Source organism: Aliigemmobacter aestuarii, assembly GCF_004799285.1.
In the GTDB taxonomy this organism is placed as follows: domain Bacteria; phylum Pseudomonadota; class Alphaproteobacteria; order Rhodobacterales; family Rhodobacteraceae; genus Aliigemmobacter; species Aliigemmobacter aestuarii.
On the sequence record NZ_SSND01000004.1, the window covers coordinates 225939 to 338960 of the forward strand.

A 113022-nucleotide genomic window follows, 5' to 3' on the forward strand; every position below is an offset into this window, starting at 1 on the left:
CAAATGTCCCAGCGTCGCGATGGCCAGAGGCCAGCCCAGAGGGGCCGCCAAAGCCAGAATGAGGGTCACGGGAAGGGTCAGCGGCAGGTAATGGCGCAGTCCATGGGCCGCCATTCCCAGTACGAAGGCCACGAACATCGGCGCGAAGACTTCCAGTCGTTCCGGCAGCCCCTGCACGGCCCACAGCGCCAGCGCCGCCGCCAGTACTGCCGCAATCCCCGCCTCGTGCCGCATCAGCCCCAACCGCACCGCACCCCAGCACAGCGCATAGGCCATTACCTCGTGCGACAGGCTCCAGAGCGGACCGTTCACGATGCCGGGCATCGCCACATGGCCGAATGCGCCGGGGATGCGATGCTCCAGCGAGACCAGCGTGATGCCGCGAGCGAGGTAGGTCAGCGCCTCACTCCCTGTGGGACGGCCCCCCGTGGCTACGGCCAAGGCCAGCGTGACCACCAGCGCCACGGCGAGGCCCGGCAGCAGCCGCCGCGCGCGGGCGGCCCAGAAGCCCGCCGTCGTCTGGCGTTCCGCCGACCCGGCGATCAGCAGGCCCGAAAGGAAGAAGAACAGCCCCACCGCCACGCCACCCAGCGAACGGCCGGTCAGCCGCTCCAGCGGCTCAAGCGTTCCTGCGCCGAGGGCCAGTGGCCAAGCGTGGCTGACGACCACTGCCACAGCCAGCACCAGCCGCAGAGCGTGCAGGTTGTTGGCCCGCCCGCGGGTCATGGCATCGGCCAGCTTCATTCCTGCACCAGTACCGCCCGCCACAGCCGCCCCCGCCAGATGCGCCGCAGCGTGCCGCCTACGGATGACAGCTTTGCCCGCAACGGCAGCGCCATCCAGGCCGCGAACAGCGGCAGGCCCCGGTCGGCAGGCACGGCCATTCCGGCGATCCGCATCGCCAGACGCCGCCCCCATACGGCCCCTTGCGCGGCCACAAGGTTTGGCTGCGCCATGGCAATTGCATCGCGGCCTTCGGGGCTTGCCTCCAAGACCCCCGCCGCAACGGCGTCGCGGATCAGCCGCAGGCCGCGAGGGGTGCGGGCGACGATCAGCGACCGGCCCGCCTGCGCTTCGCCCTTGGGTGCCTCATGCCAGGGGTCGCCGACCGAGATGTCGGCGAATGCGCCGGTGTGGTCGGTGCAGATGCGGCAGCGCCAGCGGCGGTTGGCCTGCAGGATCTCGCCCCAGCCTTTCGCATAGGTGATACCAGGACTTGTGATTTCGGTGCCCGAGGCATCGCGCCAGCGCGCCTGCATCAGGCCCGGCCAGCCCTCGCCGCGATAACGCAGTGCCGTGGGCATGGCACCCTCGGGCATCCCCAGCGTCGCCAACAGGCGGTCAGTGGCGCGCAGGTTGGGCGCTCCAGCGCAGAAGATGGCAATGGTCAGGGGAATTTTCGCGGCCAGCGCTGCGTCGGCGGCGGTAGCACGGTTGACGGTCGCCACGTCGCAGGGCTTGCCAATGAAGGCCACGGGCTCGGCGCCCGCCGCGATCTCGCCCAGCGCTTCGGCCGGGCTCGCCTGCGCGTAACGCGAGCCTGCGCCGCGCAAGAGACCCTCGCGGGACCGGCTAATGACCGCCGCGTTCCGTCGCGGGTCGTCCTTTTGCGCCGCGATATGCGCCACACCCTTCGCCAGCCCCGACTGCAGCGCAAACAGTGCCAGCGCCGTGACCGCACCGCCCGAACTGCCGCGATGGCGGATTTCAGGGTCCATCGCATGGCCCTGCCATACGGCCAGGACAGGACCCCACGCCCGATCGATGGCGTCGCGGCGTGGCAAGGCACCGAAGTCGGCTCCGGTTCCGGCACAAAGACGCGCGGCCGACTGCGCGGCGCGGTGCCCCTCGGGCGTCGCCTTTACCATGGGTCTGCGACCGTGGACCGGGTCCTCGATCATGTGTATGGACTGCGGGAACAGGCCTGCACAGGCGCCGCATCCGGTGCAGAGGTTGCGCTGGACGGCGAAGGTGATGGGGTCGGTCATGGCAGGGTCCTAAGGCGGGGGAACAGGATGTCGCGCGCCAACCACAGCGCGGCGGCGGTGGCCGCGGCTTCGCCCAGCACGGCGGTGGTGGCGATGGCGTGCAGCGGCAGGCCCAATGCGGCGGAGACGCAGGCGGGGACCAGCGCCGCCGCGCGCCACAGGTTGGCGCGGGCGGGGTCCCCGGTGCGGCCATGCGCGACGGCCAGTTGCGACAGCGGCGTGCGCAGGATGCGCCCGGCCGCGGCAAGGCCAAGCAGCAGGGCAAGCGCCGCGTCGGGCCGGAACGCCTGACCCCAGGCGAGGCCGATCACGACCGGCGCAAGGGCGGAAAAGGCCAGCGCAAAAGCCAGCGCCCCGGCCAAGTGGGCCGCCAGAGCGGCCCGCGCCGCCGCGCCCAGCGCCGTACCTGCCAGCCCCCGCAGCCGGGGCGCCAGCAGGGAGCCCGCCGCGCGCCCGGTGATCTGGGCGGGCAACATGGCCAGTTGAAAGGTCACGCCATAGAGCGCCACCTCGGCCCAGCCGTACCAGCCCGCCACCACCAGCCGGTCGGCCTGAAAGGTCAGGAACATCAGCGCGGCGTTCAGGATCAGCGGACCGCCGAAACCTAGAACCTCCGCCAGCACGGCGCGGTCGAAAACCGCGCGCCAGGCCGTCCGGGCCAGGACATGCGAGAGTCCTACTTGCGCCAACGCCTGTGCCAGAAGGATCGCCACAATGGCACGATGGTCGCCCGCCATCGCCAGCGCCAGCGGCACGGCGGCCAGCATCGCCAACACCGCGCCACCCTCGACTACGACCAGTGGCCCCAGACGGCGCTCACGTTCTTCCAGGCGGTAGCCCAGATGCACAAACCCGCGCACCAGCGGCACCAGCGCCAGTGTGGCATGCGTCGCGCCCCCCGCCGCGCCGGGTAACAGAGCCGCCGCTGGCAGCGCCAGCGTCAGCAGCATCGCTGCCGTAACGACACCGCGCAAAAGCGCCGCTCCGTGCAGCGCGGCCAGTAACGCTGCGCCGATTTCGCCCGATCGCGCCATCAGGAACCGCTCGACCCCGGCATCGGCCAGCATCTCGGCCAAACGCAGCACCAGCGCCAGCACCATTGTACGGCCCAACTCCTCGGCCCCGAGCGCCCGCGCGATCAGCACCGACCGCGCCAATGCCGCGCCTTCGGCAGCGAGCGGCACGGTCCAGCCGGCCAGCGCGGTGGCAAGACCCCGGCGCATCCCTCAGCATCCGATTTGCGCGGCGATGGCATCCATCTGCGCCTCGGCCTCGGCCCTTAGCGCGGGCAGGCGGCGGGCAAGGTCGGCGCGTATGGCATCACGTGCGGAAAGCGACACTGCCACGGCCTGCGCCAGGGCCTGAGCATCCAGCCGCCGCAGGTCGGCCACATGGTCGCCCAAGCCACAGCGGTGGAATACGCCCGCCGCCTTGTTGGAGTATCCAAAGGCCAGCGTCGGCGTACCCGAGGAGAAGGCGCCGATCGTGGCATGCATCCGCGCGCCTGCGAACCAAGTCAGCCGCGACAGCACCCATTTCAGCTCCATCGCGCCAAGATTGCCGGTCAGCACCTCCACCCGGTCGGGAAAGGCAGCATCAAGCCTCGTCTTCAGCGTCAGCGAGGCGCCAAGGTCGCTTTCGCGGTCGGCCGGGTCGCGGTGGACATGCGGCACCAATAGAAGCCGCATCCGCGGATGCGAGTTTAAGATAGCTTCTGCCGCAGCGTAGACCTGCGCGTCATGCCGGTCGGCGAGGCCGAAGTCGGCGCGCGCCTGGTCGGCCTCCTGCGCCAGAAGACCTGAGACGTTCATCCCCGCCACCGGAAAGCCGCGCGCCTGCGACAGCCAGACCGCCATCTTCGGCGACAGGGATTCAGGTTTGCGCCAAGGCAGCGCCACCGCCATGTCGAGGCCAAGAACATGTCGCGCCGGGTCGAAGGCCGTACCGAGGACTTCGCGTAGGAAGTCGAAGCTTGCGGCATCGCGCACCCAGACAGTCTGGGCGGCGCGCAGGATCTTTGTGGCCTCTGCCAGGTTGGCAGGGTCGCGGAACGGACCCAGCGTTTGCGGCAGAAGGATCAGCGGCAGGCCGTTGTCCAGCGCCAGGCGCTTGGTCTCGACCATCGCGCGGAACCGGCGGGGGCCGTAAAGGTCGGTAAAGCTGTCGCCGCCCGACACGTCCAGCACCGCGCGCGACGCTAGGATAGTCCGCGCCGAGGCGCTGGGCCAGCCGCCGACCATCGCCAGCCTGCGCACCGTCCGAAGGTTGTCGCCGCGCCAGTAGCGGCGATGGTTCGTCAGGCCGAACCGCCGTACTTGTGCAAAACCGAAGTCGGAAGTCCGCACCCCCTGACCGTGATCGGCCACGGCCAGCGGCCCCATCGCCCGCGCGGCAAGACCCGACAGGGCGGAAAGGCAAAGGGCGGATACCCCTTGGTTGCCCGTGTCGGGGGCGGCGTTGAGAAGCGTGATCATGGAAGGGCCTTCCGGTTACGTGTACCCGACGCTGATTAGCGGATGCCCGCGGCCCTGTCCGTCAGGCGCCGGCATAGGTGGGCGCCCCTTCCGAGCATGTACGTTCGCAACCGCATTGGCCGGCTGCGCGGAAGGGTGAGGCGCCTATCCGGTCGGATAGTCTGCCCCGCCTTGCAGCTCTGGAGGAACCATCCCTTGGCGGCTGACGCAAAGCTGCGGCTTGCCCGTGCCTTCAAATGGCGGCACTACAAAACAGTACTCGGCTTGCCGTTCTTGTGCCAAGAAGGGGAAGCATCGTTACTTATCGAAACAGGGTTCACCATGCGCATCCTCATTGCCGATGACCACCAGCTAGTGCGCGACGCCATCGCTGGCTTCCTGCGTCAGGAGCCGGACTTCATGGTTGATCTCGCCGCCGATTTCGCCGAGGCGCTGGCACTTGCCCGGCAGGCGGACGATCTGGATGTCATCCTGCTTGACTGGACGATGCCGGGCATGAACGGTTTGGAGGGGCTGGCAGCGATGCGGGCGGCGCGGCCCGGCACGCCTGTGGCCATCCTGTCGGGCACCGCGCCGCGTTCGGTGGCCGATGCGGTCCTGGCGGCGGGGGCAGCGGGCTTTCTGCCCAAGACGATGTCAACCCGCACCCTGATCGCCGCCGTGCGTTTCATGGTGGCTGGCGAGGTCTATGCCCCGATGGAGATGCTAACCGAGCGCGAGGCGCCAACGGCAACGCTGGCGGGCGCACAACTTACCGAACGCGAGACCGAGGTCCTGCGCTATCTGTGCGAAGGTCTGGCGAACAAGGAAATCGCGCGGCGTATCGACCTTCAGGAAGTGACGGTGAAGCTTCATGTCAAGACGCTCTACCGCAAGATCGGTGCCCGCAACCGCACCCATGCCGCCATGCTTGCCAAGCAGGCAGGGCTGTTCTGACTGATGGCTATCCGAAAGGGTAGACGTCCTGTCCCGATGGAAACCGGACATGTCGTACGATTTGAGCTACAGATGCGCGAGCCTGCAAGAAAGGACGCCCCATGAATCTCGTTGCCCGCCCGGCTTCTGTGAGGCGCATCTGTCTTTGGTCGCTTCGCTACGTTGTCGTCGCGGCGATAACCGCCGCAGCCCTGTCAGGTACACCCGTCCGCGCGGACGGATTCGATGCGCCTACTGGCCGGGTGATCCTGACCGTGAGCGGCAACATCGAGAAGACCAATGAAAACGGCGTGCTGGCCTTGGATCAGACGTTGCTCGAAACCTTGCCGCAACATGAATTCTCAACCTCGACGATCTGGACCGAAGGCGTTATCACTTTCCGCGGGGTTCTTCTGCGCGACCTGTTACAGGCGGTCGGTTCCAACGGCGGAACGGTGGTGTTGACCGCGCTGAATGACTACCGCATCAGCGTGCCTGTTGCAGATGCAACCGGCGCAGGGCCGATGGTCGCCTATCTCATGAACGGTGCGCCCATGCCGGTGCGTGACAAAGGCCCGATCTGGCTGGTCTATCCCTACGACGCCGACCCGGCTTTCCGCACGGAACAGACCTACGCAAGATCTATATGGCAACTTGACCGCATCGAGGTTCTCGACTGACCAAGTCCCCGTCCTCCGACCCCAACCCGGTCTCTGCTAAGGGGCTTCGACGGTTCCTTGCGTTCGCGGTGATCTGCGCCACGGCGACAATCCTCTTGCTTTCATTGGAGCTTTCTCGGCGGCTTCATGCCATTCAGGAAGCCCCGACCGACAACCTGCAATGGAACGTCACCCAAATCGAGCTTGATGCGGCGCTTCTGGAGAACGCGATCCTTGTCGCTTCTGCTACGCCATCCGGATCACTCGACGACCTGCGCCGCCGGTTCGACATGCTTTACAGCCGCGCAGCGACGGTGGAACGCGGAGCGATGCTGCAACGCCTTGGGCTGGTGGATGAGGCGCAGCCCCTTATCGAACGCTTGCGCGAATACCTGTCGGGCACCGTGGTCCTGATTGATGGAAATGACGAAGGCCTTCGCGCCAGTCTGGCGCTGGTCAGGGATGAAACGCAGGCCCTGCGTCGGGACCTGCGGTTCATGGCAATTCGGGTGATCGACGCAAATGCGGCGCGTCAGGACGCGCGCCGCGCCGAGCTTTTTACAGCGGTACGCAACACGGCCTTAGCGGGCACCGTGCTGTTGCTGCTGCTCGCTTCGCTTTTGCTCATCGTCCATCGCCTCAATCGCCAGGCTGCCGACCGGGCACGGGAAATCCTGCGGATCACGAACGTGCAGAAGGCGACCGTAGGGACCTCGCTCGATGCTATCGTTGTCGTCGATCTGGATGGCCTGGTCCTCGAGTTCAATCCCGCCGCGGAGCGGATGTTCGGCTACCCGCGCAGCGAGGCACTGGGCCGGCCGCTCGCTGCGCTCATCATCCCCGAACGCCATGTCGCGGCACACGATGCGGGCATGCAGCGGATGCGGAACGGTGGCGCGCCGCACGTCGTGGATCAGGGGCGCGTCGAGATGACCGCCCGCGCGCGGTCGGGTGGCGAGTTCCCCGTGGAGTTGTCCATCGCCAGCGCACAGGGGCCATCGGGCAAGATTTTCATCGGTGTTCTCCGCGACATCTCCGAGGCGCGGGCTGCGCAATCCGCGCTGATCGACGCGCGCGACAAGGCAACCGCGGCTGAACGCACCAAGACCGATTTCATCGCGGTGATGAGCCACGAGATGCGCACTCCGCTGAACGGTATGATGGCCGCGCTCGACATCATCGGCCGCGACGGGCTGAACCCTCGGCAGGACCGGTTCCTGACTATCGCGAAGGACGCCTCGCGCCAGCTTCTGCGGCATGTGAACGACGTGCTCGACATCTCGCGCATCGAGGCGGGCGGCGCACCGATCCTGCAGGAAGCCATCGACATCGAGGCGCTTCTGGCCTCGCTGACCGAACCCCTTCGGCAGCAGGCGGCCCAGCAAGGCACCACCATCACCCTCGACCTGCCCGCCCCGCTGCCGCCCGTGCTCGGCGATCCGTTCCGGCTGGGCCAGATCGTGCAGAACCTGATCTCGAACGCCATCAAGTTCACCGAAGACGGCACGATAACGGTCACCGCCACGGCGCAGGCCCGCGAGGGCGGGACACTGATGGTGGAGCTTGCCGTGCGCGACACCGGCATCGGCATTCACGCCTGCGACCATAAGCGCATCTTTGAGGATTTCGTGATGGTCGATCCGTCCTTCGGCCGCAAGGTCGGTGGCACCGGGCTGGGACTGGCGATCTCACGCCGTCTGGCGCGGGCGATGGGCGGCGATGTGACGGTGACCAGCGCCCCTGGCCAAGGTAGCACCTTTACGCTGCGCCTGCCGCTGTCACGGGCCGAGTCGTCCCGACCTCAATACACGCCCCCGCCCATGCCCGTTACGCAACTCGACCGCCCCCTGTCGGTGCTGGTGGTCGAGGACAATCCGACCAACCGCATGGTGCTGGAAGAGATGCTGACGGCACTGGGCCACAGCGTCGACCTCGCAGTCGACGGCGCCGAAGGCGTGGCCAAGGCGCGGGCACGGGCCTACGATCTCGTGCTGATGGACCTGTCGATGCCGCGCATCGACGGTTGGACAGCCACCGCGCTGATCCGCGAGGACGGTGCCTCGCGCACCAGCCGCATTCTTGCGGTCACGGCCCACGCGCTGACACGCGACGACCCGCGCTTTCCGACGTCGGGTTTCGATGGGCTGCTGACCAAGCCCCTGACCATGGAGGATCTCACCGCCGCAGCCATCGCCCCCGATGCGGACCCGGTCCCGGACCCGATCAGGGACGCAGACCCGGTTCTGCTGGACGACGCCCGGATGCGCGACCTTGCGCGGCTTGGCGAGGGTTCGATGCACCGAATGCTGGACCAGGCGCGCCACGACCTCTCGCGCTGCATCGCTGCCGCGGTGGCCGCGACGGCCGACCCCGAGACCTGCGCTAGCCATCTGCACGAAGCCGCCGGCGTCGCCGCCCTGATTGGTGCAAGGCGGCTGCATGCGCTTCTCCAACAAGGAGAGCAGGACTGTAAGTCTGCCGACCGCACGGAGCTGGAGGCCACTTGCACCGCGATCGCCAGTGCCTGGTCAGAAACCGAGCGGTCCCTTTCATGACGGCCTGATTGCGTTTGCGCCAGAACCCCGATTGCAATTCGTTTGACACGCAAGGTCAAGGTTGACGGCCCTGAGTCAGTCGGGAATGGCCACAATTCCGCCCTTGGTGCAAAGGCAGCGGTGAAGCTGCGCTGACCCAACTTGATCCTGGCGAAAGTGATCGAAGAGCGAAGCAGCGCCAAGAAGCCGCGGATGTGACTGCGCGACTTTTCATGGAACTTGATCTCGGTTTGCCCCGCACGCTGCGGGTCTGCCGAGACCAGGGCAACCCCAGATGTGGTCGCCTCCGCCAGCTGCTTGATCCGAGCGCTCACCCACTGCTGCTCGTCCGTCAGCTGGGTATCGCGCCGTTCGCTCCTGATCGTCGGATAGATGAAGAGGCCGTCGCTTCGTTCTCGGCTTTCCCCGATGCAGGCCCGCTGCCGCCGGACGACATAGGGCGCCCAAGCGTCGGTCAGCTCGCCTTTGCCGCGATGGTGTCCGAGATGTGCCTGCGGCGTGTGGCCATCGGACGCGATCTTGCACAGCGGTCGCCCATCTCGGCAGTGGCCCAGACCCGCAATCCGGGGCTGGCTGCCATCGTCGAACTGATGAAACGCCATCGCGAGGATCCGCTTCCGCTTGAGGACCTCGCGGCCCGTGTCGGCTATTCGCGGCGTCAGGTGGAACGGCTGTTCAACCTGACGCTGGGGATTTCGCCGGGCAGTTTCTATCAGAACCTGCGGCTGGACTATGCGAGAAACCTTCTGGCAAGCACCGATCTCAGCCTTGGTGAAGTGGCGGTGGCCTGCGGGTTCGAGACGAAGTCCTATTTCTCGAAGTGCTTTTCCAGACGCTACGGCGTGCCGCCAAGCCGGATCCATGCCAGGGCGTAAAGTGGAACTGCGCCTGCGTTTCCAGTCATCTGCCTGGGGTGCGAGACGTCACCCGCAAAAAAACGGACGGGTTGCAACCCTCGTCCTTTTTCGCCCATCTCGGGCCTGTCCTGGTATGAGGTGAACCGGCTGCATGCGTCGGTCCGTGGGCGGCGGCGGTCGCCTATGACTGTTCCAGGATGAAGATGGAAACGGTCGCTGGATCACACGCGGCAAGTGCAACGATCCGGGCCCCTTTCCCGATGCCGGCAGGCGCCCCGGCCCATCCATCACCCGTCGAGGTCACGCCCGGTCGATCCACTCCGGCTTTGCCACCATGATGTGACCGAACTTGGTGGCCAGCTCGCGCAGGATGTCATCCGAGATCGCCCGCCTTGGCCCGCCTGCCGACAGCACGCGACGATGGATCGCAGCGGCTTTCTCGATCGTCTCCGCGAGGCCGAACAGCTTGTCCGGGTTTTCCTCGGACACGAAGATACCGTGATGGCTCCATGAAATGATGCGCGATTTCTCAAGCTCGACTGCCGAGGCTTCGGCGATTTCGACCGTGCCGGGAAGCAAGAGCGGCACCACACGCACGCCGTCGGGGAAGATCACGATGCACTCGGGCATCTTCTCCCACAACGCGCGGGTCAGCTGCCGGCTGTCGAGGTCTTCAAGGAACGAAAGCGCGATGAACTCCGGCAGGTGTGCATGCAGGATCATCCGCTCGCGCCCGTTCGAGATCCGCTTGCGTATGGCGTGGGCGACCAGGTGGGTCGCGAATTCCGAGGTCGGCTTGGCCCCGGAGCTGAAACCCCAGACCTGCCGCCAGGCCTTTCCGCCCTCCACGATCTGGACGATGCCAAAGACCTGGTTCGGGCGTTCGAGTGCGTGGCGAAAGAACTGGCCCGATCCGGTGACGAGGAAATACTCACCATCGAGGTTGGGCTCGTCGATGGGCATTGGCACGGGGGGGCCGGGCTGAAGCTCCGGGTAGTGCCGCGCAAGGAGGCCGGCGATTTCCTCGGTGGGCAGGCGCCACGAGAAATTGCCACCATTGGCCTCGTTCCAGCCCATTTCCCAGCACAGATGAATGAAAGGCGCCGCTTCCTTGACGAAACTGATCGGGTGGGTGAAGGCGGCCAAGTCAGATCCTCCCCGCGACCGATGCCTGGTAGGTGTCGAGGTCAGCGATCAGGCCAAGGCCCGTGGGCACGCCGTTGCGGGCGCAAAACTCCTCCCAGACCGCTGCGAAAGGCAGATCGCGTGCCTCTTCGGTCAGGAGCAGGCGGCTGGTCCAGTCGAGGTTTTCCTCGACCCGTTTCAACTTTTCCTGAGGCAGCAAGAGCGCGCGCAAGAGCGCCTTTTGCATGTTGCGGGTGCCGATCACCCAAGCCGCGGTGCGGCTGATGGTAGCGTCGAAGAAATCGAGCCCGATATGGGTCCGGGCGAGCAGCCCTCCGAACACCAGTTCCTGCGCCATTTGCAAAATCGAGTCGTCCTGCAGGATCACATGGTCGCTGTCCCAGCGCATCGGGCGAGAGACGTGCAGCAGAAGTTCGTCCACCGAGAGGGCCACCGAGCTCAGCTTGTCGGCGATGTTCTCGGTGGGGTGGAAGTGGCCCATGTCGAGGCAGAGGAGCGTTTTGCGTTTGATCGCATAGCCCATGTAGAATTCATGGCTGCCGACGGTGCAGGCCTCAACGCCGATGCCGAAAAGCTTGGACTCCACCGCGTCGAGCATGTGCGCCTTGTCGTGCTTTTCCGCCAGCATCGTGTCGAGCGATGCCTCAAGCCTGCGGCGCGCAGCCATCCGGTCCACGGGGTTATCCTTGTAGCCGTCGGGCACCCAGATGTTGTTGACTGCAGGCGAGCCCAGTGCCTCGCCGATGCGCGCCGCGATCTCGCGGGTGCGCTGCCCGTGCTCGATCCAGAAGGCGCGGATGCCCGCATCGGGGTGCGAGAGCGTCAGGTTATCGTCAGCCTTGGCATGGGCAAAGAAGGTCGGATTGAAGTCGAGACCGAGGCCTTGCTCCTTTGCCCAGTCGACCCACGGGGCGTAATGGCGATACTCGATCGCGTCGCGGTCCGGGCGTTCGTCGGTGTCAAGGTAGAACGCGTGCAGGTTCAGCCGGTGCTTGCCGGGGATCTTCGAATACGCGAATTCCAGGTCCGCGCGCAGTTCGTCCGGGTTGCGGGCGCGGCCCGGATGGTTGCCGGTGGCCTGGATGCCGCCGCCGGATGTGCCGGACTTCTTCTCGAAGCCCACCACATCGTCGCCCTGCCAGCAATGCATCGAGATCGGGATCGTCGCGAGCGCCGAAATGGCCGCCTCGGTGTCCACCCCCCAGCCGGCGAAGACCTCGCGCGCGGCATTGTAGGAATTCTTCATCTCGTTTCTCCTTGCAGGCGGTTAGGGAAACCGCAGGTTGTCGGGGCCCGGGCCTGCCATCAAGGCCGCGCCCATCGGCCGGATGCCGCGAGTGACTTCGCCCTTGAGAAGGCCCGGCATCGTTTCGACTGCGGCCTTGCCGGCGGCCGCCAGCGGGAACAGACAGGACCCCCGCCCTATTCCTGTCGCCTTCGTGCCCATTGCGACGGCCTTGACGATGCGGGCACTGCGCCGGATGCCTGACGGCATGATCACCTCGCTCTGGCCCGCTGTGGTGTCGAGCACCCCGGCGAGCCCGTCGAAGGGCGGACAGAAGCCGTCGATCTGGCATCCGCCGCGGTTCGACAGGATTGCGGCAGGCGGTGCGGCGCCAGTTCACGGACATCCCGGACGTTGTGGCACTGGCCAAGCCGCATCTTGCCCTCCCGGCGGCGGATTGCAGGGGCGGCGCAGAGCCGCCCCGAAATGTCAGCGGGTGAACGCTTCCTTGTTGCCGGCGTCGACGTTGATGATGTTGCCGGTGGACTTGGCCGACAGATCGGATGCAAAGAAATACGCGGCTTCAGCAATGTCTTCAGGGAAGACCGAGCGTTTCAGCATCGAACGCTGGCGGTACATCTCCTCAAGGCCGCCCTTGTCGGTGCCGTAGGTCGAGGCGCGCTGTTCCAGCCATTCGCCTTCCCAGATCTTGGACCCGCGTAGCACCGCATCGGGGTTGACGACATTAACCCGGATGCCGGCTTCCGCCCCTTCGAGCGCCAGACAGCGGGCGAGGTGGATTTCTGAGGCCTTCGCGGTGCAATAGGCCGAGGCGTTGGGCGAGGCGGCGAGGCCATTCTTCGACGCGATGAAGACGATGGAACCGCCGATGCCTTGCGCGCGCAGCAGCTTGAACGCTTCGCGCGATACAAGGAAGTAGCCGGTGGACAGGATGTCCATGTTCCTGCTCCAAAGTGCCAGCGTGGTCTCTTCGACCGGGGCGGATGACGCGATCCCGGCGTTCGAAACGAGGATGTCGACGCCGCCGAACTCTACCGCGATCTCTGCATAGGCCCGCGCCACAGCGGCTTCGTCGGTGACGTTCATGTTCACCATGCGCACCACATCCCGGCCATAGCGCTGCGAGAGGGTGTCGTACGTCGATTTCAGGCTCTCGTCGTTGATGTCGGCGAGCATCACGCAGGCCCCCTCGGAGAGATATTTCTCGGCCGTGGCCGAGCCGATGCCTCCGGCGCCACCCGTGACCAGCGCGATGCGACCGGCAAGCGATTTCGGCTTTGGCATGCGCTGCAGCTTGGCCTCTTCGAGCAGCCAATACTCGATGTCGAAGGCTTCCTGCTCTGGCAGCCCGACATATTCGCTGACCGTCGAGGCCCCGCGCATCACGTTGATCGCGTTGACGTAGAACTCTCCGGAAATCCGCGCCGTCGCCTTGTCCTTGGCGAAGGTGATCATGCCGACGCCGGGAACGAGGTAGACCACCGCGTTGGGGTCGCGCAGCGCCGGGCTGTTGTCATGTTTGCAGCGTTCGAAATAGGCCTTGTAGTCCTCGCGGTAGGCCGCGACCTGCGCCGGAAGGCCGTCGAGCACGGCGTCGATATTGCCTTGCGCGGGGTCGAAGGCCACGACCAGCGGGCGGATCTTGGTGCGCAGGAAGTGATCGGGGCAGGAGGTGCCAAGGGCCGCAAGCGCGTCAAGGCGGTTCGAATTGACGAATTCCAGAACCGCGTCCTGATCGTCGAAATGGCCGACCATGTGCTGGAGTCCAGACACCATTCCGCGGATCGCCGGCATCAGCCGGGCGGCAACGGCGCGCCGGCCTGCGGGATCGAGGCTTTCGTGCCTGGCGCCGCCAAAGGCAGGTTTGCCCTCGGTCTGCGCTGCAAACCAGTCCTGCGCCTTCTGGATCACCGCGAGGGTCAGTTCGTAGCAGTCCTTCGCATCATCGGCCCAGGTGAACAACCCATGGCTTTCCAGCACCACACCTTTGGCCTCGGGGTTCTCGAGGCAGAATTTCTCGAGCCAGAGCCCCAGTTCGTAGCCTGGGCGCTTCCACGGCAGCCACCCGATCTCCTGGCCGTAGATTTCGGCCGTCAACTCGCGCGAGTTCTTTGCCGCCGCAATGGCGATCACGGCATCGGGATGCATGTGATCGACGTGTTTCTTGGGGACGTAAGCGTGCAATGGCGTGTCGATCGAGGCGGCGCGCGGGTTGAGGTTGAACGTGCAATGGGGCAGGTAATCCACCATCTCGTCCTCGAACTCGACGCCGCGATAGACGCCTTTCAGGGCGTTCAGTTTGCTGATGTAGAGCGTCGCGAAGCCGTCCATCTTGATCGAGCCGACATCGCCGCCCGACCCCTTGACCCAGAGCACCTCGACCATCTCGCCGGTGAGGGGGTCCTTCTCCATCACCTTGGCCGAAGTGTTGCCGCCGCCATAGTTGGTGATCCGCTTGTCGGAGCCGAGCAGGTTCGAGCGGTAAAGCAGCTTTTCCGCCTCGCTCATCTTGACCGCGCGCGCGTCGTCCCAGCCGTTCACCAGCGGTTGGTTCTTGACGGTTTTCAGCATGCGATCCTCCCAGTAGGCGCCTCGCGCCGCGTTTCAAGATTGACGGCAAACTGCTTCCACTTCGCGCAAATGTCAATCTCGAACGATCACAAACAATCATGCTGCACTGCAGAATGATTGATAATGATGATTCGTGATTGACACAAAGGGGTGGATCCTACAGTTTGTGTCGCCAAGGGAGGATAAAATGCACGAATCTGAGCGCCACAGGCTTATTCTATCGGCAGTGCAGGACCGACCGGTCGTCACCGTGCCTGATCTGGTGAACCTGACTGGTGTTTCTGCGGCGACGATCCGGCGCGACATCGCGGCATTGCACATGCAGAAAAAGCTGCGTCGGGTGCATGGTGGCGCAGAGGCGATCAGCCCGCCGCAGTTCGTCGGGCTTGCGGGCCGGACCTTCGTCGTGAACGAAACGCTCAGGATCAAGCAAAAGCAAGCAATCGCGCGCGCCGCGGCCGATCTTTGCAGCGACGGTGAGCCGATCATCATCAACGGCGGCACCACGACCTTCCAGATGGTGCACCCGCTGGCCGGCCGCCGGATGCAGATCTTCACCAATTCGGTTCCGATCGCCGACCACCTTCTCAAGCATTCGAAGAACACGATCATGGTGCCGGGCGGGGTGATCTACCGCGAACAGAACATCATCCTGAGCCCGTTCGAAAACGACGTGACGCGCAATTTCTATGCCCGCCGCATGTTCATGGGCGCGCAGGGGCTGGGGCCGCTGGGCCTGATGGAGGCCGACCCGCTGCTGATCCAGGCCGAACAGAAACTGATCGGCCAGGCCGACGAGCTGGTGGTTCTCGTCGACAGCACGAAATTCGAAAACCGTTCTAGCCTGGTCCTTTGTCCGCTCAGCAGGATCGATACGGTTATCACGGATGAAGGAATATCGGATCGCGCAGCCAAAATGCTCGAGGCGGTCGATGTGAAACTGATCATCGCCCAGTCCGGTGCCGGTCAGAAGGAGGAGGAGGCGGCCTCTTGACCGCCTTGTTTTTCACTCAGGGAGAAAGCGAATGAGTGTCAAAAAAAAGATCATGTCCACCGTGGCTGTCATGGCCGCCATGACCGCCACCGCCGCGCATGCCGATGAGATGCGCGTCGCGCTGGTGGTAAAGGCGCTTGGGATCGGCTTCTTCGAAGCCGCGGCCAAGGGCGCCGAAGAAGCTGCCGCCGAACTCGGCAACACCGAGATCATCTATACCGGCCCGACCGACACCACCGCCGAAGGGCAGATCGAGGTGATCAACGCATTGATCGCGCAGGGCGTGAATGCGATTGCGGTTTCGGCCAACGACGCCGACGCGCTGGTGCCGGCGCTGAAAAAGGCGATGGACCGTGGCATCACCGTGATCTCGTGGGACTCGGGCGTGGCGCCGGACGGCCGCATGATGCACCTCAACCCGTCGTCGACCGAACTCATCGGCAACACGATCATCAAGCTGGCTGCCGACCACATGCCGGATGGCGGCGACGTCGCAATCCTTTCGGCCACCGCCACCGCGACCAACCAGAACGCCTGGATCGAAGCCGCCAAGGCCGTTTTGCCGAACTACCCGGGCATCAACCTTGTCGCCACCGTCTACGGCGATGACCTGTCCGACAAGTCCTACCGCGAAGCGGAAGGCCTGATGGCGACCTACCCCGACCTCAAGGCGATCATCGCGCCGACCACCGTGGGCATCCTCGCCGCCTGCCAGGCCGTGACCGACGCCGGCAAGATCGGCCAAGTCAACGTCACCGGCCTTGGCCTGCCGTCGGAAATGGCCGGCTGTGTCGAGTCGGGTGCAACCGAGAGTTTCGCGATCTGGAACCCGATCGACCTCGGCTACGCGGCGACCTACATCGCCCATGAACTGGCCTCCGGGAACGCGAAGGCAGAGCCCGGCGCCTCGATCTCGATGGGCCGGATCGGCAGCGTGACGCTGGACGACACGAACACCGGTGCGATGTCGGATCCGTTCACCTACGACGCGTCGAACATCGAACAGTTCAAGTCGATCTTCTGATCGGCTCCTCCCGACCCTGGCGCGGACGACATCCGCGCCAGGGTTTGCCACGTCAGCCGCGTGGTATGGCCAAGCCACGTTGGCGAAATCCCAGCTCCAGAGCGAGACCCGAGCCGTGACTGAACCCGCGCCCATCCTCGCCCTCGATGGCATCACCAAGACGTTCCCCGGCGTCAAAGCGTTATCAGACGTCTCGCTCAGCCTCTTTCCCGGGCAGGTCACCGCGTTGGTCGGCGAGAACGGTGCCGGCAAGTCCACGGTCGTGAAGATCCTCACCGGCATCTACCAGCCCACCGAGGGCCGTATTCTGGTGGACGGCGCCGAGACCCGGTTTCCCACCGCGCAGGCTGCCGCCGACGCGGGGATCACTGCGATCCATCAGGAGACGGTCCTCTTCGACGAATTGTCGGTGGCCGAGAACATCTTTCTCGGCCATGCCCCGCGCGGGCGTTTCGGCCTGATCGACTGGCCCGAACTCATGCGCAAGGCCCGTGCGCTTCTTGACGAGATCGGCGCCGAAATCGACCCGTCCCACAAGCTCAAGGATCTGGGCATCGCCAACAAGCACCTTGTGGCCATCGCCCGTGCGCTTTCGATCGATGCGCGCGTGGTGATCATGGACGAGCCGACAGCCGCCCTATCGCACAAGGAAATCCAGGAACTCTACGCACTTGTCGAACAGTTGAAGGCGCAGGGCAAGGCGATCCTGTTCATCAGCCACAAGTTCGACGAAATCTTCCGGATCGCCGACAACTTCACGGTATTCCGCGACGGCCAGTTCGTTGGCGAAGGCAAGATCGCCGACGTGACCAACGACACTCTGGTCAAGATGATGGTCGGTCGCGATGTCTCGCATGTTTTCCCCGACCGCACTCCCGTATTCGGGGACACGGTTCTTGAGGTTTCCGGCTACGATCACCCGACCGAGTTCGCAGACATCGCCTTTTCCCTGAAGAAAGGCGAAATCCTCGGTTTCTACGGCCTCGTGGGCGCGGGGCGGTCAGAGTTGATGCAGGCGCTTTTCGGTATTACGCGCCCCACGAGGGGCGAAATCCGGATCGACGGCCAGACTACTTTGATCCATTCGCCGGCGGATGCGGTCGCGGCCGGGATCGTCTATGTGCCGGAAGATCGTGGCAAGCAGGGGGCGATCACCGCGCTGCCGATCTTTCAGAACGTCACGCTTCCCTCGATCTCGCGCACATCCAGGCGCGGCTTCCTGCGCCTCGCAGAAGAATTCAAACTCGCCCGTGAGTACACCGAGCGCCTCGATCTGCGTGCCGCCTCTCTCGATACGAACGTCGAGAACTTGTCGGGCGGAAACCAGCAAAAGGTCGTGATCGCGAAATGGCTCGCGACGCGGCCGAAAGTGATCATCCTCGACGAGCCGACCAAGGGCATCGATATCGGCTCCAAGGCCGCAGTGCATGAGTTCATGGCCGAACTCGCCGCCGAGGGCCTCGCGGTCATCATGGTTTCGTCCGAGATCCCCGAAGTGCTCGGCATGTCGGACCGGATCCTCGTGATGCGCGAGGGGCGGATCGTCGCCGAGGTCAGCGGCGACGACAGAACCCCCGAAACACTCGTCCGCCACGCCGCGGGCATCAGCGAGGGCTAAGACATGATGAAACGCCTTGCCACTTCCCGCGAAGCGATCCTTTTCGGCGCGATCCTGGTGTTGCTCGCATTGATCGCCACCCGTTTCCCGGCATTCGTCGCGCCGTCGAACCTTGCGGGCGTGTTCAACGATACCTCGCCGCTCATCCTGCTCGCACTCGGGCAGATGGTGGTGATTCTGACCAAGTGCATCGACCTTTCGGTGGCTGCCAATCTGGCGCTCACCGGCATGGTCGTGGCAATGATCAACGTCGCGGCACCGGGTGTGCCGGTGCCGGTTATCGTGACCGTCGCCGTTCTGCTTGGCACGCTGATGGGTGCGTTCAACGGACTGCTCGTGTGGTTGCTGAGCATCCCGCCGATCGTCGTGACGCTTGGCACGATGACGATCTACCGCGGCATCATTTTCCTTCTTTCCGAAGGCAAGTGGGTGAACGCCCACGAAATGTCGCCTGCATTCAAGGCCTTCCCCAGGACCCAGTTTCTTGGCCTGCCGGTGCTGAGTTGGGTCGCCATCGTCGCCGTGATCGCGTTCTACGTGCTGATGACCCGCACCACGCTGGGCCGGGCCATCTACGCGGTCGGAGGAAACCCGCATGCAGCGGTCTACACCGGAATCAATGTCGGCCGCACCCAGTTCTGGGCTTACACGATTTCGGGCGCGCTGGCGGGCCTCACCGGATATCTCTGGGTATCGCGCTACGCCGTCGCCTACGTCGACATCGCCGGTGGCTTCGAGCTTACTGTTGTCGCGGCCTGCGTGATTGGCGGCATCTCGATTGTCGGCGGGGTTGGCACGGTCATCGGTGCCCTGCTCGGCGCGCTGTTCCTTGGCGTCATCAACAACGCCCTCCCCGTTATCGACATTTCGCCCTTCTGGCAGATGGCCATCTCCGGCGCCGCAATCATCGTCGCCATCGCCTTCAACGCGCAGGCAAGCAAGACCAAGGGCCGGGTCATCCTCAAGAGCGCGGAGCACGCCGCATGAACAGCACCTCGCATTTCGTTCCCGATCGCCTGCAATCGCCGCTTGCCCGCAGGCTGAAGAGCTGGGAGACCCTGTTGCTCGGCGTGGCGGTTGCGATCTTCATCGCCAACTCTTTCGCTTCGCCCTATTTCCTCAACGCCTGGAACCTCAGCGACGCGACGTTCAACTTCACCGAGAAGGCGATGATCGCCTTTGCCATGGCGCTCCTCATCATCTCAGGCGAGATCGACCTCTCGGTCGCTTCCATCATCGCTCTTGCTTCAACGGCCATGGGTGCGGCGGTGCAACTCGGTGTCGGCACCCCGGGGCTGGTGGCGATCGGGCTGGGCGTCGGCCTTGCCGCGGGCGCATTCAACGGGTTTCTCGTCACGCGCCTGGGTCTGCCGTCGATCGTGGTGACCATCGGGACAATGAGCCTGTTCCGTGGCATCGCCTTCATCGTGCTCGGCGATCAGGCGTATCGCGGCTATCCCGAAAGCTTCGCCTATTTCGGTCAGGGCTATGTCTGGTGGGTTTTGTCGTTTGAACTCGTCCTTTTCGCAGTGCTCGCGGTGATCTATGGCATCGTCCTGCACAAGACCAACTTTGGCCGAGCGATTTACGCCATCGGCAACAACCCGACGGGCGCCGTGTTCTCTGGCATCAGGGTTCAAAGGGTCAAGTTCACGCTGTTCCTGCTCACCGGGCTGATGTCGGGCATCGCCGCGATCTGCCTCACCTCCCGTCTCGGTTCTACCCGTCCGTCCATCGCCGTCGGCTGGGAGCTTGAGGTGGTGACGATGGTTGTGCTGGGCGGGGTCAGCATTCTCGGCGGCTCCGGCTCGATCCCCGGTGTGGTGATCGCGGCTTTCGTGATGGGACTTGTCACCTTCGGTCTGGGTCTTCTCAACGTTCCCGGCATCGTCATGTCGATCTTCATCGGCGCGATGCTGATCGCGGTGATCGCCCTGCCGCGGCTGTGGACCATGTGGCGGAGGCACTGATGCAGAAACATGCCTTCAAGATGCGGCTGAACCCCGGCATGAAAGCCGAGTACATCAAGCGCCACGACGAGATCTGGCCGGAACTGGTAGCGCTTCTCCACGCGGCCGGGGTATCCGACTACTCGATCCACCTCGACGAGGAGACGAACACCCTTTTCGGCGTGCTTTGGCGGATCGACGATCACACGATGGACGAACTTCCGGCGCATCCGATCATGCAGCGCTGGTGGGCGCATATGGCCGACATCATGGAAACGAAGCCGGACAACGAGCCCGTTTCGGTGCCGCTCGAAACCGTCTTCCACATGCCATGATCGCAAGTCGGAAACACGTTGCGGTCATCGACATCGGCAAGACCAACGCCAAGCTTGCGCTGGTCGACCTCGATACGCTGTCCGAGATCGCCGTGGTCACCCGACCCAACAGGGTTCTGCCCGGGCCGCCCTGGCCGCATTTCGATCTGGAGGGACACTGGAACTTCCTCCTCGAGGCGCTCGCGAACTTTCACCGCGACCATGGTGTCGATGTGATCTCGGTGACGACGCACGGGGCCTCGGCCGTTCTGCTCGACCCTGCCGGAAACCTCGCCGCGCCCATGCTGGACTATGAACATACAGGGCCTGACGAAACTGCCGCTGCCTATGACCGGATCCGCCCGCCGTTCCGGGAAACCGGTTCGCCCCGTCTCGGCATGGGTCTGAACCTCGGCGCACAGCTTCACTGGATGTTCGCAACCGATCGGGATCTCAAGGCGCACACCGCGACCATTGTCACCTATCCGCAATACTGGGGGTTCCGGCTGACCGGTGTCGCCGCCACGGACGTGACCTCGCTTGGATGTCACACGGATCTGTGGAACCCGACAAAGGGCTGTTTCTCTTCACTGGTCAAGACGCTGGGGATCGATGGCAAGCTGGCCCCTGCGCGGCCCTCGGCTGATGTTCTTGGGCCGATCTTGCCCGAAATCGCAAGGCGCACGGGGCTTGCGCCGGACACGCCGGTGCATGTCGGCATCCACGATTCCAATGCGTCCCTGCTGCCGTATCTGCTGGGCCGCAGTGCACCATTCTCGGTGGTTTCGACCGGAACCTGGGTGATTGCCATGTCGGTGGGCGGCGCGGCGGTGACGTTCGACCCCGATCGCGATACGCTGGTCAATGTGAACGCATTGGGCCAGCCCGTGCCCTCTGCCCGTTTCATGGGCGGGCGGGAATACGACCTCGCCTTGGCAGGAGCGCCCGTCGAACCGATCGAGGCGGACATGGCCGAGGTCCTGTCCGGCAGGATCATGCTGATGCCTGCCATTGTGAATGACTGTGGCCCATATCGGGGGCGCACCTCGCGTTGGACGGTCGAAGAGCCACCCATCGGGTCGGGCAAACGCGCCGCCGCCGTCGCGTTCTATCTCGCGCTTACCACAGCGACCTGCCTTGACCTCATTGGTCACGATGGTCCGGTCATCGTCGAAGGGCCATTCGCTCGCAATCGCGCTTATCTGGCAATGCTCGGCGCGGCCAGCAACTGCCCGGTCGTGGCGGCAAGGTCGGCGACCGGGACGAGCCAAGGGGCCGCGCTGCTTGTCACCCGAACGACGCCATCGCGCATCACTGATGATGCGGCGATCCACCTGGAGGCCGACGCCGATCTGGCGCGTTACGCGATGGAATGGCGCAGTGCGCTGGTCTGAGGTGAAGGCGCTGCCAGAAGCATCTGTCCGTGAGCCGAGTGAGGCGCCCGTCGACCTCCATGGCAAGTTGAAGCGGCCACAGCGTACGGCCAAGGTTCTGCAGCGGGAGCGCGATACCCAAAAAAAGCCTCTGCCTTCTCCGTAAGGGAGGGCTGCGGCGGCTGAAGGTCTTCTTCATCGACGCAGAGAAAGCCATTCGCAGTCCCGCTTGGCCCTATGGCGCGGAACCGGTCAACCCGATCAGCCGTACCGTCGGTCTCCGTGCCTGTATTATTTACTGTTGGGAATTGCCCCCTGTAGGGCGACTTGCCTGATCCCCCCGGGGGGGATAGATTGGGGACATGCCGGATGATCACACCCACGCAAGCCACCCTGCCATTGCGTCACGCCTGAAGCGCGCCGAGGGGCATCTGCGCCGCGTCATCGGCATGATCGAGGAGGGCCGACCTTGCGTCGATCTCGCCACGCAACTCCATGCCGTCGAACGGGCGGTGGCCGAGGCGAAACGGGCGCTGATCCATGACCATATCGACCATTGCCTGACCGGCGAAGGCACGCATGACCTGGCCGAGATCAAGGCCCTGACAAAGCTGCTGTGATGCTCGGGACCCTGCGCAACCCCACGTTCCGCCATCTCTTCGCCGCGCAGGTCGTGGCGCTGGTCGGCACGGGGCTGGCCACTGTCGCGCTTGGCCTTCTGGCCTGGCAGCTTGCAGGGGAAAATGCGGGTCTGGTCCTGGGCACCGCTCTGGCGATCAAGATGGTGGCCTATGTGACGCTCGCGCCTGTGGCAGCGGCCATCGCCGAACGCCTGCCGCGGCGGGCGTTTCTAGTCGCTCTGGACCTGATCCGGGGGGGTGTCATCGCCTTCCTGCCCTTCGTGACCGAGGTCTGGCAGGTCTATCTGTTGATATTCTTCCTTCAGGCCGCCTCGGCCGGGTTCACCCCGGCTTTTCAGGCAGTCATCCCCGACGTGCTGAAGGACGAGGATGACTACACAAACGCCCTGTCGCTGTTGCGGCTGGCAGAAGACCTGGAACAACTTGCCTCGCCGATGCTGGCGGCGGCCCTGCTGACAGTGGTCAGCTTCCCTGTGCTGTTCGCGGGCACGGTCGCGGGCTTCGTCACCTCGGCCCTTCTGGTGGTCACCGCCCGCCTGCCTGCGCGGGTGGCGGCAGAGCCCGGTCGTTTCTGGGCCGACGTGACCAAGGGGATCCGCATCTATGCCCGCACCCCGCGCCTGCGCGGGTTGATGGTGATGGAGGCCGCCGTCGCCGCCGCGGGGGCAATGGTCTATGTGAACACTGTCGTGCTGGTGCAGGCCCGGCTGGGGCTCGGCGAGGAATCCGTGGCGTTGGCCTTCGCGGGCTTTGGGGCGGGGTCGATGCTGGCGGCCTTCCTTCTGCCCCGCATCCTTGATCGTTTCTCCGACCGTCCGGTGATGATCGGCGGCGCTGTCCTGATGGTTGCAGGCGTGGCGCTGGTGCCGCCAGTGCGCAGCCTGGCGGGGCTTGTCGTGCTTTGGGCCATGATTGGCTTCGGCTTCTCGCTGACACAGACACCCATAGGGCGGATCATCAGCCGTTCCGCACGCGAGGCCGACCGGGGTGTCGTCTTCGCCGCGCAATTCGCCCTGAGCCATGCCTGCTGGCTGGTGACCTATCCGCTTGCGGGCTGGATTGGGGCGGGTGCTGGGCTTTCGGCCGCGGCGCTGGTCCTTGCCGCCATCGGCGCTGCGGGCCTCGCCGCCGTGCTGCGACTCTGGCCGGCCGATGACCGGGCCGTGATTGCCCACGCCCATCCGGACCTTCCGCCTGACCACCCGCATCTGGCCGAACATGGCCCCCATCATGCCCATGTCGTGGTCATCGACGACCTTCACCCCCGCGGGCCGACCGTGGCGTGATCCGCAGCCGCATCTGACGCGGGCAGGCCCGAAGCAGGGCAGGGGCAACCGAACCCTGGCGGAACCTGCGGCGCGGCTTGACGCAGATCAGGGCGGACGCCTTCCGCCCATGCGCTGATGCGCATGAGTTGGAGCACACCGGATGATCGTAACCGCGCTTTCCGCCCTTGCCGAGCCAACCCGCCTTGAGGCAATGCGCCTTTTGGCCGACGGGTCGGAACATTGCGTCTGCGAGCTTGTGCGGAGGCTGGGCGCAACCCAAAGCCGGATGTCGCGGCACATGCAGGTGCTGAGGCAGGCGGGGCTGGTCGTGGACCGGCGCGATGCGCAATGGGTGCGCTACCGGATCAACCCGGACCTGTCGCCGCCCCTGATCCGTCTCGTCGAAGCCGCGCTGGAGCGGCGGATCATGGTGACGGAGCAGGCGGCATGAGCGTGTTCGGCTGGCTGAACGACCAACTGCTGCGGATGACCTGGCTCAACGATCTGGTGGGCGCGGGCGTGGCGGCCATCGGGCTGGACCCGGCCTCGCGGCTTGGCGGGTCCGTCCAGTTCTTCGTCTATGACGTGATCAAGATCTTCATCCTGCTGTCGGTGCTGATCTTTGCCATCTCTTATGTCCAAAGCCATTTCCCGCCGGAACGGACGCGCGCCATGCTGGGCGGGCGGTCAGGTCTGGGCGCCAACACGCTGGCGGCGCTTCTGGGGACGCTGACGCCGTTCTGTTCCTGTTCGTCGATCCCCTTGTTCATCGGGTTCACCGCCGCGGGCCTGCCGCTGGCGGTGACGTTTTCGTTCCTGATCTCTTCGCCTCTGGTCGATCTGGCCTCGGTGATCCTGCTGGCGTCGATCTTCAGCTGGCCGATTGCCCTTGCCTATGTGGGGGTCGGGCTGGTGGTGGCGATCCTTGGCGGGACGATCATCGGCCGCCTGGGGTTGGAGGATCAGGTGGCGGCGTTCGTCCGCACCGTCCCCGTTTGCGGCGAGGTCGCGGCCATGACGCGGGGTGAACGCGTGACCTATGCGCGCGACCAGGTGGTGGAAATCGTCCACCGCGTCTGGCCCTTTGTTCTGGTCGGTGTCGGCATCGGGGCGGCGATCCACAACTGGGTGCCTGCCGATGTTCTTTCGGCCCTTCTGGGACAGGACAAGTGGTGGTCGGTCCCGGTGGCGGTGCTGGCGGGGATCCCCATGTATGCCGACATCTTCGGCACCCTGCCGATTGCCGAGGCGCTGGTGGGCAAGGGCGTTGGCCTGGGCACGGTGCTGGCCTTCATGATGGCGGTGACCGCCCTGTCGCTGCCCTCGCTCATCATGCTGAAGCGCGTGGTGAAGATGCCGCTTTTGGTCACCTTTACCGGCGTCGTGACGCTTGGCATCCTGTCCATCGGGCTGATCTTCAACGCGATTTCCAACTGGTTCATCTGAGAGAGGACCGCATCATGATCATCAAGATCCTTGGATCCGGCTGCAAGAAATGCGTGGCCCTGGGCGAAAACGCCAAGGCCGCCGTGGCCGCGGCTGGCAAGGATGCCGAGATCGTCAAGGTCACCGACTTTGCCGATATTGCTGCCTATGGCGTGATGTCGACGCCGGGACTGGTGGTGGACGAAAAGGTCGTCTCGACCGGCAAGGTGCTGACGGCCGAAGAGATTGGAAAACTGATCTGATGGACCATCGCGTCCACGCCCGCCGCATCGATGCGCAGCACCTTTTCCGGGGCCGAGACCGCGGCCAGCAGTGACGCGAACGATCCGATCTTCGGCGACGCCCGGACAAGCGCCATTTGACGGGCGCCATTTGACGGGCGCTATTTGACGGGCGCGACAGGCGGAACGGGTTTCAGGGCGCAGGCGGGGTGCCGGGCTGCAGGGCAGGGCTGCGGGCATCGGGCGGGGACACCACCACCGTGGTGCCCCATTCCGCGCATTTCTGCGCAAGCCCCGGCGGCAGGGGGCGATCGGTGAACAGCGTCGTGATCTCGGCCAGCGAGGCCAGGCGGGCCGGGGCCGAGCGGTCCAGCTTGGAATGGTCGCAGACCAGAAACACCTTGCGCGCCTGACGGATGATCGCCTTCGACACCCGGACCTCGGCCAGGTCGAAATCGAGGATGTCGCCGTCGTGGTCCAGCGCCGAGGCGCCGATCACCGCGATGTCGACCTTGAACTGCCCGAAGAACTGCGTCGTCAGGTCGCCGACCAGCCCGCCATCGGACCGGCGCAGCGCACCGCCCGCCACCATGATCTCGCATCCGGGATTGGCGGCCAGCGTGTTGGCCACGTTCATGTTGTTCGTCACCACCGTGATGTTGCGGTGGCCCAGAAGTTCACGCGCGACGGCCTCGGTCGTGGTGCCGAGGTTGAGGATGAGCGACGAATTTTCCGGGATCGCCGCCGCGCAGGCCCGCGCGATGGCGGCCTTCGCGGCCTCGTTCATCTGGCGGCGGTGGTCATAGCCGAGGTTCGTCACCCCGGTCCGTGGCACGGCGCCGCCATGCACGCGGTCCAGATGCCCCATGTCCGACAGTTCCGACAGGTCGCGGCGGATCGTCTGAAGCGTCACGTCGAACCGCTGTGCCAGATCCTCGACCACCACGCGACCGTCCGCGCGGGCGATTTCAAGAATCTCGCTCTGCCGAAAACTCAGCGCCATCGTTGGCCCCTTCCGCCGCCGTCGATCCCTCATCCATTTCGCAATCCGCCCAGCCGATCAAGGCAAAATCGCCGCTGCAACCGCACGGGAATCCGCGCCGCTACCCAGAAGCGCGACACGCGAAAATCCGCACTATTTCTATATTTCAAAGCGTTGCTGGGTTTCTGCATGTGCGAAGATGTTCGTTTTAATGATAAGCGCGCAAAAACGAAAAAATACGGATTGACCCCGGCCGACGATTCGTTTCAACCTTGCCGCAACCAGGGAGGAAGCTGGCGTGACAGCGAAGACCAGGCCCGACGTGGCCGACCTCTTCATCATCGGTGGCGGGATCAACGGCTGCGGAATCGCCCGCGACGCCGCAGGCCGGGGCCTGTCGGTCGTTCTTGCCGAACAGGGCGATCTTGCGCAGGCGACCTCGTCGGCCTCGACCAAGCTGTTTCACGGCGGTCTGCGGTATCTGGAGTATTTCGAGTTCCGCCTGGTGCGCGAGGCGCTGGAGGAACGCGAAACCCTGCTGGTCGCCATGCCGCACATCTCGTGGCCGATGCGCTTCGTGCTGCCCTATCACCCCGACATGCGGTTCGAGGGCGACACGCCCACCGGGCGGCTCTTGTCGCGGCTGATGCCTTGGATGAAGGGCCGCCGCCCTGCCTGGCTGATCCGGCTGGGGCTGTTTCTTTACGACACGCTTGGCGGGCGCAAGATCCTGCCCGCAACACGCACACTGGACCTGAGCCGCGATCCGGCGGGGCAGCCCCTGCAGCCGCGCTTTCGGCGGGCCTATGAATACTCCGACTGCTGGGTCGAGGACTCAAGGCTCGTCTCGCTCAACGCCCGCGACGCGGCGGAACGGGGCGCGCGGGTGATGACGCGCACGCGGGTCGTCTCGGCCACGCGGGCGGGCGATCTGTGGCAGGTCGTCACCGAAGGCCCCGACGGCCGGCGCACCCACAGCGCCCGCGCGCTGGTCAATGCCGGCGGTCCCTGGGTCGAGGACGTGATCCGCAACGTGGCCCGCATCAATTCTTCCGAAGGGGTGCGGCTGGTGCGCGGGTCGCACGTCGTCACGCGGAAGCTATACGACCACGACCGCTGCTATTTCTTCCAGGGAACGGATGGCCGGATCATCTTTGCCATTCCCTACGAACAGGATTTCACCCTGATCGGCACCACCGACAAGGATCACCAGGGCGCGCCCGGCGCTGCTGCCTGTTCGGACGAGGAACGCGACTATCTTCTGGCCTTCGCCAGCCAGTATTTCGCCCGGCCCGTCACCGTCGCCGATGTGGTCTGGACCTATTCGGGCGTGCGCCCGCTTTATAACGACGGGGCGAAATCTGCCACGGCGGCGACGCGCGATTATGTGCTGTCGCTGGACGGAAACGGGGCACCGCTGCTGAATGTCTTCGGCGGCAAGATCACCACCTACCGCCGCCTGGCCGAAAGCGCGCTGGAACGGCTGGCACCCTTCTTTCCGCAGGCCACGGGGCCCTGGACGGCGCGGGTCGCGCTTCCGGGCGGGGATTTCCCGCATGACGGGGTCGCCACGCTGACCGAACGGCTGAAGGGCCGCTTTCCGTTTCTGGGCGATTACTGGGCGGCCCGCATGATCCGCGCCTACGGAACCGAGGCCGAGACCATACTGGGGTCGGCGCGGACGGCGGCGGACCTTGGCCGCGACTTCGGCGCGACCCTGACCGAGGCCGAGGTGCGCTGGCTGATGGTGCATGAATTCGCCTCGGCCGCCGCCGATGTGGTCTGGCGACGCACCAAGCTTGGCCTGCGCATGACCGGGGAACAGATCGCCGCGCTGGATGCGTTCATGTCGGGTGCGGCTGTCGGCGGGGCGTCCAGCCCTGCCGCGGAATGAGGGGGAAGGATGGCACTGGAACTGCAAGCCGTAAGCCGGGTCGTGAAGGGGCAGGTGCATATCCAGCCCACCACGCTGACGCTTGAGAAGGGCACGATGAATGTCCTTCTTGGCCCCACGCTGTCGGGCAAGACATCGCTGATGCGCCTGATGGCGGGGCTGGATGCCCCCAGCACGGGGCGTCTTGTCTGGGATGGCAGCGACGTGACCGGCGTGCGCGTGCAGGACCGCAAGGTGGCGATGGTCTATCAGCAGTTCATCAACTATCCGGGCCTGACCGTCTATGAGAACATCGCCTCGCCCCTGCGCCTGATGGGCAAGGGCCGGGACGAGATCGACCGGGCGGTGCGCCAGACGGCCGAGATGCTGAAGCTGACCCCGATGCTGCAGCGCAAGCCGCTGGAGCTTTCGGGCGGCCAGCAGCAGCGTTGCGCGCTGGCGCGGGCGCTGGTGAAGGGTGCGGGGCTTGTCCTTCTGGATGAGCCGCTGGCCAACCTCGACTACAAGCTGCGCGAGGAACTGCGCGCCGAGATCCCCCGGATCTTCGAGGAGTCGGGGGCGATCTTCGTCTATGCCACGACCGAACCCGAAGAGGCGCTGCTTCTGGGCGGCAATACCGCGACCATGTGGGAGGGCCGCGTCACCCAGTTCGGCCCGACACCGACGGTCTATCGCCAGCCCGCCGACGCGGTCACGGCGCGGGTGTTCAGCGATCCGCCGATGAATTTCGTGCCCTGCGCGAAGGACGGGCAGCGCATGACCTTCGGCATCGATGCCGCAGCCCCGGCCAGCGGCGCCTTCGCCGCGCTGCCCGATGGCCGCTACATGGCGGGCTTCCGCGCCAATCACCTGCATCTGGAAACCCATTCGGGGCAGGCGGTGAAATTCCGCTGCACGCTTGGCGTAAGCGAGATCACCGGATCGGAAACCTTCCTTCACCTCGATCACGGCGCCGATCGCTGGGTCGGGCTGGTCCACGGGGTGCACGACCTGCCGCCGGGCGGCGAGGTCAGCGTCTGGCTTGATCCGGCGCATGTCTACATCTTCGATGCCGAGGGGCGGCTTGCCGCGCCCGCGGCCTATGCGGCGGCGGCCTGACCATGGCACAGATCACCCTGAAAAACCTTGCCCACAGCTACCACGCCAATCCGCGCGGCGAACAGGATTTCGCGCTGAAGGAAATGGACCACGTCTGGCAGGACGGCGGGGCCTATGCGCTTCTGGGCTCGTCCGGCTGCGGCAAGACCACGCTTCTGAACATCATCTCGGGCCTTCTGAAACCCAGCCAGGGCCGCGTGCTGTTCGGCGACCGCGACGTGACCGAGGCCGAAACCGCCGAACGCAACATCGCGCAGGTGTTCCAGTTCCCGGTCGTCTACGACACGATGACGGTGCGCGACAACCTCGCTTTTCCGCTGCGCAACCGCGGCAAGGACGCGGCCTACATCAAGGCCCGCGTGTCCCAGATCGCGGCGATGATCGGGATGGAGGCGATGCTGGACCGCAAGGCGCGCGGGCTGACCGCCGATGCCAAGCAGAAGATCAGCCTTGGCCGCGGCATGGTCCGCGAGGACGTGAACGCGATCCTCTTCGACGAACCGCTGACCGTGATCGACCCGCACATGAAGTGGGAATTGCGCACGCAGCTGAAACAGCTTCACCGCGAATTCGGCCACACGATGATCTATGTCACCCATGACCAGACCGAGGCGCTGACCTTCGCCGACAAGGTGGTGGTCATGTATGACGGGCGCGTGGTGCAGATGGGCACCCCGGAAGAGCTGTTCGAGACCCCGGCGCATACCTTCGTGGGCTATTTCATCGGCTCGCCGGGGATGAACCTGCTGGATGCCGAAATCAGCGGCGGCGCGGCGCGGGTCAACGGGGCGGTCGTCCCGCTGGCCGGGTCCTACGGGCCGGTTGCGGGCCGCACGCAGATCGGCATACGCCCGGAATACTGCCTGCTGACCGAGGGCGGCGGCCTGCCGATCGCCATCCGCCGGGTCGAGGACGTCGGCCGCCACCGCATCATCCGCGGCGAGGTCGCGGGAACCCCGGTCAACGTGATCGCGCCCGAGGGGATGCCGGTGGGTGCGACCATGACCCATGTCCGCTTCGCGCCCGAACGCATCAATGTCTATGCCGATGACTGGCGCATCGCCCCGACCGGCACGAGGGGGGCCGCCTGATGGAAAAGACACAGAACAACAAGGCCTGGTTCCTGGTCCTGCCGGTGCTGGTGATCGTGGCCTTCTCGGCGGTCATCCCGCTGATGACGGTGGTCAACTATTCGGTCAACGATACCTTCGGCAACAACCAGTTCTTCTGGGCCGGGCTGGAATGGTTCGAGGAAATGGTCACATCGAACCGCCTGCACGAGGCGCTTGGCCGGCAGATCCTGTTTTCGGCCATCATCCTGGCCATCGAGGTGCCGCTGGGGATCTATATCGCGCTCAACATGCCCAAGAGCGGCTTCTGGGCCTCTGTCTGCCTTGTCCTGATGGCCCTGCCGCTGCTCATTCCGTTCAACGTCGTCGGCACCATCTGGCAGATCTTCGGGCGGGTCGATATCGGGCTTCTGGGGCATTACCTGGCGGAACTCGGGATCGACTACAACTACACGAACGACCCGCTTGACGCCTGGATCACGGTGATCGTGATGGATGTCTGGCACTGGACCTCGCTGGTGGCGCTGTTGTGCTATGCGGGCCTGCAATCCATCCCGAACGCATATTATCAGGCGGCGCGCGTCGATCAGGCCAGCCGTTGGGCGGTGTTCCGCTACATCGAGCTGCCGAAGATGGCGGGTGTCCTGCTGATCGCGGTTCTTCTGCGGTTCATGGACAGCTTCATGATCTACACCGAACCTTTCGTCGTTACCGGCGGCGGACCGGGCAATTCCACCACGTTCCTGTCGATCGACCTGGTGAAGATGGCGGTCGGCCAGTTCGATCTCGGGCCCGCGGCCGCCTTCTCGATCATGTACTTCCTCGTGATCCTGCTGGTCAGCTGGGTCTTCTACACGGTGATGACCAATCTCGACAAAGAGGAGGGCAAGTAACATGCGCCTGCGCGGCTCCGCCCTGGTAATGACGCTTTACCTGCTGTTCCTGCTGATCCCGATCTATTGGCTCGTGAACATGAGCTTCAAGACCAATACCGAGATCACCTCGACCTTCACCCTGTTTCCCGCCGATTTCACGATCCGCAACTATGTCACGATCCTCACCGATCCCAGCTGGTACATGGGGTATGTGAATTCCATCATCTATGTGGTGATGAACACGGTGATCTCGATCACCGTGGCCTTGCCGGCGGCCTATGCCTTTTCGCGCTACAGCTTCATGGGGGACAAGCACCTGTTCTTCTGGTTGTTGACGAACCGGATGGCCCCGCCCGCCGTCTTCGCGCTGCCCTTCTTCCAGCTTTATTCGTCGGTCGGCCTGTTTGACACGCATATCGCCGTGGCGCTGGCGCACTGCCTGTTCAACGTGCCGCTGGCGGTCTGGATCCTTGAGGGCTTCATGCGCGGCGTGCCGAAGGAAATCGACGAAACCGCCTATATCGACGGCTACAGCTTCGGCCGGTTCTTCGTGAAGATCTTCATGCCCCTGATCGCCAGCGGCATCGGCGTGGCGGCCTTTTTCTGCTTCATGTTCTCGTGGGTCGAACTGCTGCTGTCGCGCACGCTGACCTCGGTCAACGCGAAACCGATCGCCGCCACCATGACGCGCACGGTTTCCGCCTCGGGGATGGACTGGGGCGTGCTGGCCGCCGCGGGGGTGCTGACCATCATCCCCGGCGCGCTGGTGATCTACTTTGTCCGCAACTACATCGCCAAGGGCTTTGCCCTGGGGAGGGTGTGATGACCTCGACCCGCTGGACCACGGTCTATCTTGTCACCGCAGGGCTTCTTGCCGCCGTCCTTGCCGGCCTGATTGCGGCCGTTCCGCGCAAGGAAGACAGCTTCGACTGGTTCGCGCCGATGATCCCGGGCGGATGGATGGCATGGACCTTTCCGGTCGCGCTGTTCTTCTACTGCATCGCCTGCCTGCTGATCCTCTTCACGTTGCTGGCGATCCGCTACCCCGAAACCCCGCGCCGCGGCGTGCTTCGCATCGAGACGACGCGCGGCGACCGGCTGTTCATTTCCCTTCTCGGGTCGGCCTTCCTTTGCGTCGGCTGGCTCTTTGCCTTCGGCCCGCCTCTCTGGGGCGCGCTGATCTGTTGCCTGATCTATGCCGCAGCGGTGTTCCGCTGGGTGTGACCCAAGGCAAGAAAGCGCCGGGGGAGGCGGAGGCGACCCGTCCCCCCCGGCAGGACAACGACAGGAAAACTTCACTCTGGGAGGAACACGATGAGACTGAGAAAGACAACAACCGCGATGGCGCTTGCGCTGATCGCCTTCGGCTCGGCCCCGGCCTGGGCCGACATGGAGGCGGCGAAAGCCTTCCTCGACGCCGAGATCGGCGATCTGTCCACGCTCAGCCGTGCGGATCAGGAAGCCGAGATGCAGTGGTTCATCGACGCGGCCAAGCCCTACGCGGGGATGGAGATCAAGGTCGTTTCGGAAACCATCACCACGCATGAATACGAGGCCAAGGTTCTGGCCCCGGCCTTCACCGCCATCACCGGCATCAAGGTCACCCATGACCTGATCGGCGAAGGCGACGTGGTGGAAAAGCTGCAGACGCAGATGCAGTCGGGCGAGAACATCTATGACGCCTACATCAACGACAGCGACCTGATCGGCACCCACTGGCGCTATCAGCAGGCCCGCAACCTGACCGACTGGATGGCGGGTGAGGGCGCGGCGGTCACCAACCCGAACCTCGACATGGCCGACTTCATCGGCCTGAAGTTCACCACCGGCCCGGATGGCAAGGTCTATCAGCTGCCTGACCAGCAGTTCGCGAACCTCTACTGGTTCCGCTATGACTGGTTCAACGACGAAAAGACCAAGGCCGACTTCAAGGAGAAATACGGCTATGATCTGGGCGTGCCGCTGAACTGGTCCGCCTACGAGGACATCGCCGAATTCTTCACCGGTCGCGACATGTCCTATGCCGGCGGGCCTGCCTCGGGCGTGTTTGGCAACATGGACTATGGCAAGAAGGACCCCTCTCTGGGCTGGCGCTATACCGATGCCTGGATGTCGATGGCCGGCATGGGGGATGTGGGCGAACCCAACGGCCTGCCGGTCGACGAATGGGGCATCCGCGTGAACGAGAACTCGCAGCCCGTCGGCTCTTGCGTGGCGCGGGGCGGTGCGACGAACGACGCGGCGGCGGTCTATGCCGTGACCAAGGCGATCGAGTGGCTGCAGAAGTTCACGCCCCCGGAAGCCCAGGGCATGACCTTCGGCGAGGCCGGTCCGGTTCCGGCGCAGGGAAACATCGCCCAGCAGATGTTCTGGTACACCGCCTTCACCGCCGACATGGTCAAGGAAGGCCTGCCCGTGATGAACGACGACGGCACGCCGAAGTGGCGCATGGCCCCGTCGCCGCACGGCGCCTACTGGCAGGACGGCATGAAGGTGGGCTATCAGGACGCCGGTTCCTGGACGCTGATGCAGTCCACCCCGGTGGACCGGGCACAGGCCGCATGGCTTTACGCCCAGTTCGTCACTTCGAAGACCGTCGACGTGAAGAAGTCGCATGTCGGCCTGACCTTCATCCGTGAGTCGACCATCCAGCATGACAGCTTCACCGAACGTGCGCCGAAGCTGGGCGGCCTGGTGGAATTCTACCGCAGCCCGGCCCGCGTGCAGTGGTCGCCCACCGGCACCAACGTTCCGGACTATCCGAAGCTGGCACAGCTGTGGTGGCAGAACATCGGCGACGCCATGTCGGGGGCCAAGACCCCGCAGGAGGCGCTGGATGCGCTGTGCGAAGAGCAGGAGAAGGTGCTGGAGCGTCTGGAACGCGCCGGTGTCCAGGGCGACATCGGGCCGAAGCTGAACGAACCCCAGGACCCGCAGTACTGGATCGACCAGCCCGGCGCGCCCGTCGGCAAGCTCGACAACGAAAAGCCCGCCGGCGAGACCATCTCGTATGACGAGCTGATCAAGTCCTGGCAGCAGGGCTGATCCGGTGACATTGGGGCGGGCGCGGATCGGCGCCCGCCCCATTCCTTCTTTCCCGTGAAGATGCCCGCGCGGCCGACCCGATCGCCGCTTGCGTCCCGGCCCCTGTCCGGGTGACTGTCTGCACCGGCAAGAAGAAACGACCACGGACGGAAAGACCGGTGACAGCATGACCCACATCCTCGCCATCGATCAGGGCACCACCTCGTCGCGCGCCATCCTGTTCGACGCCTCGCTGAAGGTGCGCGCCATCGCGCAAGAGGAATTCCCGCAGCATTACCCCGCCTCCGGCTGGGTGGAACACGACCCCGCCGACCTGTGGTCCACCGTGGCGGGCACCGCCCGCGCCGCGATCGAGAAGGCGGGCATCCGCGCCACCGACATCGCCGCGATCGGCATCACCAACCAGCGCGAGACCACCCTGATCTGGGACCGCACCACGGGCGAGCCGATCCACCGCGCCATCGTCTGGCAGGATCGCCGCACCGCCGACACCTGCGCCGCGCTGAAGGCCGCGGGGCACGAGCCGATGATCACAGCGCGCACCGGCCTTCTGCTGGATCCCTATTTCTCGGGCACCAAGATCAAGTGGCTGCTGGACAACGTGCCGGGCGCGCGCGACCGGGCGCGGAAGGGGGAACTGGCCTTCGGGACGGTCGATACCTTCCTGATCTGGAAGCTGACCGGCGGGCGGGTCCATGCCACCGATGCGACCAACGCCGCGCGGACACTGATCTACAACATCGCGACCGGCGACTGGGATGCCGAGATCTGCGCGCTTCTGGACATCCCGATGTCGCTCCTGCCCGAGGTGAAGGATTGCGCGGCCGATTTCGGCGCGACGCGGCCCGATCTTTTCGGCCGCGAGATCCCCATCCTCGGCGTCGCGGGCGACCAGCAGGCGGCGACCGTGGGCCAGGCCTGCTTTGCGCCGGGGATGATGAAATCGACCTACGGCACGGGCTGTTTCGCGCTTCTGAACACCGGGGCCGACATGGTGCCCTCGCAAAACCGGCTTCTGACGACCATCGCCTACCGGCTGGACGGAAAGACGACCTATGCGCTTGAGGGGTCTATATTCATCGCGGGGGCGGTCGTGCAGTGGCTGCGCGACGGGCTGAAGATCATCCGCGAGGCGCGCGAAACCCATCCGCTTGCCGATGCGGCCGACCCCGCGCAGGATGTGGTTCTGGTTCCGGCCTTCACCGGCCTTGGCGCGCCCTACTGGCGGCCCGATTGCCGGGGCGCGGTCTTTGGCCTGACCCGCAATTCCGGCCCTGCCGAACTGGCCCGCGCGGCGCTGGAAAGCGTGGGCTACCAGACCCGCGACCTGCTGGAGGCGATGCGGTCGGACTGGGGGGCGGCGGCCGAAGGCATCCTGCGTGTCGATGGCGGGATGACGGCCAGCGACTGGGCGATGCAGTTCCTGTCGGACATCCTCGGCGCGCCGGTCGATCGTCCCGTCGTGACCGAGACAACCGCCCTTGGCGCGGCCTATCTGGCGGGCCTGAAGGCCGGGATCTGCCCCGCGCCGGACGAATTCCAGAAGACCTGGGCGCTGGAACGGCGATTCACCCCGACGATGGACGCGACGACGCGCGACGCGAAATACGCCCGCTGGGGTCGCGCCGTTGCCGCGACGATGACGGTATGACCCCCTTTGCCGTCGCCATGCCCGCCCGCATCCTGTTCGGGCGGGGCGAGGCCGCCCGCGCCCCCGGCCTGATCCGCGGCTTCGGGACGCGCGGGATCATCGTCCACGGGGCGACGCCCGCGCGCGCGGCCTGGCTGGTCGCGGCGCTGCGGGCGGAAGGGGCCGAAACGCTTGCGCTGTCCTGTCCGGGTGAACCGGACCTGCCCATGCTGGAGGCCGCCCTGGCCACCGCGCGGCCTTTCGGGGTGGAATGGGTGGTGGCCCTGGGGGGCGGCGCGGCGCTTGACCTTGGCAAGGCGCTGGCGGGCCTTCTGCCGGCCAGGGGCGGCCCGATGGACCATCTTGAAGTCGTCGGCCGTGCCTTGCCGCTGACCGACCCGCCGCTGCCCTTCATCGCGTTGCCCACGACCTCCGGAACCGGGGCCGAAGCCACGAAGAACGCCGTGATCGGCCTGCCGGAACATGGCCGCAAGGTTTCCCTGCGCGATGACCGGATGGTGGCGCGGCTTGCCATCGTGGACCCGGCGCTGACCGACGGCACCCCGCGCGCCGTCACGCTGGCCTCGGGGCTGGATGCCGTCACGCAGGTGATCGAACCCTTCGTTTCGGCGAAGGCCACGCCCTTCACCGACGCGATCACCGCCCCCGCCATCCCGCGCGGGCTGCAGGCCCTGCACCGGCTGATGGCGGGCGAAGACCCGGCCGCGCGCGACGATCTCGCCTGGGTCAGCCTGTCGGGCGGGATTGCCCTTGCCAACGCGGGCCTTGGCGCGGTGCACGGCCTTGCGGGCGTGATCGGCGGGCTTTGTCCGGCGCCCCACGGGGCGATCTGCGGCGCGCTTCTGGGGCCGATCCTGCGCTGCAACCGGACGCGGGCCGGGGGCGAGACCGCCGACCGGCTCGATGCGGTGTTCGGCCATATCGCGACGATCCTCGGAGGCGCGGCCGCCGATGCGCCCGAAACGCTGGCGGCATGGGCCCGCGCTGCCGGTCTGCCCGGCCTGCGCGACCTTGGCCTATCGCCCGGCCTGCATGACCGGGTGGCGCGCGATGCGCTGTCATCGTCGTCGATGAAGGGCAACCCCGTCGCGCTGCCGGTCGCAGACCTGATGGGCGCCCTTGATGCCGCCGCATGACAACCGCGCATGGCTGCTGTTGCTGCCTGCGGTCATCCTGCTTCTGGTGGTCGGCGTCCTGCCGCTTCTGGCGGTGGTCAACTATGGCTTCCACGACATCTTCACGCTGAGCGACGTGCATTGGGTCGGGCTTGAATGGTTCGCCGACATCCTCGGTTCGGACCGCTTCCTTGCCTCGCTTGGCCGCAGCATGCTGTTTTCCGCGCTGGTGCTGTCAATCCAGGTTCCGCTGGGGATCGGGGTGGCGCTGCTGTTGCTGCACTACCGGCGGCGGGCGGTCTGGGGGCTGATGCTTTGCGCCCTGCCGCTGGTGGTGCCGTGGAACATGATCCCGATGCTCTGGCTTGGCCTGATCGACAGCCGCGCCGGACTTCTGGGGCCGTGGCTTGCCGGCGTCGGGTTCGACCACAAGTTCACCGCGCTGCACACATGGGTATTGATCCTCGTGATGGATACCTGGCACTGGCTGGGCCTTGTCGTCGTGCTGTCCTATGCCGCGTTGTCCTCGATCCCGCCCGCGTTCCGGCAGGCCGCGGCGATCGACGGCGCCTCCCGTTGGGCGCTGTTCCGCTTCATCGAACTGCCCCGCCTTGCGGGCGCGCTGTCGATCGTCTTCCTCTTGCGCTTTGTCGACAGCTTCATGATCTATACCGAGGCCTTCGCCATCAACGCGGGCGGGCCGCAGGATGCCACGCGCTTCCTGTCGATCGAACTGGGCGAAGAGATCAAGGGCTTTTCCTATGGCCAGGCCGCCGCGCGCGCCACGCTTTACCTGCTGATCGTGCTGGCGGTCGTCTGGGCCTTCGTCGTCGCCACGCGCCGGCAGGACGCGCGCCCATGATCCGCGCCGCCGCCCTTGTCCTTCTCGCCGTCTTCATCCTGCTGCCGCTTGCGCAGGCCTTCATGCTGAGCCTGACGGCGACCCTGCCGAAGGAGGGCGTCGCCGAAGGCAGCATGGGCCTGATGAACTATGCCGCCGTCCTTGCCTCGGCCGACCTGCGGGCGGCGATGGCGAACTCGGCGGTCTATGTCATCCTGAACGTGATCCTCAGCATCGGCCTCGGCCTGCCCGCGGCCTATGCGCTGGCGCGCTGCAGCTTTGTCGGCGACCGGCATTTCATGCTGTTGATGCTGGTCTTCCGCCTGACGCCGCCGGTCGTGCTGTCCCTGCCGATCTTCATCCTGTTCTCGAAGCTCGGCCTGGTGAACTCGCCCGTGGGGATCGCGCTGGTCCATTGCCTGTTCAACCTGCCGGTGGCGATCTGGATCATGGAAAGCTTCATCCGGGCGGTGCCGCGCGAACTGGATGAAACCGCCTTTCTGGACGGACATTCGGGCCTGTCGTTCTTTTTCCGCCACCTGATCCCGGAAATTGCGCCGGGGATCGGGGTCGCGGCCTTCTTCTGTTTCATTTTCAGTTGGGTCGAGGTCGTCTTTGCCCGTATCCTGACGGTGACGGCGGGCAAGCCGATCACCATGGCGATCAACGCGATGTTCAGCTTCCAGACCGACATCGGCATGGTCATGGCCATGACGTGCCTGTCGCTGATGCCGGGGCTGGCGATGATCTGGCTGGTCCGAAACCATCTGGCGCGGGGGTTCACCCTGCGTGCCTGAGCCTTTTGCGGGCCCGAGCCGTTTGGGGGCCGCATCGGTGCCGATTGCCGCCATGCCGGGCGGTCCTTTGCCCCGGCTTGCGGTTATGCTAGATTCGCGCGTCGGGCGGCATCCCGCGACCCTGTCGCGGCAACCGACCCTAAGGGAGTCGGACACCGGAAAGATGCAGGTCGAAAAACAGCCCCTGATCCCGCATGGCGCGGCCTTCTTCCAGACCTCGAACCGCGAGGCCCGGACGCGGCACTTTGCCTTTCTGCTGTGCCCCTCGTTCACGCTTCTGGCCTTCGCCTCGGCGCTGGAGCCGCTCCGGATCGCCAACCAGCTGTCGCAGCGGCCGCTTTACGACTGGACGACGCGTTCGGCGGATGGCGCGCCCGTGATCAGTTCCTGCGGCGTCAGCGTGGGCGTGGACGGGCCGCAGGCGGACCTTGACCGCGACGTGATCCTGATGGTCTGCGCGGGCAACCGGCCCGAGGCGGCGGGCGCGCGCGCCGTGGTGTCGGCCGTCACGCGGCATTTCCGCCACGGCGGGCGCATCGGCGGGCTTTGCACCGGGCCGATCGCGCTGGCGCGGGCGGGGCTGCTGAAGGGTCGGCGCTTTACCCTGCACTGGGAAAACCAGCCCGCCTTCCGCGAGAATTTCCCCGACCTGGACCCCAGCGAGAACAAGTTCGAGATCGACGACCGCGTGCTGACCTGCGGCGGCGGGGCGGCGGCGACCGACATGATGCTTGAGGTGATCGCGCAGGAACATGGCGAGGCCTTCGCGGCGATGGTGTCTGACATGTGCCTGCGCCGCGTGTCGGTCGGGCGCGACCTGCCGCAGCGCTCGCCGATTTCGGCCGTGGCGCAGACGCGCAATCCGGGCCTTGCGGCGATCGTGGAGCTGATGAAGCGGCACCGCGAGGACCCGCTGTCGATGGACGAACTGGCCGAACGGGTGGGATATTCCCGGCGGCATGTGGAACGGCTGTTCCTGTCGACCCTCGGCCAGCCGCCGGCGCGGTTTTATCTGAACCTGCGGCTGGATCATGCCCGCAACCTTCTGGCCAGCACCGACCTGAGCCTTGCCGAGGTCGCGGCGGCCTGCGGGTTTTCCTCGACCTCGCATTTCTCGAAATCCTTCGTGCGCCGCTTCGGCACGCCGCCAAGCCGGGTGCATTGCCGACTTTAGGCCACGGCGGGGCCGATTTCGCGGCCCGGCATTGACGCAAGTCAAGTCGCCCCGCCCCGAGCCTCGCAAGATGGGCGAAGGTAGGAACGGGAGCGCCGGATGGCGGGGATCGGGCCGGGGCAGGACAGCACCCCTGACATCGCGGGCAAGGGCGCCGGACGGGCGCGCAGCCTTGCCCGGCATCCCGCCGGGCCGTTCTTCGCGATTTCGGCGGGGCTGGCCATGGCGCTTCCGTGGCTGTGGCTTCTGCCCTTCGACGACCCCCGGCTGGTGCATCTGCGGCTCGGGCTGTTCGGCTTCGGTGGCGCAGCGATCCTGGGCTATGTGCTGACGGCCATGCCCGCCTGGACCCGGCGCGGGCCGGTCCTGCCGCTGGCCGCGCTCTGGATGCTGTTCCTGGCCGGACGGGTGGCGGCGCTGATCTGGCCCTGGGAAGCCTTGCCGGCGCTTCTGGCGCAGGTGGCCCTGGGGGGCGCGGTGCTGGCGCCGGTCGCGGCGGCGCGCCTTTGGGCGCGGCTGCCGCTGGCCGCGCTGCCGCTTCTGGCCGGGCTGGCCGAGGCGGGCGTGATCGCCGGTGCCGTTTCGCCAAGGAGCATCGTGCTGGCGATGGCCGTGCTTGTCCTGACCGTAGGAGGGCGGATTCTGCCCGCCTTTCTGGCCGCCGAGGCCGCGCGTCAGGGACGCGAACCAACTGCGCCGCGCCTGCCGCTCTGGCCCGCGCCGGTCGCCGCCGTCCTGGCAATGGCGTGGCCGCCCCTGGGCTGGCCCGCCCTCATGCTGGTCGCGGCGGTCATGGCGGACCGGCTGCGCCCTGTGCTGAGGCCGGGGGTAGGGGGCGCAAACCGGATGCTGGCGATTGGCTGGGCCTGGGTTCTGCCGGGGCTTGCCCTGTCGCTTCTCGCGGCCGAGGGGCCTGCGATGACGGCGGCTGAACACCTGATCACGACCGGTGCGATGGGGGGCACGATCATGGCCGTCGCGTCCCGCGCGGCGATGCGGCGGGCGGGCGGCGGCCTGCGGCCCGGCACCGGGCAGATGGCAGCCTTTGCCCTGATTGCCCTGGCCGCGGTCTTGCGCCCGATCGCAAGCCTGCCCGGGGCAGCGGCGGGATGGCTTGCCGCCTCGGGCCTTTTCTGGAGCCTTGGCTGGGCGCTGTTCCTGGTCGTCCACCTGTGCGCGATGGCGCGACCCGCGCCCTTTCCCGTTCTCAGCGCAAGGCGCGGCGCTCAGGCCGCTTCGTAGCGGGGAAACAGCACGTCGTTTTCAAGCCGCATGTGTTCCATCAGGTCGTCGCGGAACTTGGCCAGACCCGTGTAAAGCGCCGTCCAGCTGCGGCAGGCGCCTTCCGGCAGCGCCAGGTCGCGGGTGACCTTCAGCACGGCACGCAGCAGTCGGTCGGCTTCGTCATGTTCGTGGCGCATGCCGTTGATCGGGTGACGGATCATCGGGTTGCCGCCCGTCCTCATCATCGGGAACAGGATCTCTTCCTCTTTCATCATGTGGCTGTCCAGATCGTCGGCCAGCGCGATCAGCGCCTCGGTCAGGCCAAGCGGGGCCTCTTCGTGGTCGCCGTGCACGGTTTCCACCTTCTGCGCCAGCGGGATGAGCCATTCCAGCTCTTCGCGGTGCACGTCATGGAAGCGGGCAAGGATATGGTCGATCAGCGCCATCGTCTCGTCAGGCGCGGTGTTCGCCTGCCGGGCCAGAAGCGTTTCCAGCTCGGTCATCAGCGCGGCGAGGTCGGCGCCGTTATGGGCTGCGGCATCGGCGATCGTCTCGCCCCCGCCGCAGCAGAACCCGATGCCCGCGCGGCGAAAGACCTCGGTCGCGCCGGGCAGGCTGTCGGTGATGTCGCCGACACGGGAAGCGGGGGTGATCGCGGGGTGCAGGGTTTCGGTGGTCATGGCGTGTTTCCTTTGGGTTCTGGGGTCCAGGCCTGCGCCTGCGGCAAGCCGAGGCGCAGCAGATCCACCGCGCGAGCGGCGATCTGGGCGGTGATCTGCGCCGTCGTCTCGGGACGCAGGTAGAAGGCGGGAACCGGCGGCATCACCACCGCCCCCATTTCGGTGACGGCAGTCATGTTGCGCAGATGGGCCAGCGTCAGCGGCGCCTCGCGCGCCAGCAGGACCAGCGGGCGGCGTTCCTTCAGCTGCACGCTGGCGGTGCGCGTCAGCAGGTTGTCGTCCAGCCCATGGGCAATGGCGGCGAGGCTGCGCATCGAACAGGGCGCGACGATCATCCCCGCCACCGGGCACGAGCCCGAGGCGATGTCGGCCCCCAGGTCGATCACCGGATGCAGCCGGTGGGCAAGGCCTACCAGGGTCGATCGCGCCTCGGGGCCGATTTCCAGCGCCAGCGTACGTTCGGCCATCGGCGACAGCACCAGATCGACCTTCGCCCCCAGCCGTGACAGCACCCGCGCGCAATCCAGCGCCAGTGCCGCGCCCGAAGCGCCCGAGACCCCAAGGATGACCCGCCCCGTCATCGGCCGATTCCCCGCAGGATATCGGCCGCGCGCGCCTCATGCGCCGGATCAAGCGCCATGACCTGCCCCCATTCGCGGCTGGTCTCGGCCCCGATCTTGGTCGTCGCGTCGATTCCCAGCTTTCCCGCCAGCCCTTCGCGCGGCGAGGCGAAATCGAGATAATCCATCGGCGTGCCGTCAAGGATCATCACGTCGCGCGCCGGGTCCATCCGCGTGGCCATCGCCCAGGCGATGTCGTCCCAGTCGCGCGGGTTGATGTCGCGATCGACCACGACGATCGTCTTTGTATAGGAAAACTGCGCCAGCATCCCCCAGAGCGCCAGCATCACCCGCCGCGCCTGGCCGGGATAGCGCTTGTCGATCTGCACCACGGCCATGCGGTAGGAACAGGCAGCGGGCGGCAGCCAGAGGTCCGTCACCTCGGGGATCTGCGCGCGGATCACCGGCAGGGCGAGCGTGTTGAACACTTCGCCGATCACCGAGGGTTCATCGGGCGGCCTGCCGGTCACGGTGGTCAGGTACAGCGGATCGCGTCGGTGGGTGATCGCGCTGATCCGCATCACGGGGAAGGGCTCTACCGCGTTGTAGTATCCGGTGTGGTCGCCGAAGGGGCCTTCGGGCGCGGTTTCAGCCGGATCGACCCAGCCTTCCAGCACGATCTCGGCCTGGGCGGGCACCATCAGGGGGACGGTGCGGGCGGGCGCGACCTCGGTCCGGGCGCCGCGCAGCACACCCGAGAAGGTCAGTTCCGACACGGTTTCCGGCAGCGGCAGGGCGGCGGCCAGCAGCGTCGCGGGATCGGCGCCAAGGGCGATGGCCACGGGCATCGGCTGGCCCGAGCGCATCCAGCTTCGGTGATGGGCGGCCCCCCCGCGATGCGCCAGCCAGCGCAGGATCAGCCGGTCCGCGTCCAGGACCTGCGCGCGGTAGACGCCCAGGTTGTAGCGCGCAAGCTGCGCCGGATCGCTGCCTTCGGGGCGGGTGATGACCACGGGCCAGGTGATCAGCGGCCCGGCATCGCCCGGCCAGGGCGTCTGCACCGGCAGAAGTGTCAGGTCGGGGGGCGCGTCGACCTCTTGCACCGGGGCGCGGCGCAGGACGCGGGCACGGGTGGCCAGCGCGGCCTTCAGCATCGGCCAGCGCGACAGCGCGTCGCGCATCCCCTCGACCGGGGCGGGGCTGCGCAGGGCGGCCAGGAACTCGCCGAAGGCTGGCACCTCGCCGGGTTCAAGCCCAAGGCCCGCCGCGACCCGCGCAGGGGTTCCGAACAGGTTGGCGATCACCGGCATCCGGGCCGCCTTGCCCTGCCGGTGTGCCGCGTCGAACCGCAGGATCGGACCCTTCCGGCGCAGTGCGGCCAGCTGCACCGCCGTCATCTCGTGCCGCAGGTCCACGGGGGATTCCAGCCGCGCCAGATCGCCTTGCGCCTCGGCCCAGACAAGAAAGGCGCGCAGATCGGGAAAGACGGGAAGGGTTCGCATCATGGCCTCTTGATCGTCCCCAACCGGGTAACAGGCCGATCCGCGATGTGACTTGACAATTATCAATCCATGCCGGGGCCGCAGTTGCTAGACCATTCCCGACAAGCCAGAACGGAGCGCCGATGCCCGCCGATCTTCCCGTGCTGCCGGGCCTTTTAGGCCTCGCGCTGCGGCCCCTGCCGCTGTTCCCGCTGAACCGTGTCCTTGCCGCGCTGACCCGCCGGATGGTGGCCGAACACCCCGTGATCCTGCGCAGGCTTGGCGACCATGCCGACCGGCGTTTCCTGATCGACGTGACCGACCTGCCGCATGTCTTCCTGCTGCATCCGGCCTCGGCCGGGCTGACGGCACGCCGCCGGCATGACCTGCCGCCGCATGACGTGCGCCTGACCGGAACGCTGGCCGCGTTCCTTGCGATGATGCACGGCGCCGAAGATGGTGATGCGCTGTTTTTCTCGCGCGATCTGGCGGTCGAGGGCGACACATCGGCGGTGCTGGCGCTGCGCAATGCGATGGATGACGCGGAACTGGACCTGAGCGAGGAACTGGCCGCCCTGGCCGGGCCTTTCGGTGCCCCGGTGCGCCGGGTCGTGGCGCGGGCGGAACGGATCAGCGGTCTGGCGCTGCACCGCATGGACGGGACGGAGGACTTGGCATGATGGAACTGGTCTGCCCGGCAGGGACACCCGCGGCCTTGCGCGCGGCGGTCGAGGCGGGAGCGCATGCCGTCTATTGCGGCTTTGCCGACGAAACCAACGCGCGGAACTTTCCGGGGCTCAACTTCACGCGCGAGGACATGGCCGAGGCGGTCGCCTTCGCCCATCGGCGCGGCGCGAAGGTGCTGGTGGCCATCAACACCTTTCCGCGTGCCGGGGCCGAACCGCTGTGGCACCGCGCGCTGGCCGATGCCGAACAGGCGGGGGCCGATGCGGTGATCCTCGCCGATATCGGGCTTCTGGCCCATGCGGCCGAACATCACCCCGGCCTGCGCCGACACCTTTCGGTGCAGGCCGCTGCCGCCAACCCGGACGCGATCAACCTTTATGCCGAAGCCTTCGGTGTCAGGCGGGTCGTGTTGCCGCGCGTCCTGACCGTGGCCGAGATTGCCGCGATCAACCGCGAGATCGACGTCGAGACCGAGGTTTTCGTCTTTGGCGGGCTTTGCGTGATGGCCGAGGGGCGCTGTTCGCTGTCGTCCTACGCCACGGGGCAGTCGCCCAACATGAACGGGGTCTGTTCGCCCGCAAGCCATGTCGCCTATTCCGACGATGGCCGCGACCTGACGGCACGTCTGGGCGGGTTCACCATCCACCGCACGCCGAAGGGCGCGCCCGCACCCTATCCGACGCTGTGCAAGGGTTGCTTCACCTCGGCCGACGGGAAGGGGGCCGCGCAGACCGGCCACATCTTTGAAGACCCAGTCAGCCTCGATGCCACCGACCTGATCCCGCAGCTTGCCCGTGCGGGTGTCCGGGCGCTGAAGATCGAGGGGCGGCAGCGGTCGCGGGCCTATGTGGCGCAGGTGGTGCGCGCCTTCCGCGCCGCCGTCGAGGCGCAGGCCGCAGGCCAGCCCCTGCCGCGATCCGCCCTGGCCCGTCTGACCGAAGGCCAGGCCGCGACCACCGGCGCCTATGCCAAGACCTGGAGATAAGTCATGGACCTGACCGTTGGACCGAACCAGTTCTTCTGGACCGCCGAGGCTGTGTCGTCCTTCCATGCCGGATTGTGCGACAGTCCCGCCGCGCGCGTCGTTCTGGGCGAGCTTGTCTGTTCCAAGCGGCTGCCCTTCTGGCAGGACGCCATCCCCCCGGCGGTCGAGGCGCTTCTGGCCGCTGGCAAGGATGTCGCGCTGACCACGCTGGCGCTGATCACGCTGAAACGCGAACGCAAGCTGACGTCGGACCTGTTCGACATGGGGTTGCCGGTCGAGATCAACGACCTTTCCGCGCTGAACCATCTGCCGGCGGGGCGGGAATTCTGGGTGGGGCCCCTGGTCAATGTCTACAACGAAGGCACCCTGCGCTGGCTGGCGCGGCGTGGCGCGCGCCGGGTCTGTCTGCCCCCGGAACTGCCGCTGGCGTCGATCGCCGTCCTTGCCGCCGCCGCGCGCGACGAGGGCGTCGCGGTCGAGGTCTGGGGCCACGGGCGCGTTCCGCTGGCGATTTCGGGGCGGTGCTATCACGCGCGCCTGCACGACCGGGCGAAGGACAGTTGCCAGTTCGTCTGCGGCGATGACCCGGACGGGCGCGACGTCGATACGGTCGACGGCCAGAAATTCCTGACCGTCAACGGCGTGCAGACCCTGAGCCAAAGCATCGCCAGCATGGCCCGGCAGGTCGAGGCGCTACGCGAGGCGGGCGTGTCATCGCTGCGCATCTCGCCCCAGACAGGGGATTTCGCGGCGATCCTCGCAGGTTACGCCGACTGCATCGCGAACCGGCTTTCGGGGGCGGATCTGGCGCGGGCGCTGGTTCCTCTGGTGCCGGGCGGCCGCCTCTCTGACGGCGCCGGGGCCACGGGGGCGGCCTGGTCGGGTGGCTAGGTCAGCGGGCCAGGCAGGCCCACGCCGGAACTGCCACCGGGGGCGTCCGGGCCGTCGATCAGGATGTCGGGCTGGACAAAGGCCAGAAGCCGCGCGCGGTCGGTGATCGTCACCGATTGCCCCGTCACGCTGACGCCTTCCTCCACCAGCGACCGCAGTCCGCGCGACAGGTTCTCGGGCGTCATGCCCAGGAACGAGGCGACGTGGCGTTTTTCGACCTGCAACTGGTACTGGTCGGCGTTGTCGACAAGGCGCGACTGGTCCAGCAGATAGGCCGCGATCCGTTCGCGGGTGTTGCGCAGCTTCAACCCCTTGGCATGGCGCACCATGCGCCTGAAATCCCCGGCCAGTTCGTCGATGATGGTGACCGCGAAATCCGGGTCCCGGCGGAAGATCGCGCGCAGGTCGGGGGCGGGCAGCAGCACGACTCGCGCGGGTTGAAGCGCGCGCGCCGACATCAGAAAGGGCGCGTTCTTGATGCAGGCGGCCAGGATGAAGGTCTCGACCGGGCGGATCACGCCCATCGTGCATTCACGCCCCTTCCACTTGGCATACATCTCGATCGCGCCCTCGATCACCACGAACAGGTGATCGGCTGGCGCGCCCTGTTCGATCAGCACATCGCCCGCAGAAAACTGCGCGATCGTGGCGCCCTGCATCAGCTCTTCGAAATGACCCGAGGTCATGTTCCGGAAAAGCGGCAGGCGGCGGATGTAGATCAGTTGTTGCTGAAGCATTTGAGACGGGAACTCGACGGAAGAAGCCGCTGAATGACATGACAGAAACGGGGACCGTAATCCAGCGTGTCGCGGCGGATGCCCAGGTTTCGGAATGGCGGCCGCAAGGCCCGGCCGCGCCGGAGTGAATGAATGTTGCGAATGAATTGATAAAAATCAATTCACTGCGGCGGTGGCCTGCTAAGGTCGACAGGTGCCGGGGGCACTGTCCTGCCGTCCACACAAGGGCCGCGTCCTGCATGGGGCGGCGGTGGCCGGGGTCCCGGGGGGAGGCGTCCCTGACCCGCCCGGCGCTTGTGGCGGATGGCAGGGCAGGCCGGCATCGGCGGGGAAGCGGCAAACTTCCCGCCAGCACTCACGGAAGCAGCCGCAGGTCATGCGGACAATCTCGGCCCTCTCTGGCGGAAGCTCAGGCACAGGGGGCGAATTACAGGGGTCGGATGCGATCGGGTCGATGGCATTTGACCCTTTCTTTTTTCCTGTGCCCCGGATGCATGCCCAAGACGGCCCGTCGGCAGGCTTCGCGGAGCCGCAGGCGGCCCGGCGGACCTGCGCGGATTGATGATTGTCAACCGAATGTTCTGGCGATCCTGCCGGGCGGGCCGTGGCCGATGCGCCACGCAGGGACAGGGGCCAGGAAGAAAAAAGGACCGCGCCGCCCTTCGGGCGCGCGGTGATCCAAAGACGGCCCGGCGGTGGTGAGGCCGCAGGGGGATGTGGCGGGCGCCCGTTTCCAGGCGCCCGCCGGTCGATCAGTAGATGTCCTTCTGGGTGTTCAGGACGTTGAACTTGCCGGTCGGCGTGATCAGGCGCGGGTCCTTGATCACGTGCTTCAGTTCCAGCGTCTTGTCGTCAACCACGACGATGGCGCTTTCCTTGTCCTTCGCGTTCCAGACCGAGAACCACACTTCGGTGCCCTGCTTGTTGAACTCGGGCTGCACCACGCGCGGCTGGCCATCGGCAATGCCGGCCCATTCGCCGATCGGAAGCGTGGTGTATTCCGGATCCACGTTCGGGTCGCCGCCCATCTCGTCGATCTTGAACACCGCCACGCTGGACGAGGTTTCGGCATCGGGGTTCAGCGTCGCGTCGACGTAGAGGTGCTTCGATTCCGGGTGGGTCTTGATGAACAGCGAACCACCGCCCAGGGCATAGAAGCTGTCGACGATCTTCCAGGCCTGATCCGGATGACCTTCCGGGTCGGTCCCGATCAGCGCCACCGATTCATCGCCGAGGTGCGAGGTCGCCCAGACCGGACCATAGGCCGGGTGGGTGAAGTTCGCACCGCGACCCGGGTGGGGCGTGGCCCCGCCGGTATCGACCAGCGCCGTCAGCTTGGAGTCCTTGGTGTCCACGACCGCGATCTTGTTGCGGGCGTTGGCGGCCACCATGAAGTAGCGGTGGGTGCTGTCCAGACCACCGTCATGCAGGAAGCGTTCGGCTTCGATTTCGGTCGTCTTCAGGTTCTTCAGGTCGGAATAGTCGACCATCAGGATCTTGCCGGTTTCCTTCACGTTGACGATGAATTCCGGCTTGTAGTGCGACGACAGGATCGAGGCCACGCGGGGCTCCGGGTGGTAGGTCTGTTCGTCATAGATGTTGCCGCGGGTCGATACGATCTTGAGCGGTTCCAGCGTGGCGCCGTCCATGATCACGTATTGCGGCGGCCAGTAGGACCCGGCGATCGCATACTTGTCTTCCCAGCCCTCGAATTTCGAGGTTTCCACCGACCGCGCTTCAGAGCCGACCTTGATCTCGGCCACGGGGGCGGGTTTTTCCATCCAGAGGTCGATCATCGTGACCTTGGCATCGCGGCCGATCACGAACAGGTAACGGCCCGAAGCCGAGATGCGGCTGATGTGGACGGCGTAGCCGGTCTTGATGACTTCCTTGATCTCATAGCTGTTGCCATCAATCAGGGCGATCTCGCCCGCGTCACGCAGCGTGACCGACATCAGGTTCTCGATGTCGATGTCGTTCATCTTCTCTTTCGGCCGATCTTCCGGCGCGACCAGAACCTTCCAGCTGTCCTTCATTTCCGGCATGCCGAATTCCGGCGGCGCGGGCGGTTCGATCAGCAGGTAGCGGGCCATCAGGTCCACGTCGGCTTCGGACAGTTCGCCCGAGGTGCCCCAGTTCGGCATCCCGGCCGGCGAGCCGTAGGTGATGAAGCTTTGCAGGTATTCATAGCCCGCCTCACGGGTGATATCCGTGGTCAGCGGCTTGCCCGTGGCACCCTTGCGCAGCACGCCGTGGCAGCCAGCGCAGCGTTCGAAATAGATCTGGGTGGCGCGCTGGAATTCCTCGCCGGTGATGACCGGATCATCCGGCTTGCGGCCGGGGATCTCAACCTGCAGCTGGCCAAGCGTGGTCATCGACGGTTCGTAGGCGGCTGCGGGACCATCGCCGTGATCGGCGGGTTTTTCCTGCGCCAATACCGGCGCGGCCAGCCCCCCCAGAAGCAGCGCGACGCTACTCCACAGCAGGGTCCTGGATGTGGTCTGGCGGGTGGGCATCTGATTCTCCTTTGATCCGAGTTGCCATTGCCCTTTTGCCCGCGCCTCGAGATGGAGGCCTTGATTTTTGTTAATTCGCATCATCAATCGTTCAATTCGCCTGTTCCGGACGTTTCCGAGGCGGGGTTGTGGCCTCGCATTGTCCGGCAATCCGGTTCTTTCGCAACGGGCTGCGGAAATCTTCTGATCTTGATAAATGTTAAGGAAACGCCGGGGTGGGCGGCTATGACTGGTCCGATCTGGGGACCGATGCACATGATCACAGCCGGACTGCGCCTTATCTTTATCCTTCTGCTGGGCCTGATGTCCTTGCAGCCCTTCGGGACCGCCTCGGCCGAGGGGGTCGCGGCCGAGGCTCCGGATCGCGAAACCGTCGCGGCGCTGGTCGGCCTTTCCGGTCCGCTCACGCTTCAGCGGATCGACGAGGGCATTCCGGGCTGGACGGTCCTGAAGGATGGACGGATTGTCGCGCATCTGGGTTCGACCTGGGAAATCGCCGGATCGGTCGGCTATTCCGGGCGGCCGATCGACGTGCTTCTGGCGATCTCGCCGGATGCGCGCGTGATCGGCGCGCGGCTCCTGCGGCACAATGAACCCGTGCTGACGCTTGGCATATCGGACGCGGATATCACCGCTTATGTCGAAGGGTTCGTCGGTCTTGACCTTGCCAACGAGACGACGGGCGCGATCGATGCGGCCCTGCCCGACATCATCAGCCGCGCGACGGTGTCCACCGGGGTGTTGCGCGACAGCATCCTGCGCACCGCGCGGATCCTTGCGGTGGGGCGGGGGGTGATTTCGGGCGGCGCGGTGGATCGCACAACCTTTGAGGTGACCGACTGGGCCGGGCTTCTGGCAATGGGCGCGCTGGCCGAAACCCGTGTGACGATGACCGAGGCGGCCGAGGCGCTGGCAGGCGCGAAAGTGGCGGTGACGCCGTCCGATCAGCCCTTCCTGCACCTCTGGACCGGGGTGATCGACACGCCGACGGTCGGGGCCAACCTGCTTGGCAACCTCGAATTCGGGCGCGCGATGGGTGGGATCGGCCCGAGAGATTCAGCACTGCTGATCGCCTCCAGCGGACTCTTTTCGCCACGCGGCACCGACTGGAAAAAGACCGGCGTCTTCGAACGGATCACGGTTGTGCAGGGGGATCGGCGCTGGCAACCCGATGCCGATGCCTTCCGGTCGATCAAGAAGCTTGTGCTGGCCGACGCGCCCGAGATGAAAGAGATCAGCGTCTTTGCCCTTCCCCCCGCGATCGACCCCGCGCGCCCCGTCACGATCGAGGTGCAGGTGACCCGGCCCAAGGACGGCGGCGGAGAGGTGGGGTTCACCGTGGCCTTGCCCTATGCGCTGCCCGATGCCTTCCGGGCGGCGACCGCCGAACCCGAGGCGCTGTGGCGGCAGATCTGGGAAGACAAGCGGCCGCAGACGGTTCTTGTCGGACTGATGCTGGTCGTGCTGGCCGTCATCCTGTTCGCGCAAGAGGCGATCACTCGCCGGCCGCGCCTGTGGCGGGGGCTGAGGCTGGGTTTCCTGGGCGTCAGTTTCTTTGTCCTGGGGCTGGGGCTGAACGGGCAGCTTTCGGTCGTGCAGGTGATTGCGTTCCTGCACTCGCTGCTTGGCGGTTTCCGCTGGGAGACCTTCCTGATCGAACCGGTGATCTTCCTTTTGTGGTCGTTCACCGCGCTTGGCCTGCTGTTCTGGGGGCGCGGGGTCTATTGCGGGTGGCTTTGCCCCTTCGGCGCCTTGCAGGAACTGATGAACGCCGCCGCCCGCCGGTTCGGCATCCGCCAGATCGCCGTGCCCCAGTCGCTGCACGAAAGGCTGTGGGCGATCAAGTACACGCTGTTCGTGGCCATCGTGGCGCTGTCCTTCTATTCAATGCATGACGCGCTGGTGATGGCCGAGGTTGAACCGTTCAAGACCGCGATTTCCATGCGTTTCATGCGGGCCTGGCCGTTCCTTTTGTTCGTGGCGGCCATCCTGTTCATGGGGCTTTTCATCGAACGGTTCTACTGCCGCTATCTCTGCCCGCTTGGTGCGGGGCTGGCCATTCCGGCCAAGCTCAAGATCTTCGACTGGCTGCATCGCAGGCCGCAATGCGGACGCGAATGCCGGTTGTGCGAAACGCAATGCACCGTGGGTGCGATCGACGCGATCGGCCGGATCAACCCCAACGAGTGTGTCCTGTGCCTGCGCTGTCAGGTGACGATGAACGACGCCACGCAATGCCCTGTCCTGAAACGCCGCGCCCGCACCCAGACGGAGTCCGCCACGCCATGACCGACCGAACCCTTTCCACCCGCCGCCGCTTTCTTGCGATTTCCGCCGCCGCCGCGATGGCCCCGTCAGCGGCCCTTCCGGGCGATGCGTCGCGGGTCTGGACGGGCAGGGGGCTTGGCGGGGCGCTGTCCGTCCGGCTCGACGGGGTGACGCCGGGCCGGATGCAGCGCCTGGCCGCGCGGATCGAGGCGACGGTCGACCGCGTGGAACGCCAGTTTTCGCTGTATCGCGATTCGGACCTGACGCGATTGAACCGGGACGGCCGTCTGTCGCACCCGTCGGATGACGTGCTGTCCCTGTTCGATCTGGCCGACCGCGTGCATCGGGCGACCGGGGGCGCTTTCGATCCCACGGTGCAACCGGTCTGGGCCGCGCTGGCCCGGTCGGGCGATGTGGCGGGTGCGCGCCGTCTGGTGGGCTGGGACCGGGTCCGGTTCGACCCTGACGAGATCCGCCTTGAACCGGGGATGGCGCTGACATTCAACGGCATCGCGCAAGGCTGGGCGGCGGACCGCGTGGCCGATGCGCTGCGGGCCGAGGGGTTGGAAAACATCCTGATCGACATGGGCGAGATCCTTGGGCTGGGCACCGCTTCGACCGGTGCGCCCTGGCGTGCGTCGATCCTGTCGCCGCATGGGGCAAGTGTCGGACAGGCCCGGTTGCATGACCTTGCGCTTGCCACATCCTCGCCCCTTGGCACGACGATCGCCGGCGGTGCGGGCCACATCCTGCATCCGCTGGGCCTTGCAGCGGTCTGGTCGACGGTGTCCGTCTCGGCCCCGCAAGCGGCTGTTGCCGATGCCCTGTCGACGGCCTGCTGCCTGCTGCCCGAAGACGGGATCGACCGGGCGATGCAGGCCTTTCCCGGTGCGCGCTGCGAGGTCGCGGTGGCCTGAGACATCGGGCGGCCTGTTCCCGTTTCCCCGGAAACGGGCGGCCGCAGTCGCCGGACGGGCATGATTCGCCCGATCCGGCATGACCTGTATCAAAGTCAGGGCGGCGCGAGTGGTCGAAACTGGAACATGTTTCCGGTGAGGCCCCGCCGCGCCGTGCCCTTGGCACCCGCGCAGGCGGCCTGAGCGTAACCGTTCCTCTGACCAGCGATCATCGGAAAGGGCCAGGATGACCCATGCGATCATTCCCAGGGCTGCATCGCGGCGCGATGCCACTTCGCTGCCCACCGGTTGGGTGGCGGCGCGCGCGCGTCTGGATGGCCTGCCGGGCGGCGGGCTGAATATCGCGCACGAGGCGGTGGATCGCCATGTCGCGGCGGGCCACGGTGCGCAGGCCGCGCTGATCTGGCTCGGGCGCGAGGGCGAACGGCAGGAACTGAGCTATGCCGACCTTGCCGCCGATGCCGCGCGCTTTGCCCATGTGCTGCGCGCGCATTCCATCGCGCCGGGCGAGCGGATGTTTCTTCTGGCCGGGCGCGTCCCCGCGCTTTACGCCGCGACGCTTGGCGCGATGAAGGCCGGGGTGGTCGTCAGCCCGCTGTTTGCCGCCTTCGGCCCCGAACCGGTCCGCGCGCGGATGGAAATCGGCGAGGCCAGTGTTCTGGTCACGACGGCGAGCCACTACGCGCGCAAGGTGGCCCCGTGGCGCGACAGCATGCCGGGGCTTCGTCTGGTGCTGATCATCGGGGACGAGGCGCCCGAGGGCTGCGTTGCCCTTGGTCCGGCGATGGCCGCCGCCCCGGACCGTTTCGACACCCATCCGACCCGGCCCGAGGACATGGCGCTCTTGCATTTCACGTCCGGAACAACGGGCCTGCCAAAGGGCGTGGTCCATGTGCATGAGGCCGTCGTCGCCCATGCCGAGACGGGGCGGCTCGCGCTCGATCTCGGGCCGGGCGACATCTACTGGTGCACGGCCGATCCCGGCTGGGTCACGGGGATGAGCTATGGCATCGTCTCGCCCCTCTGCAACCGCGTCACCATGATCGTGGACGAGGCGGAATTCGACCTGGACCGCTGGTATGCGATCCTGGAACGCGAAAGGGTGCAGGTCTGGTACACCGCGCCGACCGCGATCCGCATGATGATGCGGGCAGGTGCCGAGGCGGCGGCGGGGCGCGATTTTTCGGCCCTGCGGTTCCTCGCCTCGGTCGGCGAGCCGCTGAACGCGGAATGTGTGATCTGGGGGCAGCAGACCTTCGGGCTGCCGTTCCATGACAACTGGTGGCAATCCGAAACCGGCGGCATCATGATCGCCAACACCCCTGACATGGACATCAAGCCCGGTGCGATGGGAAAGCCGCTGCCGGGGATCGCGGCGGGGATCGTCGGACGCGAGGGCGACGGCATCGCCGAACTGCCCGACGGCGCGATCGGCGAACTGGCCTTGCGGCCGGGCTGGCCGTCGATGATGCGCGCCTATCTGGGCCAGCCCGAACGTTATGCGAAATGCTTCGTCGGCGGCTGGTATCTGACAGGCGATCTGGCGATGCGGGACGGCGACGGATATTTCTGGTTCGTCGGCCGGGCCGATGACCTGATCAAGTCCTCGGGCCACCTGATCGGCCCGTTCGAGGTGGAAAGCGCCTTGATCGAACATCCCGCCGTGGCCGAAGCCGCCGTGATCGGTATCCCCGATGAAACCGCGGGCGAGGTGGTCAAGGCCTTCGTCACGCTGAAGGCGGGGTTCACCCCCGACGAGGCGCTGGAACGCGAATTGCGCGGCCATGCCCGCAAGCGGCTGGGTCCGGCGGTTGCGCCCCGAGAAATCGTGTTCCGCGAAAGCCTGCCGCGCACACGGTCGGGCAAGATCATGCGCCGCCTCTTGCGGGCCCGCGAACTGGGCCTGCCCGAGGGCGATCTGTCGACGCTGGAGGGGGATTCCAGATGAGCAAGGTGAAACTCGGCCATGACCATGCGCGCGACCTGTTGCGCGGCATGATCCGCATCCGCCGGTTCGAAGAGAAATGCTTTGAACTCTACACCCAGGAAAAGATCCGCGGGTTCCTGCATCTTTACGATGGCGAAGAGGCCGTCGCGGTCGGAGTTTCGGCCGCGCTTGCGCCGCGTGACCGGGTGGTTTCGACCTATCGCGAACATGGCCATGCGCTGGCCCGCGGGATGAGCATGGAATCCGCGCTGGCCGAGATGTACGGCAAGGCCACCGGATGCGCGGGCGGGCGCGGCGGGTCGATGCACCTGTTCGACGCGGAAACCAACCTTTACGGTGGCAATGCGATCGTCGGCGGCGGGCTGCCGCTGGCGGTGGGTCTGGGCCTGGGCGACCGGATGCAGGGGCAGGACGCGGTGACGGTCTGTTTCTTCGGCGATGGCGCCCTGGCCGAGGGCGAGTTTCACGAAGCGATGAACCTGGCCGCGCTCTGGCGGCTGCCGGTGCTGTTCGTCCTTGAAAACAACCTTTACGCCATGGGGTCGGCTGTGGCGCGGGTTCAGGCGAACACCGATTTCACGACCCGCGCGGCGGGCTACGGGATGCCCGCGGAAAGCGTCGACGGCAATGACGTGGTCGCGGTCGAGGCCGCGGCGCGCCGGCTGGTCGAGGCGATCCGGGCGGGCGAGGGGCCGCGGTTTCTGGAATGTCGCACCTATCGCACGCGCCCCCATTCGATGTTCGACGCCGAGAAATACCGCGGCAAGGCCGAGGTGGCGGAATGGCGGGCGCGGTCGCCGATCACGCGCTTCCAGGGCTGGCTTGTGGAAAACGGCCTGATCCATCAGGACGAGGTCGCCGCCATCGAGGCCGAGGTCGAGGCGCAGCTCGCCAATGCCGTGGCCGCCTGTGAACAGGCCCCTTGGGAGGCGGTCGAGGATCTGGAGCGCCACGTCATGGCCGAAACCCGGCCCGCGCCGCCGGTTCCGCCCGCGCCCGGCGCGGCCGTCGACAGCACCTATCGCGACTGCTGCCGCGCCGCCATCACCGAGGCGCTTGAGAAGGACCCGCGCGTTTTCATGATGGGCGAGGACATCGGCGCCTATGGCGGGTGCTATGCGGTGTCGATGGGGCTGCTCGCCCGGTTCGGGCCGGACCGCATCCGCGACACGCCGCTTTCGGAATCGGGCTTTACCGGGGCGGGGATAGGCGCGGCGCTGGCGGGCATGCGCCCGATCGTCGAGATCATGACGGTCAACTTCTCGCTTCTGGCGCTGGACCAGATCCTGAACACCGCCGCCACCATCCGCCACATGTCGGGCGGCCAGTTCGGGGTTCCCCTTGTGATAAGGATGGCGACGGGGGCGGGGCGGCAGCTTGCGGCGCAGCATTCCCATTCGCTGGAAAGCTTCTTTGCCCATATCCCAGGCTTGCGGGTCGTGGCGCCGGCGACGCTGGAGGACGCGCGCGGGATGCTGTGGACAGCACTTCAGGACCCGGATCCGGTAATCATCCTCGAACATGTCATGCTCTACAACATGGCCGGGAAGATCGCCGAAAATGCAGGTCCCGTGGACATCGACCGCGCGGTCGTGCGGCGAAAGGGGCGCGATGTCACGCTGCTGGCCTGGTCGAACTCGCTTTGGAAGGCGCTGGAGGCCGCGGGCGAACTGGCGGGCGAGGGGATCGAGGCCGAGGTGATCGACCTTCGGTCGCTTCGGCCGCTGGACGACGAGACGATCATGGCGTCGGTCGCGCGCACGCGTCGCGCGGTGGTGATCGACGAAGGCTGGCGCACCGGTTCGCTTTCGGCCGAGATCGCGGCGCGGGTGCAGGAAACCTGTTTCTGGCATCTGGATGCCCCGGTCGCGCGGGTCTGTTCGGCCGAGGTGCCGGTGCCCTATCCCCGGCACCTTGAAACCGCCGCGCTGCCGCAGGTGGCCGATATCGTGGCCACGGCCCGCGCCTTGCCGGGGGTGCGGGGATGAGCGTCTTTGCCATGCCATCGCTTGGCGCCGACATGGAGGCGGGCACGCTTGTCCAGTGGCTGGTGAATCCGGGCGACCGGGTGACGCGCGGCGATGTCGTGGCGGTGGTCGAGACCCAGAAGGGCGCGATCGAGATCGAGATCTTCGAGACCGGCGAGATCGCGGAACTGCTGGCCGACCTTGGCCAGACCCTGCCGGTGGGCGCGCCTTTGGCACGGCTGGCCACTGGCGAGGACGAAGCACCCTTGGCTGTGGCGAAACCTGCGGCAGGACCAACTGCAGCACCGGCGGCCGCGTCGGCTGCGCCGCCCTCTGCCACCGAACCGCCTGCGCCGGTTGAAGTGGCGGTTTTGCCCCTATCCGCCGTGCCACCGGCCCCGGTTGGGGGTGTTGTGGCGGCCTCGCCCGCCGCGCGGACACGGGCGGCGGAGGCGGGGCTGGCCCTTGCCGCGGTGTCAGGCACCGGCCCGCAAGGCGCGGTGTTGCTGGGTGATGTGGAACGCCATCTGGCGGCTGGTCCCGCCCCGGTGGCGGATACGGTCGCGGCCCCGCCGAAAGGCAAGCCGAGGTTGGACATGGCCGAAATGCGCCGCGCGATCGCCGCCGCCATGACCCGCGCCAAGCGCGAGATCCCGCATTACTACCTCACGCACGAGATCGACCTTCAGGCCGCGCAAGACTGGCTGGCGGCCACCAACGCCAGCCGGACGCCGGACCGGCGGCTGCTGATGGGGGCGCTTCTGGTGCGCGCCACGGTCAGGGCCCTTGCCAAGGCGCCAGAGCTGAACGGGCGGTTCGAGGCCGAACCCTATGCGCCCTCTGGCCCCGTCCATTGCGGGCTGGCGGTGGCCCTGCGCGGGGGCGGGCTGATCGCCCCGGCGATCCTCGATGCCGCAGAGAAAGGTGTGGAGGCGATCATGGAGGCGATGCGCGACCTTGTCACGCGCACCCGCGCGGGCCGTCTGCGCAACAGCGAACTGACCCAGGGCACGATCACCATTTCAAGCCTGGGCGAAACCGGGGTCGATGCGCTGACCGGGGTGATCTATCCGCCGCAGGTGGCGCTGGTGGGCTTCGGCGCGCCGCGCGTCCGCCCGATGGTCCGCGACGGCCGGATCGAACCGCGCCTTGCCATCACCGTCAGCCTTGCCGCCGATCACCGCGTCAGCGACGGCCGACGGGGCGCGGCCTTCCTTGCCGCCATCGACCAGATCTTGCAGGAGCCCGAAACCCTATGACACCAGCAGACATCCGCACGGCCTTTGTCGATGACCTCGTCATGGTCGCGCCCGACCTTGACCCGGGGGCGATCGGCGACCACGATCATCTGCAAGAGGACCTCGGCCTTGATTCCATGGATTTCCTGAACCTCGTGGCGGCGCTGCACAAACGGTTCGGGCTGCCGATCCCCGAGGCCGATTATCCAAGGCTTGCCACACCGTCCAAGGCGGTGGCCTACCTGACCGAAATGCTGGCGGCCTGACCGCCCCGCGATGAAGGCGACGATGGACCGCAAGCAGCAACTGCACCTCTGGTATTTCCTCGCGGCCTTCATGGGCCTTCTGGTTGTGCAGTCGTGGCTGTCGCAGGCGTCCGTCACGCAACGCATCCCCTACAGCACCTTCCTCGAACATCTGGAGGCCGGGCGCATCGCCTCGGTCACGGTCAGGCCCGAACAGATCGACGGGCGCTATGCCGATCCGATCGACGGCAACACCCATTTCATCACCAACATCGTGCCGCCGGACCTGACCGACCGGCTGGAACGGTCGGGGGTGGAATTCGACGGGACGGTGCAGAACACCTTCCTTGCCACGCTTCTGTCCTGGATCGTGCCGGTACTTCTGATCTTCGCGCTGTGGAGCTTCTTCTTGCGCCGGGTGATCGAACGGCAGGGCATGGGCGGGATGATGAGCGTGGGCAAGTCCCGCGCCAAGGTCTATGTCGAACGCGACACGGGCGTGACCTTCGATGATGTCGCGGGCGTGGACGAGGCCAAGGCCGAACTGAAGGAGATCGTCGATTTCCTGAAGGAACCGAAGAAATTCGGCCGCCTTGGCGCACGCATCCCCAAGGGCATCCTGCTGACCGGGCCGCCGGGCACGGGCAAGACGCTGTTCGCCCGCGCCATTGCCGGCGAGGCGGGGGTGCCGTTCTTTTCGATCTCGGGCAGCGAGTTCGTCGAGATGTTCGTGGGCGTGGGGGCCGCACGGGTCCGCGACCTGTTCGAACAGGCCCGCAAGGCCGCGCCCTGCATCATCTTCATCGACGAGCTGGACGCCCTGGGCCGGCGTCGCGGCATCGGCGGCTTTGGTAGCGGCCATGACGAGAAGGAACAGACGCTGAACCAGCTTCTGGCCGAACTGGACGGGTTCGACCCGCGCGACGGCATCGTGCTTCTGGCGGCCACGAACCGGCCCGAGATCCTCGATCCGGCGCTGATGCGGGCGGGCCGGTTCGACCGGCAGGTGGTGGTGGGCCGTCCCGACAAATCCGGCCGCGCGGCCATCCTTCGGGTGCATCTGCGCAAGATCGCGGTCGATCCCGCGCTTGATCCTGATGCGGTGGCCGCGCTGACGCCCGGCTTTACCGGGGCGGAACTGGCAAATCTGGTGAACGAGGCGGCGATCCATGCCACAAGGCGCGGTGCCCGCAAGGTCGGTTTGGATGACATGACCTCGGCGCTGGAGCGGGTGGTCGCGGGGATGGAACGCAAGGGCCGCCTGCTGACGCCGCGCGAACGCGAAACCGTGGCCTGGCACGAGATGGGCCATGCGCTGGCCGCCGCGCGCCTGCCGGGGGCGGACCCGGTGCACAAGGTGTCGATCATCCCGCGCACGATCGGCGCGCTTGGCTACACGATGACCCGGCCGACCGAGGACCGGTTCCTGATCACGCGGAGCGAGCTGGAAAACCGCATGGTGATGCTGCTGGCCGGGCGCGCCGCCGAACAGATCCGCTTTGCCGAAGTGTCCACCGGGGCCGCCGACGATCTGGTGCGTGCAACCGACATCGCCCGCCAGATCGTGACCCGCTTCGGCATGCACGAAACGGTGGGCCAGGCGGTTCTGGAACAGGACCGTGGCGGATACCTGGGCGAGGACCGGCTGGCCTTCACCCCCCGCGATCATTCCGAGGCGACGGCGCGCGAGGTGGACCTTGCCGTGCGCGACCTGCTGGACAGCGCCTACCGGCGCGCGCTGGCGCTGCTGGAAGGCTGCCACGCCGACCTTGAAGCCGGGGCGCGGCTTCTTCTGGAACGCGAGACGATCACACCCGCCGAATTCCCGGCTCTCAGGCAAAGGGAGGCCGCCGCCGCATGACCCGCAAGCCCACCCGATCCCGCGTCAAGGGGGCCAGCCGCCCCAATCCGGAAACGCCGCCGGTGGCGCAGACCCTGCCCGCCGTCCTGCCGCAGCCCAAGGCGCCCGACAACGGCGGCACCGTCACGGTGCGCGAGACGGCCGATCCCCACCCCCATGCCGCCCTTGACCGCAGCGCGATGGCCAGCATCGCGCGCCTGACCGGGGGCATCTCGCCGCATGCGATCGTCGATGCCTGGAACGACTGGGCCATGCATCTGGCCCGCGCGCCGGGGCGGCAGCTTGAACTGATCGAGCGGGCGCAGTCGAACTGGATGAAGATCGCGCAATACACGGTGGATGCCCTGACCGGGCAGAAACCGGCAAAGCCCTTCCAGCCCGGCCCGAACGACACGCGCTGGTCGCACGGCGGGTGGGATCGCGCGCCGTTTTCGATCTGGCAGCAGGGGTTTCTGGCGACGCATGACTGGTGGGATGCGGCCACCTCGAACCTGCGCGGGTTGCGCCGCCAGAACGCCGAACGCACCGGGTTCATGATGCGGCAGCTTCTGGATACCGTGTCGCCATCGAATTTCCCGCCGGGCAATCCGGAAATCCTGGAAAGCACGGTCCGGACGGGCGGGCGCAACCTGTTCGAGGGCGCGGTGCATTACGCCGACGACCTGCGCCATGTGCTGACCCAGGAACGCCGCCCGGTGCCCGAAAGCCATGCCCTGGGCAAGGTGCTGGCGGCCACCCCCGGCGAGGTCGTCCATCGCAACGACCTGATGGAGCTGATCCAGTATGCGCCCACCACGGGCGAGGTCCGGCCCGAACCGGTGCTGATCGTGCCTGCATGGATCATGAAATATTACATCCTCGACCTGTCGCAGCACAACTCGTTCATCCGGTGGCTGGTCGGCCAGGGCTACACGGTGTTCTGCATCTCGTGGCGCAATCCGGGGGCGGAACGCGCCGAACTGTCGCTTGAGGATTACCGGAAGCAGGGCGTCATGGAGGCGCTTGAAGTGATCAACGCCATCGTGCCGGGCGAAAAGGTCCATGCGAATGGCTATTGTCTGGGCGGCACGCTTCTGGCCATCGCTGCGGCGACGATGGCGCGCGATGACGACGACCGGCTGGCTTCGGTCACGCTGATGGCGGCGCAGGTCGATTTCGCCGAGGCGGGCGAGCTTTTGCTGTTCCTCGACGAAAGCCAGGTCGCCTTCCTGGAAGACATGATGTGGGCGCAGGGCTATCTGGACCGGCCGCAGATGTCGGGCGCCTTTGCCGCGATCCGGTCCGAGGACCTGATCTGGTCGCGCGCCGTGCGGCGCTACTACCTGGGCGAACCCGACCTTCCCACCGATATCGGCGTCTGGGTCAATGACACCACGCGGATGCCCGCGCGGATGCATTCCGAATACCTGCGCGGGGTCTTTCTGGAAAACCGCCTGTCGGCCGGGCGGTTCGCTGTCGAGGGCCGGGTGATCGCGCTGAAGGATATCGCCTCGCCGATGTTCGTGGTCGCGACCGAGGCCGACCACATCGCGCCGTGGCGGTCGGTCTACAAGACCGCGCTGTTCACCGATTGCGATCTGACCTTCCTTCTGACGAAGGGCGGGCATAACGGCGGCATCTTGTCAGAGCCGGGTCACCCGGGGCGGCATTACCGCATCGGCCACCGCCCGGCGGGGGGGCACTACCGCGGCCCGGACGGCTGGCTGGCCGACCATGAACCGCAACCGGGATCATGGTGGCCGGAATGGGCGCGCTGGCTGGACGCGCACAGTGGCGTCGTCGTTCCCGCGCGCGATCCTAAGGCGGGGGCTGCGCGGGGCTATCCGTCGCTGGGGTCCGCGCCGGGCCATTACATCCACCAGATGTGACCGGGTGCCAGGGCACGCGGCCTTCGGGGCGCGCCTTCAGGGCGTGCCCGATGTCCCAGGGCGCTGATCCAGAAGCCAGTCGCGCACGTCCTGCGCCGCGCGCGACAGCGCAGCATCCCTTGGCCAGACCACGTGAAAGCCTTTCCCCGTGGTCAGCATGTGATCGGTCAGGCGCACCAGCACCCCCTTGGCCACCAGCCCCTCGACCAGGTGCCGCCAGCCAAGCGCCACGCCCTGGCCCTCGATCACAGACTGGACGACCAGAACATAGTCGTTGATCGACAGCCCGCGCGGGACGCGCTTGCCCTCGATCCCGACGGAGGCGAACCAGTCCTTCCAGGTCGCGGCGGAACGGAACGGTTCTTCCAGATGGATCAGCTGATGGGCCAGAAGATCGGCGGCGACCTCGGGCCGGTCGCGCCCGGCCAGGTATCCCGCCCCGCAGACCGGAAAGATCTCTTCGGGCGCAAGCGGTTCGGATTGGTACTGCGGCCAGTCGCCGGGATCGCCGCCCCGGATGCCCAGGGGGATGCCTTCGCCCACGAGGTCCAGATTGCGGTCGGCCGTCTGGATGCGCAGGTCCACGCGCGGCAGGTCTGCCCGGAACCGGGCCATGCGGGGCACCATCCAGAAGGCCGCGAAGGCCGTCGAACAGGACAGCGTCACATGGCTTCCGGTCGCGACCGCACGCAGGTTCTGCGCCGAACGCTGGATGTGCGACAGGCCGATCGACACGTCGGCGTGAAACCTTTCGCCGGCCTCGGTCAGGCGCACGCGCCGGTGTTCGCGCAGGAACAGCGGGCTGCCCAGATGATCCTCAAGACTGCGGATCGCGTAGGAGACGGCCGCCTGCGTCATCCCCATTTCGCGCGCGGCGGCGGTAAAGCTGGAAAGTCGCCCCGCCGCTTCGAACACGACAAGGCTATTGATCGAGGGCAGGAGGCTGCGCAGGGTTTCCATAAGTGCAGTCTATCAATTTGATGAAAGTTTTCCAGCGTTACGAGATATTCGGAAAAGCCTAGCTTGTTCGTGATTTTTTGGGCGGGGGATGCAATGCCGGATGGGGATATCGCAGCACGGGATGGAAAGCGCCAGCGTGGCGGGCGGACGCAGCGCCGCGAAACCCGGTCGGGCGGCGGGCAAGCGGCACAGCGGCCCTACATCGTCCGGAACATCCCGACCTACGACATCCTGTCAGAGGAAAGCCTGTCGCGGATCGAGGCGACGGCCGACCGCATCCTTGCCGAGATCGGGATCGAGTTGCGCGACGACGCCGAGGCGATGCAGCTTTACCGCAAGGCAGGTGCCAGCGTGACGGACATCGGCCCCGATGTCTGGAGGCTGAAGTTCGAACCCGGGATGCTGCGCGAGATCCTGAAAACCGCGCCCGCCGAATTCACCCAGCACGCCCGCAACCCCGACAGATCGGTGCGGATCGGTGGCCGCAACGTCGTCTTTGCGCCGTCCTACGGGTCGCCCTTCGTGATGGATCTGGACCGCGGCCGCCGCTACGGCACGATCGAGGATTTCCGCAACTTCGTGAAGCTCAGCCAGTCGTCACCCTGGCTGCACCATTCCGGCGGCACGGTGTGCGAGCCGACCGATGTGCCGGTGAACAAGCGGCATCTGGACATGGTTTATGCCCATATCCGCTATTCCGACCGGGCGTTCCTGGGGTCGATCACCGCGCCGGAACGGGCCGCGGACAGTGTCGAGATGTGCCGCATCCTGTTCGGCGCGGATTTCGTCGACAGCCATTGCGTGATCATGGGCAACTTCAACACGACCTCGCCCCTGGTGCTGGACGGCGTGACGACCGCGGGTATCCGCACCTATGCCGCGGCAGGGCAGGGGTCCATTCACCTGCCTTTCCTGCTGGGCGGCGCGGTGGCGCCCCTGACCACGGCGGGCATGGTGGCGCAGGGTCTGGCGGAGTCGCTGGCCTCCTGCGCACTGACGCAGCTTGTGCGCCCCGGTGCCCCGGCGATCCTCGCCAGCTTCTTTTCGTCGATGTCGCTCCGGTCCGGTTCGCCCACCTTCGGCACGCCGGAACCCGCGATCGGGTCGCTTGTCATGGGGCAGTTGGCGCGTCGGCTGAACCTGCCCTTGCGCTGCGCGGGGAATTTCAGCACCTCGAAACTGCCCGACGGGCAGGCGATGCAGCAAAGCATGATGTCGATGATGTCGGCTGTGCAGGGGGGCGCGAACTATGTGCTTCACTCGGCGGGTTTCCTCGATGGCCTCTTGTCGATGTCCTACGAAAAGCTGGTGATGGACACCGACATGTGCGGCGCGCTTCATGCCTATCTGGACGGGGTCGAGGTGAACGAGGATACGCTGGCTTTCGACGCGCTGGCGGAACTTGGCCCGGGACAGCACCTGTTCAGCACCCAGCACACGCTGCGCCATTACGAGACCGCCTATTGGGACAGCGCGCTGGATGACAACCAGCCCTTCGAGACCTGGAGCGAACAGGGCGGCCTCGATTCCGCCGTGCGGGCCAATGCCCGCTGGAAAAAGCTGCTGCGCGAATACGAGGCGCCGCCGCTGGACGAGGCTGTCGACGAGGCGCTGCTGGATTTCATGGCACGCCGGAAGGAAGCCGTGCCCGACATGTGGTACTGACCGGCCGAAGACGGTTCTCGGGGCGGTCGGTGGGCCACTCGGTGGGCTTGTCCGTGACGCGATCCGGGCGGGGGTCAGAACCCTTCGCCCATTTCGGCGGCGCGGTCGGTCGCGGCGCGCAATCCTGCCTTCAGCGCGGTTTCGAACCCTGCGCTGATCGCCGTTTGAAGGCCCGCCGCCGTGGTGCCGCGATAGTCCACGAAGACCTGCACCATCTGTCCGGCCTGATCCATCCGGCCCGCCAGAAGCGGCGCCGCCCCGCAGATCATGCCCTCGGCGGCGTTTTCGGCCACGGACCGGCGCACCCCGTTCTGCACCAGAAAATCGATCACCGCCCGCGCCATCAGCGCCGAATAGGCCGGGCCCGCCCCGGCCGTCGCGGTCATCAGGTCAAGCTGGGATTCGCTGTCGAGTTCTTCGCAGCGCCCGATCGCCGAAAGGATGCGCACCGCCGCCTGCCGGTCGGTTTCGGTCATGTCGGGGCCTGCCAGCCAGGGCGTGTAGGATTGCCTGAGTTCCGCCGCCGCATTGGGCAGCGCCCGCAGGCTGCGCGGGGGCAGGGCGCGCAGCGGCACGCCCGCCATGACCGAAATCACCGGCTTTCCCCGTGCATCCAGCGCCAGCGCCGGCCAGTCCTGCGGGCGGACCGACACCACGATGAGATCGGATCGGTCGACAAGGTCGGCCACATCCCGCGCCCATGCGACCGGATGGCCGAAATAGTCTTGGGCAACGCCGCCGCGCGTCAGGATGACGATGTCGCCCGCCGGGCATTGGCCGGTCTCGATCAGCGCCCGTCCGAGGGACGAGCCGATCCAGCCCTTGCCACCGATGATCCCGATCCTCATCCCAGAGCCTCCAGCCGCGCGCGCGCGCGCGCCATTTCGTTTTCGGTGGGCGCGCGGCCCGTGTAGATCTCGACATAGTTCGGCACGCGCTGCAGACGGGTTTCCAGCGTCTCGCGCGTCTGCATCGAGATATAGCCGATCTGCACCAGATAGATGGTGCGCGCCCTGACGTCGGCATCCTGCGGCGGATGCCCCCAGCGTTCCAGCATCTGGCCAAGCGCCTCAAGCCGCGCCGCATCGACAACACGCAGCCGGTCGAGGATTGCGGCATCCTGCAAGGCCCAACCCCTGACCGCGAATTCCAGCCGCGAATCGAAGGTCCGGTCCGAAAGGAAGCAGCCGATCAGGTTCAGCATCGCCTCGGTCTCGGTTTCGGCATAGGCGCGGCAGGCCTCCACCATGGGGACGGTGGTGCGCTGTTCCCACATGTCGGCCAACGCGGCCAGCAGCGCGGCGCGGTCCTTGAAGAACCAGTAGAAGCTGGTCCGCGACAGTTTCAGCCGCGCCCCCAGCGTCTGGATCCTGACCGCGTCGATGCCCTGGTCGATCAACGCCTCATAGGCCGCCTGAATCCAGAGTTCGGGCGAACCGCGCCAGCCGCTGTCCTGTTCGTCTGCTGCCTGCATGGGTGCAGATTAGGCGCTTGGGTCGCGTGGCACAAGGAAATGTTCACTCGTGACCTCAAACTTGACGCATGTGAACATTTTTGCCATCAATGGGCCGTCCTTCTGACCTCATCCTTCTGACCCCACTTCTCTGACCGGAGTCGCCCGATGTCCAACGATCCCCTTCTGCAACCCTACAAGCTCAAGCACCTGACGCTCCGCAACCGGATCATGATCACCAGCCATGAACCGGCCTACCCCGAGGACGGGATGCCCAAGGAACGCTACCGCGCCTATCACGTCGAACGGGCGAAGGCGGGGGTCGCGCTGACGATGACGGCGGGATCGGCCTCGGTCGCGCGGGACAGCCCGCCGGTGTTCAACAACATCCTCGCCTGGAAGGACGAGGTCGTGGGCTGGATGAAGCAGATGGTCGACGAATGTCACGACCACGGCGCGGCGGTGATGATCCAGCTGACACATCTTGGCCGCCGCACCCGGTGGGACAAGGCCGACTGGCTGCCGGTGCTGGCCCCCAGCCACGAACGCGAGGCCGCGCACCGCGCCTTCCCCAAGCGGATCGAGGATTGGGACATCACCCGCGTGATCGGCGATTTCGCCGATGCCGCCGAACGGATGAAGGCCGCCGGCGTCGACGGGATCGAGCTTGAGGCCTATGGCCACCTGCTGGAACAGTTCTGGTCGCCGCTGACGAACGACCTGCCGGAACCCTATGGCGGCAGTCTGGACAACCGTCTGCGATTCACCTTCGACGTGCTGCGCGCGATCCGGGCGCGCTGCGGCGAGGATTTCATCGTGGGCCTGCGCTATACCGGCGATCAGTGCCTGCCGGGCGGCATGACCGCGGCCGAGGGGATGGAGGTTTCCCACAAGCTGAAATCCAGCGGGCTGGTCGATTTCCTGAACGTCGTGCGCGGCGCGATCGACACCGACCCCGCGCTGACCGACCTGATCCCGATCCAGGGCATGAAATCCGCCCCGCATCTGGATTTCGCGGGCGAGATCCGGGCCGCGACGGGCTTTCCCACCTTCCACGCCGCGCGCATCCCCGATGTGGCCACCGCGCGCCATGCCATCGCCAGCGGCAAGCTCGACATGGTGGGGATGACCCGCGCGCACATGGCCGACCCGCATCTGGTGCGCAAGGTGATCGAGGGCCGCGAGGATGACATCCGCCCCTGCGTCGGCGCGAACTACTGCCTTGACCGGATCTATCAGGGCGGCATGGCGCTTTGCCTGCACAACCCCGCCACCGGGCGCGAGCTGGAACAGCCGCAGACCATCACGCCCGCGCCCGCGAAAAAGCGGGTGACGATCGTCGGCGCCGGTCCCGCCGGGATGGAGGCCGCCCGCGTCGCCGCCGAACGCGGCCATGCCGTGACCGTGTTCGAGGCCGCCGACCAGCCCGGCGGACAGCTCCGCCTGACCGCGCTGCAGGAACGGCGGCGCGAGATGATCTCGGTCATCCGCTGGCGGTTCGAACAGTGCGAAAAGCGCGGCGTCGATTTCCGGTTCAACACCTTCGCCGATACCGACACGGTGCTGGCCACCAACCCCGACGAGGTGGTGATCGCAACCGGCGGCCTGCCGCACACTGCCGTTCTGGCCGAAGGCAACGACCTGGTCTGTTCCGCCTGGGATATCCTTTCCGGCGACGTGAAGCCGGGGACGAACGTCCTTGTCTTCGACGATGCGGGGGACCATGCGGGGCTTCAGGCGGCCGACATGATCGCGGCGACCGGGGCGAAGGTGGAAATCGTCACCCCCGACCGCGCCTTCGCGCCCGAGGTCATGGCGATGAACCTTGTGCCCTACATGCGCAGCCTGCAACGGCGCGACACGACCTTCACGGTGACCTGGCGGCTGATGAAGGTGCTGCGCGACGGCAATCTTTTGCGCGCGGTCCTCGGCAGCGATTACGGCGACATGACGCGGGAACGCGTGGTCGATCAGGTGGTCGTCAATCACGGCACAAGGCCGCTGGACGATCTGTATTTCGACCTCAAGCCGCTGTCGCGAAACCTGGGCGAGGTGGATTACTCCGCGCTGTCAACCGGCAGGCCGCAGGCCGTGTCGCGCAATGCCGATGGCGCGTTCCGCCTGTTCCGCATCGGCGATGCGGTTTCGGCGCGCAACACCCATGCAGCGATCTATGACGCGCTGCGGCTGGTCAAGGATTTCTGACCGCCCCGCCACGGCGTGACGCCCCATTCGTCAAAAGGCCCCCCGTCCCCTCGGGGGGCTTTTCCTTTTCGCCTTTTCGCACCGCGCCGCCGGGGTGTCGCAAAAGTTTTACAATTCCAAAATATTCCCGTTACCGAACCGAAATACCCCCGGCGTCAGGTCCAGACGATTGGCCGAACGACAGTCAGGAGAGTCTCATGAAAAGCTTGCACATCACCGCCTCGGCGCTTGCCATTGCCGCCCTCTCGGCGGGCGCGGCATCCGCCCGCGACCAGATCCAGATCACCGGGTCGTCGACGGTGCTGCCCTATGCCACCATCGTCGCCGAAGCCTTCGGCGAGAATTTCGACTTCCCGACCCCTGTCGTCGAAGGCGGCGGTTCGGGCGCCGGGCGCAAGAAGATGTGCGAAGGCGTGGGTGAAAACACCGTCGACATCGCCAATTCGTCCTCGCGCATCAGCCAGTCGGACATCGACCTCTGCACCCAGAATGGCGTGGCCGAGGTCATGGAAGTTCGCATCGGCTATGACGGGATCGTCTTTGCCTCGGATGTGAACGGCCAGGAATTCGCCTTCACCCCCGCCGACATCTACACCGCGCTTGGCAAGCAGGTCCTGAAGGACGGCGCGCTGGTCGACAACCCCAACACCTCGTGGGATCAGGTCAACGCCGCGTTCCAGCCGCAGGATATCCTGGTCTTCGTTCCGGGCACCAAGCACGGCACGCGTGAAGTGTTCGACACCAAGGTGATCATCGCCGGCTGCGAGGCCACCGGCGCGATGGCCGCCTTCGCCGCCGCCAACAACGGCGACGAGGACAAGGCCGAGGAACTGTGCATGGACCTGCGCACCGACGGCCGGTCGGTCGACATCGACGGCGACTACACCGAAACGCTGGCCCGCGTGGATGCCGACAAGAACGGCATCGGCGTGTTCGGCCTGTCGTTCTACCAGAACAACACCGACAAGCTGCGCGTGGCGACCATGGGCGGCGTGGTGCCTTCGGTCGACTCGATCGCCAAGGGCGAATACCCGGTGTCGCGCCCGCTCTACTTCTACGTCAAGAAGGCGCATCTGGGCGTGATCCCCGGCCTGAAGGAATATGTGGAGTTCTTCGTGTCCGACGACATGGCCGGTCCGGACGGCCCGCTGGCGGCCTATGGCCTGGTGTCCGACCCGGAACTGGCCGCGACCCAGGCGGCGGTGGCTGCGGAAACCCCGATGGGCCCGCTGAACTGATCCAGACGATCGCGCGGGGGCCTACGGGCCCCCGCAACTTCCATCCAGCGGCGAGTTGACCGAATGACCGTCTTTCTTCTGACCCTCGTGATCATCGCGATCGCCCTGGCCGGCTTTTTCCTTGGGCGCGGCAGGGCGATTTCGTCGGTCACGGGGGATGTGCGGCGCCTGCATTCGCTGCCCGGCTATCATGGCTGGCACGCGGCGCTGATGGTGCTCATGCCGGCCTTCGGGCTGCTTCTGGTCTGGCTGGTCGCCCAGCCGGTCGTGCTGGAACGCCAGGTTCTGCCCTACCTGCCCGCCGAGGTCGTCGCCGACGACACCGCGCGCACGCTTGCGATGGCCGATGTGCGCCGGGTGGCCACGGGCCTTGATGCGGCCGTCCTGGCAGGCACCATGACCGAAGACGCGGCCGGCACGATCCGCGCCGAACTGACCGACCTCCGCGCCCGCCTGGCCGAGGTCGGCGTCGCGCTCGGGTCCGATGTGAAACCCGAGACGCTTCAGGCCGCGCAGGCCTATCGCACGGGTTTCGCCACGGCCATCTTCTGGCGCGGCATCATCACCATCGCCGCGGCGCTGGCGGGGCTTGGCTATGCGCTGTCGGTGACGCGGGCCGATTTCCGCGCGCGCAACCGGGTCGAGGCGGTGACCCTGGGCATCCTGATCACCGCCTCCTCGATCGCGATCCTGACCACGGTGGGCATCATCTGGTCGATGCTGTCGGAAAGCGTGAACTTCTTCCGCCAGTATCCCGCGGCGGATTTCTTCTTTGGCCTGACGTGGAGCCCGAATTTCCGGGGAGGGTCGGAACTGGGCTTCATCCCGCTTCTGTGGGGCACGCTTTACATCTCGTTCGTGGCGATGGTCGTCGCGGTCCCGCTTGGCCTGTTCACGGCGATTTATCTGGCCGAATACGCCTCGGCGCGGACCCGGTCCATCATCAAGCCGCTGATCGAGGTGATCGCGGGCATCCCGACGGTGGTCTTCGGCCTGTTTGCGCTTGTCACCGTGGGACCGTTCCTGCGCGACTATTTCGCCGAACCCTTCGGGCTGGGGAATTCCGGTTCGTCGGTGATGACGGCGGGGATCGTGATCGGGATACTCAACATCCCCTTCATCTCGTCCCTGGCCGATGACATCATCAATTCCGTCCCGCAGGCGATGCGTGACGGCAGCTATGGCCTGGGCGCCACGAAATCCGAAACGGTCCGGCAGGTGATCCTGCCCGCCGCGCTGCCGGGGATCGTGGGCGCCGTCCTGCTGGCCGCCAGCCGCGCCATCGGCGAGACGATGATCGTGACGATGGGGGCAGGGGCCGCGGCCAAGCTGTCACTCAACCCGTTCGACGCGATGACGACCATGACGGTCAAGATCGTCGGCCAGCTGACCGGCGATACCGATTTCGCCAGCCCCGAAACGCTCGTGGCCTTCGCCCTTGGGATCACGCTGTTCGTGATCACGCTGGGTCTGAATGTCCTGGCCCTCTTCATCGTGCGCAAATACCGCGAGCAATACGAATGACCGATATCCCCGCCACCCCCGTGAACCCCACGCGCCCGGTGAAATCCATCTATTCGGGCGGGGCCGAGATGCGCCGCCGCAACGCCGCCGAGGCGCGGTTCCGCTTCTACGGGCTGTTTGCGATCACGCTCAGCCTCGGCGTGCTGGCGATCATGCTCTGGACGATCTTCAGCGACGGTGTCAGCGCGTTCAAGCAGGCCAAGCTGACCTTTCCGGTCACGCTTGCCCCCGAGGTGCTGGACCCGGCCGGAAACCGCGACCGCGCCGAGATGACCAAGGTCACGACGATCGGCTATGGTCGCGTCCTGGCCGGGGCCTTCCGCGCCGAACTCGAGGCGCGGCAGATTTCCACCGAAGGCGTCTCGGACAAGGAGATTGCAGAACTGATCTCGAAGGACGCGCCGGGCGTGCTGCGCGCCGAGGTGCTGGCCGATACCGCGCTTGTCGGAACGACACAGGTGATGACCGTGCTCGCCTCGGGGCGGATCGACGGCTATCTGAAGGGGCGGGTGACGCGGGCAACCGCCGAACGTGACGCGCAGATCAGTCCCGCCATGCTGGACCTGGCCGACCGCCTGCAGGACGCGGGCATCCTGAAGACCGGCTTCAACCTTGGTTTCCTGACCTCGCCCGACGCCTCCGACCAGCGGCCCGAGGCCGCAGGCCTTGGCGTGGCGATCATCGGATCGGCGTACATGATGCTGCTGGTGATCGTGATCTGCGTTCCCGTGGGCGTCGCGGCCAGCATCTATCTCGAGGAATTCGCGCCGAAGAACCGGCTTACCGACATCATCGAGGTGAACATCTCGAACCTCGCCGCGGTGCCCTCTATCGTCTTCGGCATCCTTGGCCTCGCGGTCTTCATCAACTTTGCGAAGTTCCCGCAATCCTCGCCCGTCGTGGGCGCGCTGGTCCTGAGCCTGATGACGCTGCCCACGATCATCATCGCCTCGCGCGCGGCGATCCGGGCGGTGCCGCCGTCGATCCGGGATGCGGCGCTCGGTGTCGGGGCCTCGAAGATGCAGACGGTGTTCCATCACGTCCTGCCGCTGGCCGCGCCGGGCATCCTGACCGGCACCATCCTGGGCCTCGCCTCGGCGCTTGGCGAAACCGCGCCGCTTCTGCTGATCGGGATGGTGGCCTTCGTCGACAACTACCCCGCGCCCCCGGTCGAGGGCTTCTTCGATCCCGCGACCGCCCTGCCGGTGCAGGTTTATTCCTGGGCCAGCCGGTCCGACCCGGCCTTCATCGAACGGTCAAGCGGCGCGATCATCGTGCTTCTGGTCTTCCTCGTGATCATGAACGTGACCGCGATCATCCTGCGCCGGAAGTTCGAACGCCGCTGGTAGGGCGCGCGCGCCGGTCCCCCGTTTCACCGCAACAGGCCCACCCCGACCGCCGGGGCGGGCCTTAAACCATCCGGCCGCCGCTGCCCCGCCGGGCGACCGGGGGAGGTTGCCGTGGGCCTTTGCCGTGGCGGCCGTTTGCAGGGGGGCGTTTCAAGGGGGGGGCTGTCATCAAACCTTCACTGGACCGGCGTTTATATTTCCGTAGTACTGGAAATATGGAACAGAATCGCGCCGCCCATGCCTTTGCCACGCTCGGCCATCCCGGCCGGCTGGCCGTGTTTCGCCTCTTGATGCGCTTCGCCCCGCAAGGCGTGCGCCCGACCGAGATCGCCGAGGCGCTTGGCCTGAAGCAGAACACCCTGTCGCATCATCTGGCCGACCTGACCGCTTCGGGCCTTGTCGGCGTCCGGCGGCAGGGGCGGTCGCTGTTCTACGCCGTTGATCTTGACGCGACCGAGGGCCTGATCGGCTATCTCGCGCTCGACGTGGGCCGCGCCCGGCCCGATCTTCTTGCCCCCTTGCTATCGGCCCCGAAGGACAGCGCCCAAATGGACCCGACCCCCCCCGATACCGATTTCGCCGTGCTCTTCATCTGTTCGGGCAATTCCGCCCGCTCGATCTTTGCCGAGGCGCTTCTGCGCGATCTGGGCAAGTGCCGGTTTCAGGCGTTTTCGGCGGGCACCCGCCCCAACACGGCGTTGAACCCCTTCGCGCTGGACGTGCTGCGGCGCAACGGGCACGACACCTCCGGCCTGCGGTCCAAGCATATTTCCGAATTCCAGCAGCCGGGCGGCATCGTCATGGATTTCGTCTTCACCGTCTGCGACACGGCCGCGGCCGAGGAATGCCCGCCCTGGCCCGGCCAGCCGATCACCGGCCACTGGGGTCTGCCCGACCCAGTCAAGGCCACCTGCACGGATGCCGAAAGGGCGCTGGTCTTCGCCCAGACCTATGCCGCGCTCCGCCGCCGGATCGCGGCCTTCGTCGAGCTTCCCTTCGCAAGCCTCAGCCGGATGTCGCTCCAGTCCCGCGTCGATGCCATTGGCCTTGACGCATTCACGGTCGAGAAAGGTTGATCCCATGCCACGCATTGCCCTGAACGGCCTTGGCCGCATCGGAAAACTCGTCCTGCGCGACCTGATCGACGCAGGCAGCGGCGGCGAGATCGTCCTTCTGAACGACCCCGCTGGCGACGCCGAACAGCACGCGCTCTTGATGGAGTTCGACTCTGTCCACGGCCGCTGGCGCACGCCTGTCGCCGCAGGCGAAGGCGCGTTGGTGCTGGATGACCGCGCCATCCGGCTTTGCCATGAGAAGACCATCGAGGCGCTGCCACTCGCGGACCTGGGCGTCGATCTGGTCATCGACTGCACGGGCGTCTTCAAGACCGCCGCCAAGGTCGCGCCCTATTACGCCGCCGGGGTGAAGAAGGTGGTCGTCAGCGCCCCGGTCAAGGATGGCGGCGCGCTGAACCTCGTCTACGGGGTGAACCATCACCTCTACGACGGGTCTCAGGCGCTGGTCACGGCGGCCTCCTGCACGACGAACTGCCTCGCCCCGGTGGTCAAGGTGATCCACGAGGCGCTTGGCATCCGGCACGGGTCGATCACCACGATCCATGACGTGACGAACACCCAGACCATCGTGGACCGCCCCGCCAAGGACATGCGCCGCGCGCGCTCGGCCCTGATGAACCTGATCCCGACGACAACGGGATCGGCCACCGCGATCACGCTGATCTATCCCGAACTCAAGGGCCGGCTGAACGGCCATGCGGTGCGCGTGCCGCTCTTGAACGCCTCCCTCACCGATTGCGTCTTCGAGGTGGAACGGGCGACCACGGCCCAGGAGGTCAACGCGCTTTTCGCCGCCGCCGCCGAAGGCCCGTTGAAGGGCATCCTCGGCTATGAGACGCGGCCGCTGGTGTCCTGCGACTTCACCAACGATCCGCGCTCCTCGATCGTCGATGGCCCCTCCACCATGGTCATCAACGGCACGCAGGTGAAGATCTACGCCTGGTATGACAACGAATGGGGCTATGCCTGTCGCCTCGCCGATATCGCGCGGATGGTCGCACAAGGTCTCTGATCCGCTTCAACCTGATCGAAATACCCTCGGGGGGTGCGGGGGGCAGACAGCCCCCCGCCTCTTCGCCGGCCAAAGGACCGCCCGATGACCGCCTTGAACCCGTTCCGCGCCTATGCCGCCGTCACGGCGGCCTACTGGGCCTTCATGCTGTCGGACGGCGCGCTCAGGATGCTGGTGCTCTTGCACTTCAACAGCCTCGGCTTTTCGCCGGTCCAACTGGCCTGGCTGTTCCTTCTGTATGAAGTCGCCGGCATCGTCACGAACCTTGCGGCGGGGTGGCTGGCCGCCCGGTTCGGCCTTGCCGCCACGCTTTACGGCGGGCTGGCCCTGCAGATCGGCGCGTTGGCCGCGCTGGCAGCGCTTGACCCCTCCTGGGGTATCGCCGCCTCGGTCACCTTCGTGATGGCGGTGCAAGGGGTGTCGGGCGTGGCCAAGGACCTGGCCAAGATGTCGTCGAAATCCGCCGTGAAGCTGCTGGCGCCAGCAGAGGACGGCGGCCTGTTCCGCTGGGTCGCGCTGCTGACCGGATCGAAGAACGCGGTGAAGGGCGCGGGCTTTTTCCTTGGTGCAGCACTTCTGGCGCTGGCGGGGTTCCAGGCGGCCGTCTGGGGCATGGCGGCGGTGCTGGCGGCGATCCTTGCCACCGTCGTCCTGTTCCTGCCCGCAGGCCTTCCGGGCCGCATGAAGGCCGACGAGGCATGGCGGGGCTGGAGGTCGAAGGATGCGCGGGTGAACCGGCTCTCCCTCGCCCGGATGTTCCTTTTCGGCGCGCGCGACGTCTGGTTCGTGGTGGGCATCCCGGTCTATTTCCAGGCGATCCTGTCCGACGGCACCGCCGAAGGGCGGCGCGAGGCCTTCTTCCTGATCGGCGGTTTCCTCGCGCTCTGGATCATCGCCTATGGCGCGGTGCAGGCCGTCGCCCCACGCCTTCTGGGCGCGAAGGGCCAGCCCTTGGCCGAAACGACGCGAAAGGCCGTCCTCTGGGCGGGGCTTCTGGTGCCGATCCCCTTCCTTCTGGCCGGGGCGGCATGGCTGGCGGGTGGCCCCGCCCCCTGGCTGACCGCCACGCTGATTGCGGGCCTGCTGCTGTTCGGCTTCGTCTTCGCGGTCAATTCCTCGGTCCATTCCTACCTGATCCTCGCCTTCGGATCGGCCGAACGGATCACGCGGGATGTGGGGTTCTACTACATGGCCAATGCGGCGGGGAGGCTGACCGGCACGCTTCTGTCCGGCCTCAGCTATCAGATCGGGGGGCTTCCCCTTTGCCTGTCGACGGCGGGGGCGATGGCGCTGGCCAGCTGGCTGGCCATCCGGCGCATGCAGCTGTCTGGTCAGGAATGATTGGCCATCTTGCCGCGCCATCCCGGCGGCGACAGGCCCGGACGACGCAGAAATCGCGCGCCCGGAATTGCCTTGGCCCGCGCAACAGGGCAAAAGGCAAGTCGAAGGAACGAGGTTGCCATCATGGTCCGAACTGTCGTCGCACTCCTGTGCCTCACGCTTTCTGCCGGTTGCGTTGGTGCGCCGGGCAACCGCACGGTGGTGGAACGTGCCGGGCCCGATGACCTTCTGAAGCTGCGGGCGGGGCCGGGCCTCGGGTTCAGGGTGCTGCTTGGCCTGCCCGACGGCACCGAAGTGATCCGGCGCGATTGCGTGACGGAATCGGGCCAGCTCTGGTGCCGCGTGTCGCTTGCCGATGCGCCCGGCATGACGGGCTATGTCTCGGCCGACTATCTGGCGGATCGCTGAAGGCGCGGGCCAGACCGGGCGCCCGGTCCGGCCGCGACGGCCGCTGACCGCGACGCACGGCCGCAAGTCACGCGGCCTACGGCCAACCGTCCGACCGAGGTCACAGAAGTTCCGCGATCTCGCGCCGGAAGGGAAGCGCGTCGCCGATGTCCTCGGCGTCCATCTCTTCGGCATAGCGGCGCCCGGAATAGGTGGCCCAGGCGATGGGACCAGGGGCGGCGGCGTCGCCGATCACCTTCAGGCTGCGGATGCCGGCACCCCGCCAGTCGCGCGCCTTCAGGTCCAGGTAAAGGCCGTCGTCCGGCGTGCGGCTGGTGACCATCAGCACCGCATCGGCGGGCAGGTCGGCTTCGCGTCCGGTCCAGGTGCAGGCCAGGGTGACGGCCCGCGCGCCGATGGCGACGGGCGCCCGGGACAGGTGCAGGTGCACGCCGGCCTCCATCAGGCGGGCCTGGATGATGCCCTGTTCCAGCGTGTTTTCCGTCCATTCCGCGACCTTGGTGGCGGGGGTGACGACATGCACCTCGCAGCCGCGCGCGATCAGCAGTTCGGCCAGAACCGACCCCATGTAGAAATGATCGTCGTCATAGATCACCACACACCCACCCGAGGGGCCGCCATCCGCCATCAGGTCGTCGGGGGTAAGGACGGGCATCGCGGGATCGGTCGGGATCGGGAACAGGTGATGGCGCGCCACCGCATCGCGCCGCCATGTGGCGCCCGTGGCGATCGCAACATGGTCAAACCCCATGCCGAGGATGTCCTCTGCCGTCAGGCGGCTGTCGAAATAGACCTCGACATTGGGCATCGGCGCGATCTGTCCCGTCCGGTAGTCGGCGACCCGGCCCCAGGCCGCAAGGCCCGGCAGCGCGCGTTCCCGCGTGACCCGTCCACCCAGTGACGTGCCCGCCTCGGCCAGGGCCACGCGATAGCCGCGCTGACCCAGGACACGGGCGGCTTCCAGCCCCGCGGGGCCTGCGCCCACGATCAGCACGCTGTCCGACGCGCCCTTGGGCCGGGCGCGTTCGGGGTGCCAGCCCTTGCGCCATTCCTCCATGAAGGCGGGGTTCTGCGTGCAGCGGCTGATGCCCTGCGTCATGTCGCCCGAGACGCAGATGTTGCAGCCGATGCATTCGCGGATGTCCTCGAAGCGGCCTTCCTCGATCTTTTTCGGCAGGAACGGATCGGCGATGGAGGGCCGCGCCGCGCCAATGAAATCGAGGATGCCGGATTTCACCTGGCGCACCATCGCATCGGCCGAGGTAAATCGCCCGACCCCCACCACCGGGCGCGGCGTCAGATCCTTGATCCCCTTGACCAGATCTTCCTGCGCGCCCTCGGGCTTGAACCGCGAGGTGCCGGAACACTGTTCCCATGTGCCATGGGCCAGATCCCACAGATCGGGCAAGTCGCCGTGCATTTCGATGAAATCGCGCACCTCGGCGTTGGAAAAGCCCATCTTGCCCGCCTCGTGCAGCGACAGGCGCAGCGATATGGCCATTTCGCCCTTCGTCGCCTCGCGGCCCTCCTCGATCACCTCGCGGACGAACCGCGCGCGGTTTTCCAGGCTGCCGCCGTATTCGTCGGTCCGGTGGTTGGTGGCGCGCGACAGGAAATGCTGAAGGATGCCAAAGCCATGCGCGCCGTAAAGGCAGACGATGTCGAAGCCCGCGCGCTGGCTGCGGACAAAGGCGTTGCGGAACCAGCGGCGCAGGTCGCGGATGTCTTCGCGGTCCATCGTGCGGGCCTGCACCGGGTCTGATGTGAAGGTCAGGATCGGTCCGCCGCTGACGGCCAATGGCACCTCGCGGCTGTAAAGGTTGGGGCCGTTGATCCCGGAATAGGCCAGTTCGATGCCGGCCAGGGCGCCGTGGCTTTTCATCGCCTCCGACATGCGGGCCAGCGCGGGGATGTCGCGGTCGTCCCAGAGGTGCAGTTCGATGAAGGGGGTGATTTCGGAGGTGTGATGGATCTCTACCTGTTCGGTGAAGATCACGCCCCAGCCGCCTTCGGCCTTCACGCGCCGCATCTCGGCCACGGCGGACGGGTCGCGATAGCCGCCGCCGTTGCAATGGGGCACCTGGAAGAAGCGGTTCTTCGCCACCTTGGGGCCGATGCGGACAGGCTCGAACAGGATATCGTAACGCGGATCACGGGGCATCTTGCACCTTGCGGAAGTCTTGCAGCTGGGTGGACAGGCGCGCGGGATCGCGCGGCGGAAGGTCGGCGACCAGAAGGGCGGGATGATCCCCCGCCTGGGCCAGCACCTCTCCGTGCGGGCCGGCGATCAGGCTGCCGCCGACATAGGTCAGGTCGCCCTCGGACCCGCAGTAATTGGCATAGGCGATGGACAGGCCGTAATTCGCGGCCATGGCGGGGACAGTGGCGCGCACCACATGGGTGAAGGGGGCCATGTTGGCGGTGGGAACAAGGATCAGATCCACGCCCTGCGCGGCCAATGCTGCCACATGGGGTGCGAATTCGATGTCGTAACAGATCAGAAGCGCGGCCCGCCGACCGTCCAGGTCGAAGGTCACATAAGCATCACCGGCGCGATAGAGAGCGCGTTCACGCGGGCCGTAGAGCTGGATCTTGCGGTAGTTGGCAACGCGCGCCCCGGCGGCGTCCAGAAAGACCGCCGAATTCCAGACGGCACCGTCGGCCGCTTCGGCATAGCCCAGAACAAGGCCGCAGCCCGCTGCGCGGCAGGCCGCCGCCAGTTCATCCAGTGCGGGGGCGGTGGCGGCAAGGGCCTTTTGCGCGACCTGGCCATGGTTGTAGCCGGGCAGCCAGACTTCGGGGGCGACCAGCACGCTGGCCCCCGCGGCCCCGGCCGCGCGGATCATCGGGACGAGCGCCGCGACGCCCGCTGCCACGTTCCCCGCGGGCGAAGGCCCCTGCCAGAGCGCGATCCTCACGGCAAGCGCCGGGGGTTTTGCAGCCCCGGACCCCCGCAGGATATTTGTGCCAGAATGAAAGGCATGCGTCCTCCTTCGCCCGGCGGGCGTCAGAACCGAGGGGAAGGGGGGGCGGGCACGCCGCCCCCCCGCTGATCGGCTCACTTCTTCAGGTTGGTCCAGATCGCGTCGTAAAGTTTCTGGGTTTCCTCGTCGCAGACAGCGATGAACGATCCCGCGGGCGCATCGGCGGGCGGGTTGTTTTCGGGGCTGTTCTTGATCGCGTCATCCAGGAACGGTTCCACCCCGGTCACGCCCGCGGTATAGGCGGCATAGTTCGTGACGGCGGCGGCGTTTTCCGGGTCAAGAAGGAAGTTCATGAATTTCAGGGCGTTGTCACGGTTGGGCGCGTCTTTCAGCAGAACGACATTGTCCATCCAGACGACGAAACCTTCCTTGGGATAGGCGTACTCGACATTCGCCCCCTCGGCGCGGGCCTTGGCGGAAAAGCCGTTGTAGATCATGCCTGCCGCCGCATCTCCCGAGACAAGCACGTCCTTGGCCGTGTCAGAGCCGAACGAGGCCCAGTGCTGTTTGGCGTTGATCAGCATGTCGTTCAACGCCTTGAGCTGTTCGCGATCCGTGTTGCATTGCGGGATGCCCATGTAGATCGAGGCCAGTGCCAGCACCTCGCCCTGGCTGTCGAGCACGTTGATCTTGCCGCGCAGTTCCTCGGGCGGGTCGAAGATCATCGCCAGGGTGTTGATGTCGCCCTGATAGACGTCGCGGTTCACCGAAAACGCGGTCGAGCCCCACTGATAGGGGATCGAGGATTTGCGGCCCGGATCGAAGGGCACGTCCAGCCATTGCGGGGCGATGTTGCCGAAGTTCGGCAGATCCGCCGGGGCGAAGCTGTCAAGCAGCCCTTCGCCGGCCATGATTTCCACCATATAGTCGCCCGGCACGGCCACGTCATACTGGCCCATCTTGCCGGCCTTCAGGCTGGCCAGCATCGCCTCGTTCGAATCGTAGGTGTCGATTGTCACCTCGATGCCCGTCTCGGCGGTGAACTTGTCCACCAGTTCCTGCGGGATGTACTCGAACCAGTGATAGACCGAAAGCTTTCCCTCGGCATGGGCCGCGCCGGCCAGGAGGGCCAGGGCGGTGGAGGACAGGATCAGTTTCTTCATGGGTCTCTCCTTGTTGGGGGTGGTCAGGCGCGGGCCTTCTGCCCGCTTCGGTTGATGAAATACGACAGCGTGACGATCAGGGCCGAAAGCGCCAGCATAATCGTGGAAATGGCCATGATGTTGGGCTTGATTCCCTGTTTCACCGATCCGAAGATCGCGGTGGGCAGGGTTTCCATGCCCGCGCCCTTCACGAAATTCGTGATGATGAAATCATCCAGCGAGATGATGAAGGCCAACAGGTAGCCCGAGATGATCCCCGGCACCATCAAGGGCAGCAGGATCAGCCGGAACGCCTGCCAGCGGGTCGCGTAAAGGTCGCGGGCTGCCTGTTCGTAATGCGCCTCGATCCCCTGCATGCGCGCCGCGATCGGCAGATAGGCGAAGGGGATGCAAAAGGTGATGTGGGCGATGACGATGGTCAGATAGCCGGTGGTCAGCCCGATCGTGGCAAAAAAGATCAGCGTGGCCACGGCGATGACGATCTCGGGCACCATCAGCGGCAGGTTGATCAGCGCGAAGGTCGCCTGCTTGCCGCGAAAGCGCCCGCCCCGCACCATGGCCAGCGCCGCCGCCGTGGCGATCGCCGTGGCGGTCGTGGCCGCGATCAGCGCGATGGTCAGCGAGTTCCAGGCGGCGGCCTTGAAGCGTGGCGCCTCGGGCCCGGTGAACACATCGGCATACCAGCGCCACGAGAACCCGCCCCAGGTGGTGATCGAGGTGGACCCGTTGAAGCTGTAGATCGTGACCACGATCAATGGCGCGTAAAGGATCACCAGGCAGGCGATGGTGACGGCCAGGAACCCGGGATAGCGGCGCAGGTCCATCAGCGTGCCTCCGACCGGGCCGCGGCGCGGGCGTAAAGGATCAGGACCAGCATCACCAGCGTCATCAGGATCATCGCTGCCGCCGCGCCGAAGGGCCAGTTGCCCTGGCTGCCCTTGAACTGTTCGTCGATCAGACTGCCGATCATGAAGGTCTTGGCCCCGCCCAGAAGGTCGGGTGCCAAAAACGCGCCGAGCGAGGGCACGAAGACCAGGATGCAGCCTGCCACGATGCCGGGTTTGACGGCCGGGATGACGATCTCGCGCAGGGTGACCCAGCGGCTGGCGTACAGGTCATGCGCGGCCTCGGTCAGGGCAAAGTTGTAGCGTTCGACCGCGGCATAGATCGGCAGCACCATGAAGGGCAGGTAGCTGTAGAACAACCCCAGTTGCACCGCGAGGTTGGTGTTGACCAGGGGCAGCGGCGTGTCGATCAGGCCGATGCCCATCAGCGCCTCGTTCAGGGGGCCGTTTTCGCGGATCAGGAATTTCAGGCTGACGGTGCGGATCAGAAGGTTGACCCAATAGGGGATGGTGATCAGGAACAGCCAGATCGGTCGCGTCCGTTCGGGGCGCGTGGCGATGAACCAGGCGGTGGGAAATCCCACGATCAGGCAGATCAGCGTGGCCACCCCGGCCTGCCAGATCGACCGCCAGAAGATGCCGAGATAGGTCCATTCGATCGAAGGCGGCTCGTCCCCGAACAGCCCTCGGTTCAGGAAGAACTGGTCATAGGCGGCCAGCGTGAAATCCCAGATCACCCCGCCGCGGAATTCCTTTGTCAGAAAGGAATAGGTCGCCATCAACCCGACGGGGATGACAAGGAAGATGCCGATCACCACCCATGTGGGCAGCAACAGCGGGCCGACGATGCCGCGATAATCCGCGCCCGCCGCGCTGCCCTTGCCCGCCACCGGCCCCGCCATCAGTCCACCAGAAGGCGCGCGGCGCCTTCCTCTATCGTCAGGCCGACGCGGGCGCCGGGGGCGGGGATGTCGGTTCGGGCGGAATTGGGCAGCCGCACGTTCAGCTCTTCGCCGCTTGCGCTGCGCGCGACCAGTTGCAGGTCATTGCCCTTGTAGATCACGCGTTCGACCGTGGCGGCCAGATCGGCCCCTTCGGCCGGGGCCAGATGCAGCCGTTCCGGCCGGATCGAGACGTGATGTGCGCCGGGCCGGATGCCCTCGGGGGCGGTGCAGGAAATCTGGTGCCCGTCGGCCAGCGCGGCCATGGCCCGGCCTGCCGCGATCTGGCCCACGGTGACGGGCAACAGGTTCGTCTCGCCAATGAAATCGGCCACGAAACGGTTGATCGGCGCCTCGTAGATGTCCTGCGCGGCCCCAACCTGCTGCACCCGGCCCGCGCTCATCACGGCGATGCGGTCGCTCATGGTCAGGGCTTCCTCCTGATCGTGGGTGACGAAGATGAAGGTGATGCCCGTCTGTTCCTGAAGCGATTTCAGTTCCACCCGCATCGCCTGCCGAAGCTTCAGATCCAGCGCCGAAAGCGGCTCGTCCAGAAGCAGGACGCGGGGCGCGGGGGCCAGCGCGCGGGCCAGCGCCACGCGCTGTTGCTGGCCGCCCGAAAGCTGCGCGGGCAGCCGGTCGGCGAAGGCGGACAGATGCACCATCTCCAGCATCCGGCCCGCCCGGTCGCGCCGTTCGGCCGGAGGCACGCCTTTCATCTTCAGCCCGAAGGCCACGTTGTCGATCACCGACATATGCGGGAACAGGGCGTATTGCTGGAACACCGTGTTCACCGGTCGGTGGTTCGGCGCGAGGCGGGCGATGTCCTTGCCGAAAAGCCGGATCTCGCCTTCGGTCAGGTCCTCGAACCCGGCGATCAGCCGCAACAGCGTGGTCTTGCCGCAGCCGGACGGACCAAGCAGCGTGAAAAAGGCGTTGTCCGCGATCTCGAGCGAAACGCCATGCAGCGCGGTCACGTCGCCATAGCGCTTCACCGCGTGCCGGATGTCGACGGCTGTGGTCATGTATTCCCTGTCGGCTTCGGGGGCGGCCTCCCAACCCATACCCCCCGTTTTCCTGAAATCAGGCTAGGACAGCGCCAACCAAGGGGTATATACCCCCAGAGAGGTATAGCCCCCGAGGCCAGATGGACGCCCTGCCGAACACCGCCGAAGCCAGCCTGGGCGATTGCATCCGCGCTGTCGGGCTGAAAGGGTTCGAAAGCGCCTTGCACCGCTGGCTGCATCGCTGCGTGCCCTTCGACAACCTCATCATCCTGGCCTATCGCGACGGCGGCCCGCCGATCGTGTTCTATCGCCATTGCGACAGCCCGCAGGTCTTTGCCGAGCTGGACACGATCTATCTGTCCGGTGCCTATCTGCTGGATCCCTATCACGACCTTCACCTGCAGCGGGTGCCTGCGGGTGCGTACCGGTTGCGCGACGTCGCGCCGGATGCCTTTCACCGCAGCCGGTATTTTCGCGGCTACTACCAGCAGACCACCCTGCTGGACGAACTGACCTTCGTCGCCTATCCGCAGGCCGACCTGTCCTTCAACATCTGCCTTGGCCGCGACGCGACCTCGGGCCAGCCTTTCACCACGCGCGAGGTGGAAACCGTCATGCGGATCGCGCCTGTCGTCACCTCCCTGGCCGAGGCGCACTGGAAGGGGCTTTCGGCGCAAAGCGGCCCCGCGCAGGACACCGGGGCGCGGCTGGTCGCGGCGGTGCGGGACCGGCACGGGATCCACCTTTCCCCCCGGCAGGCAGAGGTCGCCCTTCTGATCCTGCGCGGACATTCGACAGTGTCGATCGGCCTGCGGATGGGGGTCAGCGCGCAGACGGTCAAGGTGTTCCGCAAACAGCTTTATGCCCGATGCGGGATCACTTCGCAGGCAGAGCTGTTCGCGTTGCTGGTGCCGCTCCTGTCGCCGCGCCCGGATTAGGCTAAGGCTAAGCCGCGCGGCGGAAGAACCGAATCTGCCCTTGCCATGACGGCCCCTATCCTGCCCCCGAACAGGAGGAACGTCATGACCGACACGCTGGTAGAATGGCAGGGGCGGGCTGCGGCCCTGACGCTGCGCAACCGCATCTGGATCGACGGGGCATATCACGACGCGGCCGAGGGCGGCAGGTTCGCCACCGTGAACCCTGCCACCGGCCAGACCCTGACCGAGGTCGCGCGCGGTACCGCCGCCGATGTGGACCGTGCCGTGGCCAGCGCGCGCGCCGCGTTCGACGATGGCCGCTGGTCGCGCAAGTCGCCGTCGGAACGCAAGGAAGTGCTGTTGCGCCTTGCCGCGCTGATCCGGGAAAACGTGCCGGAACTTGCGCTTCTCGACACGCTCGACATGGGCAAGCCGATCGCCGAAAGCAGCACCATCGACGCCCCCGGATCGGCGCATTTCTTCCAGTGGCATGCCGAAGCCGTCGACAAGCTTTATGACGAGATCGCCCCCACCGGCCCCGGTGATCTGGCGCTGATCCGGCGCGAGCCTCTGGGTGTGGTGGGCGCGGTCGTGCCCTGGAACTTCCCGCTGGACATGGCAACGTGGAAACTGGCGCCCGCGCTGGCCACCGGCAATTCCGTGGTGCTGAAGCCGGCCGAACAATCGCCGCTGTCGGCGCTTCGCCTTGCGGAACTGGCGGCCGAGGCCGGGTTGCCCGATGGGGTGCTGAACGTGGTGCCGGGATACGGGCACGAGGCGGGAATGGCGCTTGGCCTTCACCCGGATGTGGACGTGATCGCCTTCACCGGATCGACCGAGGTGGGCAAGCTGTTTCAAACCTATGCCGGCCGGTCGAACATGAAGCAGGTCTGGCTGGAAACCGGCGGCAAGTCGCCCAACCTGATCTTTCCCGACGCGGATCTGGATCGGGCCGCCGACATGGCCGCCTTTGGCATCTTCTTCAACGCGGGCGAGGTCTGTTCGGCCAATTCGCGCCTGCTGGTCCATCGCGAGGTGCATGACGCGATGGTCGAACGGCTGGCCGCGCGGGCGGCGGCGGTGCGGCAGGGCAACCCGCTTGATCCGGGCACGAACATGGGGCCGATGGTGGACCGGGGCCATGCCGAACGCGTGGCGGGGTTCATCGAACGCGCCCACGCTGCGGCCCGCCTTGTCTGCGGCGGCGAACGGGTGACGCGCGACGGATCGGACGCCTGGATCACGCCCACGATCTTTGACCGGGTGGATCCGGCCAGCGAACTGGCCCGGGACGAGGTGTTCGGCCCCGTGCTGGCCGTCATCCCCTTCGACGACGAGGCCGAGGCGCTGCGGCTGGCCAATGACTCCGCCTACGGCCTCGCGGCTTCGGTCTGGACGCGTGACATTGACCGTGCCCTGCGGCTGTCGCGCAATCTGCAGGTGGGCACCGTTTCGGTGAACACGGTCGATGCGCTGTCCGCGATGACGCCCTTCGGCGGGGTCAAGCAATCCGGCCACGGGCGCGACCTGTCGATCCACAGTTTCGACAAGTACACCGCGCTCAAGACGGTGTGGATCAAGGCCGGTTCGTAAGCGGTGCGGTCGGCGTGCGGGGCAGGGGGGATGCGCCGCCGGCACCCCGGCGATGGTGCGAGCAAAGACCGTGGCGCACCCGCCCTTCCCGTTTCCGGGCCGTGGCCCCCTCCCGGCCCGGGCGTGACGGGATATGGACGACGCCTGGCCAGTGGCCTGCAGGTCGTCGGGGAAATGTTTAGGCGGAAACGGGTTGTTTCTGCGGGTTGAACCGAACGGATCGCGCTTCGGGGCAAGCGCCGGGGCATCGTCCCCGGCAATCCTGTCCTTCTGCCGATGGGCAGAGGCGCGCCCGACCTGCGCCGCGCCAGCATTTGACGCGACTGCCACAGAGATCGTGCGAGGCGTCCGAAGCGTTCTTCGCGCTTTGCGCCTGCCGGGGTATCGAAGGGATTGCCCAAGCCAAGGGCTTTGCGCGACGTGCCTGGCGCGCCCCTTCGCAACAGCCCCCGCCGGCGTTCACGGCCTGTCCGCAAGGCAAGCAGACAAGCCTGTCAAAGCTTGACCAGCGTCTTGCGCGCCAGAAGGCCCTGAGGGCGAAACAACAGGACCGCGATGACCACAAGGATGGCGAAGGCATCGCGGTAGGGAAGCAGGCTTTCGGGCAGATAGGCCTGCAGAATGACCTCGATGAAGCCCAGAAGGAAGCCACCGGCGACGGCCCCGGAAAGGCTGCCAAGTCCGCCGATGATCGCCGCGATGAAGGCTTTCAACACCGGCAGTGCCCCCATCAGCGGATCGACGCTGCCGCGCTGTGCCACCCACAGCAAACCCGCGACCCCGGCCAGAAGGCCCGAGATCACGAAGGCGGTCGCCACGACCGAATTGGCGCGAAGGCCCATCAGGCGCAGCACCGCGAAATCCTCGGCCGCCGCGCGCATCGCCCTGCCGGCCATCGTGCGGTGAAGAAACAGGTTAAGTCCCAGAAGCATGACCAGTGTCACGATGATCGAGATCAGCTGGATCATGCCCAGGTGCAGCGGTCCGACGGTCAGGACGCCGGACAGCGAGGCGGGAATGGAAACCGGGATGGGACGGGCCGATATCAGGTTCTGGAACAGCACCCGCAGGATGGCGCTGACGGCAAAGCTGGTCAGCAGAAGGGTTGTGCCGGATGCACCGCGCACGGGTCGGAAGGCGACCCTTTCCATCAGGAAGGCGGCCACCATCGCGACGGAAAGGCCTGCGATCACCGCGAGGGGAAAGGGCAGGCCCCAGATCAGCGCGAAGCAGATCGCATATCCGGTCACGGTCATCAGTTCGCCATGGGCGAAGTTTATGAGCCCGATGATCGAAAAGACCACGGCCAAACCGAGCGCCAGAAGCGCATAGGTCCCACCAAGGCTGAGGGCGTTCAGAAGTTGCTGCAGAAAGATGTCCATCGCGATGTCCTTGGCCTTAAGCGCCCAGGTAGGCGTCTTGGATTTCCGGTGAAGCGCGCAATTCTTCTGCACTGCCCTGCAGTTCGATCCGACCATTCGCAAGGACATACCCGCGGTCGGCGATTTCAAGCGACTGCGCCACGTTCTGTTCAACCAGAAGGATAGTCAGGCCACGTTCGCGCAGACTGCCGATCAGGTCAAAGATCTGGTCCACCACCTGAGGCGCAAGGCCAAGAGAGGGTTCATCCAGAAGCAGCAGATCGGGTGAGGACATCAGCGCGCGCGCAATGGCCAGCATCTGTTGCTCGCCTCCCGACAGCGAGCCTGCGTTTTGATGCAGCCGTTCGGCCAGAATGGGGAACCGCTCCAGCATGTCGGCCTTCACCGCCGCCGGATCACCTCGTGTTGCGTGCTTCGCGCCGCCCAGCATCAGGTTTTCGTCCACGGTCAATGACGAAAACACCCGGCGGCCTTCGGGAACCAGCGTCAAGCCACGCCTGACAACGGTCTCGGGCGGCACACCTTGAAGATCGCTGCCACTAAACTCCATCCGCCTGGCCTTGCGCGGCGCAAGTCCGACGATCGCATTCAGGGTCGAGCTTTTTCCCGCCCCGTTGGCACCCAGAAGGGTGACGATTTCGCCCCGCCTGACAGTCAGGTCAATGCCACGAACGGCCTCGACCGCGCCGTAGCTGACGGTCAGGTCTTCGATCAGCAGAAGGGTATCATCAGGCGCGGTCATTGGGGTCCTGCAATGCTGAGGGGTCTGGTGGCCCGGGCAGACCCGGGCCACCCATGAGGTCGGTCACGGGGCCGGAATATCGGCCGGGTCAGGCTGCCCCTGGGCGACCAGTTCCCGGTCGCCGGCCTTGATCCGAACCAGCGAGACAGAGCGCAGCGGCATGCCCATGGTGCCCTTGTAAGAGATCGTCCCGGTCACACCCTGGAGGTTTTCCAGATTGGCGATCCCTTCGCGGATGGCGGCAGGATCGAGGCTGTCGGCGGCGCTGACGGCGGCTTCGATGACGTTGCCAAGGTCATAGCCGTTCGCGATGTAGATGGTATCGGGGGCCGCGCCCGTCTTTTCCGTCCACTTCGCGTTGAAGGCTTCGAGGGGGCTGCCGGCGGTGGCATGACCGGCGGTCGAGAACACGACGCCTTCGACCAGATCGCCCAGGCCGAATGTCGTCGGGCTGTCGATTCCGTCCGAACCAAGGATCGGCGTCGTCACGCCCGCCCCGCGCAGTTGCCGGATGAAGGCCGGAAAGTCAGGCTCGTAGGCCGAAGTCATGATGACATCTGGTTTGGGATCCATCGCGGCGATCTTGGTCACCTCCGCGCCGAAATCCTGCTGACCGATCGAGTAGGTGCCTTCACCCATGATGGCGCCGCCCTTGGCGGTGAACGCCTGGCCGAAATACTGCGGCAGTTTCAGGGTGTAGGCGCTGTCGGGCGAGGTCAGGATATAGGCGGTCTTGTAGCCGCTCTCGACGGCATGGGCGGCCAGCATGGTGGCCTGCACATTGTCGGCGGGATAGTTCGAGAACATGAAATCGCCGACCGCAAGCGGCAGTGTCGGCGTTGTCGCGCAGAAGGAAATCGCCGGGATTCCGGCGGCCTGGGTGATCATGCCGGCGGCGATCGACGGGTCGGCATCGCAGGGCGTGATGATCAGTTGCGCCCCGGCATCGACCAGTTCCTGCGCCACAAGGGCGGTTTGGGCCGAGTCCGACCGCGTGTCCTTGATGATGGTCTTGATCGGGAATTTTCCGGCGATGCCCCCGGCCGCGTTGATCTCGTCGATCTTCATCTGCAAACCGGCCAGGTTCGGCTGGTCATAGGGGGCCAGGCCGCCCGTCTGGGCGGTGGCAAGGCCGATGACCAGGTCCTCGGCCGTCGCCGATGTCGCTGCCAACACCGCGAAGGCGCCTGAAAGCAGCACAAGCTTGTTTTTCTTCATCGTTGATCTTCCTCTGTTGGTTGGCACGAAAAGTCAGGCGGCAGCACGGCGCTTGCCGATGTAGGCTTCGATCACGGCCGGATTGGCCCGGATTTCGTCGGGCGTTCCCTCGGCGATCATCTGCCCCTTGTTGAGAACGACGATATGGTCACACAGACGCATGATCAGCTTCAGGTCATGTTCCACCACAAGAAGCCCGATCTGATGGTCGGCACGGATCTGTCGCAGCACCCCGATCAGGGCATCGGTTTCGGCCGGGTTCATTCCGGCCGCAGGTTCGTCGAGCAGCAGGAATGACGGACGAAGCGCAAGCGCGCGGGCGATTTCCAGCCGCCGTTGGGCGCCATAGGGCAACGAGTTGGCGGGACGGCTGGCATCGTCCTGCATTCCGACCATCGCCAGCGCAGCCATGGCGGCTGCGCGGCTGTCCTCGCCAGGGCGGGCGACGGCATCCGCGGCGACGGTGACGTTTTCCAGCACCGTCAGGTTGCGAAACAGGCGGATGTTCTGGAAGGTGCGGCCAAGACCCAGCGTGGGAACCGCGTTCACCGGCACAAGCGCGGTATCCGTTCCGTTCAGCAGCACGCGGCCGGAACTGGGCGGGACGACCCCGGAAATGGCATTGATGAGTGTGGACTTGCCCGCACCGTTCGGGCCGATCAGCCCGGTCACGACGCCCGGACGGACAATGAAACTGACATCTTCCAGCGCCACCAGGCCGGAAAATCGCCGGCCCACGCCCTCGATGGAAATCAACGCATCGTCCGATACGGGCGTTTGCCGGGGAGCGTTCGCCCGGACGACGGGTTCGGGGAAAAGCCGTTCATCCACCTCGCGCAGTCCGAACAGACCGTCGCGCAGGCGATACATCACCGCAAGGATGACGAGGCCGACACCGATGTCGGTCAGGCCGAAAACCTCGGGCAATTGCAGGCCGAAGACCTCGGCCCCGCCTTCCAGGCGGCGCAGGAGATCGACCATGATCACAATCAGGGCCGTGCCACCTACCGCCCCCGAAACTGTCGAGATGCCGCCCAGGATCAGCATCGACATCAGAAGGAACGTCAGGTTGAAATAGAAATCCTTGGGCGAGAAAGCCCCAAGGAAATGGGCGAGAAGAACACCTGCGGATGCGGAAACCAGACCGCTCAACACCCAGGCCACGAACCTTTGGCGCACGACGTTCACGCCGCAGGCCAGCGCGGCGATTTCATCCTCGCGCGCGGCACGAAGGGATAGCCCGCCCCTGGTGCCGCGATAGGTCCGGGCCAGGGCAACGGCGGTCACTGCCACAATGAGCGCGGGGAAGGCCGAGACGCCCCGCGGCACACCGAAGAAGGTCTGGCTGCCACGGGTGATGTCGGTCGAAGCCACCAGCGTGACATGGACGATGACCAGGAAACCCAGCGTGGCGATCGAGGCCGCCGCCCCGCCCAACCGCGCCAGCGGCAGACCGAACAGAGCCGCCACAATGGCGACAACCAGCAAGGCGCCAGCCATCCCGACGAAAAGCGGCTGCCCCCCGGCAATCGCCGCCAGCCATCCCGGCAGATTGGGCAGGCTGGTCGAGATGATGGCAGGCTGGATCGTCAGCAGCGATGAACCATAGGCGCCCAATGCCATGAAACCGGCGTGACCGAACGAGATGATCCCGGAGTTCCCGCTGTAGATCTGCATGCCGACAACGGCGGTTACATAGATCAGATACAGGGTCGCCAGACGCGCGAAGGCCGCCGGAAAGAAAAGCTCGGCACAGATCGCCAGAGCGATCAGCGGCAGGGCGAGTGTGATCGTGCCCTTGATGGCCTGCATCCCGATACGCGGCATCATCCCTCCAAAACGTGGCCAAAGTTCCGGCACTTCCCAGAGCATGGTGTAGCCGTGGTCGATATGTCAATATCATTTCACTTAAATCAAAATCATTGACGTTTGTATCGTATGTTACATAGTGCGTTGCAGAGGATGTGACTGGCTGAGGACAAAACGTATGGCGATCCGTGACCGCTTGACCGATGGCAGCGTGCAGTTGACGCCGTCTGACCTGAAGGTGGCGCGCGCCTTGCTTGCGGACTATCCGGCGGCGGGTCTGAATACCGTCGCCCAGCTTGCCGCGCTCGCCGGGGTGTCGGGGCCGACGGTCGTGCGCTTTGTGACGCGTCTGGGCTTTGACGGTTTTCCTGACTTCCAGAAGGCTTTGCTGGCGGAAGTGCAGGCGCGGATGAACTCGCCCCTTGCCATGATCGATGCGGGCAAGGCGGCCGGGGTGCCGCAGGAACAGATCTACCAGGTCGTGCTGCGGTCGTGTGTCACCATGCTGGAGACGACCTCGGGCATGGTTCCCGCGGCCGATTTCGATATGGCCGCACGGCTCGTGACCGATCCTGCGCTGCGGCTGCATTTCATCGGCGGGCGCTTCTCGGGGTATCTTGCCGGGATGCTGTGGCAGCACATGCGCCAGCTGCGTGCGGATTGCCTGATGGTCAGTGACAACCTTCCGGACAGGGTCGATTCGCTGATCGATATCGGGCGGCGTGACCTGATCATTGCCTTCGACTACCGCCGCTACCAGACCGACACGATCCAGTTCGTCACCTCTGCTGCCGAGCGGGGGGCGCAGGTGATCTTGTTTACAGACCCTTGGGCTTCACCTTTGACGGCTCATGCCAAGGTGGTGCTGACCGCCCCGGTCGAAGGGCCATCGCCATTCGACACCATGGTTCCCGCTCTGGCCCAGCTCGAAGCGCTGATCGCCGCGGTCACCACACGGCTGTCTACCACGTCGCGCGCCCGGATCGCCGAAATCGAGGCCCTGCGCCGCCATTCGGGCATCACCGAGGACCAGCCCGCCCAAGATCCCAAGACAGTGCCGCACAGCGCGGACCCAGCCGGAGAATGACATGAGCGACATGATTTCCATCGAATATGGCGGCCAGACTATTCGCAGGGACAGCCCCTATGCAAAGGGTGCCTGCACCTTTCTTCTGGTGGACATGCAGCGCATCTGGGCCGAACCGATGATGGACCCGACGCACCCGATGCCGGCAGACAGCTATTTCATGAAGCGGGTTCACGAGACGGTCATCCCCAATCAGGTGAAGATCCTCAACGCATTCCGCAATGCCGGCGAGAATGTGTGCCATACGATCATCGAAAGCCTGACCGCGGATGGCCGCGACCGGTCACTTGATCACAAGCTTTCGAACATGCATGTGCCGAAGGGCGCACCCGAAGGGGCCATCATCGCACCGCTGGCGCCGACGGAAAACGAGCCGGTGCTGCCGAAAACGTCTTCGGGCCTCTTCAACTCGACAAATGCCGATTACGTGCTGCGCAACCTGAACACCCGCTTCCTTGTCATCGCCGGGATCGTCACGGATCAGTGCGTGGACATGGCGGTTCGCGATGCCGCGGATCGAGGCTATCTGGTGACGCTCGTCCAGGATGCCTGTGCCACCTACACGCCGGAACGGCATGAAGCGGCATTGCGCGCCTATGGCGGCTATTGCTGGATCACCGATACCGAAACCGTGCTGGCCCGCATCGCGGCCCTTGGCGAATGAGCGCATCATGATGAAAGCCGAAGAGCTTGTGACGTTTGTCACCACGGATATTGCGGCCATTACACGGGGCCGCGCCGTGGCGGCGGCCGACCTGCCCGGCGCCCTGACAAGGGGCGTCGGCTGGGTGCCGGCAAACCTGTCGCTGACCCCGTTCGACGAAATCGCCAGCCCCAACCCGTTCGGCTCTTCGGGCGATCTGCGCCTGATGCCCGACCCCGAAGCCGGCGTGCGGATCGAGGGGCTTGGGGGGCGCACCCCGCTGCATTTCTATCATTCCGACATCACCAATCTTGACGGGACCCCGTGGGAGGGCTGCGTCCGCTCGATGCTGAAGGCGGCCGTCGCGGATCTGGAACGTCTGGGCCTGCGTGTGATCGCGGCCTTCGAGCAGGAATTCCAGATCCTTGGCGCAAGCTGGCCGGCCGCGCCGTCGTTCGCGCTTTCGGCGCAGCGTCGCGCGGATCCGTTCGGGCCATTGCTGATGGCGGCACTCGGTGCGGCGGGGTGCGCGCCGGAATGTTTCCTGCCGGAATATGGCCGCGACCAGTTTGAAATCGTGTGCGGCCCCTCTGGCGCGGTGCAGGCCGCAGACCGTGCCGTTACCATCCGCGAAATCACCCGCGAACTGGCGGCGACCATGGGCTGGAAGGCCAGCTTCTGCCCAAAGACGGACCCTGATGGTGTGGGCAACGGTGTGCACATTCACCTGTCGTTGACAGACCTTGAGGGAAACCCGGTCACATTCGACGCCGCGCGCCCCGGGCGACTGTCCGTCAAGGCTGGGTCCTTTGCCGCAGGGATCGTGCGGCACATGGCGGCGCTGACTGCGCTGGCCGCGCCCAGTGCGGTTTCCTACCAGCGCCTGAAGCCGCACCACTGGTCGGCCTCGTGGACGACGCTTGGCGAAAAGGACCGGGAGGCGACCTTGCGGATCTGCCCGACCTCGGAACGGCCCGGTCACGACCCTTCGCGATCCTTCAACATGGAATTCCGCGCTGCCGACGCGACCGCAAGCCCGCATCTTGCCCTGGCCATGCTGATCCGGGCCGGGCTGGAGGGCGTGCGCGACGGGCTTGACACCCCGCCGATCGTGAAGGGCGACCCGGATGAGATGTCGGCCGAAGACCGCGCCCGCCTCGGCATCCGCCGGCTTCCGGCCAGCCTGCCGGAAGCGCTGACCGCGCTTGAACATGACCGGGTGGTCTGTGGCTGGATGTCACCGACCTTTCTTGAATGCTGGAAGGGCATGCGGCTCAAGGAGATGGAAATCGTATCTGGCCTCGATGATGCAGAACTTTGCCGTCGCTATGCCGGGGTTTACTGATGCTGACGCGACCCTTGACCGCCTCTGCGCCGCTGCTGGATCTGGATGAGCCGCCGCCCTATGGCGTCATCAATCCGGATGGCGCCTCGGACCTGCTGCTGTTGTGCGAACACGCGCTGCCGCGCATTCCCCGTCGGCTTGCCCATCTGGGGCTGCCGAAATCCGAAAGGTTGCGCCACATCGGATGGGACATCGGGGCCCTGTCCCTGGCGCGCGACCTGTCAGCCAGATTGGATGCGCCATTGTTCCACACGGCCTATTCACGGCTCGTAGTGGACTGCAATCGACCGCTCGACAACCCATCGCTGATCCCCGAAACCAGTGAAACCACGGCCATTCCGGGCAACCGCAACCTTGCGGCCAGCGAACGGGCCGAGCGGCTTGAAACATTCTTTGACCCGTTCCAGGCCGCCGTCAGCCGGAGACTGGACCTGCGCGCTGCCGCAGGCAAACTCACCTTCGTTGTGGGTGTCCACAGCTATACGCCGGTCTACAAGGGGATTTCCCGGCCCTGGCATGCCGGTATCCTCTATGCCCGGGCGACCGAGTTCGCCGGCCGGATGATGCGGGCGCTTGAACAGGAAGGCGGGCTCGTGATCGGTGACAACGAACCCTACCGGATAGACCACGACGATTATACCGTGCCCGTCCATGGCGACGCGCGGGGCCTTCCCGCCTTCCTGATCGAGGTGCGCCATGACCTGATCTCTACGGCGCAGGGTGTCGCGGAATGGGCGGAAAGGCTGGACCGCTGCCTGCGTCTGGCGATGGACGCGGGCAGATAAGCGGGCGTTTGCGCGCGCGATAAGACAGCATTGGCCGGATTGCAGGAAATCCGGTTCTTTCCGCAGGCGATCCTGGGCGGCTTGGATGCGATCCCGCGCACCGACGCCGGGCGCGATCTGACAGACCTGTCGACCGCACGGCGCGCGGCGGGCCCGGCGCGCCTGTCCGGGCTGGGGCAGCCGCCGCTGCGGTGACGGGCGTTCTTTTGCGTGACATTCCCGCCGATCGGTCCCGATGCGCCCTTGGGCGCAGGCGGAGTTGCAGCCGGACCCGGTGGCGCCGCGTCGACGGCTGCGGGCGCGGTCCCAGGCCGGAAATGGCCACCGCCCGTTTCACCTCTTGGCTTCACCGCATGGCTGTTGACCACAGGCGGCTTGATCCTGCTGCCGTTCGCGGTGATCATGGATCCCGCGCTGGCGGCCGTCTCGGTGACCAGCCTTGCGGCGCTGGCGTGGCGCGCCCTCATCGGCGCGGTGGCAACCGATGCGCTGTGGTTCCGGGCGTCGCGAGGATCGTGCCTGGCGCGGTTTCGACGTTCGGCATGATGAACCCGGTGGCCGCCGTCCTGCCGGGTTGTGTGGTTCCCGGTCAATCCATGTCGGCCTTGCAAGAAGGCGGTGGTGCCATCGTCCTCGGGTCCGTCCGCGCAGGACAGCGGGCCAACCGCCCATTCCCGCGGGTCGCCCTGAACGGCCCGGTCAAGGCCCGGGCGCAGGCCGCCTGAGGGCCATTGAAGAAAGGACTTCCCAAGTGACCCCCCTGACACTCACCCAAGGCCTGGCACGCAACGCGCGGCTCGCCGGGCTGCTCTACCTTGTCATCATCGTGACCGGTCTCGGCGCAGAGCTTGGCCTCCGGGGGCCACTGATCGATCTGGGCGATGCCGACGCGACCGCCGCCGCGATCCTCGCCTCTCCCGGCCAGTTCCGCCTCGCCATCGCCGCCGATCTCGTGATGGCGCTCAGCGATGCGGGCCTCGCCATCCTGCTCTATCTGATCTTTCGCGCCATGGCACCGGGTCTTGCGCTGGCGGCAATGGTGTTCCGTCTGATCCAGACGGTGCTGATCGCGGCCAGTCTCATGGCCCTGCTGACGGCGTGGCTGGTGCTGAACCGCGCCGAGGGCCTGAACGACACACCGACGCTTGCGCTGGTTTTCCTGGACCTGCACGCGCATGGTTACGACCTCGGGCTTGTCTTTTTCGGCGTGAACAGCCTGATCATGGGCCTGATGGTCGGGCGATCGGGCCTTTTCGCCAAGGCGTTCGGCGCGGGGCTTCTGGTGGCCGGGCTGGTCTATCTGACGGGCAGCGGCCTGCGGCTGTTCGCGCCGGACTGGTCCGCGGTTTTTGCCCCGGCCTATGGGCTGACCATCCTGGCCGAGACGGCGTTCTGTCTTCGGCTCTTGTCTCAGCGGGGGCCACGCACACCGGCATCTGGCAGATCGGGTCGAGGATGAACCGATCCGGCTCTGACGTCCGGATTTTGCAGATCTCTTCGTGGGGGGCGGGCCGCCGAGTGTCTTGAGCCTGCGGGCGACGGGCGGTCGGGCAACAACACGGCCGCGCCGATCTGCGGGCTGAAGCCCTTTGGAAAAACCAAGTAGGGGGGCTTTGTGGGGAAGAACACGCGCCGTCCGATTGGCGCGTGGATTTTCCGGTAACTTCAGGCGTGAAGTGGCGGAGGGCGCGGGCGTGCAGTCCAACCTTATCCAGACTAAGATATTGATATGGATATTTTTTCTATTAGATCGCGTTCCAGAAACGCCGTCACCGCGACGATATTCGCTACGCCGGGACCGAGCCCCTTTCGACACCTGTCGCCGGCGGGCTGATGCGCTCTGCGATCTGGAATAGCCCTGCGATGTAGTCCGTCTTCGCATCCTCCTGGCGGACGCCAAGGTTGATGCTCTTGTGTAGCCCATCCCGGCCGATCCGGATCGTGGTGATCGGCATGCCCGCCGCGTCTTCCCTGATCAGCCAGTCGGGCAGGACACTCACCCCTCGCGCCGCGGCCACCAACTGCAGCATCAGGTCCGTGCTCTCGATCCCGATCTGACGGACCGGGCGGCAATTCGCGGGGACCAGGAAGCGGGAGAAGACATCCAGCCGATCCGGCGTAACCGGAACCGTCAGCAGGTCCTCGCCCAGCAGGTCCTCCGGCTCGATGAAGGCTCTACCTGCAAGCCGATGATCCTCGTGGACAGCAAGGAGGAGGTCGTAGTCGAAGACCGGCCTGAAGTGGAGGTCAGGCAGCTTCACCGGATCAGGCGTGACAAGCAGGTCGATCTCATGCGCCTGCAATGCAGCGACTCCGTCGAACCGGAACGCGGTGCGCACCTCCAGATCGACGTCGGGCCAGTCGCGCAGATAGGGCCCCGTCACGCGCATCAGCCATTTCTCGCAGGGATGACACTCCATCCCGACGCGTAGCGCGCCGCGACGTCCTCGCGAGATGTCGGCGAGTATGCGTTCGGCATGTTCCAGCTCCGGAACCATTCGCTCGGCGAGGTCCAGCAGGTAGGCGCCCGCCTCGGTCAACTGCAGACCGCGCCCCTTCTTGCGCCAGACCTTCACCCGGTGGCGGTCCTCGAGCTTGGCAATGGCGTGGCTGACCGCGGACTGACTGAGGTTCATCCTCTCCGCCGCCGCGGTGACGCTACCGGCACGGTGGACTTCCCGGATGATGGTGAGGTGCTGGCGATCAAGCATTATGAATATCCTGCATGGGGCAATGATTTCATGCCATTTCTGTTCATGAATTGTCTCTGCTAATTCAGCCCCAGGCACAATCCCCAACCTGTTTCGGAGCCCGCCATGAATTCTGCAGCCGTTCTTTCCCAGTTTGACGAAGTCATCGACCGTCGCGGCTCGAACTCGATGAAGTGGGACGGAGTGCGCACGATGCTGGCGCCGGAGGAGGCCGCAGCCGATCCGCTGCCGATGTGGGTGGCCGACATGGATTTCCGCGCGCCGAAACCGGTTCGCGATGCGCTTGTCGCAGCGGCGGAGAACGGGGTGTTCGGGTACCCCGCAGGTGGCTCGAAATCCTACGTCGCGGCGGTCACCGGCTGGCAGCAGAAGCGCTTCGGCTGGGAGGTCGCCCCCGAGTGGGTCGTCCAGACCTCAGGCATCATCGCCGCGATCAAAACCGCCGTGCAGGCCTTTTCGTCGCCCGGCGACAGCGTCCTGATCCAGCCGCCGGTCTATGCGCATTTCCGTGACGACGTCCTCCTGAACGGCCGCTTCCCCGTCAGCGCGCCCCTGACGCGCATCGAGGACGGCTATCGCTATGACGAGGCCGTGTTCGAAGCGGCGATCCGGCCGAACACGAAGATCTTCATCCTGTCGAATCCGCACAACCCGACCGGCAACGTCTGGAGCGAAGCGGAACTGCGGAGCATGGGCGAGATCTGCGCGCGTCACGGCGTCCTCGTGATCGCCGACGAAATCCACCAGGACCTGATCATGAACCCGGCCCTGCGGCACATCCCCTTCGCAAGCCTGAGCGAAGCCTTCGCGCAGAACTCGATCACCTGCACGGCGCCATCCAAGACCTTCAACGTGCCGGGCCTGCAAAGCGCGAATCTGTTCATCCCGAACCGGCGCCTCCGCGATGAATTCCGTCGCCAGTACGATCGCAACATGTTTCCGCTGGTAAACGTCCTCGGCATGGTCGCGGCGGAGGCCGCCTACACCCATGGCGCCCCGTGGGTGGACGAGCTGGTCGCCTATGTCCGCGCCAATCACGCGCACTTCGCAAGCGCGGTGAAAAATCTCGGGCCCGGCCTGCGGGTACTACCGGCGGACTCGCTCTATCTCGCCTGGATGGACTGCCGCGCCCTCGGAATGGACGCCGATGCGCTCAACCGCTTCATGCTGACGCGCGCGCGGCTCTGGCTCGACAAGGGGCAGAAGTTCGGGCTCGAGGGTCACGGATACATGCGCGTCAACCTCGGCTGCCCCCGCGCGACGGTCGACGAGGCCATCTCGCGGCTGGGCGCCGCGGTAATGACGCAGGCGACGTGAGTGTCAGGTCCGCGCACTTCGCGCCTGTCTCCTGCTCGCCAAGGGTGCCGATGATCTGCTCATCCGTGAAACTCGGGCGCTTCATTGTCCGTCCTCAGGTCGGGCCGGACTCTCATCGATGGTGGAGGAAAGATCCCGTGACAGGTCACCCCACCTGAAAACCGTATCGCGCCAAATGCCAAACAGAGACTCGGGTCACTCTGGGCGACTATTTCGCCTGCAATTTCAAGTCTCTATGGGCATCAGGCCATGCAAGGGGGGCATCGCGCCTCGTGTGTCGCGGAAACGACGCCACGCTACGTGATTGGAAAAACGTTTGAATTTAACGCGCTATATGGTGGCGGAGAGACAGGGATTCGAACCCTGGGTCGGCGCAAACCGACAACGGTTTTCGAGACCGCCGCATTCGACCACTCTGCCACCTCTCCGCATCAGGGGTCGTCGTGGCGGGGATTTAGCCGTCCCGCGCGGGGCTTGCAAGACCCAAAACGGCGAAATCCGGCGCAAACTGCGACCGGCCTCTTCTGCCGGTCCGGCCGGGTTGGTCCGGCTTGCCGATCGGCGGGTTCACGCGACCGTGCAAGTGCGGTTCTTGGCAAGCGGGGGCGGAGCGTTTAGCTGTTAGGCTGATCGACATGGCCGGTTTCGGCATCACGAAAGGTTCCTTCACCATGCTTCTGCGCGCCCTGATCCTTGGCTCGGTCGTCATGGCCGGTGGCACCCCGCTTCGGGCCGAGGCTCCGGTCCTGACGCCCGCAGAGGCGCAGGCCGAAGTGAAGGCGCCCGCCGTTCCGGCCGAGGTCGCCGCGCTGGCCGAGGCCATGCGCATCGGCGAGGTGATGTCCATCATGCGCGAGGAGGGTGTCGAATATGGCGGCACGCTCGAGGAAGAGATGTTCCCCGGTCGCGGCGGATCGGAATGGCGCGCGGTCGTCGGGCTGATCTATGACACGGCCACGATGCGGTCGCGTTTCGACGCGGTCTTCGCGCGCGAGATGGCAGCCGACCCCGAGGCGACGGCTGCGGCCACGGAATTCTTCACATCGGATCTGGGCGCGCGGATCATCGAACTCGAGATCGAGGCGCGGCGCGCGCTGCTGGAGGATGCGGTCGAGGAGGCCGCCCGCGTGATGGCCGAGGACATGCTGGCCGGGGGCGAGCCGCGAATGGATGCGCTTCAGGCCTTTGCCGAGACGAACGACCTGATCGAGTCGAACGTTTCGGGCGCACTGAACGCCAATCTCGCCTTCTACAAGGGTCTGGCCGAGGGCGGCGCGCTGGAGGATGACATTCCCGAGGATCAGATGCTGTCCGATGTCTGGTCGCAGGAACCCGAGGTGCGCGCCGACACCGAGGACTGGCTCTATTCCTATCTCGCGCTGGCCTATCAGCCGCTGTCGGATGACGATCTGGCCGCCTACCATGCCTTTTCCGAAACGCCCGCCGGGCAGAAGCTGAACGCGGCGTTGTTCGCCGCCTTCGACGAGATGTTCACGCAGATGTCCTTCGATCTGGGCCGGGCCGCCGCGCGTCAGATGCAGGGCGAAGATATCTGACGGCTGAAATCGGCACGCCGGGCGGTTGCCGGGCGGTCATCGGGTCGGGGCGCGGGGCGGTTTGCCCGGATCGGTCCGGCGCCCTCGATCCGCGCGGGAAGAGGCACGATAAACGGCCCTAGAAAGTGGTCCTCGGGCGCTTGACTCCCGGCCCCCCTTCATGGATAAGCGCGCATCTCCGGACAGTCGCGAGGCTGGCCGGGGTTTTCATGTTCAATGACGCCCTTAGCCGGGCGCGCTGTCCGAGGCATCGAAACGCCGGATCACACGCCGGGGCCACAGGACGCGGAGACGAGAAAAGGAAAGACCCATGTTCGCGGTCCTCAAGACGGGCGGCAAGCAATACAAGGTGCAGGCGGGCGACGTGCTGCGCGTTGAAAAGCTTGCGGCCAATGCTGGCGACAAAGTCCAGTTCAACGAGATTCTGATGGTCGGCGGTGACACCGTCACCGTGGGTGCGCCGCTGGTGAAGGGCGCTGCCGTGCAGGCCGAAGTGATCGACCAGATCAAGGGCGAGAAGGTCATCCACTACGTCAAGCGCCGCCGCAAGCACAGCTCGCAGCGCACCAAGGGCCACCGCCAGCACCTGACGCTGGTGCGCGTGACCGAGGTTCTGGCCTCGGGCGCCGAAAAGTCGGGCGTGGCCGCGGCCACCGGCACCGCCGATGCGCGTCGCGCCGCCCACGAAGCCCCGGCCGCCAAGGCCGCCGCGAAACCCAAGCGCGCCGCCAAGGCCGCCAAAGCCGAGGAGTAATCCCCCATGGCACACAAGAAAGCAGGCGGTTCGTCCCGCAACGGTCGCGACTCGGCCGGTCGCCGTCTTGGCGTGAAGCTGTTTGGTGGCCAGGCCGCCATTCCGGGCAACATCATCGTGCGCCAGCGCGGCACCACCTGGTTCCCGGGTGAAGGCGTCGGCATGGGTCGTGACCACACGATCTTTGCCACCGTCGAAGGCCGCGTGACCTTCCGCAAGGGCCTCAAGGGCCGCACCTTCATTTCGGTGCTCCCGGTCGCGGAGGCAGCCGAGTAAGCCGAACCTTTACAATCGGATTGTAAACGGGGGATCGGCTGAAAGGCCGGTCCCCTTCCTCATTTCCGCCCCGAAGATCGGGCAGGGATGAGCCTTCCATCCGCGTGAGCGGGCCGTGAACGTCCTTGCAAAGGGTCTGGCCCGCCCCCACGTCGATGGAAACGGGGGAGACGATTTCCGGTGCCGGGAGTGCCCGGCGCCCATGCGCTTTCGAAGGAGGGGAAGCCATGACGCTTGATCTGATCCTGGCCGAGGCTGGCCAGATTGCCGCCGGGCGGTTCGTCCTGCGGCCGGTGCGCAAGTCGGACGCGGGGCTGTTTGCCCATTACGCGGGCGACCGCCGCGTGGCAGAAGGCACCCGATCCATTCCCCATCCATTGCCGCCCGGCGCGGCGGAGGCCTTTGTCACACGGGCGATGGCACCCTCGGGTGACGAGGACATCTGGGTGATGGACGGCACGGCAACGGGCCTGCCTGAGGTTCTGGGCGTGATCAGCCTCAAGCGCATGGATCGCGGCCAGTCCGAGGTCGGCTATTGGGTCGCACCCGCGTTCTGGAACCTCGGCATCGCGTCCGAGGCGGTGCGCGCCCTGATCGAGGCGAACCCGCAGGCCAACCGCACGATTTTTGCCGAGGTATTCCAGGACAACCCCGGTTCGGCGCGGGTGCTGACCAACGCGGGCTTCACCTATCTGGGGGACGCGGAAACCTATTCGGTGGCGCGCGGGGCAAGGGTGCCCACGTGGACCTACCTGAAGAAACTGGACTGACCGGACCGGCGCCTGCCAGTGCTCGCGCCTGCCAGTGCTCGCGCCTGCCAGTGACCGGCGCCTGCCCGTGCGCCAGAGGCGGGCAGACGCGCGGCTGCGGGGCCGGGCCAGGGGGCGGCGCCCGCCTTCGTGGCGCTTGAGCCTTTCGGGCGCATCCTGTATCGGGGCAGCGACCCCCCATGAGAAAGCCTGAGAGATGAAGTTCCTTGACCTTGCCAAAGTCTATATCCGCTCGGGCGGGGGCGGGGCGGGCTGCGTCTCGTTCCGGCGCGAGAAGTTCATCGAATTCGGCGGCCCCGACGGGGGCGACGGCGGCAATGGCGGTTCGGTCTGGGCCGAGGCCGTGGAAGGGCTGAACACGCTGATCGACTTCCGCTATCAGCAGCATTTCTTCGCCAAGAACGGTCAGCCCGGCATGGGCAGCCAGCGCACGGGCAAGTCGGGCGACGACATCATCCTGAAGGTGCCGGTCGGCACCGAGGTGATCGACGAGGACGAGGAAACCGTGATCGCCGACCTGGTGACGGTGGGCCAGCGCGTGCTTCTGGCCAAGGGCGGCAACGGCGGCTTCGGCAACCTGCATTTCAAATCCTCGACCAACCGCGCGCCGGGCCGGGCCAATCCGGGCCAGCCGGGGGTGGAACGCACGATCTGGCTCAGGCTGAAGCTGATCGCGGATGCGGGCCTTGTGGGTCTGCCCAATGCGGGGAAATCCACCTTCCTTGCCGCCGTGTCGAACGCCCGCCCGAAGATCGCGGATTACCCGTTCACCACGCTGGTGCCGAACCTGGGTGTCGTCGGGATCGACGGGCAGGAATTCGTCATGGCCGACATTCCGGGCCTGATCGAAGGCGCAAGCGAGGGCAGGGGCTTGGGCGACCAGTTCCTGGCCCATGTGGAACGCTGCTCGGTCCTGCTGCACCTGGTGGACGGGACATCGTCCACCATCACCAAGGACTACCGCACCATCGTGACCGAGCTTGAGGCCTATGCGCCCGAACTGGCGGCGAAACCCCGCGTCACGGCGATGAACAAGGTCGACGCGCTGGACGGCAAGACGGCCGGAACCCGGCGCCGGGCGCTGGAAAAGGCCAGCGGCGGGCCTGTGCATGTGATCTCGGGCGTGACGGGCCAGGGGGTGCAGGACGTTCTGCGCGCGCTTCATGCGCAGATCATGCTGGCCCGCAAGGCCGATGAACCCCGCGAGGTGCAGCCGTGGCGGCCGTGAACCCGGTTCTGGCCGCGACCACGGCCCCCGATGTGCGCTCCGCGCGCCGTCTGGTCGTGAAGATCGGCTCGGCGCTGCTGGTGGACCGGCAGAAGGGGCTGAAACAGGGCTGGCTTTCGGCGCTGGCGATGGACGTCGCCGAAGCGAAGGTGCGCGGGGCCGATGTCGTGCTGGTGTCTTCGGGGTCGATCGCGCTTGGGCGCAAGATCCTGGGCCTGCCGGATGGCGCGCTGACGCTGGAACAGTCGCAGGCTGCCGCGGCGGTCGGGCAGATCCGGCTTGCCCGCGCCTATGAAGAGGTGCTGGCCCCGCACGGGATCACCACGGGGCAGGTTCTGGTCACGCTGGAAGATACCGAAGACCGCCGCCGCTATCTGAACAGCCGCGCCACGATGGAGACGCTTCTGGGCCTGGGCGTTGTTCCGATCGTGAACGAGAACGACACCGTGGCGACGGACGAGATCCGCTTTGGCGACAACGACCGGCTTGCGGCGCAGATCGCGGTGACCGTGGGGGCGGACCAGTTGATCCTGCTGTCGGATGTCGACGGCTTCTATTCGGCCAATCCCAAGGAGGATCCGACAGCCATCCGTTTTGACCTGGTGGACGAGATCACGCCCAAGATCGAGGCGATGGCGGGCGATCCGATCTCGGGCCTGTCAAAGGGCGGGATGAAGACCAAGCTGATGGCGGCCAAGACGGCGGTGGCCGGGGGCTGCGCGATGGCGATCATGGAAGGATCGGTCCTGCGCCCGCTCAAGGCGCTGGCGGAGGGGGCCGCACGCACCTGGTTCGTGGCCCATGGCGATCCGCAGGTGGCCCGCAAGCGCTGGATCAACGCGATGAAGCCGAGAGGCGAGGTCACGGTCGATGCGGGCGCGGTCAGCGCGCTCCGTGCGGGCAAGTCGCTTCTGCCTGCCGGGGTGCGGTCGGTCGCGGGCCACTTCGGCCGGGGTGACCCGGTTGCCATCCTTGGCCCCGATGGAGAGACGCTGGGCAAGGGGCTGGTGCGCTACACGGTCGAGGAGGCGCGCAGGATCGCCGGCCACAGATCGGCCGAGATCGAGGGCATCCTGGGCTATCAGGGCCGCGCGGCCCTGATCCACCGCGACGACATGGTGATCTGAGGGCAGGCCGGGGCGCTGCCCCCGGACCCCCGGGATATTTGGGCCAGAATGAAAGAGGCAGGGCGATGGACGGGCAGGCGGGCGATCTGATGCAGACGATGGGCCGGGCGGCCCGCGACGCGGCGGCGGAGCTTGCCTTTGCCCCGGCCGCGCGGAAGACGGCGGCTCTTATGGCGGCGGCCGATGCGGTGGCCGCGCATGAGGCCGGGATCCTGGCTGCCAACGCGCGCGATCTGGACTATGGCCGCGAAAAGGGCCTGTCGCCCGCGATGATGGACCGGCTGACCCTGAACCCGGCGCGGATCGCCGCGATCTGCGAGGGGCTTCGGTCGGTGGCGGCGCAGCCCGATCCGGTTGGGCGGGTGCTGGCGGAATGGGACCGGCCCACGGGGCTGCACATCCAGCGGGTTGCCACGCCCCTTGGCGTGGTGGGCGTCATCTATGAAAGCCGCCCGAACGTCACCGCCGACGCGGGCGCGCTGTGTCTCAAATCGGGCAATGCGGTGATCCTGCGCGGCGGGTCGGAAAGTTTCCATTCCTCGGGCGCGATCCATGCCTGCATGGTCGAGGGGCTCAGGGCGGCCGGGCTGCCCGAGGCCGCGATCCAGCTGGTGCCGACGCGTGACCGCGGGATGGTGACGGAAATGCTGCGGGCGACCGGGTTCATCGACGTGATCATCCCGCGCGGGGGCAAGGGGCTGGTCGGGCTGGTGCAGGCCGAGGCGCGGGTGCCCGTCTTCGCCCATCTGGAAGGCATCTGCCATGTCTATGCCGATGGCGATGCGGATCCGGAAAAGGCCCGGCGCGTGGTGCTGAACGCCAAGACCCGGCGGACCGGCATCTGCGGGGCCGCCGAATGCCTGCTGATCGACCGCGCCTTCTGGGACCGGCACGGCGCCGTGCTGATCGAGGACCTGCTGGCCGCCGGGGTCGAGGTGCGGGCCGAAGGTGATCTGGCGCGCGTTCCGGGCACGGTGCCTGCCACGCCCGAGGATTTCGGGCGCGAGTTCCTTGACATGATCATCGCGGCGCGCCTGGTGGAGGGCGTCGACGGGGCGATCGCCCATATCCGGCGCTATGGATCGAACCATACCGAAAGCATCCTGACGGAAAATGATGCGACGGCGGCGCGGTTTTTCGAACGGCTGGACAGCGCGATCCTGATGCGCAACGCCTCGACCCAGTTCGCCGATGGAGGGGAATTCGGCATGGGCGCCGAGATCGGCATCGCCACGGGCAAGATGCATGCGCGCGGCCCCGTGGGCGCCGAGCAGTTGACCAGCTTCAAGTATCTGGTCACGGGCGACGGCACCTGCCGGGCCTGACGGGTCAGACCTCGAGCCGCAACTCGCCGCCACTTTCGGTCACGCGCAGCCTTCGCCCGGTCCGGGCAAGATCGGCGCGGACCAGCGCGAACTGCACCTGCGCGGGGCCGAGTGTGGCGGGGGCCGGGGCGCCATCCGATGACAGCCAGTCCCAGAACGGGCCGATGTCGCGGCGGCGGGCGCTGTGTGCGGCGATGCGCCAGCCGTCTCCGTCCCGGTCAAGAAGGACATGGCCGCCATAGGGCAACGCGGTTTCAAGGCAGAGCAGCAGCAGGAACAGAAGCCGCGCCTCGGACCGGGCCATTTCGGCCGGTCCCTGAAGGTCCACCGTCAGCCGCCCGCCCGCGTTCATGTCCGACAGGATTGCCTGCAGATCTGCCCGCGCGACCCGCTGGCCCTGGCCGGGATCGCCAAAGGCCATCCGGAAGAAGCGCAGCCGCGCCGTCGCGCTGGCCACGCTTTCGGCGATCAGCGCCAGTTCGGGGCTTTTCCCGCCCGGTTCGAACATCAGCAGTTCCAGCCCATTGCCGATGGCGCCGATCGGGCTGATAAGGTCATGGCAGATGCGCGACCCCAGAAGCGCGGCAAGGTCGGCCCTGTCGGGCGCATCGGCGGGCGCATCGGCAGGCGTGGCGGTCGGGGGCGTTTCGGGCAGGGGCGTTTCGGGACGAGATGGAACAGGGGGCGGCGGCATGGCGTCACCTTTGGGGAAATGCGATGAATGAAATACTGGAGCCTGGAATGTTCGTCCGGCACCCCGGCAAGCCGGATTGGGGGCTGGGGCAGGTGCAATCGAGGATCGGCAACCGGATCACCATCAATTTCGAACATGCGGGCAAGGTGGTGATCGACGGGGCGCATGTGGCCCTTGAACCCGTGTTTGACCGCTGACGCAACTATAGGGCGTGCCTTTGGAAAATGGCAACCCGTGATTGCGCGGGCGGTGGCGGTTGCATTGCGGGCCGCGCCTTCCTAGAAGTTGACCACAGCCCCGAAAGGACCCCGCCCCGGATGATCGCCGACACCTCGCGCCTGACCCTGCGCCTTGCGCGCGATGCGCGCGACCTGCGGGCCGCGCAGCGCCTGCGCTATCGGGTTTTCGTTCAGGAACTGGGGGGCGACGGCGCGATGGTGGACCATGACGACCGGCTGGAACGGGATGCCTTCGATCCGCTGTTCGATCACCTGATCCTCGTCGACACGTCCCGCGATCCGGCAGAGTGCGAGGATGTGGTGGGGGTCTACAGGCTTTTGCCATCCGACAGGGTGGGGGCTGCGGGGCGGTTCTATTCGGAACAGGAATACGACCTGACCGCGCTGCGCGCCTCCGGGCGGCGTCTGGTGGAACTGGGGCGGTCCTGCGTGCATCCCGATTTCCGGGGTGGGGCGGCGATGATGCTTTTGTGGAACGGGCTGGCCGAATATGTGCTGGACCGCGGGATCGAGATCCTGTTCGGCGTGGCCAGTTTCCACGGCACCGACCCGGCGCCGATCGCGCAGGCGCTGAGCTATCTGCACGCCCATCACCTGGCGCCCGAGGCGCTGCGCGTCGTCGCGCGGCCCGAACACCGGCAGGAGATGGCGCTGATCCCGCCCGACCGGATCGACCGGAAGGCGGCGATGCTGGCCACGCCCGCGCTGATCAAGGCCTATCTTCGGCTGGGGGGCTTCGTGGGCGACGGGGCGTGGATCGACCACGCCTTCAACACGACCGATGTCTGCCTTGTGATGGACACGGCGCGGATGTCGGCCAGGCACCGCGATTTCTATGTCCGCAAGGCCGAGGGCTGACCGATGGGCGAGGCCTGGAAAGAGGCGCCGGTTCCCCCCTTGCGGATCGGTCCGCTGGGGTGGCTTCGCGTCGGGCTGCGCGGCCTGACACTGGGCAGCCTGACCTATGGCGGGCTGGCCATACTCATGCTGGTGCGGCTGGTCGAACAGCCGCTTTTCGGGATGGCCCGTCCCTGGACGCCGCATATCACCCAGACGGTCTGCCGCCTTGCGCTGCGCATCCTGCGCCTGCCGCTGAAGGTCGAGGGCACGCCGATGATCGAAGATGGGGCGGTTGTGGCCAACCACGCCTCGTGGCTGGACATCTTCGTGCTGAACGCGGCGCAGCGGGTCTATTTCGTGTCGAAATCCGAAGTGGCGGGCTGGCCCGGCATCGGCTGGCTGGCGCGCGCCACGGGAACCGTGTTCATCGCCCGCAAGGGCACCGAGGCGAAGGTGCAGCAGCACCTGTTCGAGGAACGCCTGCGCGCGGGGCACCGGCTGTTGTTCTTTCCGGAAGGCACAAGCACCGATGCCGTGCGCGTCCTGCCGTTCAAATCGACGCTGTTTGCCGCCTTCTATACCCACGGGCTGGAACGCGTGATGCATATCCAGCCGGTCACGGTGATCTATCATCCGCCCGAAGGCGAGGACCCGCGGTTCTATGGCTGGTGGGGCGACATGGAATTCGGCCCGCATCTTCTGAAGACGCTGGCGCAGGGGCGTCAGGGGCGGGTCGAGGTGATCCACCACGCGCCCGTGCCGGTCGATGCCTTCGAGAACCGCAAGGCGCTTGCGCTGCATTGCGAACGGGTGATCCGCACGACCCATCCCCTGGCCGAAGCCGGAGAGTGAACCCGCGCGGCCCCGGTCAGCCCCGCCTCAGCCCAGGGGGGCAAGCAGCGCCTTCAGCGCGGCGGCCGGATCTTCGGCGCGCCAGATTTCATCGCCGATCCCGAAGAAATCGGTGACAGGGCCCAGTTCGGCCACCAGATCGGCGGTCAGCGCGCCTTCGGCCACCACCGGCACCTCGATCATTTCCGACCACCACTGAAAGAGGTCGACCGGCGCGCGCGCGCCCGTGCCGAGGCTGGTTTCGCCGACCGGCCCGAAGGCGACGTAATCCGCCCCCGCCTCGGCGGCGTTCATGCCTTCGTGCCGTGTGGTTCCGCAGAAGGCGCCGATGATCGCGTCGCCCCCCAGATCCTTGCGCAGCTTGCGCACTAGACGGGCGCCGTCGGTCAGATGCACGCCGTCCAGCCCCAGCCGTTCGACCATCTGCACGTGGTTTTCGATCACGATGGCCACGTCGCGGGCATGGGTCACCTCGCGTAGCGCGTCGCCCGCGCGCAGGATCGCATCCTCGTCGCGCGTGGCCAGCGCCAGGCGCACGCAGGCGACCTCGGCCTGGTCCAGCACCGCCGCCAGACGGTCGGCGAATGTGTCCACCTCCAGCGCGGGCGGGGTGACGAGGTAGATCTGCGGGCGATCGGTGTCTGCCATCATGCGGCTCCTCAAGGGCTTTGGCGCCCTTTAGCGCGTTTTCCTGGGCTTGGCTATCGGCTGCGGCTTTCCTTGTCATGCCGATTGCACCAGCGTATCAGGCGCGGGCTTATCAGGCGCGCAACGCGATCCCCACGGCAGGACCGACATGACCCAACCGTTCTTCATCCTCGTCCGCCCGCAGATGGGCGAAAACATCGGCGCCGCCGCGCGCGCCATGCTGAATTTCGGGCTGACGGGCATGCGCGTCGTCGATCCGCGCGATGGCTGGCCCAATCCGCGCGCGGTGGCGATGGCTTCGGGGGCAGGGCGGATCCTGGACCTTGCCGGGCAGTTTCCGGACGTGCCCCGGTCGATCGCCGATTGCGACTATGTCTTTGCCACCACGGCGCGCGGGCGCGAACTGACCAAGCCCGTGGTCACGCCGGAACGCGCGATGGAACAGGCCCGCGCGATGGCCGCCGAAGGCAAGCGCGTGGCTTTCCTGTTCGGCCCCGAACGCGCGGGGCTGGAGAACGAGGATCTGGTCCATGCCAATGCCATCGTGACCGTGCCGGTCAACCCCGATTTCCCCTCGCTCAACCTTGGGCAATGCGCGCTGCTTCTGGCCTATGAATGGCGCCGGCAGACGGCCGATGTCGCCCCCGAGGTGATGGTCATGGCGCGGACCGAATTCGCGACCCGGCTGGAGGTCGAGAAGCTGGCCGACCATTACGAGGCGCGTCTGGGGGATGCGGGGTTCTTTCATCCGGCGGAAAAGGCGCCCGGAATGAAACTTGCGCTGCGCAACATGTGGGCGCGTCTGAACCTCACGCGGGCCGAGGTGCAGACCTTCCACGGCATGCTGCGCCAGATCGCCTGGAAGCTGAAACGGCAGGGCGAAGCGGAGGGCGATGAAAAAAATCTGGCCGAGAAGGAATAAACCCGCGGGCAGATCGTTTTGCCTCTGACTGGAACAGCCATCGGGGAAAGGAACGATCAGATGCCGATCTATCGCGGAAACGGGGAAGCCAACCGGATCTTCGGGTCGCAGGGCAATGACACGGTGCTGGGGTTCGACGGGGCCGATACGCTTTACGGGCGGGACGGGCGCGACCGGGTCGAAGGGGGCGACGACGAGGATCGCCTATATGGCGGCGCGGGCGACGACACGATGATAGGCGGCAAGGGCGAGGATCGGCTCTGGGGCGATGCGGGCAACGATCTTTTCACCGATGAAAGCGGCAATGACGCCTTCTTCGGCGGGGCCGGGAATGACACGATCCGCGCGGGCGAGGGCAACGACAGCCTGAACGGCGGCACCGGGCGCGACCTTCTGGTGGGCGGCGAGGGCGACGACAGGATGATCGGCGGCCGTGGTGCCGACCGCCTGATCGGTGACGAAGGCAACGACACGCTGAACGGCGGGCGGGGCAATGACGTGATGACCGGGGGCGAAGGCGCCGACCGCTTCGTGTTCCGCTGGGGCAGCGACAGGATCACTGATTTCGACATCGGCGACGACCAGATCGACCTCAGCGGCATTGCCGGTCTGGACGACTTCGGCGACGTGCTGGCGCGGATGCGGCAGGACGGCTCCGACACCGTGTTCCGCGCGGGCTCGCATGTCCTGAGGATCGAGGACGTCTCGCGCGCCTCGCTTGACGCGGATGACTTCCTGTTCTGAGCCGAAGGCGCCCCCCGGCACCGGGGGGTGCGACCGATTGCGAACCGGCCTTGAAAGGTGGTGCGCCGCGTCCTAGGGTCCTGCCGCGAAAGGGGACCGCAGATGGCAGGAAAGCGCAGCATTTTCGAGGAAGTCGGCGAAGGCACCCGCGCGGCGGCACCCGCGCCCGGCGTGATCGACAAGGGCACGGGCGGCGCGCGCGGCGCGATCCGCGGCTGGCTGCTGGTCCTTTTCATGCTGGTCGCGTCGATGATCGTAGTCGGCGGTCTGACGCGGCTGACGGATTCGGGCCTGTCGATCACCGAATGGCGCCCCGTGACGGGCGCCCTGCCGCCGATGTCGGTCGAAGAGTGGGCCGTCGAGTTCGACAAGTATCGCGCGATTCCGGAATATCAGTTGCAGAACAAGGGGATGAGCCTTGAGGATTTCAAGGTCATCTACTGGTGGGAATGGGGCCACCGGCAACTGGGCCGTGTCGTCGGTCTGGTCTGGGCCGCGGGGTTCGTCTTCTTCTGGGCGACAAGGCGCGTTCCGGCGGGCTGGACGGGCCGGCTTCTGGGCCTTGGTGCCCTGGGCGGGCTTCAGGGCGCGATCGGCTGGTGGATGGTGTCCTCGGGGCTGACGGGGGAACGGGTCGATGTGGCCTCCTACCGGCTGGCCACGCATCTGGGCCTGGCCTTCGTCATCCTGGGTCTCATCGCCTGGTATGTCCTTCTTCTGGGGCGGAGCGAGGCGCAGCTCATGCAGGCGCGCCGCAGCCGCGAGGCGAAGCTTTACAGCCTGTCCACCGGGCTGATGCATTTCGCCTTCCTTCAGATCCTTCTGGGTGCGCTGGTGGCCGGCATCGACGCAGGGCGTGGCTTTCCGACCTGGCCCGACATGAACGGGCAGTTCTTCCCCGCAGACGCCTTCTATGTGCCCGGCGGGCCCGCCTGGGCGGCGTTCTTTGAAAACCCGGGGCTTGTGCAGTTCATGCACCGCATGGCCGGCTATCTGCTGTTCGCCTTCGCCATCGTCGTCTATCTGCGCGGCCGCAGGTCGGCCCATCGGGCGACGCGCGGCGCCTTCGGTGCGGTCATGGCGATGATGGTGGTGCAGCTTCTGCTGGGCATCGCCGCAGTGTTGACCGCAGCGCATCTGCATGTGGCGATCACCCATCAGGTGGGCGCGATCCTTCTGTGGGTGCTGATCCTGCGCGCCCGTCACCTTTCCCAATACCCGCTGGTCGGGTCGATCCGCGAGGGCACGCAATGACCGCCAACAACACCGCCTATGCCGATCTCATGGCCTTTCAGCGCCAGACCGAGGCGCTGGCCCAGGTCGCGGGCCGTCTGGGCTGGGATCAGGAAACCATGATGCCCCGTGGCGCCGCCGAACAGCGCGGCGAGGAGATGGCCGCGATGGAGGGCATCCTTCACGCCCGCCGGACCGATCCGCGGATCGGCGAATGGCTGGCCCTGGCCAAAGCCGCCGACGAGGTGGCCGCCGCGCAGTTGCGCCATATCCGCCGGGCCTATGACCGGACGCGCCGGATTCCCGCAGATCTGGCGCAGGAACTGGCGCGGGTCACGTCGCTGGCGCAGGGGATCTGGGCCGAGGCGCGCGCCAATGACCGGGTCGCCGATTTCCTGCCGACCCTGACCGAGGTGATCCGGCTCAAGCGGCACGAGGCCGTGGCCCTGGCCGAAGATGGCGATCCCTATGACGCGCTCTTGGACGATTACGAACCAGGTGCCACGCAGGACAGCATCGCCGAGATGTTCGACCGGATGCGCCCGCGCCTGGTGAAGCTGCGCGAGGCGATCCTGGCCTCGTCCGTGCAACCTGCGAAGCTTTCCGGCCATTTCGGCACCGAAGGGCAGCTGCGGCTGGCGCGTCGGCTGGCCACGGCCTTCGGATACGACTGGAACCGGGGGCGGCTTGACCTTGCCGTTCATCCGTTCAGTTCCGGATCGGGCAACGATGCGCGGATCACCACGCGGGTGATGGAAACCGACCCGTTCAACTGCTTCTACTCGACCATCCACGAGGTGGGTCATGCCTGCTATGAACTGGGGATCGACGGCGATTACCTGCTGACGCCCCTTGGCAACGGCGTGTCGATGGGCGTCCACGAAAGCCAGAGCCGGATCTATGAAAACCAGATCGGCCGGTCGCGCGCGTTCACCGGCTGGATGCATGGCGAGATGGTTGACCGCTTCGGCGATTTCGGCGTGACCGATGCGGATGCCTTCTATGCGACCGTGAACCGGGTCCAGCCGGGATACATCCGCACCGAGGCCGACGAGGTGCATTACAACCTGCATGTGATGATGCGCTTCGATCTGGAGCGCGCGTTGATCCGGGGCGATCTGGCGGTGCGTGATCTGGAGGCGGCTTGGAACGATCGCTTCCGCGCCGATTTCGGCGTCGCGGTGGACCGGCCCGCGCATGGCATGCTGCAGGATGTGCACTGGTCCTGCGGGCTGTTCGGCTATTTCCCGACCTACAGCCTTGGCAATGTCTATGCC

At 66.2% G+C, this 113022-nt stretch carries 103 protein-coding genes, 1 tRNA gene and 1 pseudogene (2 of these 105 running past the window's edge); 73 read left to right on the forward strand and 32 right to left on the reverse strand.

All coding sequences use genetic code 11. From position 1 onward, the window contains the following. The 4 genes in view from E7811_RS14680 to E7811_RS14695 are tightly spaced (at most 3 nt apart) and all read right to left on the reverse strand, a layout consistent with a single transcriptional unit that may run on beyond the window. On the reverse strand, positions 1–744 hold the 5' portion of the coding sequence (locus E7811_RS14680) for an acyltransferase family protein (RefSeq protein ID WP_168733044.1). 225 nt of this gene lie to the left of the window's left edge; only the first 744 of its 969 coding nucleotides appear in the window; it begins with the start codon at positions 742–744; its stop codon lies beyond the left edge, outside the window. After that, entirely contained in the window at positions 741–1988 is a 1248-nt protein-coding gene (locus E7811_RS14685) for a Coenzyme F420 hydrogenase/dehydrogenase, beta subunit C-terminal domain (RefSeq protein ID WP_136395416.1), read from the reverse strand. The genes E7811_RS14680 and E7811_RS14685 overlap by 4 nt, the downstream gene beginning before the upstream one ends. Continuing rightward, a complete protein-coding gene (locus E7811_RS14690; RefSeq protein WP_136395417.1) occupies positions 1985–3211 on the reverse strand; it encodes an oligosaccharide flippase family protein in 1227 nt (408 codons plus the stop codon). The genes E7811_RS14685 and E7811_RS14690 overlap by 4 nt, the downstream gene beginning before the upstream one ends. 3 nt (positions 3212–3214) lie before the next feature. Then, positions 3215–4462, reverse strand: a complete 1248-nt coding sequence (locus E7811_RS14695; protein WP_136395418.1) for a polysaccharide pyruvyl transferase family protein — start codon at positions 4460–4462, stop codon at positions 3215–3217. A 195-nt stretch (positions 4463–4657) separates the two neighbouring features. Here E7811_RS14695 and E7811_RS14700 point away from each other — a divergent pair, with 195 nt between their 5' ends. The 4 genes from E7811_RS14700 to E7811_RS14720 all read left to right on the forward strand — a co-directional run bounded on the left by E7811_RS14700 (position 4658) and on the right by E7811_RS14720 (position 9466). Continuing rightward, positions 4658–5398 carry a response regulator transcription factor gene (locus tag E7811_RS14700; RefSeq protein WP_342773365.1) on the forward strand — a complete coding sequence of 247 codons (741 nt, stop codon included), beginning with the start codon at positions 4658–4660 and terminating at the stop codon, positions 5396–5398. Between the two features lie 101 nt (positions 5399–5499). Beyond that, positions 5500–6057: a molybdopterin-dependent oxidoreductase gene (locus E7811_RS14705; RefSeq protein ID WP_136395420.1), complete on the forward strand. Its 558-nt coding sequence runs from the start codon at positions 5500–5502 to the stop codon at positions 6055–6057. 68 nt (positions 6058–6125) lie between these two features. After that, positions 6126–8591 (forward strand): hybrid sensor histidine kinase/response regulator, encoded by a 2466-nt coding sequence (locus E7811_RS14710; RefSeq protein WP_136395421.1) that lies wholly within the window; start codon positions 6126–6128, stop codon positions 8589–8591. 485 nt (positions 8592–9076) lie between these two features. Continuing rightward, complete coding sequence (locus E7811_RS14720; protein ID WP_168733045.1) at positions 9077–9466, forward strand: helix-turn-helix domain-containing protein; 390 nt, start codon at positions 9077–9079, stop codon at positions 9464–9466. A 282-nt stretch (positions 9467–9748) separates the two neighbouring features. Here E7811_RS14720 and rhaD read toward each other — a convergent pair whose 3' ends face one another. From rhaD to E7811_RS14740, 4 genes are all read right to left on the reverse strand, one after another. Beyond that, on the reverse strand, positions 9749–10594 hold the full coding sequence (gene rhaD / locus E7811_RS14725; protein ID WP_136395423.1) for a rhamnulose-1-phosphate aldolase: 846 nt from the start codon (positions 10592–10594) through the stop codon (positions 9749–9751). Position 10595: 1 nt separating this feature from the next. After that, complete coding sequence (locus tag E7811_RS14730) at positions 10596–11840, reverse strand: L-rhamnose isomerase (RefSeq protein ID WP_136395424.1); 1245 nt, start codon at positions 11838–11840, stop codon at positions 10596–10598. 21 nt (positions 11841–11861) lie between these two features. Beyond that, entirely contained in the window at positions 11862–12191 is a 330-nt protein-coding gene (locus tag E7811_RS18395) for an alpha-hydroxy-acid oxidizing protein (protein ID WP_136395586.1), read from the reverse strand. A 117-nt stretch (positions 12192–12308) separates the two neighbouring features. Beyond that, positions 12309–14411: a bifunctional rhamnulose-1-phosphate aldolase/short-chain dehydrogenase gene (locus E7811_RS14740; protein WP_136395425.1), complete on the reverse strand. Its 2103-nt coding sequence runs from the start codon at positions 14409–14411 to the stop codon at positions 12309–12311. A gap of 187 nt (positions 14412–14598) precedes the next feature. Between E7811_RS14740 and E7811_RS14745 the strand changes: the two genes are divergently transcribed. The 12 genes from E7811_RS14745 to E7811_RS14800 all read left to right on the forward strand — a co-directional run bounded on the left by E7811_RS14745 (position 14599) and on the right by E7811_RS14800 (position 25280). Further along, positions 14599–15405, forward strand: a complete 807-nt coding sequence (locus E7811_RS14745; RefSeq protein WP_136395587.1) for a DeoR/GlpR family DNA-binding transcription regulator — start codon at positions 14599–14601, stop codon at positions 15403–15405. Positions 15406–15436: 31 nt separating this feature from the next. Then, positions 15437–16429, forward strand: a complete 993-nt coding sequence (rhaS, locus tag E7811_RS14750; protein ID WP_136395426.1) for a rhamnose ABC transporter substrate-binding protein — start codon at positions 15437–15439, stop codon at positions 16427–16429. A 115-nt stretch (positions 16430–16544) separates the two neighbouring features. Continuing rightward, complete coding sequence (locus E7811_RS14755) at positions 16545–18047, forward strand: sugar ABC transporter ATP-binding protein (RefSeq protein ID WP_136395588.1); 1503 nt, start codon at positions 16545–16547, stop codon at positions 18045–18047. 3 nt (positions 18048–18050) lie between these two features. After that, the gene (locus E7811_RS14760; RefSeq protein WP_136395427.1) at positions 18051–19034 is read left to right on the forward strand and encodes an ABC transporter permease; all 984 of its coding nucleotides are present in this window, start codon (positions 18051–18053) and stop codon (positions 19032–19034) included. Continuing rightward, the gene (locus E7811_RS14765) at positions 19031–20017 is read left to right on the forward strand and encodes an ABC transporter permease (protein ID WP_136395428.1); all 987 of its coding nucleotides are present in this window, start codon (positions 19031–19033) and stop codon (positions 20015–20017) included. The genes E7811_RS14760 and E7811_RS14765 overlap by 4 nt, the downstream gene beginning before the upstream one ends. Beyond that, positions 20017–20331: an L-rhamnose mutarotase gene (gene rhaM / locus E7811_RS14770; RefSeq protein WP_211092123.1), complete on the forward strand. Its 315-nt coding sequence runs from the start codon at positions 20017–20019 to the stop codon at positions 20329–20331. The genes E7811_RS14765 and rhaM overlap by 1 nt, the downstream gene beginning before the upstream one ends. After that, positions 20331–21704 carry an FGGY-family carbohydrate kinase gene (locus E7811_RS14775; RefSeq protein ID WP_136395590.1) on the forward strand — a complete coding sequence of 458 codons (1374 nt, stop codon included), beginning with the start codon at positions 20331–20333 and terminating at the stop codon, positions 21702–21704. The genes rhaM and E7811_RS14775 overlap by 1 nt, the downstream gene beginning before the upstream one ends. Before the next feature lie 341 nt (positions 21705–22045). Next, entirely contained in the window at positions 22046–22303 is a 258-nt protein-coding gene (locus tag E7811_RS14780) for a metal-sensing transcriptional repressor (RefSeq protein WP_136395429.1), read from the forward strand. Next, positions 22303–23610, forward strand: coding sequence for an MFS transporter (locus E7811_RS14785; RefSeq protein WP_136395430.1), 1308 nt, complete (start codon positions 22303–22305; stop codon positions 23608–23610). Before E7811_RS14780 ends, E7811_RS14785 begins: the two co-directional genes overlap by 1 nt. Before the next feature lie 142 nt (positions 23611–23752). Continuing rightward, the gene (locus E7811_RS14790) at positions 23753–24043 is read left to right on the forward strand and encodes an ArsR/SmtB family transcription factor (RefSeq protein WP_168733046.1); all 291 of its coding nucleotides are present in this window, start codon (positions 23753–23755) and stop codon (positions 24041–24043) included. Beyond that, a complete protein-coding gene (locus tag E7811_RS14795; protein ID WP_136395431.1) occupies positions 24040–25038 on the forward strand; it encodes a permease in 999 nt (332 codons plus the stop codon). The genes E7811_RS14790 and E7811_RS14795 overlap by 4 nt, the downstream gene beginning before the upstream one ends. A gap of 14 nt (positions 25039–25052) precedes the next feature. Continuing rightward, entirely contained in the window at positions 25053–25280 is a 228-nt protein-coding gene (locus E7811_RS14800; protein WP_136395432.1) for a thioredoxin family protein, read from the forward strand. Positions 25281–25452: 172 nt separating this feature from the next. Here the strand turns inward: E7811_RS14800 and E7811_RS14805 are convergent, their stop codons facing one another. After that, complete coding sequence (locus E7811_RS14805) at positions 25453–26262, reverse strand: DeoR/GlpR family DNA-binding transcription regulator (RefSeq protein ID WP_136395433.1); 810 nt, start codon at positions 26260–26262, stop codon at positions 25453–25455. Between the two features lie 277 nt (positions 26263–26539). Between E7811_RS14805 and glpD the strand changes: the two genes are divergently transcribed. The 13 genes from glpD to E7811_RS14870 all read left to right on the forward strand — a co-directional run bounded on the left by glpD (position 26540) and on the right by E7811_RS14870 (position 41043). Beyond that, a complete protein-coding gene (gene glpD / locus E7811_RS14810) occupies positions 26540–28135 on the forward strand; it encodes a glycerol-3-phosphate dehydrogenase (RefSeq protein ID WP_136395434.1) in 1596 nt (531 codons plus the stop codon). A gap of 9 nt (positions 28136–28144) precedes the next feature. Continuing rightward, complete coding sequence (locus E7811_RS14815) at positions 28145–29233, forward strand: ABC transporter ATP-binding protein (protein ID WP_136395435.1); 1089 nt, start codon at positions 28145–28147, stop codon at positions 29231–29233. A 2-nt stretch (positions 29234–29235) separates the two neighbouring features. Beyond that, positions 29236–30324 carry an ABC transporter ATP-binding protein gene (locus E7811_RS14820; protein WP_136395436.1) on the forward strand — a complete coding sequence of 363 codons (1089 nt, stop codon included), beginning with the start codon at positions 29236–29238 and terminating at the stop codon, positions 30322–30324. Further along, positions 30324–31196 (forward strand): carbohydrate ABC transporter permease, encoded by an 873-nt coding sequence (locus E7811_RS14825; protein ID WP_136395437.1) that lies wholly within the window; start codon positions 30324–30326, stop codon positions 31194–31196. Before E7811_RS14820 ends, E7811_RS14825 begins: the two co-directional genes overlap by 1 nt. Position 31197: 1 nt before the next feature. After that, a complete protein-coding gene (locus E7811_RS14830) occupies positions 31198–32001 on the forward strand; it encodes a carbohydrate ABC transporter permease (RefSeq protein ID WP_136395438.1) in 804 nt (267 codons plus the stop codon). Further along, on the forward strand, positions 32001–32402 hold the full coding sequence (locus E7811_RS14835) for a DUF2160 domain-containing protein (protein ID WP_211092124.1): 402 nt from the start codon (positions 32001–32003) through the stop codon (positions 32400–32402). Before E7811_RS14830 ends, E7811_RS14835 begins: the two co-directional genes overlap by 1 nt. Before the next feature lie 90 nt (positions 32403–32492). Then, a complete protein-coding gene (locus E7811_RS14840; protein ID WP_136395439.1) occupies positions 32493–34223 on the forward strand; it encodes an ABC transporter substrate-binding protein in 1731 nt (576 codons plus the stop codon). A 166-nt stretch (positions 34224–34389) separates the two neighbouring features. Beyond that, on the forward strand, positions 34390–35874 hold the full coding sequence (glpK, locus tag E7811_RS14845) for a glycerol kinase GlpK (protein ID WP_136395440.1): 1485 nt from the start codon (positions 34390–34392) through the stop codon (positions 35872–35874). Further along, positions 35871–37010 (forward strand): iron-containing alcohol dehydrogenase, encoded by a 1140-nt coding sequence (locus E7811_RS14850; protein WP_136395441.1) that lies wholly within the window; start codon positions 35871–35873, stop codon positions 37008–37010. Before glpK ends, E7811_RS14850 begins: the two co-directional genes overlap by 4 nt. Then, the gene (locus E7811_RS14855) at positions 36997–37851 is read left to right on the forward strand and encodes a carbohydrate ABC transporter permease (protein ID WP_136395442.1); all 855 of its coding nucleotides are present in this window, start codon (positions 36997–36999) and stop codon (positions 37849–37851) included. Before E7811_RS14850 ends, E7811_RS14855 begins: the two co-directional genes overlap by 14 nt. Next, entirely contained in the window at positions 37848–38627 is a 780-nt protein-coding gene (locus E7811_RS14860; protein WP_136395443.1) for a carbohydrate ABC transporter permease, read from the forward strand. The genes E7811_RS14855 and E7811_RS14860 overlap by 4 nt, the downstream gene beginning before the upstream one ends. 163 nt (positions 38628–38790) lie before the next feature. Continuing rightward, positions 38791–39801 carry a GlxA family transcriptional regulator gene (locus tag E7811_RS14865; RefSeq protein ID WP_136395444.1) on the forward strand — a complete coding sequence of 337 codons (1011 nt, stop codon included), beginning with the start codon at positions 38791–38793 and terminating at the stop codon, positions 39799–39801. A gap of 99 nt (positions 39802–39900) precedes the next feature. Beyond that, positions 39901–41043, forward strand: a complete 1143-nt coding sequence (locus E7811_RS14870; protein ID WP_136395445.1) for an NnrS family protein — start codon at positions 39901–39903, stop codon at positions 41041–41043. Here the strand turns inward: E7811_RS14870 and ric are convergent. Genes ric through E7811_RS14885 form a run of 3 tightly spaced genes read right to left on the reverse strand, consistent with a single transcriptional unit; the run spans position 41028 to position 43767 of the window. Beyond that, complete coding sequence (gene ric / locus E7811_RS14875; protein ID WP_136395446.1) at positions 41028–41705, reverse strand: iron-sulfur cluster repair di-iron protein; 678 nt, start codon at positions 41703–41705, stop codon at positions 41028–41030. The genes E7811_RS14870 and ric overlap by 16 nt on opposite strands. Then, on the reverse strand, positions 41702–42286 hold the full coding sequence (locus E7811_RS14880; RefSeq protein WP_136395447.1) for a UbiX family flavin prenyltransferase: 585 nt from the start codon (positions 42284–42286) through the stop codon (positions 41702–41704). Before E7811_RS14880 ends, ric begins: the two co-directional genes overlap by 4 nt. Beyond that, the gene (locus E7811_RS14885; protein WP_136395448.1) at positions 42283–43767 is read right to left on the reverse strand and encodes a UbiD family decarboxylase; all 1485 of its coding nucleotides are present in this window, start codon (positions 43765–43767) and stop codon (positions 42283–42285) included. The genes E7811_RS14880 and E7811_RS14885 overlap by 4 nt, the downstream gene beginning before the upstream one ends. Before the next feature lie 122 nt (positions 43768–43889). On the opposite strand from E7811_RS14885, the gene ubiT reads away from it, so the two are divergent. Genes ubiT through ubiV form a run of 3 tightly spaced genes read left to right on the forward strand, consistent with a single transcriptional unit; the run spans position 43890 to position 46309 of the window. Further along, positions 43890–44426 carry a ubiquinone anaerobic biosynthesis accessory factor UbiT gene (ubiT, locus tag E7811_RS14890; protein WP_136395449.1) on the forward strand — a complete coding sequence of 179 codons (537 nt, stop codon included), beginning with the start codon at positions 43890–43892 and terminating at the stop codon, positions 44424–44426. Continuing rightward, entirely contained in the window at positions 44426–45418 is a 993-nt protein-coding gene (gene ubiU, locus E7811_RS14895; RefSeq protein ID WP_136395593.1) for a ubiquinone anaerobic biosynthesis protein UbiU, read from the forward strand. The genes ubiT and ubiU overlap by 1 nt, the downstream gene beginning before the upstream one ends. Before the next feature lie 3 nt (positions 45419–45421). Beyond that, positions 45422–46309, forward strand: a complete 888-nt coding sequence (gene ubiV, locus E7811_RS14900) for a ubiquinone anaerobic biosynthesis protein UbiV (protein WP_136395450.1) — start codon at positions 45422–45424, stop codon at positions 46307–46309. Here ubiV and E7811_RS14905 read toward each other — a convergent pair. Continuing rightward, a complete protein-coding gene (locus E7811_RS14905; protein WP_136395451.1) occupies positions 46306–47046 on the reverse strand; it encodes a cyclic nucleotide-binding domain-containing protein in 741 nt (246 codons plus the stop codon). The two genes, ubiV and E7811_RS14905, sit on opposite strands and share 4 nt — an antisense overlap. Before the next feature lie 752 nt (positions 47047–47798). Next, complete coding sequence (locus E7811_RS14910) at positions 47799–49562, reverse strand: nitrite reductase (RefSeq protein WP_136395452.1); 1764 nt, start codon at positions 49560–49562, stop codon at positions 47799–47801. Positions 49563–49817: 255 nt separating this feature from the next. On the opposite strand from E7811_RS14910, the gene E7811_RS14915 reads away from it, so the two are divergent. The 8 genes from E7811_RS14915 to E7811_RS14950 all read left to right on the forward strand — a co-directional run bounded on the left by E7811_RS14915 (position 49818) and on the right by E7811_RS14950 (position 61874). Further along, positions 49818–51851 (forward strand): NosR/NirI family protein, encoded by a 2034-nt coding sequence (locus E7811_RS14915; RefSeq protein ID WP_168733047.1) that lies wholly within the window; start codon positions 49818–49820, stop codon positions 51849–51851. Next, positions 51848–52747 (forward strand): FAD:protein FMN transferase, encoded by a 900-nt coding sequence (locus E7811_RS14920; RefSeq protein ID WP_136395453.1) that lies wholly within the window; start codon positions 51848–51850, stop codon positions 52745–52747. Before E7811_RS14915 ends, E7811_RS14920 begins: the two co-directional genes overlap by 4 nt. Positions 52748–52973: 226 nt before the next feature. Beyond that, a complete protein-coding gene (gene acsA, locus E7811_RS14925; protein ID WP_136395454.1) occupies positions 52974–54695 on the forward strand; it encodes an acetate--CoA ligase in 1722 nt (573 codons plus the stop codon). Beyond that, positions 54692–56683 (forward strand): pyruvate dehydrogenase (acetyl-transferring) E1 component subunit alpha, encoded by a 1992-nt coding sequence (gene pdhA / locus E7811_RS14930; RefSeq protein ID WP_136395455.1) that lies wholly within the window; start codon positions 54692–54694, stop codon positions 56681–56683. The genes acsA and pdhA overlap by 4 nt, the downstream gene beginning before the upstream one ends. Then, a complete protein-coding gene (locus E7811_RS14935) occupies positions 56680–57921 on the forward strand; it encodes a dihydrolipoamide acetyltransferase family protein (protein WP_136395456.1) in 1242 nt (413 codons plus the stop codon). The genes pdhA and E7811_RS14935 overlap by 4 nt, the downstream gene beginning before the upstream one ends. Beyond that, positions 57918–58166, forward strand: a complete 249-nt coding sequence (locus tag E7811_RS14940) for an acyl carrier protein (RefSeq protein ID WP_136395457.1) — start codon at positions 57918–57920, stop codon at positions 58164–58166. Before E7811_RS14935 ends, E7811_RS14940 begins: the two co-directional genes overlap by 4 nt. A gap of 10 nt (positions 58167–58176) precedes the next feature. Further along, positions 58177–60006 carry an ATP-dependent zinc metalloprotease FtsH gene (gene ftsH / locus E7811_RS14945; RefSeq protein ID WP_449353877.1) on the forward strand — a complete coding sequence of 610 codons (1830 nt, stop codon included), beginning with the start codon at positions 58177–58179 and terminating at the stop codon, positions 60004–60006. Beyond that, positions 60003–61874: a PHA/PHB synthase family protein gene (locus tag E7811_RS14950; protein ID WP_136395458.1), complete on the forward strand. Its 1872-nt coding sequence runs from the start codon at positions 60003–60005 to the stop codon at positions 61872–61874. Before ftsH ends, E7811_RS14950 begins: the two co-directional genes overlap by 4 nt. A 36-nt stretch (positions 61875–61910) precedes the next feature. On the opposite strand, the gene E7811_RS14955 is transcribed toward E7811_RS14950, so the two are convergent. Then, positions 61911–62834, reverse strand: a complete 924-nt coding sequence (locus E7811_RS14955; protein WP_136395459.1) for a LysR substrate-binding domain-containing protein — start codon at positions 62832–62834, stop codon at positions 61911–61913. Between the two features lie 93 nt (positions 62835–62927). Here E7811_RS14955 and E7811_RS14960 point away from each other — a divergent pair, with 93 nt between their 5' ends. Then, complete coding sequence (locus E7811_RS14960; RefSeq protein ID WP_136395460.1) at positions 62928–64499, forward strand: trimethylamine methyltransferase family protein; 1572 nt, start codon at positions 62928–62930, stop codon at positions 64497–64499. Positions 64500–64573: 74 nt separating this feature from the next. On the opposite strand, the gene E7811_RS14965 is transcribed toward E7811_RS14960, so the two are convergent. Further along, positions 64574–65347, reverse strand: coding sequence for a pyrroline-5-carboxylate reductase family protein (locus E7811_RS14965; RefSeq protein WP_136395461.1), 774 nt, complete (start codon positions 65345–65347; stop codon positions 64574–64576). Then, the gene (locus E7811_RS14970) at positions 65344–65973 is read right to left on the reverse strand and encodes a TetR/AcrR family transcriptional regulator (protein WP_136395462.1); all 630 of its coding nucleotides are present in this window, start codon (positions 65971–65973) and stop codon (positions 65344–65346) included. Before E7811_RS14970 ends, E7811_RS14965 begins: the two co-directional genes overlap by 4 nt. A gap of 147 nt (positions 65974–66120) precedes the next feature. Between E7811_RS14970 and hpbA the strand changes: the two genes are divergently transcribed. The 8 genes from hpbA to E7811_RS15010 all read left to right on the forward strand — a co-directional run bounded on the left by hpbA (position 66121) and on the right by E7811_RS15010 (position 76105). Then, positions 66121–68157 (forward strand): N-methyl-L-proline N-demethylase HpbA, encoded by a 2037-nt coding sequence (gene hpbA, locus E7811_RS14975; protein WP_136395463.1) that lies wholly within the window; start codon positions 66121–66123, stop codon positions 68155–68157. Positions 68158–68354: 197 nt separating this feature from the next. Beyond that, complete coding sequence (locus E7811_RS14980; protein WP_136395464.1) at positions 68355–69395, forward strand: PstS family phosphate ABC transporter substrate-binding protein; 1041 nt, start codon at positions 68355–68357, stop codon at positions 69393–69395. A 63-nt stretch (positions 69396–69458) separates the two neighbouring features. Continuing rightward, positions 69459–70919 carry a phosphate ABC transporter permease subunit PstC gene (pstC, locus tag E7811_RS14985; protein ID WP_136395465.1) on the forward strand — a complete coding sequence of 487 codons (1461 nt, stop codon included), beginning with the start codon at positions 69459–69461 and terminating at the stop codon, positions 70917–70919. Continuing rightward, on the forward strand, positions 70916–72268 hold the full coding sequence (gene pstA, locus E7811_RS14990; RefSeq protein WP_136395466.1) for a phosphate ABC transporter permease PstA: 1353 nt from the start codon (positions 70916–70918) through the stop codon (positions 72266–72268). The genes pstC and pstA overlap by 4 nt, the downstream gene beginning before the upstream one ends. Positions 72269–72483: 215 nt before the next feature. After that, the gene (locus E7811_RS14995; protein WP_136395467.1) at positions 72484–73344 is read left to right on the forward strand and encodes a metalloregulator ArsR/SmtB family transcription factor; all 861 of its coding nucleotides are present in this window, start codon (positions 72484–72486) and stop codon (positions 73342–73344) included. Positions 73345–73348: 4 nt separating this feature from the next. Beyond that, a complete protein-coding gene (locus tag E7811_RS15000) occupies positions 73349–74356 on the forward strand; it encodes an ArsJ-associated glyceraldehyde-3-phosphate dehydrogenase (protein ID WP_136395468.1) in 1008 nt (335 codons plus the stop codon). Between the two features lie 84 nt (positions 74357–74440). After that, on the forward strand, positions 74441–75697 hold the full coding sequence (arsJ, locus tag E7811_RS15005; RefSeq protein WP_136395469.1) for an organoarsenical effux MFS transporter ArsJ: 1257 nt from the start codon (positions 74441–74443) through the stop codon (positions 75695–75697). A 123-nt stretch (positions 75698–75820) separates the two neighbouring features. Continuing rightward, positions 75821–76105, forward strand: a complete 285-nt coding sequence (locus E7811_RS15010; protein ID WP_136395470.1) for an SH3 domain-containing protein — start codon at positions 75821–75823, stop codon at positions 76103–76105. Between the two features lie 100 nt (positions 76106–76205). Here E7811_RS15010 and E7811_RS15015 read toward each other — a convergent pair whose 3' ends face one another. The 6 genes from E7811_RS15015 to E7811_RS15040 all read right to left on the reverse strand — a co-directional run bounded on the left by E7811_RS15015 (position 76206) and on the right by E7811_RS15040 (position 83003). Further along, a complete protein-coding gene (locus E7811_RS15015) occupies positions 76206–78266 on the reverse strand; it encodes an oxidoreductase (protein WP_136395471.1) in 2061 nt (686 codons plus the stop codon). Then, positions 78256–79023: a nitrilase-related carbon-nitrogen hydrolase gene (locus tag E7811_RS15020; protein ID WP_136395472.1), complete on the reverse strand. Its 768-nt coding sequence runs from the start codon at positions 79021–79023 to the stop codon at positions 78256–78258. The genes E7811_RS15015 and E7811_RS15020 overlap by 11 nt, the downstream gene beginning before the upstream one ends. Positions 79024–79163: 140 nt before the next feature. Continuing rightward, positions 79164–80192: an extracellular solute-binding protein gene (locus E7811_RS15025; RefSeq protein WP_136395473.1), complete on the reverse strand. Its 1029-nt coding sequence runs from the start codon at positions 80190–80192 to the stop codon at positions 79164–79166. 23 nt (positions 80193–80215) lie between these two features. Continuing rightward, complete coding sequence (locus E7811_RS15030; protein WP_136395474.1) at positions 80216–81016, reverse strand: ABC transporter permease; 801 nt, start codon at positions 81014–81016, stop codon at positions 80216–80218. Further along, entirely contained in the window at positions 81016–81939 is a 924-nt protein-coding gene (locus tag E7811_RS15035; protein ID WP_136395475.1) for an ABC transporter permease, read from the reverse strand. Before E7811_RS15035 ends, E7811_RS15030 begins: the two co-directional genes overlap by 1 nt. Beyond that, positions 81939–83003 (reverse strand): ABC transporter ATP-binding protein, encoded by a 1065-nt coding sequence (locus tag E7811_RS15040; protein WP_136395476.1) that lies wholly within the window; start codon positions 83001–83003, stop codon positions 81939–81941. Before E7811_RS15040 ends, E7811_RS15035 begins: the two co-directional genes overlap by 1 nt. A gap of 122 nt (positions 83004–83125) precedes the next feature. Here E7811_RS15040 and E7811_RS15045 point away from each other — a divergent pair, with 122 nt between their 5' ends. Together E7811_RS15045 and E7811_RS15050 are read left to right on the forward strand one after the other, a co-directional pair. Beyond that, entirely contained in the window at positions 83126–83923 is a 798-nt protein-coding gene (locus E7811_RS15045) for a helix-turn-helix transcriptional regulator (RefSeq protein WP_136395477.1), read from the forward strand. Between the two features lie 84 nt (positions 83924–84007). Beyond that, complete coding sequence (locus E7811_RS15050) at positions 84008–85498, forward strand: aldehyde dehydrogenase (RefSeq protein ID WP_136395478.1); 1491 nt, start codon at positions 84008–84010, stop codon at positions 85496–85498. 494 nt (positions 85499–85992) lie between these two features. On the opposite strand, the gene E7811_RS15055 is transcribed toward E7811_RS15050, so the two are convergent. The 4 genes from E7811_RS15055 to E7811_RS15070 all read right to left on the reverse strand — a co-directional run bounded on the left by E7811_RS15055 (position 85993) and on the right by E7811_RS15070 (position 90667). Next, complete coding sequence (locus E7811_RS15055) at positions 85993–86880, reverse strand: branched-chain amino acid ABC transporter permease (RefSeq protein WP_168733048.1); 888 nt, start codon at positions 86878–86880, stop codon at positions 85993–85995. A gap of 16 nt (positions 86881–86896) precedes the next feature. Next, entirely contained in the window at positions 86897–87622 is a 726-nt protein-coding gene (locus E7811_RS15060; RefSeq protein ID WP_136395479.1) for an ABC transporter ATP-binding protein, read from the reverse strand. Positions 87623–87685: 63 nt separating this feature from the next. Next, positions 87686–88840, reverse strand: a complete 1155-nt coding sequence (locus E7811_RS15065) for an ABC transporter substrate-binding protein (protein WP_136395480.1) — start codon at positions 88838–88840, stop codon at positions 87686–87688. Between the two features lie 33 nt (positions 88841–88873). After that, positions 88874–90667, reverse strand: coding sequence for a branched-chain amino acid ABC transporter ATP-binding protein/permease (locus E7811_RS15070; protein ID WP_136395597.1), 1794 nt, complete (start codon positions 90665–90667; stop codon positions 88874–88876). 160 nt (positions 90668–90827) lie between these two features. Between E7811_RS15070 and E7811_RS15075 the strand changes: the two genes are divergently transcribed. From E7811_RS15075 to E7811_RS15100, 7 genes are all read left to right on the forward strand, one after another. Further along, positions 90828–91736, forward strand: coding sequence for a MurR/RpiR family transcriptional regulator (locus E7811_RS15075; protein ID WP_136395481.1), 909 nt, complete (start codon positions 90828–90830; stop codon positions 91734–91736). A 1-nt stretch (position 91737) separates the two neighbouring features. After that, a complete protein-coding gene (locus tag E7811_RS15080; protein ID WP_211092125.1) occupies positions 91738–92400 on the forward strand; it encodes an isochorismatase family cysteine hydrolase in 663 nt (220 codons plus the stop codon). Positions 92401–92407: 7 nt separating this feature from the next. Beyond that, positions 92408–93724, forward strand: coding sequence for a type I glutamate--ammonia ligase (locus E7811_RS15085; RefSeq protein ID WP_136395482.1), 1317 nt, complete (start codon positions 92408–92410; stop codon positions 93722–93724). Then, positions 93724–94509 (forward strand): N-formylglutamate amidohydrolase, encoded by a 786-nt coding sequence (locus E7811_RS15090; RefSeq protein ID WP_136395483.1) that lies wholly within the window; start codon positions 93724–93726, stop codon positions 94507–94509. The genes E7811_RS15085 and E7811_RS15090 overlap by 1 nt, the downstream gene beginning before the upstream one ends. Positions 94510–94548: 39 nt before the next feature. Next, positions 94549–94704: a hypothetical protein gene (locus E7811_RS17955; RefSeq protein ID WP_168733049.1), complete on the forward strand. Its 156-nt coding sequence runs from the start codon at positions 94549–94551 to the stop codon at positions 94702–94704. 180 nt (positions 94705–94884) lie between these two features. Continuing rightward, on the forward strand, positions 94885–95055 hold the full coding sequence (locus E7811_RS18405; protein WP_449353878.1) for a hypothetical protein: 171 nt from the start codon (positions 94885–94887) through the stop codon (positions 95053–95055). A 205-nt stretch (positions 95056–95260) separates the two neighbouring features. Beyond that, the gene (locus E7811_RS15100; protein ID WP_136395484.1) at positions 95261–95968 is read left to right on the forward strand and encodes a DUF4386 domain-containing protein; all 708 of its coding nucleotides are present in this window, start codon (positions 95261–95263) and stop codon (positions 95966–95968) included. Here the strand turns inward: E7811_RS15100 and E7811_RS18410 are convergent. Beyond that, positions 95940–96046, reverse strand: a pseudogene (locus E7811_RS18410) (IS481 family transposase); the annotation flags it as partial. The gene E7811_RS15100 and the pseudogene E7811_RS18410 sit on opposite strands and share 29 nt — an antisense overlap. A 250-nt stretch (positions 96047–96296) precedes the next feature. Continuing rightward, positions 96297–97220 carry a LysR family transcriptional regulator gene (locus E7811_RS15110; RefSeq protein WP_136395485.1) on the reverse strand — a complete coding sequence of 308 codons (924 nt, stop codon included), beginning with the start codon at positions 97218–97220 and terminating at the stop codon, positions 96297–96299. 105 nt (positions 97221–97325) lie between these two features. Here E7811_RS15110 and E7811_RS15115 point away from each other — a divergent pair, with 105 nt between their 5' ends. Next, positions 97326–98537: a MalY/PatB family protein gene (locus E7811_RS15115; RefSeq protein WP_136395486.1), complete on the forward strand. Its 1212-nt coding sequence runs from the start codon at positions 97326–97328 to the stop codon at positions 98535–98537. Positions 98538–98875: 338 nt separating this feature from the next. Here E7811_RS15115 and E7811_RS15120 read toward each other — a convergent pair. Beyond that, positions 98876–98965, reverse strand: a tRNA-Ser gene (locus E7811_RS15120). 243 nt (positions 98966–99208) lie between these two features. Here E7811_RS15120 and E7811_RS15125 point away from each other — a divergent pair. The 7 genes from E7811_RS15125 to E7811_RS15155 all read left to right on the forward strand — a co-directional run bounded on the left by E7811_RS15125 (position 99209) and on the right by E7811_RS15155 (position 105573). Then, positions 99209–100093 carry a DUF2059 domain-containing protein gene (locus tag E7811_RS15125; RefSeq protein WP_136395599.1) on the forward strand — a complete coding sequence of 295 codons (885 nt, stop codon included), beginning with the start codon at positions 99209–99211 and terminating at the stop codon, positions 100091–100093. 310 nt (positions 100094–100403) lie between these two features. After that, positions 100404–100847, forward strand: coding sequence for a 50S ribosomal protein L21 (gene rplU, locus E7811_RS15130; RefSeq protein ID WP_136395487.1), 444 nt, complete (start codon positions 100404–100406; stop codon positions 100845–100847). Positions 100848–100853: 6 nt separating this feature from the next. After that, positions 100854–101123, forward strand: a complete 270-nt coding sequence (rpmA, locus tag E7811_RS15135; protein ID WP_136395488.1) for a 50S ribosomal protein L27 — start codon at positions 100854–100856, stop codon at positions 101121–101123. A 227-nt stretch (positions 101124–101350) separates the two neighbouring features. After that, a complete protein-coding gene (locus E7811_RS15140) occupies positions 101351–101893 on the forward strand; it encodes a GNAT family N-acetyltransferase (protein WP_136395489.1) in 543 nt (180 codons plus the stop codon). Positions 101894–102089: 196 nt separating this feature from the next. Beyond that, on the forward strand, positions 102090–103121 hold the full coding sequence (gene obgE / locus E7811_RS15145; protein ID WP_136395490.1) for a GTPase ObgE: 1032 nt from the start codon (positions 102090–102092) through the stop codon (positions 103119–103121). A 32-nt stretch (positions 103122–103153) separates the two neighbouring features. Then, positions 103154–104248, forward strand: a complete 1095-nt coding sequence (gene proB, locus E7811_RS15150) for a glutamate 5-kinase (protein ID WP_211092131.1) — start codon at positions 103154–103156, stop codon at positions 104246–104248. A gap of 65 nt (positions 104249–104313) precedes the next feature. After that, positions 104314–105573, forward strand: coding sequence for a glutamate-5-semialdehyde dehydrogenase (locus tag E7811_RS15155; protein ID WP_136395491.1), 1260 nt, complete (start codon positions 104314–104316; stop codon positions 105571–105573). Between the two features lie 4 nt (positions 105574–105577). Here E7811_RS15155 and E7811_RS15160 read toward each other — a convergent pair whose 3' ends face one another. Further along, positions 105578–106267, reverse strand: coding sequence for a histidine phosphotransferase family protein (locus E7811_RS15160; RefSeq protein ID WP_136395492.1), 690 nt, complete (start codon positions 106265–106267; stop codon positions 105578–105580). A gap of 23 nt (positions 106268–106290) precedes the next feature. Between E7811_RS15160 and E7811_RS15165 the strand changes: the two genes are divergently transcribed. The 3 genes from E7811_RS15165 to E7811_RS15175 all read left to right on the forward strand — a co-directional run bounded on the left by E7811_RS15165 (position 106291) and on the right by E7811_RS15175 (position 108198). Beyond that, positions 106291–106464 carry a DUF3553 domain-containing protein gene (locus E7811_RS15165; protein WP_136395493.1) on the forward strand — a complete coding sequence of 58 codons (174 nt, stop codon included), beginning with the start codon at positions 106291–106293 and terminating at the stop codon, positions 106462–106464. Between the two features lie 120 nt (positions 106465–106584). After that, the gene (locus E7811_RS15170; protein ID WP_136395494.1) at positions 106585–107364 is read left to right on the forward strand and encodes a GNAT family N-acetyltransferase; all 780 of its coding nucleotides are present in this window, start codon (positions 106585–106587) and stop codon (positions 107362–107364) included. A gap of 3 nt (positions 107365–107367) precedes the next feature. Then, positions 107368–108198, forward strand: coding sequence for a lysophospholipid acyltransferase family protein (locus E7811_RS15175; RefSeq protein WP_136395495.1), 831 nt, complete (start codon positions 107368–107370; stop codon positions 108196–108198). Between the two features lie 27 nt (positions 108199–108225). Here E7811_RS15175 and E7811_RS15180 read toward each other — a convergent pair whose 3' ends face one another. After that, entirely contained in the window at positions 108226–108846 is a 621-nt protein-coding gene (locus E7811_RS15180; protein WP_136395496.1) for a thiamine phosphate synthase, read from the reverse strand. 148 nt (positions 108847–108994) lie between these two features. Between E7811_RS15180 and E7811_RS15185 the strand changes: the two genes are divergently transcribed. From E7811_RS15185 to E7811_RS15200, 4 genes are all read left to right on the forward strand, one after another. Further along, entirely contained in the window at positions 108995–109768 is a 774-nt protein-coding gene (locus E7811_RS15185; protein ID WP_136395497.1) for an RNA methyltransferase, read from the forward strand. Positions 109769–109828: 60 nt separating this feature from the next. Then, complete coding sequence (locus E7811_RS15190) at positions 109829–110512, forward strand: calcium-binding protein (RefSeq protein ID WP_136395498.1); 684 nt, start codon at positions 109829–109831, stop codon at positions 110510–110512. A gap of 102 nt (positions 110513–110614) precedes the next feature. Next, a complete protein-coding gene (gene ctaA / locus E7811_RS15195; RefSeq protein WP_136395499.1) occupies positions 110615–111766 on the forward strand; it encodes a heme A synthase in 1152 nt (383 codons plus the stop codon). Then, positions 111763–113022, forward strand: partial view of a carboxypeptidase M32 gene (locus tag E7811_RS15200; RefSeq protein WP_136395500.1) — the 5' portion only. 225 nt of this gene lie beyond the right edge of the window; the window shows 1260 of its 1485 coding nt (coding positions 1–1260); its start codon is at positions 111763–111765; its stop codon lies beyond the right edge, outside the window. The genes ctaA and E7811_RS15200 overlap by 4 nt, the downstream gene beginning before the upstream one ends.

Excerpts from the sequence above, each read along its gene's own strand:
- E7811_RS14970 (WP_136395462.1), bottom strand. The coding sequence starts at position 65,973 with ATGCAGGCAGCAGACGAACAGGACAGCGGCTGGCGCGGTTCGCCCGAA.
- E7811_RS14995 (WP_136395467.1), top strand. The coding sequence starts at position 72,484 with ATGGAACAGAATCGCGCCGCCCATGCCTTTGCCACGCTCGGCCATCCC.
- E7811_RS15170 (WP_136395494.1), top strand. The coding sequence starts at position 106,585 with ATGATCGCCGACACCTCGCGCCTGACCCTGCGCCTTGCGCGCGATGCG.
- E7811_RS14780 (WP_136395429.1), top strand. The coding sequence starts at position 22,046 with ATGCCGGATGATCACACCCACGCAAGCCACCCTGCCATTGCGTCACGC.
- E7811_RS15165 (WP_136395493.1), top strand. The coding sequence starts at position 106,291 with ATGAATGAAATACTGGAGCCTGGAATGTTCGTCCGGCACCCCGGCAAG.
- E7811_RS14860 (WP_136395443.1), top strand. The coding sequence starts at position 37,848 with ATGATCCGCGCCGCCGCCCTTGTCCTTCTCGCCGTCTTCATCCTGCTG.
- E7811_RS15160 (WP_136395492.1), bottom strand. The coding sequence starts at position 106,267 with ATGCCGCCGCCCCCTGTTCCATCTCGTCCCGAAACGCCCCTGCCCGAA.
- E7811_RS15085 (WP_136395482.1), top strand. The coding sequence starts at position 92,408 with ATGATGAAAGCCGAAGAGCTTGTGACGTTTGTCACCACGGATATTGCG.
- E7811_RS15025 (WP_136395473.1), bottom strand. The coding sequence starts at position 80,192 with ATGAAGAAACTGATCCTGTCCTCCACCGCCCTGGCCCTCCTGGCCGGC.
- E7811_RS15115 (WP_136395486.1), top strand. The coding sequence starts at position 97,326 with ATGAATTCTGCAGCCGTTCTTTCCCAGTTTGACGAAGTCATCGACCGT.
- E7811_RS15050 (WP_136395478.1), top strand. The coding sequence starts at position 84,008 with ATGACCGACACGCTGGTAGAATGGCAGGGGCGGGCTGCGGCCCTGACG.
- E7811_RS15125 (WP_136395599.1), top strand. The coding sequence starts at position 99,209 with ATGCTTCTGCGCGCCCTGATCCTTGGCTCGGTCGTCATGGCCGGTGGC.
- E7811_RS15080 (WP_211092125.1), top strand. The coding sequence starts at position 91,738 with ATGAGCGACATGATTTCCATCGAATATGGCGGCCAGACTATTCGCAGG.
- pdhA (WP_136395455.1), top strand. The coding sequence starts at position 54,692 with ATGAGCAAGGTGAAACTCGGCCATGACCATGCGCGCGACCTGTTGCGC.
- pstA (WP_136395466.1), top strand. The coding sequence starts at position 70,916 with ATGACCGATATCCCCGCCACCCCCGTGAACCCCACGCGCCCGGTGAAA.
- E7811_RS14960 (WP_136395460.1), top strand. The coding sequence starts at position 62,928 with ATGCCGGATGGGGATATCGCAGCACGGGATGGAAAGCGCCAGCGTGGC.
- E7811_RS15110 (WP_136395485.1), bottom strand. The coding sequence starts at position 97,220 with ATGCTTGATCGCCAGCACCTCACCATCATCCGGGAAGTCCACCGTGCC.
- E7811_RS14695 (WP_136395418.1), bottom strand. The coding sequence starts at position 4,462 with ATGATCACGCTTCTCAACGCCGCCCCCGACACGGGCAACCAAGGGGTA.
- E7811_RS14785 (WP_136395430.1), top strand. The coding sequence starts at position 22,303 with ATGCTCGGGACCCTGCGCAACCCCACGTTCCGCCATCTCTTCGCCGCG.
- E7811_RS15000 (WP_136395468.1), top strand. The coding sequence starts at position 73,349 with ATGCCACGCATTGCCCTGAACGGCCTTGGCCGCATCGGAAAACTCGTC.
- E7811_RS14885 (WP_136395448.1), bottom strand. The coding sequence starts at position 43,767 with ATGCGAACCCTTCCCGTCTTTCCCGATCTGCGCGCCTTTCTTGTCTGG.
- rhaM (WP_211092123.1), top strand. The coding sequence starts at position 20,017 with ATGCAGAAACATGCCTTCAAGATGCGGCTGAACCCCGGCATGAAAGCC.
- E7811_RS15010 (WP_136395470.1), top strand. The coding sequence starts at position 75,821 with ATGGTCCGAACTGTCGTCGCACTCCTGTGCCTCACGCTTTCTGCCGGT.
- E7811_RS15180 (WP_136395496.1), bottom strand. The coding sequence starts at position 108,846 with ATGGCAGACACCGATCGCCCGCAGATCTACCTCGTCACCCCGCCCGCG.
- rpmA (WP_136395488.1), top strand. The coding sequence starts at position 100,854 with ATGGCACACAAGAAAGCAGGCGGTTCGTCCCGCAACGGTCGCGACTCG.
- E7811_RS15190 (WP_136395498.1), top strand. The coding sequence starts at position 109,829 with ATGCCGATCTATCGCGGAAACGGGGAAGCCAACCGGATCTTCGGGTCG.
- E7811_RS14905 (WP_136395451.1), bottom strand. The coding sequence starts at position 47,046 with ATGCTTCAGCAACAACTGATCTACATCCGCCGCCTGCCGCTTTTCCGG.
- E7811_RS14740 (WP_136395425.1), bottom strand. The coding sequence starts at position 14,411 with ATGCTGAAAACCGTCAAGAACCAACCGCTGGTGAACGGCTGGGACGAC.
- E7811_RS14800 (WP_136395432.1), top strand. The coding sequence starts at position 25,053 with ATGATCATCAAGATCCTTGGATCCGGCTGCAAGAAATGCGTGGCCCTG.
- ctaA (WP_136395499.1), top strand. The coding sequence starts at position 110,615 with ATGGCAGGAAAGCGCAGCATTTTCGAGGAAGTCGGCGAAGGCACCCGC.
- E7811_RS15045 (WP_136395477.1), top strand. The coding sequence starts at position 83,126 with ATGGACGCCCTGCCGAACACCGCCGAAGCCAGCCTGGGCGATTGCATC.
- ftsH (WP_449353877.1), top strand. The coding sequence starts at position 58,177 with ATGAAGGCGACGATGGACCGCAAGCAGCAACTGCACCTCTGGTATTTC.
- E7811_RS14815 (WP_136395435.1), top strand. The coding sequence starts at position 28,145 with ATGGCACTGGAACTGCAAGCCGTAAGCCGGGTCGTGAAGGGGCAGGTG.
- E7811_RS14820 (WP_136395436.1), top strand. The coding sequence starts at position 29,236 with ATGGCACAGATCACCCTGAAAAACCTTGCCCACAGCTACCACGCCAAT.
- E7811_RS14790 (WP_168733046.1), top strand. The coding sequence starts at position 23,753 with ATGATCGTAACCGCGCTTTCCGCCCTTGCCGAGCCAACCCGCCTTGAG.
- E7811_RS15055 (WP_168733048.1), bottom strand. The coding sequence starts at position 86,880 with ATGGACATCTTTCTGCAGCAACTTCTGAACGCCCTCAGCCTTGGTGGG.
- ubiV (WP_136395450.1), top strand. The coding sequence starts at position 45,422 with ATGGACCTGACCGTTGGACCGAACCAGTTCTTCTGGACCGCCGAGGCT.
- obgE (WP_136395490.1), top strand. The coding sequence starts at position 102,090 with ATGAAGTTCCTTGACCTTGCCAAAGTCTATATCCGCTCGGGCGGGGGC.
- E7811_RS15035 (WP_136395475.1), bottom strand. The coding sequence starts at position 81,939 with ATGGCGGGGCCGGTGGCGGGCAAGGGCAGCGCGGCGGGCGCGGATTAT.
- E7811_RS14865 (WP_136395444.1), top strand. The coding sequence starts at position 38,791 with ATGCAGGTCGAAAAACAGCCCCTGATCCCGCATGGCGCGGCCTTCTTC.
- ubiT (WP_136395449.1), top strand. The coding sequence starts at position 43,890 with ATGCCCGCCGATCTTCCCGTGCTGCCGGGCCTTTTAGGCCTCGCGCTG.
- E7811_RS14880 (WP_136395447.1), bottom strand. The coding sequence starts at position 42,286 with ATGACGGGGCGGGTCATCCTTGGGGTCTCGGGCGCTTCGGGCGCGGCA.
- E7811_RS14920 (WP_136395453.1), top strand. The coding sequence starts at position 51,848 with ATGACCGACCGAACCCTTTCCACCCGCCGCCGCTTTCTTGCGATTTCC.
- E7811_RS14805 (WP_136395433.1), bottom strand. The coding sequence starts at position 26,262 with ATGGCGCTGAGTTTTCGGCAGAGCGAGATTCTTGAAATCGCCCGCGCG.
- E7811_RS14935 (WP_136395456.1), top strand. The coding sequence starts at position 56,680 with ATGAGCGTCTTTGCCATGCCATCGCTTGGCGCCGACATGGAGGCGGGC.
- E7811_RS15070 (WP_136395597.1), bottom strand. The coding sequence starts at position 90,667 with ATGCCGCGTATCGGGATGCAGGCCATCAAGGGCACGATCACACTCGCC.
- E7811_RS15155 (WP_136395491.1), top strand. The coding sequence starts at position 104,314 with ATGGACGGGCAGGCGGGCGATCTGATGCAGACGATGGGCCGGGCGGCC.
- E7811_RS15075 (WP_136395481.1), top strand. The coding sequence starts at position 90,828 with ATGGCGATCCGTGACCGCTTGACCGATGGCAGCGTGCAGTTGACGCCG.
- E7811_RS14765 (WP_136395428.1), top strand. The coding sequence starts at position 19,031 with ATGAACAGCACCTCGCATTTCGTTCCCGATCGCCTGCAATCGCCGCTT.
- acsA (WP_136395454.1), top strand. The coding sequence starts at position 52,974 with ATGACCCATGCGATCATTCCCAGGGCTGCATCGCGGCGCGATGCCACT.
- pstC (WP_136395465.1), top strand. The coding sequence starts at position 69,459 with ATGACCGTCTTTCTTCTGACCCTCGTGATCATCGCGATCGCCCTGGCC.
- E7811_RS15090 (WP_136395483.1), top strand. The coding sequence starts at position 93,724 with ATGCTGACGCGACCCTTGACCGCCTCTGCGCCGCTGCTGGATCTGGAT.
- E7811_RS15185 (WP_136395497.1), top strand. The coding sequence starts at position 108,995 with ATGACCCAACCGTTCTTCATCCTCGTCCGCCCGCAGATGGGCGAAAAC.
- E7811_RS14870 (WP_136395445.1), top strand. The coding sequence starts at position 39,901 with ATGGCGGGGATCGGGCCGGGGCAGGACAGCACCCCTGACATCGCGGGC.
- E7811_RS14915 (WP_168733047.1), top strand. The coding sequence starts at position 49,818 with ATGATCACAGCCGGACTGCGCCTTATCTTTATCCTTCTGCTGGGCCTG.
- E7811_RS14730 (WP_136395424.1), bottom strand. The coding sequence starts at position 11,840 with ATGAAGAATTCCTACAATGCCGCGCGCGAGGTCTTCGCCGGCTGGGGG.
- E7811_RS14850 (WP_136395441.1), top strand. The coding sequence starts at position 35,871 with ATGACCCCCTTTGCCGTCGCCATGCCCGCCCGCATCCTGTTCGGGCGG.
- ubiU (WP_136395593.1), top strand. The coding sequence starts at position 44,426 with ATGGAACTGGTCTGCCCGGCAGGGACACCCGCGGCCTTGCGCGCGGCG.
- E7811_RS15040 (WP_136395476.1), bottom strand. The coding sequence starts at position 83,003 with ATGACCACAGCCGTCGACATCCGGCACGCGGTGAAGCGCTATGGCGAC.
- E7811_RS14685 (WP_136395416.1), bottom strand. The coding sequence starts at position 1,988 with ATGACCGACCCCATCACCTTCGCCGTCCAGCGCAACCTCTGCACCGGA.
- E7811_RS14980 (WP_136395464.1), top strand. The coding sequence starts at position 68,355 with ATGAAAAGCTTGCACATCACCGCCTCGGCGCTTGCCATTGCCGCCCTC.
- E7811_RS14950 (WP_136395458.1), top strand. The coding sequence starts at position 60,003 with ATGACCCGCAAGCCCACCCGATCCCGCGTCAAGGGGGCCAGCCGCCCC.
- E7811_RS14855 (WP_136395442.1), top strand. The coding sequence starts at position 36,997 with ATGCCGCCGCATGACAACCGCGCATGGCTGCTGTTGCTGCCTGCGGTC.
- E7811_RS14910 (WP_136395452.1), bottom strand. The coding sequence starts at position 49,562 with ATGCCCACCCGCCAGACCACATCCAGGACCCTGCTGTGGAGTAGCGTC.
- hpbA (WP_136395463.1), top strand. The coding sequence starts at position 66,121 with ATGTCCAACGATCCCCTTCTGCAACCCTACAAGCTCAAGCACCTGACG.
- E7811_RS14825 (WP_136395437.1), top strand. The coding sequence starts at position 30,324 with ATGGAAAAGACACAGAACAACAAGGCCTGGTTCCTGGTCCTGCCGGTG.
- E7811_RS14795 (WP_136395431.1), top strand. The coding sequence starts at position 24,040 with ATGAGCGTGTTCGGCTGGCTGAACGACCAACTGCTGCGGATGACCTGG.
- E7811_RS15060 (WP_136395479.1), bottom strand. The coding sequence starts at position 87,622 with ATGACCGCGCCTGATGATACCCTTCTGCTGATCGAAGACCTGACCGTC.
- E7811_RS15175 (WP_136395495.1), top strand. The coding sequence starts at position 107,368 with ATGGGCGAGGCCTGGAAAGAGGCGCCGGTTCCCCCCTTGCGGATCGGT.
- glpK (WP_136395440.1), top strand. The coding sequence starts at position 34,390 with ATGACCCACATCCTCGCCATCGATCAGGGCACCACCTCGTCGCGCGCC.
- E7811_RS14745 (WP_136395587.1), top strand. The coding sequence starts at position 14,599 with ATGCACGAATCTGAGCGCCACAGGCTTATTCTATCGGCAGTGCAGGAC.
- rplU (WP_136395487.1), top strand. The coding sequence starts at position 100,404 with ATGTTCGCGGTCCTCAAGACGGGCGGCAAGCAATACAAGGTGCAGGCG.
- E7811_RS15030 (WP_136395474.1), bottom strand. The coding sequence starts at position 81,016 with ATGGACCTGCGCCGCTATCCCGGGTTCCTGGCCGTCACCATCGCCTGC.
- E7811_RS14940 (WP_136395457.1), top strand. The coding sequence starts at position 57,918 with ATGACACCAGCAGACATCCGCACGGCCTTTGTCGATGACCTCGTCATG.
- E7811_RS14705 (WP_136395420.1), top strand. The coding sequence starts at position 5,500 with ATGAATCTCGTTGCCCGCCCGGCTTCTGTGAGGCGCATCTGTCTTTGG.
- E7811_RS14955 (WP_136395459.1), bottom strand. The coding sequence starts at position 62,834 with ATGGAAACCCTGCGCAGCCTCCTGCCCTCGATCAATAGCCTTGTCGTG.
- E7811_RS14760 (WP_136395427.1), top strand. The coding sequence starts at position 18,051 with ATGATGAAACGCCTTGCCACTTCCCGCGAAGCGATCCTTTTCGGCGCG.
- E7811_RS14840 (WP_136395439.1), top strand. The coding sequence starts at position 32,493 with ATGAGACTGAGAAAGACAACAACCGCGATGGCGCTTGCGCTGATCGCC.
- E7811_RS15140 (WP_136395489.1), top strand. The coding sequence starts at position 101,351 with ATGACGCTTGATCTGATCCTGGCCGAGGCTGGCCAGATTGCCGCCGGG.
- E7811_RS14835 (WP_211092124.1), top strand. The coding sequence starts at position 32,001 with ATGACCTCGACCCGCTGGACCACGGTCTATCTTGTCACCGCAGGGCTT.
- arsJ (WP_136395469.1), top strand. The coding sequence starts at position 74,441 with ATGACCGCCTTGAACCCGTTCCGCGCCTATGCCGCCGTCACGGCGGCC.
- E7811_RS14690 (WP_136395417.1), bottom strand. The coding sequence starts at position 3,211 with ATGCGCCGGGGTCTTGCCACCGCGCTGGCCGGCTGGACCGTGCCGCTC.
- ric (WP_136395446.1), bottom strand. The coding sequence starts at position 41,705 with ATGACCACCGAAACCCTGCACCCCGCGATCACCCCCGCTTCCCGTGTC.
- E7811_RS14830 (WP_136395438.1), top strand. The coding sequence starts at position 31,198 with ATGCGCCTGCGCGGCTCCGCCCTGGTAATGACGCTTTACCTGCTGTTC.
- E7811_RS15065 (WP_136395480.1), bottom strand. The coding sequence starts at position 88,840 with ATGAAGAAAAACAAGCTTGTGCTGCTTTCAGGCGCCTTCGCGGTGTTG.
- E7811_RS14720 (WP_168733045.1), top strand. The coding sequence starts at position 9,077 with ATGTGCCTGCGGCGTGTGGCCATCGGACGCGATCTTGCACAGCGGTCG.
- E7811_RS15015 (WP_136395471.1), bottom strand. The coding sequence starts at position 78,266 with ATGCCCCGTGATCCGCGTTACGATATCCTGTTCGAGCCTGTCCGCATC.
- rhaS (WP_136395426.1), top strand. The coding sequence starts at position 15,437 with ATGAGTGTCAAAAAAAAGATCATGTCCACCGTGGCTGTCATGGCCGCC.
- E7811_RS14965 (WP_136395461.1), bottom strand. The coding sequence starts at position 65,347 with ATGAGGATCGGGATCATCGGTGGCAAGGGCTGGATCGGCTCGTCCCTC.